General features: G+C 50.9%; 97 protein-coding genes, 2 tRNA genes, 1 rRNA gene and 1 riboswitch (1 of these 101 running past the window's edge). Of the genes, 29 read left to right on the top strand and 71 right to left on the bottom strand.

Annotated features, from left to right (window positions below; translation table 11 throughout):
• A 16S ribosomal RNA gene (locus DSZ37_RS05710) occupies positions 1-214 on the bottom strand; the annotation flags it as partial.
• Positions 215-803: 589 nt separating this feature from the next.
• On the opposite strand from DSZ37_RS05710, the gene pnuC reads away from it, so the two are divergent.
• Both pnuC and DSZ37_RS05700 read left to right on the top strand, forming a co-directional pair.
• Positions 804-1523 carry a nicotinamide riboside transporter PnuC gene (pnuC, locus tag DSZ37_RS05705; protein WP_181380251.1) on the top strand — a complete coding sequence of 240 codons (720 nt, stop codon included), beginning with the start codon at positions 804-806 and terminating at the stop codon, positions 1521-1523.
• A gap of 94 nt (positions 1524-1617) precedes the next feature.
• Complete coding sequence (locus tag DSZ37_RS05700) at positions 1618-2562, top strand: HD-GYP domain-containing protein (RefSeq protein ID WP_242978575.1); 945 nt, start codon at positions 1618-1620, stop codon at positions 2560-2562.
• Positions 2563-2771: 209 nt separating this feature from the next.
• Here DSZ37_RS05700 and glgA read toward each other — a convergent pair whose 3' ends face one another.
• The 30 genes from glgA to DSZ37_RS05550 all read right to left on the bottom strand — a co-directional run bounded on the left by glgA (position 2772) and on the right by DSZ37_RS05550 (position 35001).
• Positions 2772-4193 (bottom strand): glycogen synthase GlgA, encoded by a 1422-nt coding sequence (glgA, locus tag DSZ37_RS05695; protein ID WP_109725978.1) that lies wholly within the window; start codon positions 4191-4193, stop codon positions 2772-2774.
• A 15-nt stretch (positions 4194-4208) separates the two neighbouring features.
• Entirely contained in the window at positions 4209-5330 is a 1122-nt protein-coding gene (gene glgD / locus DSZ37_RS05690; protein WP_109725977.1) for a glucose-1-phosphate adenylyltransferase subunit GlgD, read from the bottom strand.
• Positions 5331-5345: 15 nt separating this feature from the next.
• Positions 5346-6572 carry a glucose-1-phosphate adenylyltransferase gene (locus tag DSZ37_RS05685; protein ID WP_109725976.1) on the bottom strand — a complete coding sequence of 409 codons (1227 nt, stop codon included), beginning with the start codon at positions 6570-6572 and terminating at the stop codon, positions 5346-5348.
• Positions 6573-6607: 35 nt separating this feature from the next.
• The gene (gene glgB / locus DSZ37_RS05680; RefSeq protein WP_109725975.1) at positions 6608-8755 is read right to left on the bottom strand and encodes a 1,4-alpha-glucan branching protein GlgB; all 2148 of its coding nucleotides are present in this window, start codon (positions 8753-8755) and stop codon (positions 6608-6610) included.
• Positions 8756-8994: 239 nt separating this feature from the next.
• Positions 8995-11229, bottom strand: a complete 2235-nt coding sequence (locus tag DSZ37_RS05675) for a SpoIIE family protein phosphatase (protein ID WP_109725974.1) — start codon at positions 11227-11229, stop codon at positions 8995-8997.
• Positions 11230-11371: 142 nt separating this feature from the next.
• The gene (locus DSZ37_RS05670) at positions 11372-12004 is read right to left on the bottom strand and encodes a precorrin-8X methylmutase (RefSeq protein ID WP_347504437.1); all 633 of its coding nucleotides are present in this window, start codon (positions 12002-12004) and stop codon (positions 11372-11374) included.
• Positions 12004-13470 (bottom strand): cobyric acid synthase, encoded by a 1467-nt coding sequence (locus tag DSZ37_RS05665; protein ID WP_109725972.1) that lies wholly within the window; start codon positions 13468-13470, stop codon positions 12004-12006. The genes DSZ37_RS05670 and DSZ37_RS05665 overlap by 1 nt, the downstream gene beginning before the upstream one ends.
• Positions 13463-14497 (bottom strand): pyridoxal phosphate-dependent aminotransferase, encoded by a 1035-nt coding sequence (locus tag DSZ37_RS05660; RefSeq protein ID WP_109725971.1) that lies wholly within the window; start codon positions 14495-14497, stop codon positions 13463-13465. The genes DSZ37_RS05665 and DSZ37_RS05660 overlap by 8 nt, the downstream gene beginning before the upstream one ends.
• Complete coding sequence (gene cbiB, locus DSZ37_RS05655; protein WP_109725970.1) at positions 14494-15462, bottom strand: adenosylcobinamide-phosphate synthase CbiB; 969 nt, start codon at positions 15460-15462, stop codon at positions 14494-14496. Before cbiB ends, DSZ37_RS05660 begins: the two co-directional genes overlap by 4 nt.
• Positions 15459-16019, bottom strand: coding sequence for a histidine phosphatase family protein (locus DSZ37_RS05650; RefSeq protein ID WP_109725969.1), 561 nt, complete (start codon positions 16017-16019; stop codon positions 15459-15461). The genes cbiB and DSZ37_RS05650 overlap by 4 nt, the downstream gene beginning before the upstream one ends.
• On the bottom strand, positions 16009-16407 hold the full coding sequence (locus tag DSZ37_RS05645) for a bifunctional adenosylcobinamide kinase/adenosylcobinamide-phosphate guanylyltransferase (protein ID WP_109725968.1): 399 nt from the start codon (positions 16405-16407) through the stop codon (positions 16009-16011). Before DSZ37_RS05645 ends, DSZ37_RS05650 begins: the two co-directional genes overlap by 11 nt.
• Before the next feature lies 1 nt (position 16408).
• Positions 16409-17176 (bottom strand): adenosylcobinamide-GDP ribazoletransferase, encoded by a 768-nt coding sequence (gene cobS, locus DSZ37_RS05640; RefSeq protein ID WP_109725967.1) that lies wholly within the window; start codon positions 17174-17176, stop codon positions 16409-16411.
• Positions 17170-17691: a bifunctional adenosylcobinamide kinase/adenosylcobinamide-phosphate guanylyltransferase gene (locus DSZ37_RS05635; protein WP_109725966.1), complete on the bottom strand. Its 522-nt coding sequence runs from the start codon at positions 17689-17691 to the stop codon at positions 17170-17172. The genes cobS and DSZ37_RS05635 overlap by 7 nt, the downstream gene beginning before the upstream one ends.
• On the bottom strand, positions 17688-18737 hold the full coding sequence (gene cobT / locus DSZ37_RS05630) for a nicotinate-nucleotide--dimethylbenzimidazole phosphoribosyltransferase (protein ID WP_109725965.1): 1050 nt from the start codon (positions 18735-18737) through the stop codon (positions 17688-17690). Before cobT ends, DSZ37_RS05635 begins: the two co-directional genes overlap by 4 nt.
• On the bottom strand, positions 18737-20077 hold the full coding sequence (locus tag DSZ37_RS05625; RefSeq protein WP_109725964.1) for a cobyrinate a,c-diamide synthase: 1341 nt from the start codon (positions 20075-20077) through the stop codon (positions 18737-18739). The genes cobT and DSZ37_RS05625 overlap by 1 nt, the downstream gene beginning before the upstream one ends.
• Positions 20074-21264: a precorrin-6y C5,15-methyltransferase (decarboxylating) subunit CbiE gene (gene cbiE, locus DSZ37_RS05620; RefSeq protein WP_109725963.1), complete on the bottom strand. Its 1191-nt coding sequence runs from the start codon at positions 21262-21264 to the stop codon at positions 20074-20076. Before cbiE ends, DSZ37_RS05625 begins: the two co-directional genes overlap by 4 nt.
• Before the next feature lie 4 nt (positions 21265-21268).
• Complete coding sequence (gene cobK / locus DSZ37_RS05615) at positions 21269-22018, bottom strand: precorrin-6A reductase (RefSeq protein WP_109725962.1); 750 nt, start codon at positions 22016-22018, stop codon at positions 21269-21271.
• The gene (gene cobJ / locus DSZ37_RS05610) at positions 22011-22739 is read right to left on the bottom strand and encodes a precorrin-3B C(17)-methyltransferase (protein ID WP_109725961.1); all 729 of its coding nucleotides are present in this window, start codon (positions 22737-22739) and stop codon (positions 22011-22013) included. The genes cobK and cobJ overlap by 8 nt, the downstream gene beginning before the upstream one ends.
• On the bottom strand, positions 22736-23773 hold the full coding sequence (locus tag DSZ37_RS05605) for a cobalt-precorrin 5A hydrolase (protein ID WP_109725960.1): 1038 nt from the start codon (positions 23771-23773) through the stop codon (positions 22736-22738). The genes cobJ and DSZ37_RS05605 overlap by 4 nt, the downstream gene beginning before the upstream one ends.
• Complete coding sequence (gene cobM / locus DSZ37_RS05600; RefSeq protein ID WP_109725959.1) at positions 23770-24528, bottom strand: precorrin-4 C(11)-methyltransferase; 759 nt, start codon at positions 24526-24528, stop codon at positions 23770-23772. The genes DSZ37_RS05605 and cobM overlap by 4 nt, the downstream gene beginning before the upstream one ends.
• Positions 24521-25663, bottom strand: coding sequence for a cobalt-precorrin-5B (C(1))-methyltransferase CbiD (cbiD, locus tag DSZ37_RS05595; protein WP_109725958.1), 1143 nt, complete (start codon positions 25661-25663; stop codon positions 24521-24523). Before cbiD ends, cobM begins: the two co-directional genes overlap by 8 nt.
• Positions 25653-26348: a precorrin-2 C(20)-methyltransferase gene (cobI, locus tag DSZ37_RS05590; protein WP_109725957.1), complete on the bottom strand. Its 696-nt coding sequence runs from the start codon at positions 26346-26348 to the stop codon at positions 25653-25655. Before cobI ends, cbiD begins: the two co-directional genes overlap by 11 nt.
• Positions 26348-27202 carry a 16S rRNA (adenine(1518)-N(6)/adenine(1519)-N(6))-dimethyltransferase RsmA gene (rsmA, locus tag DSZ37_RS05585; RefSeq protein ID WP_109725956.1) on the bottom strand — a complete coding sequence of 285 codons (855 nt, stop codon included), beginning with the start codon at positions 27200-27202 and terminating at the stop codon, positions 26348-26350. Before rsmA ends, cobI begins: the two co-directional genes overlap by 1 nt.
• Before the next feature lie 10 nt (positions 27203-27212).
• A complete protein-coding gene (locus DSZ37_RS05580) occupies positions 27213-27476 on the bottom strand; it encodes a hypothetical protein (RefSeq protein WP_109725955.1) in 264 nt (87 codons plus the stop codon).
• A gap of 29 nt (positions 27477-27505) precedes the next feature.
• Positions 27506-28663 (bottom strand): hypothetical protein, encoded by a 1158-nt coding sequence (locus DSZ37_RS05575; protein ID WP_109725954.1) that lies wholly within the window; start codon positions 28661-28663, stop codon positions 27506-27508.
• Positions 28660-30261, bottom strand: coding sequence for an NAD(P)/FAD-dependent oxidoreductase (locus DSZ37_RS05570; protein ID WP_109725953.1), 1602 nt, complete (start codon positions 30259-30261; stop codon positions 28660-28662). Before DSZ37_RS05570 ends, DSZ37_RS05575 begins: the two co-directional genes overlap by 4 nt.
• Positions 30258-31505: an aminoacetone oxidase family FAD-binding enzyme gene (locus DSZ37_RS05565; protein WP_109725952.1), complete on the bottom strand. Its 1248-nt coding sequence runs from the start codon at positions 31503-31505 to the stop codon at positions 30258-30260. Before DSZ37_RS05565 ends, DSZ37_RS05570 begins: the two co-directional genes overlap by 4 nt.
• A 4-nt stretch (positions 31506-31509) precedes the next feature.
• On the bottom strand, positions 31510-32406 hold the full coding sequence (locus tag DSZ37_RS05560) for a metallophosphoesterase (RefSeq protein ID WP_109725951.1): 897 nt from the start codon (positions 32404-32406) through the stop codon (positions 31510-31512).
• Positions 32406-33299, bottom strand: a complete 894-nt coding sequence (locus DSZ37_RS05555; RefSeq protein ID WP_109725950.1) for a mechanosensitive ion channel family protein — start codon at positions 33297-33299, stop codon at positions 32406-32408. Before DSZ37_RS05555 ends, DSZ37_RS05560 begins: the two co-directional genes overlap by 1 nt.
• Before the next feature lie 166 nt (positions 33300-33465).
• A complete protein-coding gene (locus DSZ37_RS05550; RefSeq protein ID WP_109725949.1) occupies positions 33466-35001 on the bottom strand; it encodes a polysaccharide biosynthesis protein in 1536 nt (511 codons plus the stop codon).
• A gap of 418 nt (positions 35002-35419) precedes the next feature.
• Here DSZ37_RS05550 and DSZ37_RS05545 point away from each other — a divergent pair, with 418 nt between their 5' ends.
• Both DSZ37_RS05545 and DSZ37_RS05540 read left to right on the top strand, forming a co-directional pair.
• The gene (locus DSZ37_RS05545; RefSeq protein ID WP_109725948.1) at positions 35420-38137 is read left to right on the top strand and encodes a glycoside hydrolase family 9 protein; all 2718 of its coding nucleotides are present in this window, start codon (positions 35420-35422) and stop codon (positions 38135-38137) included.
• 165 nt (positions 38138-38302) lie between these two features.
• Positions 38303-38974, top strand: a complete 672-nt coding sequence (locus DSZ37_RS05540; protein WP_109725947.1) for a hypothetical protein — start codon at positions 38303-38305, stop codon at positions 38972-38974.
• A gap of 192 nt (positions 38975-39166) precedes the next feature.
• Here DSZ37_RS05540 and DSZ37_RS05535 read toward each other — a convergent pair whose 3' ends face one another.
• From DSZ37_RS05535 to DSZ37_RS05520, 4 genes are all read right to left on the bottom strand, one after another.
• Positions 39167-39958, bottom strand: coding sequence for an NUDIX hydrolase (locus DSZ37_RS05535; protein WP_242978574.1), 792 nt, complete (start codon positions 39956-39958; stop codon positions 39167-39169).
• Positions 39959-40288: 330 nt separating this feature from the next.
• Complete coding sequence (locus tag DSZ37_RS05530; RefSeq protein WP_109725945.1) at positions 40289-42250, bottom strand: BspA family leucine-rich repeat surface protein; 1962 nt, start codon at positions 42248-42250, stop codon at positions 40289-40291.
• Positions 42247-42468 (bottom strand): hypothetical protein, encoded by a 222-nt coding sequence (locus DSZ37_RS05525; protein ID WP_109725944.1) that lies wholly within the window; start codon positions 42466-42468, stop codon positions 42247-42249. The genes DSZ37_RS05530 and DSZ37_RS05525 overlap by 4 nt, the downstream gene beginning before the upstream one ends.
• A 290-nt stretch (positions 42469-42758) precedes the next feature.
• Positions 42759-42835: transfer RNA gene (locus DSZ37_RS05520), tRNA-Arg, on the bottom strand.
• Between the two features lie 181 nt (positions 42836-43016).
• Here DSZ37_RS05520 and DSZ37_RS05515 point away from each other — a divergent pair.
• From DSZ37_RS05515 to DSZ37_RS05490, 6 genes are all read left to right on the top strand, one after another.
• A complete protein-coding gene (locus tag DSZ37_RS05515; protein ID WP_109725943.1) occupies positions 43017-43382 on the top strand; it encodes a cupin domain-containing protein in 366 nt (121 codons plus the stop codon).
• 123 nt (positions 43383-43505) lie between these two features.
• Positions 43506-43581, top strand: a riboswitch (adenosylcobalamin-variant (AdoCbl-variant) riboswitch).
• Between the two features lie 144 nt (positions 43582-43725).
• Positions 43726-44664, top strand: a complete 939-nt coding sequence (locus tag DSZ37_RS05510; protein WP_109725942.1) for an NPXTG-anchored protein — start codon at positions 43726-43728, stop codon at positions 44662-44664.
• A complete protein-coding gene (locus tag DSZ37_RS05505) occupies positions 44654-46519 on the top strand; it encodes a DUF4430 domain-containing protein (protein WP_109725941.1) in 1866 nt (621 codons plus the stop codon). The genes DSZ37_RS05510 and DSZ37_RS05505 overlap by 11 nt, the downstream gene beginning before the upstream one ends.
• The gene (locus tag DSZ37_RS05500; RefSeq protein WP_109725940.1) at positions 46516-47394 is read left to right on the top strand and encodes an energy-coupling factor transporter transmembrane component T; all 879 of its coding nucleotides are present in this window, start codon (positions 46516-46518) and stop codon (positions 47392-47394) included. Before DSZ37_RS05505 ends, DSZ37_RS05500 begins: the two co-directional genes overlap by 4 nt.
• The gene (locus DSZ37_RS05495) at positions 47367-48998 is read left to right on the top strand and encodes an ABC transporter ATP-binding protein (RefSeq protein WP_109725939.1); all 1632 of its coding nucleotides are present in this window, start codon (positions 47367-47369) and stop codon (positions 48996-48998) included. Before DSZ37_RS05500 ends, DSZ37_RS05495 begins: the two co-directional genes overlap by 28 nt.
• Position 48999: 1 nt before the next feature.
• On the top strand, positions 49000-49686 hold the full coding sequence (locus DSZ37_RS05490; protein WP_109725938.1) for an ECF transporter S component: 687 nt from the start codon (positions 49000-49002) through the stop codon (positions 49684-49686).
• Between the two features lie 167 nt (positions 49687-49853).
• Here DSZ37_RS05490 and DSZ37_RS05485 read toward each other — a convergent pair whose 3' ends face one another.
• Complete coding sequence (locus DSZ37_RS05485; RefSeq protein WP_109725937.1) at positions 49854-50837, bottom strand: AAA family ATPase; 984 nt, start codon at positions 50835-50837, stop codon at positions 49854-49856.
• A 323-nt stretch (positions 50838-51160) separates the two neighbouring features.
• On the opposite strand from DSZ37_RS05485, the gene pta reads away from it, so the two are divergent.
• The gene (pta, locus tag DSZ37_RS05480; RefSeq protein WP_109725936.1) at positions 51161-52177 is read left to right on the top strand and encodes a phosphate acetyltransferase; all 1017 of its coding nucleotides are present in this window, start codon (positions 51161-51163) and stop codon (positions 52175-52177) included.
• A gap of 252 nt (positions 52178-52429) precedes the next feature.
• Here pta and DSZ37_RS05475 read toward each other — a convergent pair whose 3' ends face one another.
• Together DSZ37_RS05475 and DSZ37_RS05470 are read right to left on the bottom strand one after the other, a co-directional pair.
• Complete coding sequence (locus DSZ37_RS05475; RefSeq protein ID WP_109725935.1) at positions 52430-53872, bottom strand: hypothetical protein; 1443 nt, start codon at positions 53870-53872, stop codon at positions 52430-52432.
• The gene (locus DSZ37_RS05470; RefSeq protein ID WP_109725934.1) at positions 53869-54447 is read right to left on the bottom strand and encodes an RNA polymerase sigma factor; all 579 of its coding nucleotides are present in this window, start codon (positions 54445-54447) and stop codon (positions 53869-53871) included. Before DSZ37_RS05470 ends, DSZ37_RS05475 begins: the two co-directional genes overlap by 4 nt.
• A 293-nt stretch (positions 54448-54740) precedes the next feature.
• On the opposite strand from DSZ37_RS05470, the gene DSZ37_RS05465 reads away from it, so the two are divergent.
• A complete protein-coding gene (locus DSZ37_RS05465) occupies positions 54741-55220 on the top strand; it encodes a peptidoglycan-binding domain-containing protein (protein ID WP_109725933.1) in 480 nt (159 codons plus the stop codon).
• A gap of 81 nt (positions 55221-55301) precedes the next feature.
• Here the strand turns inward: DSZ37_RS05465 and DSZ37_RS05460 are convergent, their stop codons facing one another.
• Both DSZ37_RS05460 and DSZ37_RS05455 read right to left on the bottom strand, forming a co-directional pair.
• On the bottom strand, positions 55302-55769 hold the full coding sequence (locus tag DSZ37_RS05460; protein WP_109725932.1) for an AlbA family DNA-binding domain-containing protein: 468 nt from the start codon (positions 55767-55769) through the stop codon (positions 55302-55304).
• Positions 55770-56127: 358 nt separating this feature from the next.
• Positions 56128-56202: transfer RNA gene (locus DSZ37_RS05455), tRNA-Arg, on the bottom strand.
• A 102-nt stretch (positions 56203-56304) separates the two neighbouring features.
• On the opposite strand from DSZ37_RS05455, the gene DSZ37_RS05450 reads away from it, so the two are divergent.
• Positions 56305-56856: a hypothetical protein gene (locus DSZ37_RS05450; protein WP_109725931.1), complete on the top strand. Its 552-nt coding sequence runs from the start codon at positions 56305-56307 to the stop codon at positions 56854-56856.
• Here the strand turns inward: DSZ37_RS05450 and DSZ37_RS05445 are convergent.
• Both DSZ37_RS05445 and spoIIP read right to left on the bottom strand, forming a co-directional pair.
• Entirely contained in the window at positions 56845-57144 is a 300-nt protein-coding gene (locus DSZ37_RS05445; RefSeq protein ID WP_109725930.1) for a hypothetical protein, read from the bottom strand. The two genes, DSZ37_RS05450 and DSZ37_RS05445, sit on opposite strands and share 12 nt — an antisense overlap.
• A gap of 1 nt (position 57145) precedes the next feature.
• Positions 57146-58303 (bottom strand): stage II sporulation protein P, encoded by a 1158-nt coding sequence (gene spoIIP / locus DSZ37_RS05440; protein WP_109725929.1) that lies wholly within the window; start codon positions 58301-58303, stop codon positions 57146-57148.
• Positions 58304-58424: 121 nt separating this feature from the next.
• Here spoIIP and DSZ37_RS05435 point away from each other — a divergent pair, with 121 nt between their 5' ends.
• Positions 58425-59276, top strand: a complete 852-nt coding sequence (locus DSZ37_RS05435) for a polysaccharide deacetylase family protein (protein WP_109725928.1) — start codon at positions 58425-58427, stop codon at positions 59274-59276.
• A 49-nt stretch (positions 59277-59325) separates the two neighbouring features.
• On the opposite strand, the gene DSZ37_RS05430 is transcribed toward DSZ37_RS05435, so the two are convergent.
• From DSZ37_RS05430 to DSZ37_RS05380, 11 genes are read right to left on the bottom strand one after another with little or no spacing between them, the layout of a single operon-like run.
• Positions 59326-60036 (bottom strand): hypothetical protein, encoded by a 711-nt coding sequence (locus DSZ37_RS05430; protein WP_109725927.1) that lies wholly within the window; start codon positions 60034-60036, stop codon positions 59326-59328.
• Positions 60037-60052: 16 nt separating this feature from the next.
• Entirely contained in the window at positions 60053-61000 is a 948-nt protein-coding gene (metA, locus tag DSZ37_RS05425; RefSeq protein ID WP_109725926.1) for a homoserine O-acetyltransferase MetA, read from the bottom strand.
• Positions 61001-61006: 6 nt separating this feature from the next.
• On the bottom strand, positions 61007-61399 hold the full coding sequence (locus DSZ37_RS05420; protein ID WP_109725925.1) for a hypothetical protein: 393 nt from the start codon (positions 61397-61399) through the stop codon (positions 61007-61009).
• Between the two features lies 1 nt (position 61400).
• Positions 61401-62132: a pseudouridine synthase gene (locus DSZ37_RS05415; protein WP_109725924.1), complete on the bottom strand. Its 732-nt coding sequence runs from the start codon at positions 62130-62132 to the stop codon at positions 61401-61403.
• A gap of 13 nt (positions 62133-62145) precedes the next feature.
• Positions 62146-63294, bottom strand: coding sequence for a D-alanyl-D-alanine carboxypeptidase family protein (locus DSZ37_RS05410; protein WP_109725923.1), 1149 nt, complete (start codon positions 63292-63294; stop codon positions 62146-62148).
• A 58-nt stretch (positions 63295-63352) separates the two neighbouring features.
• Positions 63353-63787, bottom strand: a complete 435-nt coding sequence (locus DSZ37_RS05405) for a GerW family sporulation protein (RefSeq protein ID WP_109725922.1) — start codon at positions 63785-63787, stop codon at positions 63353-63355.
• A 10-nt stretch (positions 63788-63797) separates the two neighbouring features.
• Positions 63798-64757 (bottom strand): hypothetical protein, encoded by a 960-nt coding sequence (locus DSZ37_RS05400; protein WP_109725921.1) that lies wholly within the window; start codon positions 64755-64757, stop codon positions 63798-63800.
• Between the two features lie 21 nt (positions 64758-64778).
• Positions 64779-65360 carry an SMC-Scp complex subunit ScpB gene (gene scpB / locus DSZ37_RS05395; RefSeq protein WP_109725920.1) on the bottom strand — a complete coding sequence of 194 codons (582 nt, stop codon included), beginning with the start codon at positions 65358-65360 and terminating at the stop codon, positions 64779-64781.
• Positions 65330-66085, bottom strand: a complete 756-nt coding sequence (locus tag DSZ37_RS05390; RefSeq protein WP_109725919.1) for a segregation and condensation protein A — start codon at positions 66083-66085, stop codon at positions 65330-65332. Before DSZ37_RS05390 ends, scpB begins: the two co-directional genes overlap by 31 nt.
• 3 nt (positions 66086-66088) lie before the next feature.
• Positions 66089-66820 (bottom strand): site-2 protease family protein, encoded by a 732-nt coding sequence (locus DSZ37_RS05385; protein ID WP_242978573.1) that lies wholly within the window; start codon positions 66818-66820, stop codon positions 66089-66091.
• A 34-nt stretch (positions 66821-66854) separates the two neighbouring features.
• On the bottom strand, positions 66855-67553 hold the full coding sequence (locus tag DSZ37_RS05380) for a site-2 protease family protein (protein ID WP_109725918.1): 699 nt from the start codon (positions 67551-67553) through the stop codon (positions 66855-66857).
• A gap of 214 nt (positions 67554-67767) precedes the next feature.
• Between DSZ37_RS05380 and rpmB the strand changes: the two genes are divergently transcribed.
• From rpmB to DSZ37_RS05360, 4 genes are all read left to right on the top strand, one after another.
• The gene (rpmB, locus tag DSZ37_RS05375) at positions 67768-67953 is read left to right on the top strand and encodes a 50S ribosomal protein L28 (RefSeq protein WP_019678047.1); all 186 of its coding nucleotides are present in this window, start codon (positions 67768-67770) and stop codon (positions 67951-67953) included.
• A gap of 194 nt (positions 67954-68147) precedes the next feature.
• Positions 68148-68852, top strand: a complete 705-nt coding sequence (locus DSZ37_RS05370; protein WP_109725917.1) for an amino acid ABC transporter permease — start codon at positions 68148-68150, stop codon at positions 68850-68852.
• Between the two features lie 15 nt (positions 68853-68867).
• The gene (locus DSZ37_RS05365; RefSeq protein ID WP_109725916.1) at positions 68868-69629 is read left to right on the top strand and encodes an amino acid ABC transporter ATP-binding protein; all 762 of its coding nucleotides are present in this window, start codon (positions 68868-68870) and stop codon (positions 69627-69629) included.
• Positions 69630-69927: 298 nt separating this feature from the next.
• Entirely contained in the window at positions 69928-71271 is a 1344-nt protein-coding gene (locus tag DSZ37_RS05360) for an MATE family efflux transporter (protein WP_109725915.1), read from the top strand.
• A 192-nt stretch (positions 71272-71463) separates the two neighbouring features.
• Here the strand turns inward: DSZ37_RS05360 and DSZ37_RS05355 are convergent, their stop codons facing one another.
• The 5 genes from DSZ37_RS05355 to DSZ37_RS05335 form a co-directional block, all read right to left on the bottom strand.
• Positions 71464-71859, bottom strand: a complete 396-nt coding sequence (locus tag DSZ37_RS05355; RefSeq protein WP_109725914.1) for a pyridoxamine 5'-phosphate oxidase family protein — start codon at positions 71857-71859, stop codon at positions 71464-71466.
• Between the two features lie 33 nt (positions 71860-71892).
• A complete protein-coding gene (gene cysK, locus DSZ37_RS05350; RefSeq protein ID WP_028521418.1) occupies positions 71893-72822 on the bottom strand; it encodes a cysteine synthase A in 930 nt (309 codons plus the stop codon).
• Between the two features lie 137 nt (positions 72823-72959).
• Positions 72960-73679 (bottom strand): hypothetical protein, encoded by a 720-nt coding sequence (locus DSZ37_RS05345; protein WP_109725913.1) that lies wholly within the window; start codon positions 73677-73679, stop codon positions 72960-72962.
• Between the two features lie 104 nt (positions 73680-73783).
• The gene (locus DSZ37_RS05340) at positions 73784-75793 is read right to left on the bottom strand and encodes a class I tRNA ligase family protein (protein ID WP_109725912.1); all 2010 of its coding nucleotides are present in this window, start codon (positions 75791-75793) and stop codon (positions 73784-73786) included.
• Between the two features lie 129 nt (positions 75794-75922).
• Positions 75923-77563, bottom strand: coding sequence for a glutamate--tRNA ligase (locus tag DSZ37_RS05335; RefSeq protein WP_109725911.1), 1641 nt, complete (start codon positions 77561-77563; stop codon positions 75923-75925).
• Positions 77564-77760: 197 nt separating this feature from the next.
• On the opposite strand from DSZ37_RS05335, the gene DSZ37_RS05330 reads away from it, so the two are divergent.
• Positions 77761-78012 carry a hypothetical protein gene (locus DSZ37_RS05330; protein ID WP_109725910.1) on the top strand — a complete coding sequence of 84 codons (252 nt, stop codon included), beginning with the start codon at positions 77761-77763 and terminating at the stop codon, positions 78010-78012.
• Positions 78013-78057: 45 nt separating this feature from the next.
• Here DSZ37_RS05330 and DSZ37_RS05325 read toward each other — a convergent pair whose 3' ends face one another.
• From DSZ37_RS05325 to DSZ37_RS05315, 3 genes are all read right to left on the bottom strand, one after another.
• The gene (locus DSZ37_RS05325; RefSeq protein WP_109725909.1) at positions 78058-78372 is read right to left on the bottom strand and encodes an SH3 domain-containing protein; all 315 of its coding nucleotides are present in this window, start codon (positions 78370-78372) and stop codon (positions 78058-78060) included.
• A 157-nt stretch (positions 78373-78529) separates the two neighbouring features.
• Entirely contained in the window at positions 78530-78760 is a 231-nt protein-coding gene (locus tag DSZ37_RS05320; protein WP_109725908.1) for a hypothetical protein, read from the bottom strand.
• 247 nt (positions 78761-79007) lie between these two features.
• The gene (locus DSZ37_RS05315) at positions 79008-80402 is read right to left on the bottom strand and encodes an O-antigen ligase family protein (RefSeq protein WP_109725907.1); all 1395 of its coding nucleotides are present in this window, start codon (positions 80400-80402) and stop codon (positions 79008-79010) included.
• 188 nt (positions 80403-80590) lie between these two features.
• Here DSZ37_RS05315 and DSZ37_RS05310 point away from each other — a divergent pair, with 188 nt between their 5' ends.
• The 3 genes from DSZ37_RS05310 to DSZ37_RS05300 are packed head-to-tail and all read left to right on the top strand — an operon-like array spanning position 80591 to position 85083.
• Positions 80591-81685: a glycosyltransferase family 4 protein gene (locus tag DSZ37_RS05310; protein WP_109725987.1), complete on the top strand. Its 1095-nt coding sequence runs from the start codon at positions 80591-80593 to the stop codon at positions 81683-81685.
• A 22-nt stretch (positions 81686-81707) separates the two neighbouring features.
• Complete coding sequence (locus DSZ37_RS18210) at positions 81708-83990, top strand: glycosyltransferase (RefSeq protein ID WP_109725906.1); 2283 nt, start codon at positions 81708-81710, stop codon at positions 83988-83990.
• Entirely contained in the window at positions 83983-85083 is a 1101-nt protein-coding gene (locus tag DSZ37_RS05300; protein WP_109725905.1) for a glycosyltransferase WbsX family protein, read from the top strand. The genes DSZ37_RS18210 and DSZ37_RS05300 overlap by 8 nt, the downstream gene beginning before the upstream one ends.
• Before the next feature lie 48 nt (positions 85084-85131).
• Here the strand turns inward: DSZ37_RS05300 and DSZ37_RS05295 are convergent, their stop codons facing one another.
• The 9 genes from DSZ37_RS05295 to DSZ37_RS05255 form a co-directional block, all read right to left on the bottom strand.
• Positions 85132-86097 (bottom strand): glycosyltransferase, encoded by a 966-nt coding sequence (locus tag DSZ37_RS05295; protein WP_109725904.1) that lies wholly within the window; start codon positions 86095-86097, stop codon positions 85132-85134.
• A gap of 50 nt (positions 86098-86147) precedes the next feature.
• On the bottom strand, positions 86148-86651 hold the full coding sequence (locus DSZ37_RS05290; protein WP_181380250.1) for a GNAT family N-acetyltransferase: 504 nt from the start codon (positions 86649-86651) through the stop codon (positions 86148-86150).
• A gap of 22 nt (positions 86652-86673) precedes the next feature.
• Entirely contained in the window at positions 86674-87771 is a 1098-nt protein-coding gene (locus DSZ37_RS05285; protein ID WP_109725902.1) for a DegT/DnrJ/EryC1/StrS family aminotransferase, read from the bottom strand.
• Positions 87768-88202, bottom strand: coding sequence for a sugar 3,4-ketoisomerase (locus tag DSZ37_RS05280; protein ID WP_109725901.1), 435 nt, complete (start codon positions 88200-88202; stop codon positions 87768-87770). Before DSZ37_RS05280 ends, DSZ37_RS05285 begins: the two co-directional genes overlap by 4 nt.
• Before the next feature lie 233 nt (positions 88203-88435).
• Positions 88436-88681: a hypothetical protein gene (locus tag DSZ37_RS05275; RefSeq protein ID WP_109725900.1), complete on the bottom strand. Its 246-nt coding sequence runs from the start codon at positions 88679-88681 to the stop codon at positions 88436-88438.
• Between the two features lie 164 nt (positions 88682-88845).
• Positions 88846-91164: a hypothetical protein gene (locus DSZ37_RS05270; protein WP_109725899.1), complete on the bottom strand. Its 2319-nt coding sequence runs from the start codon at positions 91162-91164 to the stop codon at positions 88846-88848.
• A 189-nt stretch (positions 91165-91353) separates the two neighbouring features.
• Entirely contained in the window at positions 91354-91860 is a 507-nt protein-coding gene (locus DSZ37_RS05265) for a peptidoglycan-binding domain-containing protein (RefSeq protein WP_109725898.1), read from the bottom strand.
• A gap of 86 nt (positions 91861-91946) precedes the next feature.
• On the bottom strand, positions 91947-93338 hold the full coding sequence (locus DSZ37_RS05260) for a peptidoglycan-binding protein (protein ID WP_109725897.1): 1392 nt from the start codon (positions 93336-93338) through the stop codon (positions 91947-91949).
• A 3-nt stretch (positions 93339-93341) separates the two neighbouring features.
• Positions 93342-94049 carry a carboxypeptidase-like regulatory domain-containing protein gene (locus DSZ37_RS05255; protein ID WP_109725896.1) on the bottom strand — a complete coding sequence of 236 codons (708 nt, stop codon included), beginning with the start codon at positions 94047-94049 and terminating at the stop codon, positions 93342-93344.
• 163 nt (positions 94050-94212) lie between these two features.
• Between DSZ37_RS05255 and DSZ37_RS05250 the strand changes: the two genes are divergently transcribed.
• From DSZ37_RS05250 to DSZ37_RS05230, 5 genes are all read left to right on the top strand, one after another.
• Positions 94213-95262 carry a hypothetical protein gene (locus DSZ37_RS05250; protein WP_109725895.1) on the top strand — a complete coding sequence of 350 codons (1050 nt, stop codon included), beginning with the start codon at positions 94213-94215 and terminating at the stop codon, positions 95260-95262.
• A 62-nt stretch (positions 95263-95324) separates the two neighbouring features.
• Positions 95325-96947: a spermidine synthase gene (locus DSZ37_RS05245; protein WP_242978572.1), complete on the top strand. Its 1623-nt coding sequence runs from the start codon at positions 95325-95327 to the stop codon at positions 96945-96947.
• A 203-nt stretch (positions 96948-97150) separates the two neighbouring features.
• Positions 97151-98875 (top strand): GDSL-type esterase/lipase family protein, encoded by a 1725-nt coding sequence (locus DSZ37_RS05240; protein WP_109725894.1) that lies wholly within the window; start codon positions 97151-97153, stop codon positions 98873-98875.
• 78 nt (positions 98876-98953) lie between these two features.
• A complete protein-coding gene (locus DSZ37_RS05235; protein ID WP_109725893.1) occupies positions 98954-99421 on the top strand; it encodes a hypothetical protein in 468 nt (155 codons plus the stop codon).
• Between the two features lie 15 nt (positions 99422-99436).
• Positions 99437-99907, top strand: coding sequence for a peptidylprolyl isomerase (locus DSZ37_RS05230; RefSeq protein WP_109725892.1), 471 nt, complete (start codon positions 99437-99439; stop codon positions 99905-99907).
• 91 nt (positions 99908-99998) lie between these two features.
• On the opposite strand, the gene DSZ37_RS05225 is transcribed toward DSZ37_RS05230, so the two are convergent.
• Positions 99999-103115 carry a GDSL-type esterase/lipase family protein gene (locus DSZ37_RS05225; RefSeq protein WP_109725891.1) on the bottom strand — a complete coding sequence of 1039 codons (3117 nt, stop codon included), beginning with the start codon at positions 103113-103115 and terminating at the stop codon, positions 99999-100001.
• Between the two features lie 321 nt (positions 103116-103436).
• Between DSZ37_RS05225 and DSZ37_RS05220 the strand changes: the two genes are divergently transcribed.
• Together DSZ37_RS05220 and DSZ37_RS05215 are read left to right on the top strand one after the other, a co-directional pair.
• Complete coding sequence (locus tag DSZ37_RS05220) at positions 103437-103664, top strand: helix-turn-helix domain-containing protein (protein WP_109725890.1); 228 nt, start codon at positions 103437-103439, stop codon at positions 103662-103664.
• A gap of 41 nt (positions 103665-103705) precedes the next feature.
• Positions 103706-104360 carry the 5' portion of a JAB domain-containing protein gene (locus tag DSZ37_RS05215; protein WP_109725889.1) on the top strand. Its footprint extends 29 nt past the window's final position, so only the first 655 of its 684 coding nucleotides appear in the window; the start codon lies at positions 103706-103708; the stop codon falls past the right edge of the window.

Here is a 104360-nt window from a genome sequence, read left to right as displayed (position 1 = left end):
TCTTTGGTAGTCCTATCATGCGGTAAAACTACGTTATGAGGTATTACCATCCGTTTCCAGAAGCTATCCCTCTCTCAAAGGTAGGTTGCTCACGTGTTACTCACCCGTCCGCCACTAAGATAATCTAAGTAAACTCAAATTATCTCCGTTCGACTTGCATGTGTTAAGCGTGCCGCCAGCGTTCGTCCTGAGCCAGGATCAAACTCTTTATTAAAGTTGTATATATCAGATGCTTTCACATCTAAAATATCGATCCTAATTCATAACGCTTGCGTTATTACTCTTCGTGTTTTTTTAAAGTCTTTTCTTGACTTCCCTTTATTCTCATAAAGGAATCTCAAGGGTCGTTACTTTTTTATTCGCATTGTTCAATTTTCAAGATGCTGTTCTTCTGTCTCTCTGAGACAGCTTTAATATTATATCACTTTCCTTCGGGTTTGTCAAGCTCTTTTTTCAAATTTCTTTGATTTTTTTCCTCGACCGCTTTCGCTTCCCTGTCGGACAGTGATTATATTATACCACCAGTTTCTCGATTTGTCAAACCAAAGATTGGAAGCTTTTTTGCGGTTTTTTTGTACGAAATAACCGATATCCTGCATAAATAGCTTGTTTTCGCCTATAATTTGTACATTTCTTCCTCCTTCTCATTTATCTGCGCCATAAATCTTTGTCTTGAAATCTTAATTGTCATATGTTATAATATCAGTACTGCCACCGGGTAGAAATGCAAAGCATTTGTTAAGTACATCGTTAGGTCTTTGAAGATGTGCTCAGCAAATGCTTTTTTTGTGGAGGTCGATATAATGAAACTTAAACAGCTTTTCAGTTCACTTACTGTTGTCGACTATTCTATATGGGGCGCAGCAATGCTTTTCATCACAGTTTCCTTTCTTATCTTTGACAGGACGAACTTTTTGACTCTCGCTGCATCCATAATAGGCGTGACTTCTATAATCATTAATGCCAAGGGGCATCCTCTCGGACAGCTTATCATGCTGTTCTTTGCCGCTGTCTATGGCTATATTTCTTTTTCATTCCACTATTACGGCGAAATGATCACTTACCTCGGTATGACTGCTCCCATGGCTCTCTTCTCGCTTATTGCATGGCTCCGAAATCCATTTAAGGATGGTAACGCCGAGGTTCGCGTCAATCATCTCACCAAGCTTGAAATCGCATTCATGTCTCTGCTAACTTTAGCTGTCACACTTGTTTTCTATTTTATACTTCGATATTTCAATACCGCAAATCTTATCCCCAGCACCATTTCCGTAACGACCAGCTTTGCCGCGGTCTACCTTACATTCAGAAGAAGCGCTTATTTTTCGCTGCTTTACGCTGCAAACGATATCGTTCTCATAGTCCTCTGGACTCTTGCTTCTCTGACCGACAGCTCCTACATCTCCGTTCTCATCTGCTTTGTTATGTTCCTTGTCAGCGATATCTACGGATTTATCAGCTGGCTGAAAATGAAAAAAAGACAAGAGTCCGCCGACCCATTTCACAGCACATTTTCTACCTGATTTTTAACGTAATACCTTGAATTTTATAATATATTGTGCTATAATCAAATTATAGTAATCGTCATTTAAGGCGCGTCAGAGGGGAGGCTGCGTTTTGAATATCCTGATATATGCTATGCTCACTGTCGGTATCATACAGATGATCGTCAATATCTGGAAATATACCCAGTTCCTGCGTTCTCTGAGAGATGTACTTTCGGCAGGCAGAGGCAGAGTAAGAATATGGAAGTACGTTGCACTTGTGCTGCTCATCTTCTTCCTGCTGGGCTATCTGCTGGTTACCTTCAAGGGCAAGCCCGATATTATCATCGCAGGCATACTCTTCGGCGGCAGTATCTTCGTTGCAATAATGCTGACTATCACCTTTATGCTCATGAGCAGAACAAAGGAGCGAAGCATCGACATCGCTGAGGTTCTCATCGGCGTCATTGACGCAAGAGACCCTAATCTCAACGGTCACAGCCGCCATGTCCAGAACCTTACCATGCTGCTTTACGAGTATATCCCGTCACCAAAGAAAAAGCTGATCAATCCTGTCAGTCTTGAATATGCCGCTCTTATGCATGATGTCGGCAAGCTGGGGATACCTGAGATCATTCTCAACAAGCCTGACAAGCTCACTGACGAGGAGTGGCAGGTAATGAAAAAGCACCCAGAGATAGGAGTTAAGATTCTCGAACCCCTGAAGTCTTTCCGCCACGTTTTCCCGTGGATACTCTACCACCACGAACACATTGACGGAACAGGCTATCACGGCTTGAAAGGCTGGCGAATCCCCTACGCATCGCGGATCATCGCTATTGCCGATACCTACTCTGCCATCACAATGAAGCGTTCATACAAAGAGCCGCGTTCACACGATGAAGCTCTTGCGATAATGCAAAGCGTTGCAGGTACTCAGCTTGACAGCGACCTTGTGGAGATATTCTGCAATATCCCTAAAAACAAGGTACTCGCCTGCAAGCCCGAAAAGGTTGACTTTGACATCGGCGATAGCACAAATCAGATCTTATCGGAGCAAAGCTCCGATAAACAGTGAATAGTGATTAGTTAATAGTGAATAGTTGTGGTGTCGCCTTCGGCGACAATATTTAAATAATGTGAGCGCAGCAAACACATCAATTCACAGTTTATCGTATGTGCTGAATTACGATTTATCCTTGCAGTCGGTCTTTCAGAAATAATCTAACGAAAAAAGAGTCACAGTTATGCAGCTGTGACTCTTTTGCTTTATTGTATGTTTGCAGCTCAATCAGCCGCCAGCACCTTTTTGTAGGTCTCGATGTAGAGATCGGCAGACGCCGCCCAGCTGTGGTCGCACTCCATCATACGGACCATTAGTTCGTTCCATCTTTCCTTGTCGTTATAATCGTTCCACGCACGCTTGACCGCATCAAGCATATCGTTGGCATTATAGGTCTTGAAGGTGAAGCCGTTGCCGTTTTCGCCGCCGTTGTCGCGGACAGAGTCCCTGAGCCCCCCTGTCTCGCGGACAATGGGAGCTGTTCCGTATCTCATTGCTATCATTTGCGCAAGTCCGCATGGCTCGCTCTGAGACGGCATGAGGAACATATCCGAGCCTGCATAAACTCTTCTTGAAAGCTCGGGGATAAAACCGATGGTGACAGATACCCTCTCGGGATATCTTGCAGCCATTTCGAGGAAAAAGTCCTCATATATCTTCTCGCCGCTTCCCAGTATGGCAAACTTTATGCCGTCATGGACCATTTCCTCAAAGACGCAACGTATAAGGTCTATGCCCTTATGACGTACAAAACGGGTGACGATGCCGATTATGGGCTCATCGCCCTCTGCAAGTCCAAGCTCCGATATCAGAGCTTCTTTGCACTTCACCTTGCCCTCGGGCTTCTTTGAAGAATAGTTCGCCGCTATAGCCTTATCCTTTGCAGGATCGTAAAGCTTTGTATCTATGCCGTTCATGATTCCGCGGAGCTTATACTGCTTGGTAACAAGTATCCTGTCAAGACCGTGTGCATACCATGGGTCAAGTATCTCCCACGCATAGCTGGGACTGACCGTGGTTATCATGTCGCAGGTCTCGATAGCTCCCTTCATCATATTGACATAGCCGTCATAATCAAGGAGTCCCGCATTGTACATGGGGATGCCCATGAGTTCACTGAGGACTTCCTTGCCGTATTTGCCCTGATATTCGATATTGTGGATGGTATAGACCGTCTTGATACCGTCATAGCCCTGCTGGTACTTATAATAGACATTATAGTAAACAGGTATCAGAGCAGTCTGCCAGTCGTTGCAGTTGATGATATCGGGAGTAAACTTGATATACCTGAGCATTTCAAGCACAGCCCTGTCGAAGAATACAAATCTCTCACAGTCGTCATAGAAACCGTAGAGACCGTCCCTTGCAAAATAATACTCATTGTCGATGAAGTAATAGGTTATGCCGTCCATTACGGCCATAAATATCCCACAGTACTGCTTCCGCCATGAGACATCAACGGTTATATTGGTCAGAAAGACCATTTTCTCGCGAAGCTCGGGGCTGACAGACTTGTAGAGCGGTATAACTACTCTGCAATCATGTCTCTTGTTCTTTATAGCCTTCGGAAGCGAACCTATCACATCTGCAAGACCGCCTGAAGCTGCAAATGGTACAGCTTCACTGGCAGCAAAAAGTATTTTCATATTTGATCACCGCCGTCAGATCTTACCGCCTTTTCCAATATACAGCGGATATGTCTCGGAGCCCGTAAGCACCTTTTCATTGCTTATCTCAACGTTCTTATCGGCAATTACCGATGAGATACTGCAGTTCTCGCCCACCTTGGTGCCCTGAAGGAGAACGCAGTCCTTGACCACCGAATCCTTTCCTACCTTTACACCTCTGAAAAGTATTGAATTTATGACAGTTCCTTCAATGATACAGCCGTCAGCAATAAGGGAATCCTTTATACTCGATTCCAGTCCGTACTTAACAGGACCATTGTCGCCGATCTTTGTCAGAACAGGCATATCCTTGCGGAAAAGTGCATTTTTCTTCTCGGGATCGAGCAGCATCCTGTTAGCCAGATAGTAGTCCTGTATGCTGTCGATCTTTGTGAAGAAGCCGTCGTGCTTGTAGCCCATTATCTTGAAATCATCTCTCCTGCCCTGAAGTATCTCACGGGTGAAGCTGAACTGATTTCTGCTTGCAGCGTCCGAGACGATCTTCTTCAGGAAGTCCTTGGTGATGATACACATCTCAAGCCAGATATTGCACTCGCCCGAGAACTGAGGGTCCACCAGAACGTCCTTCAGTCTGTTGTCGCCGTCGAACTCCAGAACAGTTGTACACTTGTTCTTTTCATAGTCGTAAACGCCTCTGCTGTAAACGAGAGTGATGTCAGCTTCATTCTCCATATGCTGCTTCAGCACGGGATTGAAGTTTATAGTAGTTACCACGTCGCAGTTGGACATGATGACATACTTTGCATTTGAATGCTCAACAAATCCCCAGATATTGTTGAGAGCGTCCAGTCTTCCCTTATAGATACCGCCTGTCTGGCTGTAAGGGGGGAGAAGATGGAGTCCGCCCTTTTTACGGGCAAGGTCCCAGTCACGTCCCGAACCGAGGTGATCCAGAAGCGAACCGTAGTTGGACTTTGTGATGACTCCCACCTCGGAAACTCCCGAATGAACGAAGTTTGAGAGAGGGAAATCTATAAGGCGGTAACGTCCGCCGAAGGGTATGGAACCCATGGTTCTCTGCTTGGTCAGCTCGCTGACATAAGCGTCGTGCATACTTGCGAAGACAAGTCCCAAAACATTATAATTAACACTCATAGCAACATTCCTCCGTCAGATATTTTCACCGATGATCTGCTTGGGCGCTACGACCTTTTCGGCAGATACAGTAACGTTATGTCCGACAACGGCAATGCCCCAGTCGTCTCTGTTTTCGATCATTTCGGGACTCGAACCCACACGGGCGCGCGACTCGATAACGCTGTCGCTTCCCACTATGGCATACTCTACAACAGCACCCGACTTGATAACAGTACCGGGCATGATGATGCTGTAATTTACGGTAGCTCCTGCCTCGATGGTAACTCCCGAGAAAAGGATAGAGAAGTCAACGGTGCCGTCGATAGTGCTTCCCTCGGAGATCATGGAGTTCTCGATATTGGCGTTATCGCCTACATACTGAGGAGGCATATTGCTGTTGCGCGAATATATCTTCCAGCTGGGATCATAGAGGTCCAGCGGCACACTGGGGCTCAGGAGGTCCATATTAGCCTCCCAGAGAGAATCCAGAGTTCCCACGTCCTTCCAGTAGCCCTCGAACTCGTATGCGAACAGTCTCTGCTGGTCGCGGAGCATAGAGGTGATGATATCCTTACCGAAGTCCTTTGACCACGGCTCGCCCTTTTCGCGCTTTGCGTTGGCGTCGTTCTCATTCTCAATGAGATACTTGCGGAGCTTCTCCCATGTGAAAACATAGATACCCATGGAAGCCAGTGTGGACTTGGGCTCCTTGGGCTTCTCAACGAAGTCTGTGACCTGATTTTTGTCATCGCAGATCATGATTCCGAAGCGTGAAGCCTCTGCCTTGGGAACATCTATTACGGAGATGGTGCAGTCCGCGTCATTGGCAACGTGGAAGTCCACCATCTTAGAGTAATCCATCTTGTAGATGTGGTCACCGCCGAGAACTACAACATACTCGGGGTCATAGCGCTCGATGAAGCGCATATTCTGATAGATAGCGTTTGCAGTGCCCTCGTACCACGAAGCTCCTGCCTGTGTCTCATAGGGAGGTAGCACATGGACTCCTCCGTTCATTTTATCAAGGTCCCACGGCTGACCGTTTCCGATGTACTCATTGAGCACAAGGGGCTGGTACTGAGTGAGGACGCCTACTGTATCAATACCTGAATTGGTGCAGTTTGAGAGAGGGAAATCGATGAGACGATACTTTCCGCCGTAAGGTACTGCGGGCTTTGCCACATTTTTGGTCAGTGCATATAGTCTGCTGCCCTGACCGCCTGCAAGGAGCATTGCAACGACTCTTTTCTTAGTATACATATTTTTCCTCCTGGATCGCTTATGCGTTATGGAATTTATTTATCCTTGGCAGAGGGTGTTTTCTTTGCCGAGGTCTTTGTCTTTTTAGCAGCGGCTGAGGTCTTTGCCGCTGGCTTTTTCGCAGCTGTCTTCTTGGCAGCGGGCTTTGCCTTGGAAGCCTCGTCAGCCTTTGCAGCCGTCTTCTTTGCTGTGGACTTGGTCTTTGAAGTTTCGGCAGCCTTTGCTGTCGTCTTCTTAGCCGCAGGCTTCTTTGCAGCCTTGGTCTCGTCCTTGGCAGATGTTGTTCTTCTCTTTACGGGAGCGAACTTCAGATAGATAACAGACAGCGGAGCCAGTGTCATTGAGATACTGTTGTCGTGACCGTGCATAGGTACGCTGTCGGACTTGAATGAGCTCTCCGTAATGCCCGAACCGCCGAACTCGGCAGCATCGGTGTTGAAAATGAGCTTGTATCTGCCCTTCTGAGGAACGCCTATCCTGTAATCACGGCGCTCAACGGGAACAAAGTTGCAAACTGCGATTATCTCATCGCCGTTATCGTCGATACGTCTGAATGAGATGATGCTCTGCTTATAGTCATCGTTGGATATCCAGCTGAAGCCGTTCCACGAGTCGTCATTCTGCCAGAGAGGAGGATTTTCAACGTAGAACTTGTTAAGCTTTTCCGAGAACTTCAGCAGGTCTCTGTGAGAGTCGAAGTCCATGAGATTCCAGTCCAGCTGGGACTTGTAGTCCCACTCCTTCATCTGTCCGAACTCCTGTCCCATAAAGAGCAGCTTCTTACCGGGGTGAGCCATCATGTATGCGAGGAAAGCACGGTATGAAGCGAACTTCTGCTCATACTCACCGGGCATTTTATTTATCATGGAGCACTTTCCGTGGACTACCTCATCATGTGAGATAGGCAGGATATAGTTCTCCGAGAATGCATAGAAGAATGAGAATGTGAGCTTGTCATGGTTGAAAGCTCTGTAAATTGGATCAAGGGACATATAGCTGAGCATATCGTTCATCCAGCCCATGTTCCACTTGAAGTTGAAGCCAAGTCCGCCGATATCGGTGGGCTTTGTGACCAGCGGCCATGCAGTGGACTCCTCGGCGATCATAAGAGCGTCGGGGTGCTTGAGGAAAACAGCCTCGTTGAGGTGCTTGAGGAACTCAACAGCCTCAAGGTTCTCGTTGCCGCCGTAGATATTGGCAGCCCATTCGCCCTCCTGCCTGTCATAGTCAAGGTAGAGCATGGACGCCACAGCGTCAACTCTGAGACCGTCCACATGAAACTGGTCGAACCAGTAATTAGCGCTGGAAATAAGGAAAGAGCATACCTCAGCCTTACCGTAATCGAAAACTCTGGTGCCCCATGCCTTATGCTCCTTTTTGCGGTCGTCTGTGTATTCATAGCAGCAGGTGCCGTCGAACTCATAGAGACCTGCCTCGTCCTTGGGAAAGTGTGCAGGTACCCAGTCAAGGATAACGCCGATGCCTGCGGCGTGGAACATATCTATCATCTTTCTCATGTCGTCGGGAGTTCCGTAGCGCGAGGTCGGGGCAAAATAGCCCGTTACCTGATAGCCCCACGATCCGTCGTAGGGGTACTCCGTCAGGGGCATGAACTCCACATGAGTATAGGACATCTTCTGAAGATACGGTATTATCTCCTTAGCGAACGTGACGTAATCAAGAAACTTCTCCTCGCCGTAGTTCTTCCACGAGCTGAGGTGTACCTCATACACGTTCACAGGGCTTTTGTATATGCTCTTGTTTTCCTTTTCATCGAACCACTTGCTGTCGCTCCACTGGAAATCGCTCTCGAAGATCTTGGAAGCGGTCCCGGGTCTTGTCTCATAGTGCGCCGCATAGGGGTCAGCCTTCATCAGTATCCTTCCGTCCTGCGCCTCGATACTGAATTTATAAGCGTCGAACTGTTTAAGCTTTGATATCTCAGCTTCCCAGATACCGTCTGCAATGAGGTACATTGGGTTGGCAGCTCTGTCCCAGCCGTTGAAATCTCCCACAACTGATACGCTTACAGCATTAGGAGCCCAAACTCTGAAGACGAAAACCTTGCCTCTTCCTTTTTTCTTGGAATGAACGCCAAAAAACTTATATGCTTCGTAGTTTTTTCCCTGGTAAAAAAGGTACAGTGGAAAATCGTTAGGATTGTTATTTTTATTAACAGACATAATTCAGCCTCCTTTGCTATAATACATTTTATCAGAATCAGCATAATTATTCAAGCATTTTTGCAAATCGTGAGAAAATTTCAGATGTTATGCTAATATTACCACTTCTAATTAGTGCATTTTGACATATTTATTCTGGCAATTTCTCGTTAGCCTTTGTTAAAATGCACAGCAATTGAATGTATTTAGCGTGAACTGTATGTCATTTAAGTTAATATTTTGTGAACAAAATGTGTCTTTCAGGCAGTTACCTTCACTCCTATGACAGTGACGTCATCAGCGTGTATGTTCGGATTGAATACGGGAGCTTTCCTGCATATTTCGTTTACCATAAGCCTCAGGTCGTCTCCGCCGAGGAGAAGCTCCTTGATGAACGGATACGCCCCCTCAGAGACACCGTCGGAGAACATGATGACTATATCCCCCTCCTCGAAGCTGCACTCCCTTGTGAACACCTCCGACTGCTCGTATATGCCTATGGGGAATGTGGGAGCAGTTATCTTCAGTACGCTTCCTCTGTGACGGATAAGGGTCGCCGCTGCTCCCGACTTTATCACCGTGAGACCGCAGTCGTCAAGGTCTATCCGCAGAGCATCGAGGGTGGCAAAATTCTCCTCTCCCGACTTTGTTACCATGACGGAGTTGATAAGCTTTATTGCCGAGCGGAAGTCCACGCCGCTGCTGACAAGTCTGCGGAAAAGACTCACCACCATTGAGGACTCCGCAGAAGCGCTGCTGCCTGTGCCCATGCCGTCGGAGAGAACCACATATCCTGCCTCTGCTCCGTCAGTGAATACCGTGTGATTATCGCCGCTCTGCCCGGAGCCGTCGGCGCAGGTCGAAGACGCGCATACCTCCATGGTACACCGCGGCTTCTCAAACACTCTTATGCGGACCTCCCTGCCCGTGCGCACAGGCTCGGTGCAGCCCATTTTCAGCCGCAGTTCATCGGCTATGAGATCGCAGACTCTCCTGCCGTCCTCGGGAGCGCAGTCCGCAGGAAAGTATATCTCCGTAAGGAGCCTGTTCCTGCTGTTGTAATAGGCGATGACCTGTGATGGAGCAAGTCCGAACTTTTCCAGCTTTGTGCGTATGCTCCTGCTGACGCTTTCGGAGTAGCGCACATCCAGTCTTTCCCCTGCCGAACGGACAAGCTCCTCGGTTATCTTCATCTGCTCATGAAGCAGGTCGCGGCTCTCGGAAAAGCGCATATCCATAAGCTTTGCCGCAGCCTTTTCCCGTGAACTCTCCGCAAATGCGTCCAGAAGCTCCTTTTTCTTCAGGCAGTCAGCCAGCTCCTCGGGAAAGCTCTCCGCAGCGAACTCCGTCATCTCCGCAAGTCTGCGAAATCCGCGATAGGTATTCCCCTTGTCCGATCTCCAGCAGAATGGACGGCGGTAACAGCCCGAGCATACCGCCTGAGAGTTCTCCTCGATCTCAAAGCTCTCGTTCCTGCGCTGTGATATCATATCCGAGATGTGCTCCGATTCCCTGCGAAGCTCCAGAACCGTATCCGAAAGAAAGCCCATTCTTGCATTTATTACCTCGGGAAGCATTTTCTCGCCTTCGCCGCCCGTCCGTATCCACTTGTCGGAAAACCTTCCCGATACGGGAATAAAAAGCAGTGCGCCGCATATAATATCTATCATGCTTTCCGCCCTTGCAAAGGTAACTCCCGTAAGTACAGTCAGAACGAAATTGACTCCTGTGAAGAAAAGCGCCGCTGTCTGGGGCTTGCGGTCGTGCATATAGCCCGTCAGCAGTCCTGCCGCAGGAAGGAGCACCAGACTCATGCCTGCCGTGGGAGATGACAGAAAGGCTCCGCAGACGGAAAGAGCACCGCAGAGCACTCCCCCCGTCTGCTTGTAGAAATATGCTCCCGTAAGAGTCACGGCAGCACAGAATATGACACCGATATTTACCGCAGGCAGCTCCACCGAGCAGAGGGAAGCCGCCGTCATGATATAGACCACCGAGCAGGAAAGCCCGCCTGCTCCCGAAAGATCGGCGGAGCGCTCCCTGCGAAGTCCCGTTATGAGCTTTGCCGCAGAGTATGCCGTATATCCTGCAATGCCGCCATAGAACCCGTAAAACAGCAGTTTTTTCACAAGCTCGCCTATTACCGCCGACACAGCAGCTCCCGAGACGAAAACACTTACGGCAGTATTTATGCCGCTGAGCTTAGGGTCGCTTTTCGGTTCCAGAAACATCTTGATTATGACTATCAGCGCCAGAGAGGACAGCTTCACTATATTATGCCCCACCGAGCCGCCTATGATACTTCGTACAAGACTTCCGATGAAAACCGCCGCCGACCATGGCAGTCCCACCGCACCTGCGGCGGATATATCCGCAAAGGAAGCCACTCCTCCCACCCTTGCCCCCGTCAGCAGGAAGCCTGCTCCGAAACAGGCTGCAAAGGCTGCAGCCGTCCCTGCATACCGCCATTCCCTTATGTTTTTTACTATCTGCATCGCACATCACCTCGCAAAAATATACGATACATTATACCACGGGAAAAGCGCGGCTGCTGTCGGTATGTGACGTCGAAAGATGGCAGAGTCCGGAACATCATCGGGCAAAAGAAAAAAGCCGTGCCAAGCACAGCCTTTCCTGTCATTTTCTGCCGTCAGCCATATAGAGCAGGGCATTGCATATTGCCGCCGCCACATTGCTGCCGCCCTTGCGTCCCCTTGCCACGATGCAGGGTATACCGCTTTCGATGATGAGCTCCTTTGACTGGACAACATTCACAAAGCCAACGGGTACGCCGATGACCAGCTCGGGTACGAAGCTTCCTGCTTTTATATGCTCGCACAGCCTTATGAGTGCAGTGGGAGCATTTCCCACAGCGTATATCACGGGACGCCCAAGCCCCGCAGCCTTGTCCACGGAAGCAGCCGCCCTTGTAGTCCCCTCCGCCGCAGCCTTCTCCGCCACATCGGGGTCAGCCATGAAGCACTCCACCGTGCAGCCGTGACGGGCAAGTGCCGCCTTGTTTATTCCCGACCTCGCCATGTTGGTATCGGTGACGAAGACCGCCCCCGACTCAATGGCACTTAGCGCTTTTTGCACAGCTCCATCGGAGAAGTACATATTGTCGTAGTAGTCAAAATCCGCGGTGGTGTGAATGGCTCTCATGACAATGGGACGTATGTCATCGGGGAGCTTCCTGTCACCCAGCTCCGCTTCTATCAGCTCAAAGCTGCGCCTTTCTATGTCCTTAGGAAGAACGTATTCAAGCTCCATCATATCCCCTCCTCAATAATTCTGTACAGCAGCTCCGTGTCTATGCTGTTCCTGACGCCCTTCGCCAGCAGGTCGAACTGCGTCTCCTTGTACGCCTGACGGTCGGCAGTTCCGCCGCCGAAGGCAAGTCCCTTGCTGCTGAAAAGCTGTTTCACAATGCGCTCTGACACCTGAGGTGCATCGAATATGCCGTGTATGTAGCAGCCGTAAACGTTTCCCTCACAGGCACCTCCACAGTCAAGGAGCCGCGGGCTGCTGCTTTCCGTAGTGCCCATGTGTATCTCATAGCCGCTGAACTCCGCACCGCTGAGACAGCTGAAGAAGCCGCCAATTCCGAGGATTTTTCCGTGGGTCCTTACCTGTGTTTTCTCCGCGCCGAAAACAGTGCTGCACCTCAGAAGCCCCATGCCCTTAATACTGCCGCCGCCCTCGCTTCCGAGAGGGTCGGAAATGCTTTCGCCAAGCATCTGATAGCCGCCGCAAATGCCGAATACGGGAACTCCCCTTGCAGCAAGCCTTCCGACAGCTATTTCAAAGCCGCACTCACGGAGCCACTTCATGTCGGCGATAGTGCTTTTAGTTCCCGGGATAATGACCATGTCGGGAGTTTCAAGCTCCTCATAACGGCTGACATATCTCACCTTTACACCGTCGTACTGAGCAAAGACGTCAAAGTCCGTGAAGTTTGATATCCTCGGCAGCCTTATGACCGCGATGTCGATAAGTCCCTTTTCGCTTGATGACAGCTTGTCCGAAAGACTGTCCTCGTCCTCGATGTCGCAGCGGAGGTATGGCACTACCCCAAGAACAGGCTTGCCGCCCCGTTCTTCAAGTATACGCCTGCCGCTGTCAAAGAGCCCTATATCACCGCGGAACCTGTTGACGATAAGCCCCTTCACCATTGAGAGCTCATCAGGCTCAAAAAGCCCGAGAGTGCCGAGGAGCTGAGCAAAAACGCCGCCCCTGTCAATATCTCCCACAAGGAGGACAGGAGCCTTTGCCAGCTTTGCCATGCCCATATTTACGATATCGTCGCTTTTCAGGTTAAGCTCAACGGGACTTCCCGCCCCCTCGATGACGATGATATCATGCTGAGCGGAAAGCTTCTCGTAGCACTCCATTATCCGAGGTATCAGCTCGCGCTTCCTGCGGAAATACTCTGCGGCAGTCATATTTCCCACGGCTTTGCCGCCCACTATGACCTGCGAACCCACATCGGTGGTAGGTTTCAGCAGCACTGGATTCATCAGCACCGACGGCTCAACGCCTGCCGCCTCTGCCTGCATAGCCTGAGCCCTGCCTATCTCGCAGCCGTCAGCGGTTATATAGGAATTGAGCGCCATGTTCTGAGACTTGAAGGGCGCACAGGAATAGCCGTCCTGGCGGAATATCCTGCACAGTGCCGCCGCGATGAAGCTCTTTCCCGCGTTTGACATAGTACCCTGTATCATTATCGCCTTAGCCATCAAGGCACCTCCTTACCGCGCAGACAAGCGCTTCGTTATCATCATGCAGACCAACAGCAGTGCGGAAGAAGCTGCCGTCAAGACCGCTGTAATCCTTGCAGCTCCGTATAAGTATACCCTCGGCAAGCAGCTTCTCACCAAGCTCGTGGGAACTGCGGAACAGAATATAGTCAGCCTCCGAGGGATATACCTTGCAGCCGAGGGCGCTGAGCTCCGAGGAAAGAAACTGCCGCTCCTCAGATATAAGAGACACTGTCTTACTTACATAGTCCTCCTCGTCAAGGGCGGCTATACCTGCCGCCTGAGCAGGTGCGGAAACGCTCCAGTACTGACCTGCGGACGCAATACTATCGGCAGCTGCCCTGCTTCCGCAGACCGCATATCCAAGCCTCAGACCTGCCATTGCGTAAAGCTTCGTGAAAGAGCGCAGGACAATAGTATTTCTGCCAAGATAATTCAGTGCTGTCAGCTCCTTTTCTCTCCCCGTAAAGCCAATGAAGCTCTCGTCTGCAATGAGGTAGGTGCCGTTTTTTTCGCACTCCGCGGCTATTCTCTCCATGAGCTCACGGGGCACAGTCATTCCCGTGGGATTGTTTGGAGTGCAGATTATCACCATGTCCACCACAGACAGCTTCCCGAGGATACGCTCCGTAAGGACAAAGTCCTCACTCTCGCGGAGAATATGCTCCCGAATCTCGCAGCCGTTTTCGCGAAGCGCCTTGCCGTACTCTGCGAATGTGGGAGCGCAGATCAGCGCCCTCTGCGGCTTCAGCGCAGAGGCTATGCGGTAGATAAGATCGTCGGCACCGTTTCCGCAGACGATGTTTTCCCTATCTTCATCGAGCTTCTCCGCCAGCTTTTCGCGAAGCTCCCTGCACATTGGATCGGGATAGCTCTCCCAGCATCCTGCCGAAGCAACTGCGGCTGCCCTGACACTTTCTGGCATACCCATGGGATTGAGATTGGCGGAAAGATCCAGTCTTATATCAAGACCGAGATCATTTCCGCCGTGTGCTGCGTTTATCATAGCATTCCTCCGACTAAAATCGCCCTGACTGCCGCCGCTAAAACAAATATAAGAGCCGATGAGGCGTACATGAGCCTGTTTGCCCGCGGTATATCCTCATTTTCAATATCCCTGACAGGGTCGCCGATGAACTCCTTTTTGTGGAGCTCCCCGAAGTAGTACGCATCTCCAGCAAGCTGAACTCCGAGAGCACCTGCACAGGCTGATTCGGTCTGTGCAGAATTGGGACTTGCGTGCTTTCTGCGGTCACGCTTCCAGATACGGTACGCCCTTCTGCCGTCCAGTCCCGCCATGGGAGCGCAGACTATCATAGCAAGAGCGGTGAGCCGCGAGGGGATAAAGTTCAGCACATCGTCCAGCTTCGCTGCAAACCGCCCGATATCGGCATATTTCTCGTTTTTGTAGCCTATCATGGAGTCCATGGTGTTTGCCGCCTTGTAGAACGCTCCGAGGACAGCTCCCCCCAGTGACATATACATTATGGGAGCCGTTACACCGTCGGAGGTATTCTCCGCCACAGTCTCCACAGCCGCCTTGATTATGCCCTTGCTGTCGAGGACTGCCGTATCACGTCCCACTATCATGGACACCGCCTTTCGCGCTCCCTCCGTATCGCCCTTTGCTGCTGCGCGGTATACCTTCATGCTCTCGTCGCGGAGACATCTTGCCGCCATGAGATAATAGCACATAACGCCCTCGGCCGCGGCTCCCAACCATATATTCACACAATAGCACAGAATGAGTATCCCAAGGGGCACCGCCGCCGAGACAATGAGAACTATCAACGCCAGCAGGACGCCACCTGCACGGAGATGACCTCCCATATGTCTGCGGACAAAGCTCTCCAGCTTTGATATGAGTCTTCCCACAAGTCTGACGGGGTGCGGAAGGCTGTAGGGGTCCCCGAAAATGCTGTCCAGCACCGCTCCGATGATGAGGGGCAGGACTGCTGCAAAATAATTCATATTTTCTCCGTAACTGTTATCTTTTCGCCGTCAAACTCGGTGATGAAGCCGTGTCCGTTGGTGACCTGCCAGTGGTAATAGCCCTGATGGGGCTGTGCAAAGCGCTCCAGTATCGCCATTATCGTGCCGCCGTGGACTACAAACGTGGCACCGCTGCCCTCCGGCACCTTTGCTATGGATGCAAGAAAGCCTGCGGCACAGCGCTCCTTGAAATCGGCAGGGTCCTCACCCTCGGGGAAGGCGCTCTCGCCGCCGCTGTCTATCCATTTCTGATACCTGCTGTCTGTGGACAGTTCAATGTAGTTCCTGCCCTCAAATGCCCCGAAATCGCACTCTCTCAGCTCATCGCATATAATGGGAGCCTTGTCGGGATATATGAGCTCTGCCGTCTGTATGCACCGCTTCATGGGACTGGTTATGAGCACTCCGCAGGGTGGATAGTCGGTCTTCATGAGCTCGGCTATGCCCGAAAAGGAAAGGGGCTCGTCGGTCCTGCCGACGTAGCGCATCTCAAGGTTTCCCTCGGTCTTTCCGTGACGTATGAAGTCAACCCTCATGGGGAGCTCCCTTGAGGTAGGTGGGGATACCGCAGATAACGCGGATGACCACATCGCTCTCCTTAGCTATCATGCAGCCGCATCTGCCCGTAGCCTCACGGCGCACACGCTCGGACTTCACCAGCGGAACGATACCGCAGCCGATCTCGTCCATGATGACAACAACGTCCTTGTTGGTCTCACAAAGTCGGCTTGTGAACTGCACAGGGTCAACTCCCTCCGCCAGCAGCCTTGCTATCATCTTGTGATAGCTCTTTATGCAGACCGCACTGAATACCTCCTCAAAATCACAGGCAGAGCCGTTTACCATATCTTCCTCATTGATGCCGAACAGCTCCGTGGCGCAGCCTACCTTGCCCTGATACGCTCCTCCGATTATCATTTTCATATCACATGACCTCCATTAATCTGTATGTAAGTGCAGCAGAAGCTGCAAGGACCAATTCGCACACCTGCAGGAACCAGCCTGCAAGGTCTCCCGTAATGCCGCCGAACTCCTTGTACGCCATATGGCGGTAATACAAAAGCGTGAGCAGTGCCCCGACGGAAGCAGCTGCCCCCACCGCAGGAGCTATGACTGCCATTGCCGCAGCAGCAAGAACAGAAACTGTCACGAGAACTGCCGCAGTTGCCTTTTTATCAGCAGGAGCGGTAAAGCTGTGAAGGCTCCCCTCCTTTTTTGCAGCACGGAAGGTAACGGCTGCCAGTCCGCTGAGTGAACGTGAAAGCACATATCCAACGCAGACCACAGCGGCTGCGGAGACATCTCTAAGCTCCGTGAATACCGCAGTGTAAAGAATGAGATAGAGTCCCAGCTTGATAGCCGCAAAGGCTCCTATATGGGAGTCGGTGAGTATCTTCAGCTTTTTCTCCCTGTCTCCCCACGAAGCTCTCGCGTCGCAGGTGTCGCAGAAGCCGTCAAGATGTATGCCTCCCGTTATCAGAACAGTGATACCCACAGCTCCCGCTGCGTAAAGGATATCGCCTGTCTCCAGAACATCGCATATGTACCGCCAGCCCATGACCAGCGCCCCGATGACAGCTCCCACAAGGGGGAAGAAACACAGGGAGAACCGCCTGTTCTTCTCGTTCCACTCGGGTCTCGGAACGGGTATGCGCGAGTACATAAGGATAGCCGAAAGCATTGAATTCAGCATATTATACTTCCCTTGCGGGCAATTGGTATACCGTAGACGCACTCCACCACATTGTCCGCAAACTCCGCTATACGGCAGTTTATTATGCCCATCTGCTTTATATAAGACATGGTGTCGGGAGAGTAATCGTTTCCGTCGGTGCCCACCTCGTTGGTGACTATTACAAGCTCGGAGGTCTTCTCCGAAAGCCGCTTTATGCCCTCGACGATCTTTTTCGCAGGGTCAAGCACCTCAGTTCCCACAAACATCTCATTTGCACAGAGATTGCCCACACATTCCAGCAGCACGCCGCTGCCCTCGGGTATCTCCGTATCGCCTATATCACGGAGTCTCTCAACGGTAACGTAGTTCTTGCCGCAGCGCATCTCAACATGACGGGCGATTATCTCCTCTGCATCGTCTCCCACGGGATTCATGGTGGCGATGTAGTATTTCTGCCCCTCAAAGCGTTCCAGTATCTTTTCGGCATAACCCGATTTACCGCACTTTGTTCCGCCTGTTACAAGTGTGATCATTTCAGTTCCACATACCTTTCTATCCCTGCGCTCTCAAAGCTGTGGGAATTATAGTAAAGCGCCGAAGCTCCGTCAAGAAGCGGCAGCAGCAATATTCCTCCTGTTCCTTCTCCCAGTCTGAGACCGCCGTCGATAACGGCTCTGAGTCCCAGCTTTTCGAGGAGCTTCCTGCCCGCAGGCTCCGCCGAAACATGGCCTGCAAGCATATAATCGGTGCAGTCGGGGGCAATCATTGAAGCAAGCACCGCCGAAACTGCGGATATCACTCCGTCTATTATGACAGTGACGCCGTAAACGGCTCCCCCAAGGAAAAGTCCCGTCATGCCTGCTATTTCAAAGCTTCCGAGCTTTGCCATTAGCTCGACAGCACCGCAGTCATAGGGAGAATTCACATCAATGGCACGTTTAACAGCTCCTATCTTGCGGCGAAGTCCCTCGGAAGTGAGACCTGCGCCCCTGCCTGTGACAGTCTCGGGAGGAAGCCCAAGTATCACCGATGAAAGAGCTGCTGTGGGAGTTGTGTTGCCTATGCCCATTTCTCCCGTAACAACCACCTTAACGCCCTCATCAGCCAGCTTCCAGATCATATCCATACCAACTGCGATGGCACTCTCCGCCTGCTGCACGGTCATTGCAGGACCTGCGGCGATATTGCCCGTACCGTGAGCTATCTTCCTGTTGATGAGCTTTTCGCAGGAGGAGTCCCCTTCCATGCCCACATCAACAGCCAGCACTTTAGCGTTATAGACTGCCGCCAGAGCGTTTATGTTGGAGCTTCCGCAGGCGATAGCCTCAGCGCAGGCAAGGGTCACGGAGCTGTCCGTCTGGGTGACACCCTCGGCGGTAACACCGTTGTCGCCGCACATGACCACTACTGCTCGTCGGGAGATATCGGGAGTAACAGTCCGCTGCACTGCGGCTATCCTGTCCCACATCTCCTCAAGGGCACCGAAGCTGCCAAGAGGCTTTGCCACGCCGTCCCAGTGCTCCTGTGCCTTTTCGGCAAAAGACCTGTCAGCAGGCTTGATAAGCTTTATCCTTTCCATCATTTACCTCCATATGCAGCACAGGCTGCTGCGAAGCGCTCAGCAAGTCTCACATCCGAATAAAAGTACAGATGCGGAAATCCTGCGTACAATGCAGAAGTCGCATGAACACACTTCCAGCTCCTTCCGTCGGACTTTGCGGCGGTGAAGTCCGCTCCGCAGTCGGTACTGTCCCAGTAGTGGAACTCATGAGCTGGAAAGCTTTCCCCCTTGCCGCAGAGCAGGCAGTCCCTCCCGGCGGTCATAGTGACATAGCCGAAGCGCTGAAGCCTGTCCGTTTCAAAGGCAGTGCCGACGATCACGCCGGCCATTGGGTATTCTGTGCCGTCGGAAGTTCTTATGCTGTCATGGAGATACATGAACCCGCCGCACTCGGCAATGGTGGGGAGTCCGCGGTTTATCGCCGTTTTTATGCACTCTCTCATGGAGCTGTTCGCTGCCAGCTTTTTCGCGTGTAGCTCGGGATAACCGCCGCTGAGGATGAGTCCTCGGCAATTATCGGGAAGCTTTTCGTCATCCATGGGAGAGAAATACTCCACCGCGCAGCCAAGCCTTTTCAGCAGGCTTATATTCTCGGAATATGTAAAGCAGAAAGCTCTGTCCGCCGCAGCAGCTATCTTTGGTGAGTTATCCGCGCATATTCTGTGCAGTTTTTGCTCTGTAAACTCCGGGAAGCATCTTTCCGAGACTTCAATCATCCTGTCAAGGCGGATATTCTCCTCTGCAAGTCTGCCAAGTTCCGCAGTTTTTTCTCTGAGGTCAGCTATCTCGACAGCGGTGACAAGTCCCAGCCTGCGGCTTTCTATACTTGGACTTTTCGGCGGCATACAGCCGAAATATTCAGTTCCCATTTCCGTGCAGAGCCGCTCCGCCATGGGAACAAGTCTCGCAGGCAGCCTGTTGAAAATGAAGCCTGCGATATTATTAGGAGCCTTGTACGTCAGAAAGCCTTTCATCACTGCGCCTATGGACTCTCCCGAGCCCTTGCAGTCAAGGACGATCACGGAAACTGTGTCTGTGATGGCTGCGACCGAGTGAGCAGAGCCCCGACCGTCAGCACCGTCATAGTAACCCATAACGCCCTCGATCACTGATATATCCGCATTTTTGCCGTTCTCCCACAGCAGCTGCCTAATGCAGTTATCATCGCAGAAAAAGCTGTCCAGATTATGAGCATCAGCGCCGATGATACTGCTGTGGAACATGGGGTCGATGTAGTCGGGACCGCACTTGAAAGAGGAGACCGTCAGTCCGCGAGCTTTCAGTGCCGCAAGAACTGCACAGGTGACCGTGGTCTTTCCGCAGCCGCTGTGAGTTCCGCCGATGAGAATTCTTTTCATATAAGCTTCCTTTTTATGATAAAAACGGGATTTGAGGCAGACAACATGGTGTGTGTGCCTACTTTATTAGTCCTTGTTACGGCGATCTGTGAGATATCAGCTTCAAAACCAAGCTCATCAAATACTGCTATGCACTCCGAAAGCGTTTCCAGAGAGACCGCAGTAACGGTCAGTCTCATATTGCTGTTTTTCTCATAAGCAGCCTGAACTATCTCACTCAGTTCTCCACCCGAACCGCCGATGAAAACGCAGTCGGGAGCCGGCAGTTCACCGAGCAGCTCAGCCGCTCTGCCCGTGTGGATAACAATGTTATCGCAGCCGAATTTACGGCGGTTGCTGTCGATAAGCTCAGCCGCCTCGGGAGACTTCTCCACGGAATGGACAGTCCCTCGCTCACAGCGCACTGCCATCTCCACGGACACAGAACCCGTTCCGCCGCCGATATCCCAGCATATGTCCTCCCTGCCGATATCAAGCCCTGCAACAGCAACTCCGCGGACCTCCGCCTTAGTCATAGGCACTCTGCCCCTGATAAACAGCTCATCGGGGATACAGCTCGGAACGGAGCGCTCGTAGTCGGGATTATCCGCCAGCAGCACACAAAGCTCCGCAGTCCTGATATCCGAAAGCTCAGCAGCTGTTCCGCTTGTTATCCTCTCGTCGTGATAGCCCAGTCTTTCGCCGATATGCACTGTTACTCCGCTCATTTCGTATTCGCAGAGCTGCCTGCAGACATCCGCTGCTGTCATATCTCCGCCGAGAAGAAAAAACGTCAGCCTGTGAGCGCGGACCGCTCTGGCGATATTGCCGCTTTTGCCGTGAAGGCTGACGAAATTGCAGTCGGACCAGTCCATTTTCAGCTTGGAGAAAAGGTAAACAGGTGAAGATATACCGCTGATGAACTCCACATCATGGTTGGGGAGCGCCTCTGCAAGCCGTGCCGCACCGCTGAAAAATCCGCAGTCTCCCGACATCAGCACCGCTGCTGCCGAAAAGCTGCTCTCCGCAAGGAACCGCGCTATCTCGGCACTTCTATACTCCTCCAGAACTACTTTTCCGCAGGAGCGATATCCCTCAATCATGCGCTTTGCGCCGATAATGACCTCCGCAGCTTCTATGGCAGACCGCCCCTCGGCAGTAAGAGTCCTGCTGCCGTCGGCGCCTGTGCCTACGATATATATCTTCACATTGTCACCTCCTCATGCCGCATATAAGCGACTTTATCTCCTCCATTGTGCTGCCCTTTTCCTCTGGGCGGGCAAGCACAGCAGTCTTTATACCGCATTTCTCCGCAGCTTCAAGCTTCTCGGGAAAACCGCCTGCTGCACCGCTCTCCTTTGTCACCAGAAGTGACGCACCGCTCAGCTCTATGTGAGCCATGTTCTGCCAAACCGTAAACGGTCCCCTTTCGAGTATAAGGTGCTCCTCGGGAAAGCCCAGCTCCGCACACAGAGCTCTTACACTGTCAGTGGGGAGAGCTCTCACCCATACCCTTTCTGCGAAGTTCTGCACCTCCGTAAGCTTTGGCAGCTCCTTGCTGCCGAGTGTGCTGAGAATATTGCCGCCCCTTTGGTTTATAAGCTCCACAAGCTCCTCCATATCCCTGACGGTCAAGCAGTCCCCAAGCTCCGATGAGCCGCGCAGGAGCCTGTGATATGGCAGTTCCGCAGCCTTGCAGGCGGCGATAATATTAGCTGTGACCTCAGTGGCATATGGGTGGGTGGCATCAATTACCGCCCTGCACCCCAGCTCTCTCATGAGAGATGCCATTTCGTCACTGTCAAGCCTTCCCACAAGAACGCAAAGCCCCTTTTCGTGAGGGAGAAGCTCTCCCCCGTACTCCGTAGCCACGGACACAGCCGCCGAAACTCCGCAGGCGCAGCAATACTGAGCAAGCTCCCTGCCCTCGGTAGTTCCGCCGAATATGAGCAGCTCACACATTTCTGTAGCCTCTCGGCGTCACCATTTTTCCGCCTATGACCTTGGTCTCGGAGTTGCCGATGAATACGGTAGTGAACATATCCACGGCAGTATCGCGGAGCTCCCCGAGAGTGAGGACTCTGCTCTCCTGTCCCTCCCTGCCGATATTGCGGACGTATCCGCAGACAGTATCCGCAGGGCGATAACCGAGGATAATGTCGCAGGCTCGCATAAGGTAGTCCGCACGTTTTTTCGACGATGGATTGTAGAGAGCGATGACAAAATCCCCCTCCGCCGCACAGCGAAGCCGCTTCTCTATCTTCTCCATTGGGGTCAGCAGGTCGGAAAGACTTATGAGGGCAAGGTCGTGAGTCATGGGCGAGCCGAGAACCGCTCCGCCGCTGAATGCCGCTGAAACTCCTGCCACGACCTCTATCTCCGCGTCGGGATAATCCGAGGAAAGCTCATAGGCAAGTCCTGCCATGCCGTAGAGCTGACTGTCGCCGCTGCAAACAAGGGACACTGTCTTTCCGTTTTGTGTCAACTCCAGTGCAAGTGCAACGCGGTCACGCTCCTGTCTCATACCCGTGGAAAGACACTCCTTTTCGGGGAAGAAGCTCTTTATCTGCTCCGCATAGACGGTATAGCCCACCACAACATCGCTGTTCATCACAGCCTGCTGCGCTTCGAGGGTCATTCCCTGACGGCTTCCGCAGCCGATGCCCACAACGTAAAGCTTCATAGCACGTTCCTCTCAAAATCCAGATATACGGGAGCCTCAGCCGCTGCCACGGTAACTCCGTCAAAGGCGGTCTTCCGGAGCACCAGCTTGCCGCCGCTGCACAGCACTGCACTGCGCTCGCAGACGTTGTCTGCCCCTGTAGTCTCGCGCACAAATTCCGAGGAGTCAAAATCGCCATTTACCGCCATGAGCTCCTCGGGAGTATATGTCCTAAGCTCTATCTCTCGCCGTCCGCAGAAGCCGAGAAGTCCTTCCTCCTGCGCTTTCAGGTCTATTGTAGCCACCTCGCGTACTCTCTCTGCGTCGATACCAGCTTCGGCAAGAGCCCTGCTTACCGCAGTCTCAACAGCTTCGGCAGATGTACCCTTTTTGCAGCCGATACCCAGAACGATATTCCTCGGTACGAGGCGCAGAGTAACGTCAAAGGGCTTCACATCGGTCTCCGTGCCAACATATATGCCTGTCCTGCAAATGCCGAACTCCGTCAGCTCGTCGGGAAGTCCGCCGTGTCTGTACTCTGTGGAAAAGCCCACCTTTTCATCGTCCAGCACCTCCGCAGCTATCTCCTTTGCAGCAGCAAGGTCGGTGATGATAAGTCCGTTTGCAACAGCGAAGCTGTCGGGCGAGAACTGTCCGCCCACATCGGTGGCGGTAGTGATGACAGCGGTATTTCCAAGAGCATCCGCAAGCACCTCCGCAAGTCGGTTAGCACCGCCGATATGTCCCGAAAGCACGGGGATAACGAAACGTCCGCTGTCGTCCATGACAATGACAGCAGGATCGTCCGCCTTGGTGCCCAGCAGAGGGGCAACTGCCCTCACTGCAATACCGCAGGCACAGACGAAAATAAAAGCGTCGGAGCGCTTGAAAAGCCGCCCAACCATGCTTCCCATATTCCAGAACACCGCCGCATTATCATCGGTGTGCTTGTGAAAACAGTAGCGGCTGACCTTGTGTTCACCGCCAAGAAATTCAGCAGCCCTTTCCGAGAGCTGTCTGCCCTTTTCCGTAACGGAAAAAATCGCTATATTCATTTGGCTTCTGCCTTTCTGAACTCAGTTTCAAAATTTTTGTCATAGAGCTTTGAAAGCTCGTAATCGTCACCGAGGAAATCTCCCACGGTTATGAGAGCAGTCTTGCTTATGCCGTTTTCACAGGCAGCCTTTGCAAGAGTTCCCACGGTGCAGCGCACCACCTTCTGGTCCTGCCATGTGGCTTTGTAGACTATTGCCGCAGGAGTATCGGCACTGTATCCGCCCTCTGTAAGCCGAGCGGAAAGCTCCTCTGTCATGGAAGCGCTGAGGAATATGACCATGGTCGCATGATGAGCGGCAAGGCTCTCTATGCTCTCCTTTTCGGGGACGGGAGTCCGTCCTGCCATACGAGTGAGTATCACTGTCTGTGACACATGGGGCAGAGTGTATTCCGCCTTCAGAGCCGCCGCAGCTCCGCAGAAGGAGCTGACGCCGGGAGTGACATTGTAAGCTATGCCGAGGGCGTCCAGCCTGTCCATCTGCTCCCTTATGGCGCCGTAAACCGAGGGGTCACCCGTATGGAGCCTTACGGTGTGAAGTCCCTCAGCCTCAGCCTTTTCCATGACCTCTATGACCTCATCAAGGTGCATTAGTGCGCTGTTGTATATCCTGCACCCCTGCTTTGCATAGTCAAGGAGCTGAGGATTTACCAGCGAGCCTGCGTAGATGATAACGTCAGCCTGCTCCAGCAGACGCTTGCCCCTGAGAGTGATAAGGTCGGCAGCACCGCAGCCTGCTCCCACAAAATCAACCATTTTCTTCCTCCGTAATTGCTTTTATAAGCTCCTCAGCAAGGGCAGTCCTCACTTGCAGCTGACGCTTATAGGAAAACGCCAGAGCCGCGATCGGTATCGAATCCTTTACTCTTGCGCGGAGATAGCTGTCCATGCGCTGAGAGAGTATATCCGCAGTTTTTTCAAGGTATCCGCCCTCCTCGAGTATATCCATTGCAGCGTCAGCAGTGGCACATTCAGGCAGCCTTTTCAGTGTATCCGTATCAGCTCCCGCAAGCACACCGCAGGTGACAAGGACGTCCATTCTGCCGTCCGCCCATGAGGAGTGGGTGTTCATAATACCTGCCCCCAGCTTTACCAGCTTTCCGATATGACCGACGATGAGAATGGACTCAGAGCCCAGCTCCATGCCGATATCGATGGCATCACCTATGAAGTTGCTGCAGGTGACGCTCCTCTCCAGTGAAAAGGGCAGCTCCCTCTGAACGAAGTCCTCGCTGTAATTGCCGATAGTCAGCAGCATATTCCGCTGACCTGCGGCACGGCGGATATTAGCCTCCGCGCGGATAGTCTCAATGACGGCAGTATTGCTCATGGGCTCCACGATACCGCTGGTACCGATGACGGAGATACCGCCCTCTATGCCCATGCGAGGGTTGAAGGTCTTTTTCGCCAGCTCCACCCCCTGAGGTATGGAGACTGTCACCTCGAAGCCTCCCGAGTAGCCGTATTTCTCGGCAATTTCCGCAACAGCCCCACTTATCATGCGCCGCGGCACCGTATTTATGGCAGCGTCCCCAACGGGACGGTCCAGCCCTGCCTTTGTTACGACACCAACGCCCTCGCCGCCGAGGATAACAGTTCCTTCGGGGATAAGTCTCACGCGGGAATAAACCCTGATACCGTTTGTGATGTCGGGGTCGTCGCCGCTGTCCTTTACTATGGCGCAGGAAGCGCTTCCATCTTTCATCTCAGCGTCCGCCACATCAAGGTCAAGCATAATGCCCTTGGGAGTCATGAGCTTCACGCCCGTGACCTCATGCCCCGTGAATATCATCTCCGCCGCAGCCTTTGCGGCAGCTGCCGCGCAGGAGCCCGTGGTATATCCGCATCTGAGCTTCTCCGCTCCCCTGTAAACATATTCCTCAAGTCTCATCACTGCACTCCCCGATGATGAACACCGTAAAATAGCCAAGGTCGTCGGTGACCTCATCAAGGCTCCCGAATATCCTCTCGTTTTCAAGTCCGCAGTTCTCTATTACAGAAGTACGCAGAGCAAGTCCCTTTTTTCGCAGTAATGCAATGAGCTCGCTGCTTTTGCTGCCTGTTTTCATTACGACCTTTGTACCACTGAGGTCAAGGAGCTTCTCAAAGTCTCCGCAGCCATATGGCAGTATATGCAAGGGCTCGCTTCCCAGACACAGTGGCTTTCCGAGAGCGTCAGCAGCAGCGCTGAAGCTGGTGACTCCTGCGCATATCTCTGCTTTGAATCCTCGTTTCTCAACACGCTGTGCAATGCGGCTGAATGTGGAATAAACGGAAATATCCCCCAGTGTAGGGACTGCCACATCGTCACTTTCCAGCAGTCCGCAGAGCATTTCCGCAGTCTCATCGTAGTTTCTGTCAAGGGCTTCCCTGTCCCTGCACATAGGCAGGTCCAGATACACTTTCCGCTTGCGTGACAGGTCCGCAGCCTGCTCCGCAATTGACAGAGCCAGACTGTTCTCCCCGTGAGTACGCGGAACTGCGATAACGCCGCAGCTCTCCATTATACGCACTGCCCTCAGAGTCATGAGCCCGGGGTCGCCTGCACCCACGCTTACGCCGTAAAGAGTTCCCATCAGCCCTTCATCAGCTCAGCTGAAAGTGCAATGAGCTGCTCCATATCCAGCTGTTCTATCCTTGCAGCCTCGGGGAGCCCCAGTCCTGTCAGTGCAGAGTAAACTCTGTCCTTTGGGATACCCATAACAGAAGCAAGGGAGTTTGCCAGTGTCTTGCGGCGCTGCGAGAAGCCTGCCTTTACCACACGGAAGAAGAATCTCTCGCTTTCCTCGTCAAGACGGTGCTCGCCGTTAAGGTCTATCCTTATAACAGCGGAGTCCACATTGGGCGCAGGCATGAAGCTGCCCCGTGAGACGCCGAAAAGGTTCTTCACGGTGCCGTAGTAGTTTACTCCCACGGTGATAGCTCCCGACTCTCTTGTGCCCACCTTTGCACAGAGGCGCTGTGCGGCTTCCTTCTGCACCATTACGGTGATGGACTCGATGGGGAGCCTGCTCTCCAGAAGCATCATTATGATTGGAGAGGTTATGTAGTAGGGCAGGTTCGCGCAGACAGCCACTCTCAGCCCGCCGAACTCCTCCTCTATGAGCTTGTGGAGGTCACATTTCATAACGTCCTCGTTGATTATCTTCACATTGTCGAAGTCCGCCAGTGTCTCCTCAAGAATGGGCAGCAGACGGGTGTCTATCTCCACCGCCGTTACCTTGTCCGCTCTTTTGGCGAGCTCTGCTGTAAGAACACCTATGCCCGTGCCTATCTCCAGCACTCCGAAGCCCTTGAAGGCATTGCCGTTTTCGGCTATTTTCGGGCAGATGTCGGGATTGATGATGAAGTTCTGTCCCAGTCCCTTCGAGAAGCTGAAACCGTGTCGGGAAAGTATCTCCTTAACGGTGCCGATGTTTGTAAGATTCATTCAGTACTCCTTAGACCTTATGCCTTTCTTTTTCGGAAAACTCCTTCTGCTTTGCGTCATTGAGCTTTTCCATAGTGTTTACCAGATAGTCAGCCGAACGGTAAGCCCTCTGAAAATCCATGTCCTTGAAGTGGACCTTCAGGTCTACGAATTCACCGTCTATAACTATGTCAAGCTCGCCTATCTGGCGTCCCTTGTACTTCTGTCCCGCATATTTTATATACTCGTCTATCTCCGCTCTGTCCATTTCTCCGCCGATAACATTGATTTTCATTTTCAAGCCTCCTGTTCGGTATAAAAATATCACTCCGACTTTTTGACATCGGTGTCAGTGTTTTCGTTTATGACGCTGAGTTTTTCTGCCAGCTCAGCCTTTGCTATTACCTTTTCAGTGCCGTCGCTGCCGATGAGAAGTATCTCCTTGCCATTGGAGCATATAACGCCCTCACTGCACAGAGTATAGTCCATGACTCCCTTTCTCACCACTGTCTCGGTGCCGTCGGGACTTATCCTTACCAACACGCGGCTCCTCGGGAATATGCCGGGATTTGCGTCACCTGCCGCAGCGTTTTCCTTCTCATTTTTCTCCGCCTCCAGAATTCTCTGCTCGAAGAATATCTCCCTCGGGGACTTGTTTCTGGTCTTGACATCGCCCTTTTTCTGAGACTTCCTCAGGGGCTCGCCGCCGAATATGACGCTGAAAGCGTTGATGAAGCCGAATATGGCTTTTACCAGTCTCACAGGGAAAAGCAGCACTGATTTCCATATGGGCTCCCTTTCAGTCTTGGGCTGCTTATAGGGCTGACGGATGAACCAGAAGTTTCCCTCTGCGTCATTTTTAGGCTTCAGCAGGTCGTTTGACTCGTCCTCATAGAGAGTCTCGATGGTACCTGCCTCCTCGTCCACTGCGAGGATAGAGCCAGCGGAAAAGACCCTCGGGTCCTCCACGGAGCGTCCCTTGGTAGTGCAGAATATCCTACCGTCGGTGGCTGACCATGAGGGACTTTCCTCGACCGACTGCCCGTCAGTGAGCTCATTGTAGTCGCCGCGCTCGTCGAATATGGCAAGATGGCCGTCAAGGACAGCGGCTATCCTGCCGTCCTTGCAGGAGATATCTCCGATGCTCCTGTCCATGCCCGTATAGATATGCCCCTCGGGAGCTTTTGGCGAGTCGGCGCTCTTTCTGTACACAGCTCCCATCTCGCCCAGTTTTGCGGAGTAGATGAAGCCCTCGTCAGCGGCGCAGATACCGTTTATACTAATGAGCTTCTCGGGCTCGGTCTCGACGGACCGCATATCCTCGCGGAATGCCGCTCCTGCGCCCTGATGCTTCCACTCCTTGTTCCTGTTTATCTCATTTACGGCGGTGGTGTACTTCTCCGCTCTCTCGCAGGGGAGCTCCGAGACCTTGCCGTTATTGCAGACATACATCTTATTTCTTGAAACATAAACTATCTTCATGATCTCTCCGCTCCCTCCATTTCTCTGCAAACCTCCTCCGCGCACTTCATTCCGTCAACTGCCGCGGAGACAATGCCTCCTGCATAGCCTGCTCCCTCACCGCAGGGGAAAAGTCCCCTGAGTGAGACCGACTGCAGATCCTCTCCCCTGTTTATCCTTACGGGGGAGCTGCTCCTGCTCTCGATGCCTGTCAGCAGGGTGTCCCTGTCGTCAAAGCCCTTTATCTTCTTTCCCATTTCCTTTATGCCCAGCTTCAGGGACTCACAGACGAAATCGGGAAGATACTCCTCCGGAGCCGCAAAGCGTACAGCAGGACGGTACGAGGGCTTTACCCTGCCGTAATCCGTGCTGACCCGTCCTTCCATGAAGTCTCCGAGAACAGCCGCAGGAGCGCGGTAATCGCTGCCTCCTGCCCTGAATGCCTTTTCCTCAAGGTCACGCTGGAACCACATACCTGCCAGAGGGTGGTCGCTTCCGTAGTCCTCCGGACCCACGTTCACAAGGAGAGCGCTGTTGGAATTGTCCGCATCACGGGCAAAACAGCTCATGCCGTTGACCGCAAGCCTGCCCTCCTCTGAGGAAGCCGCTACCACATATCCCCCGGGGCACATACAGAAGGTGTAGAGCGTGCGTCCGTTGGGAAGGTGTACCGCCAGCTTGTAGTCCGCAGCTTTAAGGGCAGGATGTCCTGCGAAACCGCCGTACATCGCCCTGTCTATATCTGTGCGGAGGTGCTCCGCTCTCACTCCCACGGAAAAATTCTTCTGTGAAAGGGTGATTTTTTCATTGTAAAGCAGCTCAAAGACGTCCCTTGCGCTGTGACCTGTTGCCAGAATGAGACTCTTTGTCTCTATGCGCTGAATTTCGCCGCCGCAGCTGTATGAAACTGCCGCAAGCCTGCCGTTTTCCGCCTCAAATCCGCAGAAACGGCTGTTGAACCTCACCTCGCCGCCGAGAGCGATGACTCTCTCCCTCAGTGCTTTTACGGCTCCGCGGAGCTTGTCCGTGCCGATGTGTGGCTTGGCAAGATATAATATCTCCTCGGGAGCTCCGAACTCAACCAGCCGCTCAAACACCCAGCCTATGCGCCTGTCCTTTATGCCCGTGGTCAGCTTTCCGTCGGAAAAGGTACCTGCGCCGCCCTCGCCGAACTGCACATTGCACTCGGTATCCAGTCTGCCGCCGCTCTGAAACTCCTCAACAGCCTTCACTCTGCTGTCAACATCGCCGCCTCTTTCGAGGACGATGGGCTTTGCGCCTGCCATAGCAAGGACAAGTGCCGCAAACATACCCGCAGGACCAAATCCAACGATAACGGGACGGTAGTCCACGTTGCGGACAGTGGGCACATCGTAGTATACGGGCTCATGCTTTGCCGCATTTTTCAGCGTGCGGAGCAGCTTCTCCTCCCCCTTTGCCTCAATGTCAAGGGAGATGAGGAAGTGTACATCGGACTTCTTTCTTGCGTCCACGGACTTCTTTGCCAGCTTCACGCTGATCATCCTGTCGCGGCTCAGCTTCAGCTTTTTCTCACAGAGTGAAACAAGGTCGGAAAGGTCGGTGTCAAGAGGTACTCTTATGCCGCCGACTCTTATCATGAGAGCCCTCCTCTCAGCGAGTCGGCGCAGCTCCTGCCTGCCAGTATTCCCGAGGACCATGCCCACTGGAGATTATAGCCTCCGCAGTCGCCGTCCACGTCCAGTATCTCTCCGCAGAGGAAGATGCCCTTTTCGCTTCTGAGCTGGAGCCTTTCGTCAACGCACTCGCCGCTGATACCTCCCGATGTTACCTGAGCGTCCTTCCACGGAGCAGTTCCCGTAACGTCGAATTCAAGGCACTTTATGAGCTGCACAACCTGTCTCAGGTCATTGTCGCGGAGCTCCGAGATAAGCACTGTAAGAGGCTTGCCGAGAGCCCTCTTTGTTATGTATGATGAGAGATTTCTTGGGAAAATACCCGTGAGAAGCTCCTCAGTGGTCTGTTTGCCGCGCTGATACTGGATAACACGGAGATACCCCTCCAGCTGGTCGGCGTCCATATCCGCTGCAAGGTCGAGCCTCAGCTTCAGCTTGCCCTCGTACTGCGAGAACAGGTGAGCCATATTGAAAACACAGATGCCCGACAGAGCGTTCTCCGTGAACTGTATCTCGCCCACCTCCTCCTTGAGGAGCCTGCCTGCGGAATACGCCATTACCCTGCCCTTTGCGCGGACTCCCTTGAGTCCCTTGAGGAGCTCGGGACGAACTCTCAGAGGCGCAACTGCGGGGCATATCTTCGTAGTGTGGCAGCCCTTGCTGCGGAGAAGTCTTATAACGCTTCCGTCTGTGCCGAACTGGGGAGCCGCATAGCCTCCTGCGGCAACGATGACTCTCCTGCACGGGAACTTTTCGCCCGACGCGGAGTGTATCCTGAAACCGTCATTTGTGCTTTCGATAAATGTGGCTTCAAAGTTGCAGCGCTCGCTGATATACAGCTCCTCTGCCCGAAGCCTGAGCGCAGACAGCACAGTAGCCGCGCTGTTGCTCTTAGGGTAGATACGCCCCTTCGTATCTGCCGTGCATATCACTCCGATGCTTCCGAAAAATTCCTTTGCTGATGGAGTCGCACCGATTATGCGCATGACATTCTTCACGCTTCCGTGGTAGTGGTCGGCGCTGAGATTGATATTGCTGAGATTGCATCTGCCGTTGCCTGTGGCGAGTATCTTTCTGCCCACGCGGTCAAGCTTTTCCAGAATGACTACCCTTGCCTTTGGCAGGGCTGTCTTTGCCTCGATAGCAGCTGCAAAGCCCGAGGCACCTCCGCCGATAACAGCGATGTCAGTGATATTGTCCTTACTCATATTTTCACCCCTTTGGCTTGACTTCGATAACGGCTATCTCCGGACGGTTGCACATTCTCACAGGTGCAGGATAAGCGCCAATGCCCGAGGTTATGAACATCCTTCCGCCGTCGTAGCTGAAGCAGCCTTTGTCATATATATCAAACTCCTTGTGCAGAAGCTTTGGAAACCATACCTTTTTCTCGGAGCAGTAAACGGGTCCGAGGCCGAAGGGCAGTCTTGCCATTTCTCCGTGGGTATCGCCGCAGAGAGTGAGCTCAGCGCCGAAATCAGCGAACTTCTCATAATTCGGGATATGTGCCAGCAGTATATTGAAGCTGCCGTCATCAAGTGAAAAGGCATTGTTAAGGTCGAATGTGGGACTGTAATAGACGTTGTCTATGCCCATGATGTGGAGCCTGCTGCCCCTGACCTCAATGGTGTCCTCCTCATAGGAAAGCACCTTGGCGCCTGTCTTTTCAAGCTCCGAGACGTACCTGTCGTCGTAGTCGTGCTCACCTGTGACGCAGTAGAGCGGATAGCCTGCGGAGGTCAGCATCTCTGCAAGGTCAACGGGCTTCTGTATGAGCTCCCATTCGCTCTGTCTGGTGTACATATCGCCGAGGAAGAACACTGCATCGGGGTGCTCCTTGTCCACAGCGTCAAAAATGGTCTTGTTCTTTATGCCGTGCTTTGTGGCATGAAGGTCGCTGATGACCGCCAGCCTTATGGTGCTTTTCACCTTGCTGCTGGTGATCTCCGAGTCATTTACCCTGAGCGTGAAGTTATTGAACCACCACACAAATAGTATGATGATGACCCAAAGCCAGAACTTTGACTTTTTCTTCTTTTTGCTGACGGGCTTATTGTTGTTGTCGGGCTTTTTCTTTGGAGCCTCTTTCTTCTGCTTTGTCTCTGCCATTATTCTTTGTCCTTTACATGGATATCCAGCTGGTCAAAGGGTATCTCGATACCGTTCTGCTCAAATACAGTCTTGACGTTCTCCGTCATATCGTATTTCACTGTCAGGAAGTCCTCATTCTTCACCCATACCAGCACATCAACGGACACCGAGCTGTTATTGTGGGAGCTCATGCGCACGATAGGTGCAGGGTCGCTGAGTATCTGCTTCTCCTCGTTGATAACAGCCATAACAGCGGACTGAGCCTTTCCAAAGTCCGAGCCGTAGCTTATATCAAAGCTGAGGTCAACTCGTCTCAGAGGAGTTTCCGTATAGTTCACTATCTTGGCATCGGTGACCTTGCCGTTTGGTACGAGCACTGTCTTTCCGTCAAAGGTGGCTATCTTTGTGTAAAAGATGCCGATGTCCTTTACAGTTCCCACAGAGTCGTCTATCTCGATGATATCCCCTGTGGTAAAGGGCTTGGTGAACAGTATTATGAAGCCGCCGCTGAGGTTTGAAAGGCAGCTCTGGAGGGCAAGGCTTATGGCGAGACCCGCGGCGCCCAGAATGGTGATTATTGAGGACATGGGCACGTTCAGCACCGACAGAGCCATAATGATCACAGCAATATAGAGGATTATCTTTATCAGCGACACAAGGAAGCTCTTTGCCGCGCCGTTGACATTTGACTTTGACACTGCCTTGCCCACTATCTTTGCTATGAGCTTTGAAACTATTATGCCCACCACAAGTATGACAATGGCGATGATAAGCAGCGGAATCCCCTTTTTCAGATAGCCGGCAGCCTCAGAGAACAGCCCCGAGGTCTTTTCCACAGAGTCATGGATGTTTCCGAGGACCTCTCCGTCCCCTGCCGCCGTTTCAAGGGCGAGCCTGTATATATGAGTCAAGGATATCATCTCCGACATATAGTAAATTCTTGCAGTACGCAGCAGGTACTGCAATTAAAAATGTATACTTATAATTTATTATATCAGATTTCAGCAGAAAGGTCAATATAAATATCAAATGATATAAAAAATGCACCGCAGCAGTATGCCGCAGTGCATTGTGATATTACTTATTGTCGGAAGCTCCGCCTATGGTCTGGAGCTGCTTCTTGTTGAAGTCATTGGGATTCATGAAGGTAGGCACCATCTCATGGAGGGCGCTTATAGCGACTTCCTCGTCATTTTCGAGGGCGGCGTCGCGGAGAGCCTTCAGTCTCGCAGCAAACTCCTCCTCCTCGATCTCTATCTGCTTACCGATGAAAATGAGCTTGTTTGAGGTCTTTTTGAGTCCCTCCTCATTCATGAGGAGCTCCTCCTTGATCTTCTCACCCGGACGGAGACCTGTGAACACGATGGGAACATCTTTATATGGCACCTTTCCGTACATACGGATGAGGTTCTCTGCAAGTGTGACGATCTTGACGGGCTGTCCCATATCGAGGACAAATATCTCGCCGCCGTGAGCGATGGCAGCAGCCTCCATAACAAGGCTTACAGCCTCGGGTATAGTCATGAAGTATCTGATGATATCCTCATGTGTTACGGTAACGGGCTTGCCCTGCTCGATTTGCTTCTTGAAAAGCGGTATAACAGAGCCGTTTGAGCCCAGAACATTGCCGAATCTTGTGGTAACAAACTCAGTCCTGCCCTCATGCTGCTGAGAGAGGTACTGCACGATCATTTCGCAGCAGCGCTTTGAAGCTCCCATAGCATTGGTGGGATTTACAGCCTTGTCCGTTGATATCATGACGAACTTCTCGGCATCGTGGAACTGTGCAAGAGTAGCCACGTTGAAAGTGCCGACAACATTGTTCTTGATAGCCTCCATGGGAGAGTCCTCCATGAGGGGAACGTGCTTGTGAGCAGCCGCATGGAAAACGATCTGGGGCTTGTACTTCTCAAATATCTGGTTCATACGGTAGTAATCGCGGACAGATGCAATGAGAGTAACGAGGTCAAGAGCCTCACCGTAGTCCATGATAAGCTCCTGTTGTATCTCATAGGCGTTATTCTCATAGATGTCAACAATGATGATCCTCTCGGGATTGTACTTTGCGATCTGGCGTACCAGCTCGGAGCCGATGCTTCCGCCGCCGCCTGTTACCATACATACCTTGCCGCTGATGAAGTCCCTGATGTCCTTATTGTCGAACTTTATGGGGTCTCGTCCCAGAAGCTCCTCCACCTTTATATCACGGACCTGTCCGAGGAGAGAAGCCTTATCATCGAGGATGAGAGTACCTATAAAGGGAACTATCTTCAGGGGGAGCTTTGTCTCGTTGCAGGAATCGATTATCTCCTTGCGTTCATCGGGTGTGATGGACGGGATAGCAAGGATAAGCTGTTCTATCTCATATTCCTTGGCAAACTTAACGATCTCCTCCGATCTGCCTACTACCTTAACGCCCAGCACTTCCTTGCCGAGCTTTGCAGGATCATTGTCGATAATACAAACAGGATCGAACTGTGCAGAATACTTGTCATCCTTATAGGGCGACTTCTGTGCATTGAAAATCTCGGTGAGCAGCATCCTGCAGGCACTGCCTCCTCCGATTATCATGGTCCTCTTAGCGTTGATGCAGTATTTTACCTCCGCTTCCACAATAAACCTCCCAAACTCCGCTTCCTGAGGCGGATTAATCTTTATTACAAGCTTGATTCTGTATCTGAAAAAGCTTTTTCTCCGCAGAAAAACGGCTCAGCCCCATAAAAGAGTTTCACCGTCTGCGGACGCAAACATTATCAATGCAGATTATTCCACTTTAATACCATTATAACATATCGGAGCAAAGAAATCAAGTGTAACATACTATAATTTAAGTCATTTCGTCATTTCCGACGGTAAATAGTCTAATTCACCGAAATATCCGCGGATAATACCATTTTTATAAGCAAATTTGCCGTTTTGGAGCGGCAATTTGTAAATTTTCTTTTGCTCCACTTTACATGGCACAAAAAAAGTATTAGTATTAAAGTATTAGCGGGGATATTAAAATCACTGAAAAACGGAGGTTTTTTGAATGAGGAAAAAGCATAGGCTCATAGGCAGCGCAGTGTCTTTGCTTGCAGCCGCAGCAGTTACCGCAGGCGCTTTAGTGCCCGTTTGTGCAGAGCTTTCACCTGTTACCGCATACGCGGGTCAGCAGCTTGGTCAGACGGATTTCGACGACGGCGTGGGTCTCCCGTGGCATATCGTTGAGTCTGCTCCCGGCGAGATGGACTTCGATATCGATGACGGAGTCTATTCCGTTGAGATAATCAACACAGGCGGTGCTTCCGAGGGCGGCGAGGACCGCTGGGACTGCCAGTTCCGACACAGAGGACTTACCATAGTATCGGGACACAAGTACAAGGTGTCCTATGAGATGACCGCTTCCGAAAGCGGAAAATACTACACCAAGATAGGCAACCTCGACGGAAAGGTGGAGGTATGGCACAACAATATGGATGACAACGGCGCAAACCTTGACTCCTCATGGGAACGTCTCCAGATAAACAAGGGCGAGACCAAGAAGGAGGAGCACACCTTTACTGCGGACAAGACCGTTGAGGTGGCTGAGTGGGCATTCCATCTGGGCGGCGACGGAGAGTTTACTCCAGACAAGTGCTTCCCCGCAGGAACAGTCATAACCTTTGACAATATGTCACTCATCGACCTTACAAGCGACGAAAACGACTATCCCGAGGAAGAGCCCTATGAACGCGCAGGGATACTCACCAATCAGGTGGGATACTTCACCGACAGAGCCAAGAGAGCTACCCTACTCTCCGACTCAAAGAAGCCCGTTGACTTCACTCTGAAGGACGAGTCCGGCAAGGTGGTATACGAGGGCAAGAGCAAGCCCTTCGGCGAGGACAGGGACTCCGACGACAGCGTACATATCCTTGACTTCAGCGACTTCACCAAGGCAGGCACCTACACCCTCGAGGACGAGGACGGCAATGTCAGCCGTGAATTTGATATAGACGGCTCGGAGAAATACTCCTCCCTGCTGTACGACGCCCTCAACTACTTCTACCAGAACCGAAGCGGCATTGAGATAGAGGAGGACTTCATCTCCTCGGGCGACACAAAGTCTCTTGCCCGTGCGGCAGGTCACACAAAGGACTCCGCGGAGATAGAGCAGACATGGGGATACAGCGGAAGCAGCGGCACCATCGACGTTACAGGCGGCTGGTATGACGCAGGCGACCACGGAAAATACGTTGTAAACGGCGGACTCTCACTGTGGCTCATGCAGAACCAGTACGAGACCGCCCTGAAATACGGCTTTGAGGACGCATATGCCGACAGCACCATGCTCATTCCCGAAAACGTGAACGGCGCTCCCGACCTCCTTGACGAGGCTCGCTGGGAGATGGAGTGGATGCTGAAAATGATGGTGGACAGCGGCAAATACGAGGGAATGGTCTACCACAAGGCTCACGACGAGAAGTGGACGGCTCTGGGATTAGCTCCTGCGGACGACGATATGAAGCGTATCGTAAAGCCTCCCACGACAGCAGCAACTCTCAACCTTGCAGCCTGCGGCGCTCAGGCAGCCCGACTCTGGAAGGACTACGACAGCGACTTCGCTGACGAGTGTCTCGAAGCTGCGGAAAAAGCCTTTGCAGCCGCCAAGGAGCACCCTGATATGTATGCTCCCCTTGACGAGTCCATAGGCGGCGGAGCCTACGGCGATACCGATGTTGAGGACGAGTTCTGCTGGGCGGCTCTGGAACTTTTCATCACCACAGGCAACGAGGACTACTACGACGAAGCCGCCGAGAACAAGTTCTTCCTTGACGTGCCCAATACTCTGGGCGGCGGCGAGAGCGTTGACTCCGTGGGAAGCTTCGACTGGGGCAACACAGGTGCTCTCGGCACACTGAGCGCTGCCCTCAATCCCGAGAAGTTCGACAAGGGCGATGTGGAGATAATCAACGAGGCAATAGTCTCAACCTCCGACAGCTATCTCTCGCTTGAAGAAAATCAGGGCTACGGGCTCCCCTACGGTCAGAGCACCCTCAGCTACAACGACAGCGACGAGGGCTATCTCTGGGGCTCCAACTCCTTTGTTACCGACAACTCCATCATTATGGCTTACGCATACCTCCTCACCGGCGATGAGCACTATCTGGACGGAGCTATCGGCGGTATGGACTACATCCTCGGCAGGAACCCCATGGACTACTCATACGTTACAGGCTACGGCACTCACGCCATCGAGTATCCTCACCACCGCTTCTGGGCACACCAGATAGACGAGGATTTCCCCATGGCTCCCAGCGGAGTAATGTCGGGCGGCCCCAATTCGGGTATGCAGGATCCGTGGGTAAGAGGCTCGGGCTGGAAGAAGGGCGAGATACCGCCCCAGAAGTGCTACCTTGACAATATCGAGGCATGGTCGGTAAACGAGTGTACCATCAACTGGAACGGATCGCTGGCATGGCTTGCAGGCTTTATAGCTCAGGAGGCAAGCGATGAGGGAATAATCATAACTCCCCACAGCAACGGAAAGAAGTCCGACAAGGACGACGACGATGAGGAGGAAAAGACCACCACCTCAAAGAAGAAGGACAACAAGGCGGAAAAGACCACCGCCAAGGCTGAAAAGTCCGAAAAGGACAGCGATACCAAGGAAAAGGACAACACGGGACTCATCAAGCTCGCTCTCATTTCGGGAGCCGCAGTAATAGGTCTCATCTCTCTTGAGCTGTTCATCTACAAGATGGCAAAGCTGAAGAAAAAGCAATAAACGGCAGGCAGGATACTCTCCAATTTAACGGGCAGTATCCTGCTTTTTTATACAGACCGCAATTTTCATTCTCCTATCACATAGAAGGCTGTTCTTTGACTTGACTTTTTCCGACATTCGTAGTATAATATTTTATATCTATTTTATTAGGAGCGTGTTTATTTAATGAGTAAAGGAAACGGCGTTTTCAGTAATCTGAGAAGATCCACAAAGATAACCCTCGTGTCTTGCGGCTGTTTCATCGCACTTACGGCTTTAATACTTTTATTCTTTGTAATGTTCCCCATCACTCCCTCTGAAAAAGTGATATCCAGCTTCGGACGCGAAAGCATCTATAAGCAGGACGTTACGGGAACAGCTGTCACCACAGCAGTCACAACTACCGTGAACGACGATATAATGGTAGCCAAGGGCTCAAAGACAACTACTGCTTCACGAACCACAGCAAAGAGCTATACGACCCACAAGCTTACATCGGGCTCGGGCTTCTATATGGATCAGCGTATCCCCACAGGTGAATTTCCCAACCAGTACTATGTTCCCACAACCACCACGGCATCCGAGGGCGGCTATGCAGGCGAAGGTCAGGGCACAGGCAGCGGTCAGGGCGGCTATCAGGGCGAAGGCGGTCTGGGCGGTCTTCAGGGCGGCACAGGTACAGAGATACCCGGCGGCGGTACAGAGATACCCGGCGGCGGCACTGAGATACCCGGCGGCGGCACAGGCGAAGAACCTGCTCCCGTTGAAGGCGGCGGCACTCCTGCTCCCGTAGAGGGTGGCGGTACACCTGCTCCCGTTGAAGGCGGCGGCGCGGCGGCAGCTCCGCAGGTCGAATAAAACAAAGGCTCCCGTATAAGGGCAGCACTGCTATTGAAGTTTTAAGCCATAGTATTTCCGATCAACAGTCAGGAGTACTATGGCTTTTCTTTTTAGCTCTTGCGCTAAACAAACACAATGCCCCCGAGCGTTACAATGTGCTCAGGGGCATAACTTTTATGTGAGTATCCGAATTGCTCGGAAGCCTTTTTATCAGAATACCGCTTTCTTTATCATGTCAAGCTCCTCGAGGGAGATGCAGTTGGGGATATCCTCGTACTTCATTATGGAGAGCAGCTCGTCTATCTCTGCCCAGCAGACCTCTGCCACCTCCGACGACTGGAGAGTGAGGTCCTCAATATTTATCTTCTCGCGGCAGATATAAACAGCCGCCAGCTCGTTGTCCTTGATGCTGCCCTTGGAGTAGCAGGCTCTCCTGAGACCGATGAACTCCAGCTGACTGCGATCAATGTTCAGTCCAAGCTCCTCGCGTACCTCTTTGAGGGCGGTTTGGCGGAACTCCTCTCCCTGAGTAACGTGACCTGCTGCGGAAACGTCATAGCAGTCGGGGTTGATGTCCTTTTCGTGAGCGCGCTTCTGGAGAAGCACGAAAACTCCCATATCGCGGCGCTTTATCATCCATATATGGACAGTCGGGTGAAGGTCGCCGTCCCTGTGAACAGCAGTTCTCGGCTTGCTTTCGGCAGTTATCCTTGCCTTGTCGTCGATGAGGTTGAGGAACTCATCACAGATGAACTCCACCTTGATATCGGGCTCCTCCTCGGCAGCCTCGGTAAAGACCGCCTTTATCTCGTCGATGGTGCTGTTTTCAATGTCCTCGTCGGAAACATACAGCTTATATGAAGCAGGAGCGCCGATCTCGGCAACAGCTCCTGCCAGTGTGAATCTGTCGGTTATATCCTTTTTTCCAAGCTTTTTTGCAGTCTCGGCATAGAGCTTATCAGCTGCCGAAAGTCTGCTAAGATAGATCTCAACGTCTTCCATAATACACTCCATAAATCTCATTTTACCCGTAAAAAATGCCGTGTTTTCACACCACAGCGCTATACATTATATACCCACAGCGCGAAAAAGTCAAGTACTTTTTTATGTACAAGGCAATATTTGGGAAGGAATGAGAATTTATTGAATAATAACGATATAAAAGTATACAGACGAAAACAAGCCCCGGGGATAACCACGGAGCTTTGTCTGTTTATTCGGTTTACTGGGGCGGAAGCTCGGGATCGCTGGTTGTGATAACGTCCTCGTTCTCGAACATTACAAGCTCCATCTCGGGAACGATATACTTTTCCTTCATGAGTTACCTCCTTGTTACTGTGCGTTCATGTATGTTTCGGCAGCCTTTGCGTAGACATATACTGCCTTTGCGACGTCTTTGAGCTTATTGGAAGCGGCGCTGTTGTCCAGCACTCTGTATACATATGCCATGGGAGTCACTGTGTAGTCATTGCCGTCAACAGTGAGCTTGTGAGGCTTCAGAAGCTCATGTGCGGGGATATTCTTTATCTCGTAAAATCTGCCGAACTGACTTGTCTTTGCTGTTGCCTTTGCGTCGTCGATCCTGACATTATCGCTGAGGGTATAGAACCTGAGAGAAGTCTCTGAGCCCATCACCAGTGATACAGCGGGATCGGTGCCGAATGTGGGCTTGTAAGCCTCAACATCGCTCTTTTTGACGCCGCTTATGCCGCTGACTGTGAACCCTTTGTCAAAGAAGAAATTCTCGGCAGCATAGCCGTAATTGTTAAGAGCCTCGACCAGTGCGGTGAGTTTTGTGTCGGACAGATACTTGCCCGAATCAGCAACATAGCTCCTTACGCTGTAAGCTCCCTTTGCATATGAAGCAGGGGCGCCGCTGCTCTTGAGGATAATGTGCTGTTTTCCGTCGTCACTGTATACTTTCAGAGTGACCTCATCGCTCATCTGTACAGCGTTAACGGGATAGCTGAACTTGTATGAGCCGTTTTCGCGCTTGCAAGAAGCAAGGTCGTCTATGAGTACAGCGCCGTTGGGACCGATGAGGACTGCCTTTGAAGCAGAGCTTCCGAGGGTCACATAGTAGTTCACGCTGATGTCGCCGTCAAGACTGATGCTTGCGCCGTTGATGGTGGAGATATAGGGAGCAAGAGTGTCGCACTCCTTGAACACATCGGAGGCAGAAGTTACCTTGTCGAAATTGGAGCTGCTGAGATCCAGATGCTCCAGTTTCTTATCGCCTTTGAACATATCGTTCATCTGGATCAGGTTCGAGGTATCAATGCAGCTCAGGTCAAGTTCTTTCAGTAACGGGCAGTTATAAAACATGGATGATGCATCATATAGGCGCGATGTGTCCATACCGCTGAGGTCAAGTGACTTCAGACTTGTGCAGTTTGAGAACAGTCCCCGCATAGTATTAACATCAGATGTGTCAAGAACATTGAAATTGACATTTTCAAGAGAATAACAGCATCCGAACCATCCACTCATCCATGTCATATTGGAAGTATCTAATGCGGAAAGATCAATATCGCGAAGCTTTGCACAATTAAAGAATACATCACTTGCTCCCGGTGATTTAGAAGTGTTCAAGCCTGACAGGTCGACCTTCTCAAGGCTTGTACAGTCCTGGAACAGATAACTGAAATACACCAGATTTTTTGTATCCCATGATGAGAGATCAATGTTTTTCAGAACGCTGCATTTTTCAAACATATTCTGTATGTCGGTGGCGTTTGAAGTGTCCAGGCAGGATACATCAAGAGTTTTTAATGATAAACAGCCGGAAAACATACCGCGGAAGTTTGTTACATTCGGTGTATTAAGCTTACTGAGGTCGATATTCTCAAGAGAATAGCAGTTATAGAACATCCATGAGACATCTGTGATCGATGTATTGGTGAAATCAGGAAGCTTTACTTCCTTCAGAGCTGTACAGTTCTCAAACATATCATAAACATATTTCGCTCTGGAAGCGTCCAGATTTGTCAGGTCTATCTTCTCGACAGTCTTGAAGTCCCTGAACAGAAAAGCTGCATACTCCACCAGAGCAGCGCCTTCCTCGGCAACGATGGTCTTTACGCCTTTATCCTTGTACTTTTCAAGAGTGTAGTTGTCAAATTCGCCTCTGAGGGTGAGCACATGAGTGGTCTCGTCATAGGTGATAACATTATTATCAATGGCAGAAGCCACAACGGGTCTGAAAACATCTGCCCTGCCAAGTACGGGAGCTGTTCCGCCGATGATGAGCAGCGAAAGCAGCGCTGCCGTTATCTTTTTGTGAGTGTAGTTCATTTAAGTACCTCCTTTGTAGTAAGTATCTGAAGGACATTGCTGCCCATATCAAATACATATAGTATTATATCACCGTAATATAATGATGTCAAACCAAATATTGCTATGTGAGAGGCAGTCCCCTTTCCCTCAACCGCAATAAATAAAAATGACGCCCCACAGTGAAGCGTCAGACCGTTGTTATATGTACTTATCACAGTGCCGTAAGCGATGTACAACTACGCCCCCTGATAAAAGAAAGCGAGCTTGCGAGCGCCAACGTGGTTGGGCGCACAGGCTCTGCAAAAACGAACTGTTACCGTAAACGTAATGTGCCGTAAGCGATGTACAATAAAGCCTTTCGTAAAAAGTAAACGAGTAAAACGAGTGCCCCCGTGGAAGGGCGCACAGGCTCTGCAAAAACGAACTGTTACCGTAAACGTAATGTGCCGTAAGCGATGTACGACTACGCCCCCTGATAAAAGAAAGCGAGCCTGCGAGCGACAACGGGGTCGGGACACAGGCTCTGTGGCGTCCCAAAGAGGAGTCGAACCTCCGGCCTACTGCTTAGGAGGCAGTCGCTCTATCCTACTGAGCTATTGGGACACATTACAAGTTATATTTTACCACATATTTCTCCCCATTGCAAGCCCTGAGATATAATTTTATTATTTTACATAATGCCCACATAGTTCTCAACAGCCTTTTATGGGACATTTTACGTCTTGAAAACCTCCCATTTCTGCGATATAATTGTATTATTATATTAAAGACAGGAGGATATTATATGGAATTCATAAGCGCTCACGAAATAAAGGAGCTCTCAAACCCGGGAGTTGTCTCCCGTCAGCTTCTCAATCCCGAGAACTCCGCCAGCACAAGAGTGACCATCACAGAGGTCCATCTTGAGGTGGGAGCAAGCCAGCCCAGACATACCCATGAGGCTTCCGAGCAGATATGGTACGCCACCAAAGGCAGCGGCACTCTCCTTCTTGCGGACGATAAAACTAAGCCCTTCAGGGCAGGCGATGTGGTGCGTTTTGCGGACAGGGACGTCCACGGACTCCTCAATGACGGCGATGAGGAATTCATCTATGTCTCCGTGACAGCTCCTCCCATAAACTTCGGCTACGCATATGAAAAGAAGTCATAAGCACAGAGGGCGGTAACTCCGCCCCTTTTTTATGCCTGCGGAAAACGCTCCGTTCGGACAGATGTAACCCTTTTTTAACTTGACAGCGTATATGCCCTGTGCTATAATGTATCTGTAATAATGTGTCTGAAACTGAGGGAAGCACGGTGAAAACCCGTCGCAGCAGTCACTGCCGTAAAGTCGGATCGCTCGTCAGACACAGCAGGTAATGAACGTTTTCGGGCAAGGGAGAACGTATGCCGAAAACTTCGCAGTACCCCTGCGGAGCTGTTTTGCTGCGCTTTTCTGCACCGCGGAAAGGCCTTTTTTGTTGCCTGTAAGTAAATTTTAAGGAGTAGGTATTATGAAAAAATCATTCGCTATGGCAGCTGCACTGGCAATGGCATTCTCAGCTGTTGCTGTAAACACTTACGCTGAGGGCGAGACAAAGGTCTATGTCACCATCTCTGACTGCAACAGTGCGCTGGTACTGACTCAGGAGCCCGTAAATGTTACCGATATCGACGGCGACGGCAAGCTCACTGTCAACGATGCTCTCTACATCGCTCACGAGAACAACTACGAGGGCGGCGCAGCAGCAGGCTACAAGACTTCTGTCGGACAGTTCGGTCTGGGTCTTGACGTACTCTGGGGCAAGGAAAATAAGCAGTCCTTCGGCTACTATGTAAACTCAAAGATGGCTAATGGTCTCACAGATGAGATAAAGGACGGCGACTACATTGACGCTCTCACCTTCCCCGACCCTTCCAACCTTGACTATCATTACAGCTGGTTCGACGCAAGAGAGGGCGAGGGTGACCCCGACAAGGAAGTTACTCTCCAGCTCAAGGCTCTCTCCTTTGACGCTTCATGGGCTCCCGTTGAGAACCCCGTAGAGGGCGCAAAAATCACTATCAACGGCAAGGAGACAGACTTCGTTACCGACGCTGACGGAAAGGCTACAGTAAAGTTCACTGAGGCAGGAAAGAACGTTGTAAGCGCTAAGGGCGGCAATATCAATATCGCTCCTCCCTCATATGTTATGCAGGTAAACGGCGAGGCTGATACAACTACATCTACTACTACAACTACCACAACTACCACAACTACCACCACAACATCTACCGTAACATCTTCATCTTCCGCAAAGACAACAGTCAAGGCTTCCACAACTGCCAAGGCTACAACAACATCAAAGAACAACTCTCCCAAGACAGGAGACCCGGGCGCAGCTGTCGCACTGGTTTCCCTCGGAGCAGCAGCCGCTGCAGCATTCGCTCTCAGACGCAGAGATGAGAAGTAAGATACTCACGGTCTGCCTGAGTTCTGCACTTATATTTGCAGCCGCTCCCTGCATACCCGTTATGCAGGAGGCGCACTGTGAGCATACCGTCGGTGAGGTCGATGACCTTATCGGCGGTATCGTTGATTTTAAGCTCGGTCAGGTCGGTGCAGGCAGCATAGAAGAATGGCTGGCGGGTGATATCGCCGCAGGTGCAGGCACCTCCACGGACTGGTACGCCCTGACTCTCAGCCAGTGCGGATATACAGACCTTTCGGCATACGAAAGCTCCCTTGAGAGCTATCTCGGCAGCAACAATGTCACCTCTGCCACCTCCCGTGAGAAATACGCTCTGGGACTCTGTGCGGCAGGCAGCAGAAGCAGCTATATCTCCGATATCCTTGACTCCTCAATAGGTCAGCAGGGCGTTATGAGCTGGATCTACGGGCTCCATATCCTCAACAACGGCTACACCTGCCCCTCATACACCGCCGAGTCCGTGACGGACAGCATACTCTCCATGCAGCTTGGTGACGGCGGCTGGGCACTGTGGGGAGAATACGGAGATATCGACGTTACCGCAATGACCGTTCAGGCTCTTGCTCCCAGATATGATGACAGCAGTCAGGTGTCGGAGGCTGTGGACAGGGCTGTGGACTTCCTCTCCGAGCGGCAGAAGGAGGACGGCGGCTATGAGAGCTTCGGCAATCCCAACGCGGAGAGCACTGCACAGGTGCTCACGGCTGTATCGGCTCTGGGGATAGACTGCCGTTACGACGACCGCTTCATCAAGAACGGCAATGACCTTATCGACGGCATAGCGCAGTACAGACTGCCCGACGGAAGCTTCTCCCACATAAGGGACGGGGGCTTCAACGAGACAGCCACGGTGCAGGCATACTACTCCTTTGTGGCATTCAGGCGCATGACCGAGGGGAAGTCTCCCCTGCTGGTGCTTGACAACAGGGCGTCGGCACAGTCCCCACAAGGCGGAAATGAGGGCAGCGGCAGCAATAAAGGCAGCTCTCAGGGTGACAGCTCCACGGCAAATGAGGGGGGCAGCAGTACAAAGGCTGCGGCTCCCGTATCGGGAAATACCACCACCGCCACAGCAAATGCAGGCAAGTCCACGGGGACTACCTCCACGGGCACAGGTACACAGACCTCCACGGGCAGGCTGACTTCATCGGGGACTTCCCTTTCATCGGCGGCAGCTTCACAGACCAAAACCGCCGTAACATCAGCACAGGAGCTCACAGAGAAACACTCACGGAGAAGCTACAAGCCCTTTGCCATACTCATTGTAGTTGGAGCGGCTGCTGTGATCGCTCTCATCATCTTCATCATGGGCAAGCGCAGCTACAAGAACTTCATCTTCCTCGGAATTGCAGCAGCCGCGGCGATAGCGGTCATTCTGCTGACGGACATACGCTCCCCCGAGGAGTATTACAGCGGCGAGAAAAAGCACAAGGACACCGTCATCGGCACGGTGACTATGGAGATACGCTGCGACACCATTGCAGGGAAGTCCGACTCGGAGCATATCCCCGAGGACGGCGTGATACTGGCTCCCACAGCCTTTGACATCGAGAGCGGCGACACGGTGTTCGACATACTCACCGAGGCTGCACAGACCTACGGCATTCAGGTGGAGAACAAGGGCAGCGCAGGCAGCTCCCACGGCATGGTCTACATCTCAGGCATAAACTACATCTACGAATTTGATTTCGGCGACCTTTCGGGCTGGGTCTATCATGTCAACGGCATCACTCCCTCGCGGAACTGCGGAGAGTATGTCCTCAGCGACGGAGACCGCATAGAATGGCTCTACACCTGCGAGGTGGGTCACGACCTTAACGAGGTATACGAGGAATGAGAAGCTTTTCCGAATACAATCCCATAGCTGTGGCGGTGTGGTTTTTCAGCGTCACGGGAGTAGCCATGTTTTGCAGCTATCCCATACTCATGGCAATATCGCTTTCGGGAGCGGTGCTGTTCTTCCTCATACGAAACGGCTTCACCCACGGGAAAACTCACCTGTTTTTCTGGCTGCTTTTCGCAGTCCTGGCACTGGCAAACCCGCTTATCTCACACAACGGCAAGACGGTGCTCTTCGTCATGAACCACAATCCCGTCACTCTGGAAGCGGCGCTTTACGGCGTAAATTCGGCAGTTATGATAATCGGCGTCCTGTACTGGTTCCGATCCTTCACACAGATAATGACCTCGGAGAAGCTCCTCTACATCACGGGAGCTCTCTCCCCGAAGCTGTCGCTGGTGCTGTCAATGGCGCTCAGGTCCGTACCCCTTTTCAGCAGGCAGTCCGCAAAGATAAGCGCTGCACAGACCGCAATGGGACTGTACAAAGACGACAATATCGTGGACGACATACGGGGAAAGTCCCGTGTCTTTTCCATCATGGTAACATGGGCGCTGGAGAACGGTATCATCACCGCAGACAGCATGGAGGCAAGGGGCTTCGGCACAGGCAGGCGGACACAGCTGCGCAAATTCGGCTTCCGAACGGGAGATATACTTCTCCTGACGGCGACGCTGCTGCTTCTGGGCGTGACAGCTGCCGCCATCGGTACGGGAGCTCTCAGCTTTGAGTTCTACCCGTCCATGAAGATGAAAGAGCTCACATTCCTCGGTATTTCGGGGATAATTTCCTACGCAGCACTGGTGTTGCTGCCAATAATCATAGAAACGGAGGCGGAACTGAGATGGAAATACTTGCGGTCAGGGATATGACCTTCACCTACCCCACCTGCAATGAACCTGCCATTCGGGATATATCCCTCAACCTCGGACGAGGCGAGATGGCTGTGTTATGCGGTGCTACGGGAAGCGGCAAGTCCACTCTCCTGCGTCTGCTCAAGCGTGAGCTGTCTCCCATGGGGGAGGTCTCGGGCAGTGTCGCTTTCTGCGGAAAAACTCTCGCGGAGCTTTCCGACAGGGAGTCCGCTTCGGATATAGGCTTCGTCATGCAGAACCCCGAACAGCAGATAGTCACCGACAAGGTCTGGCACGAGCTGGCTTTCGGGCTGGAAAATCTGGGGACTCCTCCTGCTCAGATATCGCGGAGGATAGCAGAAATGGCAAGCTACTTCGGCATCGGTGACTGGATAGACAGGGACACCGCGGAGCTTTCGGGCGGTCAGAAGCAGCTCCTCAACCTTGCTTCCGTACTTGTCATGCAGCCAAAGCTGCTCATTCTGGACGAGCCAACGGCTCAGCTCGACCCCATTGCCGCCTCGGACTTCATTGCAACTCTGCGGCGTATCGCCAACGATCTCTCAATAACCATACTTATGGCGGAGCACCGTCTGGAGGACGTGGTGCCGCTGTGCGACAGGCTGCTTGTAATGGACAGGGGTACTCTTATCGCAGACGGCTCTCCCTCACAGGTCATTGCCGCTCTCGGCAAAAGGGGCGACATAATGTGCGGGATGCCTGCGGCTTCGCGTCTGTACGCGAAGCTCAGCGGCAGCGGACCCTGTCCGCTGACAGTCCGCGAGGGCAGGAACTTCATAGAGAGCAGCTACGGTAACACTACTCGCGGACTACCGCAGGCATCCCATGCGGCTGAGGGTGAAACGGCGCTGGAATACAGCGAGGTCTGCTTCCGTTACGACAGAAACGGCAAAGACGTCCTTGACGGGCTGAGCCTGAAAGTCTGTCAGGGTGAGATATACTGCATACTGGGGGGGAACGGCTCGGGAAAGACCACCTCTCTCTCGGCGGCGGCAGGTCTCATAAAGCCCTACAGCGGCAAAATAAAGGTGTTCGGGAAGAAGCTGAAAGACTACAAGAACCGCTCACTTTACCGTGAGTGCCTTGCGATGCTGCCGCAGGACGTTCAGACCGTCTTTCTCAGGAACACCGTCAGGGAGGAGCTTGCGGAGTGCAATGCGGAGCTGAAAGAGCTTCCCTACGACCTTTCTCCCCTGCTGGACAAGCATCCCTACGACTTGTCGGGGGGACAGCAGCAGCTTGTGGCACTGGCAAAGGTACTGGCTGCACATCCCCGTCTGCTGCTTCTGGACGAGCCCACAAAGGGACTTGATGCGGCGGCTAAGGAGAGCTTCATCGAGCTGCTGAAAAGGCTGAAATCCGACGGTCTCACCGTTGTTATCGTCACCCATGATGTGGAGTTCGCAGCCCTCTGCGCCGACAGGTGCGCCATGTTCTTCGGGGGCAGGATAGTCTCGGAGGGAGCTCCCCGTGAGTTCTTCTCGGAAAACAGCTTCTACACCACCGCGGTGAGCCGCATGACAAGGGGCTATTACGAGGGAGCCGTCACCGTTGAGGACGCTGCTGCGCTGTGCCGTATGAACGGCAGAAAGGAGAGCTGATATGCTGCTGATAAAAAGCAAAAGGCTCCGCGACACTATCCGCGTGGTGGTGCCATTCATAGCGGTTCCCCTCATTACAGTCCTTGGAGCCCTCGCCTTTGACGAAAAAAAGCACATAATCATAGCCCTTGCAGTTGCGGTGTCGGCACTGCTGCTCTTTGCGGCAGGCTTCGAGAAGAAGTCCACAGGAACGCGCCGAATGGTCATAGCAGCCGTTATGACTGCCCTTTGCTTCGCAGGAAGGTTCATACCCATACTCAAACCCATAGCCGCCCTCACCATAATCACTGCCCTGTATCTCGGCGGAGAAGCAGGCTTCCTCGTGGGAGCCATGTCCGCCATACTCTCCAACTTCTACTTCGGACAGGGTCCGTGGACAGCCTTTCAGATGCTGGCATGGGGACTCATCGGGCTGTTCGCAGGCATATTCTCGGAAAAGCTGCTGAAAAGCCGTGCCCTGCTCCTCATCTACGGAGCGCTGACGGGTATCGCCTACTCATTTATAATGGACATCTGGACAGTCCTCTGGTACAACCGCGGCTTTGACATAAAGCTCTATCTGGCGGCACTGGTGTCCGCTGTGCCCTATACTGTCAGCTATGCGGTGTCAAACGTGCTGTTTCTTTATCTGCTGGCAAAACCCTTCGGCGAGAAGCTCTCCCGTATCAAGACCAAGTACGGGGTGTGAGTACAAGTGTCGGCAACCCTTTCGGTTAAGGGACTGGCTGATGTGGGCATCAGCCCCTACCACCTCTTCTCTCTCCTATAACATTCTCCCTTCCCCCCTTCACACCCACAGTTTAAATCGATAAAGCACATTGCATATCGGGCAAGAGGGAAAGGGAGAAGGAGGAATTATTGTTCCCACTTCCAGAACCATGTATTACCATGTCTTTCTGAGATTATATGCAGTTCATCTTTTATCTTTTTCATTATGTCATAAGTCACACCTATCTCCGCTGCCTTTGCAATAAGTGACTTTACGGACTTTGCCTCGCCGCTTCCCAGTTCCGCCATAAGCAGCTGTCTTGAAAGTTCGGTCTGCTTTGGCTGAGGACTTCCCATTCCCAGAAGAATGCTGTCGGGGTCAGCCTCGCACTCTCCCTCATAGGTGAAGCTGTTGTTGTCCCCAAGTCTGAACGCCACGGGCTTTCCCTCTCTTGCAAGGGAACTCTTTATGTGCATGACTATGCGCCTGTCGGTGTCGCGCTTGTCACGGGCTACCAGAAGAACGCTTCTTGCGGCAGCTGTCAGGTCTATGGAGCCCAGTCCGCGGTAAGCCGCCTTTGCACCCGTGTTCTTGTTCATGTGTCCGATGAGGATAATGGCACAGCCGAACTGCTCCGCCATATTGGAGAGATAGCTCATAACGGGACGTATCTCGTTGGCGCGGTGCATATCAACGTCCGCACCCAGATAAGCCTGCAAAGGGTCGAGGATAATGAGCCTTGCGTTGGTGAGCCTGAGGGCTTCGTCAAGTCGTCCGTCGGTAATGGTGAGAGGATAGACGCTCTCGTCAACGCCGCTTATATAGCCGCAGTCAGCCCCCGCCGCAACAAGACGGGGCTTTATCGTATCCGCCAGACCGTCCTCGGCAGTCTGGAACAGCACAGGCACGGGATAGAGCTCCTGCCCTGTAATCGGGTCTGTCTTGCCCCCCGTCACGTTCTCGCCCTTTGTGAGAGCCGCAGCGATATTCAGCGCAAGAGTGGTCTTGCCCTCGCCGGGGTCGCCCTGAATGATAGTGACCTTGCCGTAAGGGATATAGGGGTACCAGAGCCATTCTGTCTCGGTCTCCTGAATTTTTGCCATGTTGTAGATACAGCTTTTTGCTTCCATAGTGAAAGTCCTCCTTGAAATGTTTTTTCACTATAGGTCCGTAAAGCCCTCTCAACCAACGGAAAACCATTGTATATCACAGAAAGTTTACAATTAGAGCCCTTAGCTTGCAGCTCGCCCGGCTTTGCATATAGCATTGCCATCCAAATCATAGATTTGGGGCACTGCTTATTGGTGATGGAACGGATTATGAAGCCCCCACATAACTGATCACTCAAGCGGAACGCCGAGGCGGCTTCCCCTACAATTAAAGAGATTGACTTTGCGCGACAGGTGTGATATAATGGTAAGGTAAAATTTAAATCCAATGGAGGTATCTCAAAATGGGAATGTTTGACAAGCTTATTGCAAACCTTAAATCCAGCAAGAAAACCATCGTCTTCACTGAGGGAAGCGATCCCCGTATCCTCTCCGCTGCTGACAGACTTATCAAGGAAGACCTTATGGGCGTTATCCTCTGCGGAAACGTTGACGAGGTAAAGGCAGCTGCCAAGAACGGCGGCTTCAATATCGACGGCGCAGAGATTCTTGACCCTGCTACATATCCCGAGATGGACGCTCTCGTTGCTCAGATGTTCGAGCTCAGAAAGGGAAAGATGACTGAGGATGAGTGCCGCGCTGCTCTGGCAAAGTCCAACTACTTCGGAACAATGCTCGTAAAGGCAGGAAAGGCAGACGCTCTCCTCGGCGGTGCTACATACTCCACAGCCGATACAGTAAGACCTGCTCTCCAGATAATCAAGACCAAGAAGGGCTCAAATCTGGTAAGCTCCTCATTCATTCTCTTCAGAGAGAAGGACGGCAAGGAAGAGAAGATAGCTATGGGCGACTGCGCTATCAACCTCAGCTATGAGGATACAGTTGACAAGGAGGGCAATGTTGTTCTCACAGGTGCAAGAAAGCTGGCAGAGGTAGCTGTTGAGACTGCAAAGACAGCTGATTTCTTCGGCATCGACCCCAAGGTAGCTGTTCTCAGCTTCTCTACATACGGCTCAGGCAAGGGCGGCACAGTTCAGCTCAGCCACGACGCTGTTATCGAGGCAAGAAACATCGACCCCGATCTCGTTATCGACGGTGAGTTCCAGTTCGACGCTGCTGTTTCGGCAGAGGTTGCAAAGACAAAGTGCCCCGACTCAAAGGTAGCAGGACAGGCTAACACATTCATCTTCCCCCTCATCGAGGCAGGAAACATCGGCTACAAGATAGCTCAGAGACTTGGCGGCTACGAGGCATACGGTCCTATCCTTCAGGGACTTAACGCTCCTATCAACGACCTTTCAAGAGGCTGCAACGCTGACGAAGTTTACAAAATGGCTATCATCACAGCAGGCATGGCTTGATAAATGCGAAGCATTTATCAATGCATAATTCATAATGCATAATGCATAATTATGGTTGAGTTAAATCTTAATAAAACGGGATTATATGTAGGGGACGGCGTCCTCGACGTCCCGTAAGTAACAGTAAGATCATATTAAATCAGAAAAAAGGGACTGCGTTTTTTGCAGTCCCGTTTTTTTGCTAATGGCTAATGGCTAACGGCTGATTTGGCTTTATTCGGCGTCGGTGCTGTCCTGAGAAGGGAGTTTACATTACTCTTCCTCAGCCTTGCTGATACGCCAGCCGCTCTCGGTCTTTACGATAGTAAACTTTGTCTTATAAGTACGATTGGGGTCAATGTCTAAATCAATATGGCTTCGTGTCGTAATTATATTTCCGTTCTCGTCGAACTCGCCCTTTACTTCGTCATCTAACCACTTGTACAGCCTGTCGCTTGTGTCGCAGGTCTCTGTATTAACATAATACCCGTCATCTGTTGTAAATATCAGAGTCGTGTAGTCTATATCCTCTTCCCTTGCGCAGCCACAAGCGTCAAGGACTATCTTTCCGAGTTCTGCATCGCAGACCTCATAGCATCTTTTTTCCAGATCTTCCCATGTTGGGTATCTCGGGTCAATAACACGATAAAAGTCTCTCGTGAACTCACTTCCATCATCAGATTTAATTGTCTTGGTAACAACCGATGACCTGTCAACCTCAAGAGTTCTTCCGTGAATATCAAATAAGCACTCAATCCAATCATCTGTAAGCTCCTTGGCTATAGCGTCTGCGTCGGTGCTGTCCTCGATTGAATCATCAAGGGGCTTTTCCGTAACATCGCTTATTCGCCAGCCGTTTTCGCTGTTCACAATGGTGAATGTGGTCTCGGGGATTGGATAATCATGGACTTCGCGGAGCTCTGTCTCTACAATTGTTGCGATTATATTGCCGTTTTCATCGGTATGGACATTCATGTCATATTCGCTGGTCGATAACGGGTCTATGCCATTATCATGCAGACCTGTTTCGACGTAGTATCCGTCCTCAGTGACACAGAAAAACGGATTGCCCATAATATCTTCTGTATTCTCGGTACTAATTTCGAGTATTCTCTGTGCAAGCTCGGTATCGAGTATCTCATAACAGCGCTTTTCTATATCTGCCCATGTGGGAAATCTGGAATCGGTAACGCGATAGAACTCTCTGTCAAAGGTAACGTCGTTGTCGGGAAGTGTTATTGCCCTTGTGATAATATCAGACTTGTCAACTTCAAGGTCTCCTCCATAAAGGACGCACATAAACTCTCTGTAATCGTCAATGAGAGCCTTTGCAACAGCCTCTGTGTCGGCTTCCTCGGCTTCGGTCTGCTCCTCGGTAAGGTCTTCTGTTGTGACCTCGGTGGTCTCTGCTAAGGTTCCCACAATCTGGGTAGATGCACTCCAGCCGCTGCGGCTGATATAGTACATACTGCCGCCTATGCCTGATACAAGGAGCAAAGCCGCTGCTGCAACACTTACGCCCTTATACCACTTTGGTCTGCGGTATTTCTCAACTCCCGATACGTCAATACTGCTGTTGTCGATCTTTATATCAAACTTTCTTTTACTCATGGCGTACAGCCTCTCTTTCTGCTCGTCTCTGAGGACGGGATACTCTTTTGCGAGCCTGTCTGCTGTTCTGCTGTCGATGTCATTGAATACATCGTCTGTTCTCATTGTGATCCCTCCTCTGTGATACCTGCCGCGCTGAGTAGTTCCCTGAGCTTTTTTCTTGACCTGCTGAGCCTTTTCTGCACAGCAATATCGCTCAGTCCCACAAGTGCGGCTATCTGTCTGGTTTTCATTCCGTAGTAATAGAAGTAAACGATGATGGAAGAATCGGGCTCCCCGAGGCTTTTTATGCAGTCGAGAACTGTCTCGCGCAGAGCCGAGAGCTCCGCGGACTCATCGACTCTGATGTCGGAAGAAAGCTCTCCCACGGTCTCCGACTCCATAGATACGGTAGTATCCTTTTTTGCGGAAAGCCGCCTGAAATAGCTTACCGCAGTACGCTTTGCAATGGTGCCTATCAAGCCTTTCAGGTCTCCGTCGGCAGCTTTGTGGCTTTCGAGATAGCGGAATACCGCCGCAAAGGTATCGCTTAGACACTCGTCCGTGTCCTCGGGACTTCCGCAGCCTTTGAGCTTGTTGGCGCAAATTGCATAGACGTAGCCGCAGTATTCATCGAACAGAGCCCGTCTGCCTTCCTCGGCTGACTGCTCCATCATGCGGCTCAGCTCTTTATCTGTCATCGTTTCACTCCTTTGAATGCATTCATATATTACACTCGCTTTGCCATGAGATTTTCTGACCTGTTTACAAAAAATGATCGACCACCGATCATGATATTTATATACCAATGAGCAGAAACCGCATTCACGCGGTCTTTTTTTGAGTCCAAAGCTCCTGATATTGCTTTTTTCGGCGACTTTAAAAAATCATATTAGCGATTGTGTACTTAATCAGTTGACTTTTAACACATTTTGCTGTATAATATGTAGTATGAAGTGGCCGCTTTAAATACAATATAAAGGATTCAATTATAATGAACAACGTAATTAAAAGAGTTTCAGCATTCGTTATGGCATTCACACTTCTCGGAACCGGAACAGTCATAACAAAAAACATTTTACCTAAGTCGGATACAACTATCGTTGCAGATGCAGCAGTTCACCCTGAGTACAGTAATGGTTATACTCCCGATGATCAAGAATTCTGGTACGGTGCTCCCGTTGGCTATGAGAATTTTTATATCGGTTCATACGGTACTAAGGTCGCATGGATACAGAAGGCTATCAAATACCTTGTAGGCTACCCTATGCCGATTGACGGAAGCTATGGTAATCAGACATATCAGGCAGTTAGTTATTTCCAGAAATTGGTAAATACGCTTATGAAAAAAAGAGGATATTATCCTTTTCAGCCATTGACTGTTGATGGAGTTTATGGTCCTAATACCCACTTTGCTATGAAGGAAATGTTAAAGAACGGCGATAAATTTGGCATTCAGCACTGCGGCTGGTAATTAACAAATTAACAAAACAACAACTCCCCTCACATGAGGGGAGTTTTCTTATTTCAGACATATGCAGCAAACTAAAGCTGCTCAATGGCGGCGCTGCTTTTCAGCCTCTCTGAGCATTTCCGCGACCTCCTCGACGCTGCATCGGTAGTCACCGTCACCGCTGCGCCTGTAGGTGCCTGTGTATGGACTGCCGCCTATGTAAATGGGTTCCTCGCCCTTTTTCACACGGGGAACATTGATAACGATGATGTGCTTGCCCTCTGTTTCGACGATACGGACGTCATTTTCGGTGAGGATATTGCGGCTCACCTTTCTGCGGTCGTTCATAATGTCCCAGAAGTCGCTGATGAGCCACTGAGGGTCTGGCAGGTCAACAGGGTGAAGTGACCTGTCGGGGAACTCCTCCACGCCGAGGAGTATGATACCGCCGAGGGTATTTGCAAATGCGGAGTATGTCTCCCACAGACTAATGGGAAGTCCGCCTGTTGCCTTTTTGGCTTCTATGCGGTTATTCTCCTTATACTTTTCGATATTGTCAATATCTATCATGCGACTCTCCCCCCTCGCGTGAGTGCTTAGTTATTAGTGCTTAGTAAATAACGAAAAGTGAACAGCAAACAGCACTGCAAAGCACTATTCACTATTCACTGATGACTTCGCCGAAAAACGGCTCAGCTCTGATTTGCTGTACCTGCTATCCCGAAAGTGCCGTAAGCGATGCACAACTATCATTCCCGATAACGGTAAGCGAGCCTGCGAGCGACAACGTGGTTTGCCCGCGGGGGCTCCCCGCTGTATGACTGTGACAGAAACAATAAAAGTGCTGTAAGCGATGTACAACTATCATTTCCGATAACGGTAAGCGAGCCTGCGAGCGCCCCCGTGGTCGGGAGCACAGGCTCTGTGCTGGTACGCCTGACTGGAATCGAACCAGCGCACACGGCGTCGGAGGCCGATGCTCTATCCCCTGAGCTACAGGCGCATATCAATAAAATTACATACAACAATATAATTATAGCAAAAACTCTTGAAATTTGCAAGCATTTATGATATAATTATAAAAAATAAATTAGGAGGGAACGTTTTGGGGGACTACATTTATCTGATAGTTGCACAGACAGGTACAAGACCCGCACGATTCTTCAAATTTCTAACAAAAAAACCGTATAATCATGTTTCTCTTTCGGGAGATATACAGCTTTCGGAGATGTACAGCTTCTGCCGTACATACCGACCGTTTCCACTTCCTGCTACCTTCAACAAGGAAATAGTGGGTCAGGGTACCCTCGGGCAGTACCACAATATACCCTGCGAGATATACCGCATAAGCGTAACTCCCGAGCAGAAGGAAGCCTATAACAAAATAATCAATCACTTCTCCGAGCACAGGAAGATATATTCCTACAACCTACTCGGACTCCTCGCCGTTTACTTCAATATCGAGTGGAAGCGCGAGAGGAGCTTCGTCTGTTCGCAGTTCGTAGCCTACACCATGGACAAAATAGGCATTCATCTCGACAAGGCTTTCTCACTGTATAAGCCCGACGATTTCCGCAGCTTCCCCGGGGCTGACCTTATCTATACGGGCGAGCTGAACACCTTCTACTACGCAAGACAGTCCAAGCTATATACATAACGACACCACATATGCCGCAAGCCTCAAATCATCCGGCGAGAGCAGATAGGCTCCGCAGTAGAGCTTGCTGTGGGGGGCTATGTCCGATATGCTGAACTCGGCACTGTGACCGAGTATATCCACAGTTGCCCTCTCGTCCTCCACCACCATCTGAGCAGGGACCATGTACTCTCCCCTCATGTGATTGCAGGAATTGGCATAAGAATATATGAACATCCACGAGCCGCCGCTCAGCAGCAGATACATGAAAACTGCTCTGAGGACGGTTATTTTCTTTTTTCTGTGCATATTATCTTCCTTTCATGGAATTGAGCAGCTCCCCCAGCGACCTGCCGAAAAGCTGTCCTGCGTACTGAGACTGCTCCAGAGTATTTCCGTGGGAGCCCACCTCGATGAGCAGGCTGCCGTTGGTGAGGTCCTGATTATAGTGTCTGTAATCGAACAGGATAGGTCGGGTAAAGCCCTCATAGTCGGACTCCAGCTTCTGCTGGAGGGTGCAGGCAAAGTGAAAATTCTGCATATAATCGGGCATACCGAGGGTACCGTCGTCGCAGCCCGATATTATCATTATCTGCGAAGCCTCTCTGCCGCTGACCTCAACAAATGGCTGATAGGCGTAGCCCTCTCCTGCAATGGCGTCCCTGTGTATGTCCAGCACCACCTTTATGCTGGGGTACTTCTCCAGAATGGGCGTGATAGTCTCGCGGCTCCGCGCGTATGAGCCGTTATAGGAGGGATAGTCGTGTATCTCCCTTGCGTGGATAACGCCTATGCCCTGAGCTTCAAGCTCCGCCTGAATTGCGTCCCCCACCATTACCACGTTCTTGGTATCGTCGGTGGTGCGGTAGTTGAAGCTGCTGTCATAGTGCTCCCTGACGTATGGCTCGAAGCTCTCGGTGGTATGGGTATGGTAGAGGAGCACAAGGGGCTCATCTGTATCCTCCACGGTGAAATTTGGCAGGCAGGCGCTTTCGCGGATAAGCTCCTCGTTGGGGATATCGGTCTTGTTATTGACCTGTCCTCCGCCCTCAAGGTCGAAGAATGCGCTGCTGCTGTACCGCCCGTAGGTTGTGCGGACTATCTCCCCCTCACCCGTTTCCCAGTGTGTGGGGTATGGCTTTGCACCTGCATCAGCCGAGGTCATATCCTGCGGAGAGGGCAGCCTGAGAAGCTCCCTGCTGCCGCTCTCATCCTCGATACCGTAGCCCTCCGACAGCATTACGCTCTCGTCGGGAAGCTCCGTGAAGGTCAGCTTGCTCTCCTTTTTAGCCGCCTTTACGGGAGCCGCCGCCCCCTCGGTACTCTGCGTCACCGCTCTGCCCTCACCCGTAACAGCCCTGCTCACATAAGCCGCTCCCCTTGCACCTGCCGCCACAAAAAGGGGCAGTATCACCGCCGCCGTGCATTTCATAAGTCCTCTCAGCTTTCTGCGTCTATGGCGCGTCATAAATACTCACCTCACAAGTAATTCCTCTGAAATAAGTATATTAGCCTTATACGGGAAGTATGTCCCCGTTTTATCGTCATTCTTCCGCATTTTTCAGCATATTATTCAGTGAGGTGATACCATGTTCAGATGTTTCCGCCTGAAAAGGCTTATTGCAGCAGTCTCAGCCCTCCTTGTGCTTCTGGGGGCAGGCTTTGCCCTTATCCCCACCTTTGCGGACAACTCCGCGGAAGCTCCCGTGTCTCTGCCCGTCATCATGTACCACAGCGTATGCGAGAAGGAGCCCTCCCCCTACACCGTCACTCCCCGACAGCTTGAAAGCGACCTTTCATGGCTCAGTGACAATGGCTTTGAGAGCGTCACCGCCGAGCAGCTCATCAGCTACACAAGGGGCGTGGGGAAGCTCCCCGAAAAGCCTGTGCTCATAACCTTTGACGACGGCTTTTACAACAATCTCTCCCTTGCCCTGCCCCTGCTGGAGAAGTACGATATGACCGCCGTTGTATCTATTGTTGGCAGGTACACCGATGATTATGCAGCCGCCGACCCTCACGCCGACAGCTACTCATATCTCACATGGGAGGACGTTTCGGAGCTTCTCTCCTCGGGACGCATAGAGATAGGCAGCCACACCTACGACCTGCACTCGGGCAATGTCAGAAAGGGCTGTGCAAGGCTCCCCGACGAGACCGTGGAGGACTACTCCGCCATGCTCTCCGCAGATGTGGGGCTCCTCCGCACGGAGCTTCAGCTGAACTGCGGAGTCTCCCCTGTTGTATTCGCCTATCCTTTCGGCTCGCTCTGCCCCGAAAGCCTTCCCGTGCTCCGTGACAGCGGCATACTCATGACCCTGACCTGCCGCGAGGGCATGAACCTCATCACCCGTGACCCCGACTGCCTTTACGGCATATTCCGCTATAACCGCAGCGGACTTCTCTCCACCGAGGACTTCATGGAGCGCCTGACAGAATAAAAAAGCCCCCGTGCGCCGTTCTGAGCGCTCGGGGACTTGTCATGTCATATTATACTAAAAGTGCAGGCTGAAAGCCAAGTGCAAGGTCTGTGGAGCTTTTTCCCGTTGAATAGCTTCCCGAGCCGTTACCCTCTGCCTTGCGCTGCTTGATGAACTGGTCGAAGAAATCGTCGAAGTCCTCGAAACCGCTGTCCTTCCATATCTTGTCGTACTTGGAGGAACGATACTTGTCGTACCTGTCGGGGATAGTGCCGTCTCTTTCGTAGTCCTCGATGATCTGCTCCTCATTCTCGGCGAAGTAAACGAAATCGGACCATACTCCGTCGGAGAAGAAACGGTAGACCATAACGCCGCGGTAAGCAAACAGTGCGCCGCTGATAAGGGCTATAATGAGACCGATGATGGCGAATGCAGTTCCCTTTCTCTTTTTCACAAGTGAGATTATGGAGAAGATAAGACACAGGGGAACTGTAATGATACTGAGCATGGTGCAGCAAAGCAGCAGGTTCACCAGTGAAAGCACGAATGATGCTATGGCGAGACCAGCTCCGCCCCTCTGCTCGGGCTCATAATCGCTGTTATAGCCGAAGTTCTGACCGTTGTTGTAGCCGTTGCTGCCGTATCCATTGTTGTTGTAACCATTGCTGTTGTAACCATTGCTGCCATAGCCATTGTTGTTGTAACCGCTGCCGTAACCGTTATTGTTATAGCCGCCGTTGTTGTAGCCGTTGCCGTTGTTGTTTCCGTAGAAATCATCCATAGTTTTTCAGCTCCTTTTAAAGACTTGTCTGCCAGTTCCAGTTGCGTACCTCAAGCTCGTCCAGATTATAGGGAGTTTTCTGGTATACGCAATAGTTCAGCCAGTTTGAGAACATAAGATTTGCCGTGCATCTCCATGAGAAAACGGGAACATTGTCGGGGTTGTCCCCGGGGAAATAATTATAGGGCAGCTGTATGTCGATACCCTTTTCAAGGTCGCGTCTGTACTCGTTGGCGATGGTGTCCCTGTCGTACTCGGAGTGTCCCGTGATGAAGTACTGTCTGCCGTTTTTGTTAGCGACGATGTGTACTCCCGCGATATCCGATGAGGTAAGTATCTCCAGCTGAGGGATACGCTCGATATCCTCTCTGCGGACCTCCGTGTTCCTTGAATGGGGCACATAGAAGATATCGTCAAAGCCCCTGAGGAGCTGACAGTTGCTGACCTCCGCCCTGTGAGGGAAGATGCCGAACATCTTATGGTCAAGTGTGTATTTGGGTATTCCGTAGTGATAATAAAGACCTGCCTGTGCAGCCCAGCAGATATACAGTGTGGAAAAGACGTGGGTCTTTGACCACTCCATAATGCTGCATATCTCCTTCCAGTAGTCCACCTGCTCGAATTCCAGAAGCTCAACGGGAGCGCCTGTGATTATCATGCCGTCATAGCGGTAATCGGCTATCTCGTCGAAGGTCTTGTAGAAGGAATCAAGGTGGGTCGAGGAGGTGTTCTTTGACACATGGGAAGCCATCTGGAGCAGCTCCACATCCACCTGTAAGGGCGTGTTACTGAGGAGCCTCATGAGCTGGCTCTCGGTCTCTATTTTTTTAGGCATTATATTGAGAATAATCACCTTCAGCGGACGGATGTCCTGATGCTCCGCTCTCTCCTTTGACATAACGAAGATGTTCTCCTCGCCGAGAGTCTTGAATGCAGGGAGCTCTGAAGAAATCCTGATGGGCACTCAAATCTATCCTTTCTTTTCATCTTTCTTGCTCTTGCAGCTCTGACAGCCGTTCATGAAGCTTTCAAGGTCGCCGCACTGTCTGCTGTCGCCGCTTAAAAATCTTAGCTTTCTGAGGGTCTCGAATTTGCTTTCGTCCTCTATCTGAAACAGCATATGGTTTATGCCTTTCAGCACGCTCTTGAGCATGACGGAGCGTACAAGCCCGTCACAGAGCATCATATCTCCGCAGTCGTCGTAGTCATAGACCACAGTTCTTTCGCTGCCGTAGGAATAAGCGATATAGCCGATGACCTCGCCCCTGTCAAGGGCTTCCGTGATATGGAGCTGACTGCTTCCCGCAGCCTTTACAAGGCTCTCATAGCCGACGGTATCGAATCTTTCCTGAATTTCCAGCATATCACTTCTCCTTGCCAATGGCATTTCTGATGGCGCGGAGCTCCTCGGCGGTCAGGTCGCGGTAAGTGCCGGGCTTGAGCATACCCAGCTTCAGGGGACCTATGCTTATGCGGCGGAGCCTTGCGACCTCCAGTCCCACAGCCTCGCACATCTTTCTTATCTGGCGGTTCCTGCCCTCCTTGATGGTCATGAGGAGCACCACTCTGCCCTCAGCCTTGTCCTTTACGACTACGGTGGCAGGGAGAGTTTTCCTGCCGTCTATCTCAACGCCCTCTGAGAGCCTTACCAGCTGCTCGTCGGTGATGTCGGGACGCACCGTAACGCGGTAGGTCTTGGAGATATGGCGGCTGGGGTGCATGATGCTGTTGGCGAACTCGCCGTCGTTGGTAAAGAGAAGAAGTCCCTCCGAGTTCCTGTCAAGGCGTCCTACGGGGTATACTCTCTCCTCCACATCGGTAAGGAGGTCCATGACGCAGCGCCTGTCCAGCTCATCGGAAACGGTGGTAACATAGCCTCTGGGCTTGTTCATCATCAGGTAGACGAAGCTGCGCTTCTTGGGCATATATATCCTCTCGCCGTCAACGGTGATCAGGTCCTTGAAGCCGCACTTATCGCCCAGCTTGACAGGGCGGCCGTTGAGCTTTACCCTGCCCTGTGTTATGAGCTCCTCAGCCTTTCGGCGGGAGCATACGCCGCAGTCGGCGATCATTTTCTGAATTCTTATTTTTTCCAAAGTTATCCTATCCTTAATGGGAGAAAAAGCTCCCGATCTTATCCATTATTTTCTGAAAAAGGCTTTTGTTTCGCGGCTTCACAGCCTTTGCGGACACATTCTCCGCCGCGAAAAGGTCCACCCTTTCCACCTCTCTGCCGAGGAAGCTCACCGACAGGCTCCCCACCTTATCCCCCTCATTTACGGGAGCATACAGGAAAGGACTGCTCATCACCGTAAAGGTGAAGTCCTCCTCACTTCCTGCGAGGGTGGTGACCGAGACAGTGTCCTTTTCGGGAACTATCCTGAGCCTTTCGGCGTTTCCGCCCACAATATCCGCGGAGATATCCTGCGGAAGGCATATTTCCGCAAGCCTTACATTTTCAAAGCTGCTGTCATACAGCGCCATATGGTCGTTCCAGTCATTGCTGTCGCTGAGGGTCACGCAGATGAGGTCCTTGCCCTCTCTTTCGCAGGCAGACACCAGACAGCGTCCCGCCTCGTCGGTAAAGCCCGTCTTAACGCCGTAAACTCCGTCGTACATACCGAGGAGCTTATTGGTGTTCCTCAGCCACCTGTCATAGGGCGGCGAGCCGAACTTCACCTTCATGCTGCTCTGTGAGCATATACTGCGGAAAATATCGTTCCTCAGCGCCTCACGGGCAAGGAGCGCCATATCAGCCGCCGAGGAGCCGTGCCCCTCTCCCTCAAGCCCCGAGGGCGTGACGAAATATGTCCTTGAAAGTCCCATTTGTCGGGCGCGGTCGTTCATCATTTCCGCGAAAGCCTCAATGCTGCCTGCTATCCTTACGGCAGCAGCATTGGCAGCGTCATTCCCCGAGGGAAGCAGCATACCGCAGCACAGTGCGTACTTTGTGACAGTGTCACCCTCCTGCAAGCCCATAGACGAGCCCTCCACCTTAATGGCATCGCTGTCCACGGTGAACTCCTCATAGAGTCCGCCGCTTTCGAGACAAAGCAGGGTCGTCATTATCTTGGTGGTGCTTGCCATGGGAAGCTTCTCGGAAGCATTGACCCCGTGGACTATCTCACCTGTGTCGGCAGATATGACCACAGCAGCCCTTGCGGATACCTGTGGATATTCGGCTCCGAGAGCACCTGACGGACAGACCGCAGCAGCAGCGATCACCGCTGCCGCAGATATAGAAACGAGCCATTTCATGGGCGCACCTCCGTATATTGATATACTAAAGGTTATGCCCGCGGCTTATTATTTATTCTCAGTTAAGGGGAACAGACTCGTCTGTGATACCGCCTGCGGCAGTGTCGTCGGAGTTTCCCTTTCTCTTGCTGATAAATCCGCTGACCTTGTCGATGATGCCTGGCATCTTCTCGATAGCAGCGCTGATGGGATCGCTGGAGCCCTCCATTGTCACCATCTTTGCGGAACCGTCGGGAGAGATAACGAGGAAGCCCTCGGGCTTGATGGAAACTCCTGCTCCTGCTCCGCCTCCGAAGAGGTCCTTGTCATACTTTGAGGGCAGGTCCGAACCGCCCGAAGCGAAGCCGTAGCTCACCTTTGATACGGGAATGATGGTAGTTCCGTCGGGAAGCTTGATAGGCTCACCGATAATTGCGTTTACGTCAGCCATCTCCTTGATCTTTTCAATGGAAATCCCCAAGAGATCGCTTACTGGTGTGTTGTTTGCACTCATGATTTATACCTCACTTCTGCCTTGCGGCGGATTTTTTCAATTTGCGTTTTCTCAGCTTTCCGGGAATGAAAGTCCTGAAAATATATGTCATCAGGAACCATGCTCCTGCAATGACCACTGTACCGAGACGGAAGGAAAGCTTTCCTGCGGCGTCCCAGCGTCCTTTTGACACGCCGAACTGCGGCTGAACGTCGATAGTTTTCAGCCTTACGGTAAAGAGCTGGCTGAAAAATGCTATGCCGTTGTACACCAGAGCGGAGTACTTGCCGTACTTCATGGCGCAGTCATAGGCGTCCTCGTCGGCGATAACGAAATCGATATACAGGTCCTTCAGCTTGAAGCCCTTGAATATCTTCAGCAGGGGGCGCTGAGCGCTCTCCCAGATGCCGACTATGAACTCTATCTTGTCGCTGACGGACTTTTTGTCCTCGTACTGAGACTTGTCAGCGCTGTCATCATCTTCATCGAAGGGATCGTCGTCAAAGTCCTCGTCCTTCTTCTTTTTCTTCTTTTTGTCCTTTTTCTTCTCGGGAGCCTCCTCCTCGCCGGCTTCCTCCGAAAAGCTGTCGGTATGGTCTGTTTCCTCAGCCGCGGAAGCTGTACTTTCCTGTGAAGCAGTCTCCGCAGGGAGCATATCCGCCTCGGGATCGTTTACGGGAATGTCGTCAAGCTCCTTTTCCCACTCATACTCGTCCCGTTCCTTCTTCTTTTTGCGGGACTTCTTCTCCTTGACGGGCTTTTCCTTTTTCGGCTTCTTTGGCTTGTCCTTTTTGCTTGCCTTCCGCTTTTTCCACCAGTTGTAAAGACCGCCGCCGTCGGAGTCCATGATATTGATTATCCACAGCTTGACTTTATAGCTGAATTTGCCGTCGATGTAGCTTAGCTCGCCTCCCGCAGGAGTGATGAGCACAAGTAGTATGATGCCTAAAACGGCAAGAAGTATATATAGCAGTATTTTCAGTACGATCAATCCTGCGGCTCCTTTCGGTGATTATTGTGTCTGCTGAGCCTCTGCCAGCTCTCTGTCCACGAACTCCTCCTCGGTCTCAAGGACAAGGTCGCTCTGACCGGGAAGGGGCGGCAGGTCTGCCACGGAGCTGAGTCCGAAGCTTCTCAGGAACACCGCCGTAGTTCTGTACACTATAGGCTTTCCGGGAACGTCAAGGCGTCCTGCCTCCTCCACCAGTCCCTTTTCCACAAGGTTATTGATGACCGATGAGCTGTCGATGCCGCGGACATTCTCCACGAAGCCCTTTGAAACAGGCTGATTATAGGCGATTATGGTAAGAGCCTCCATAGCTGCGTTTGAGAGAGGAGCCGTTCTCTTTGTTTCGAGAGCCGCTCTGACCTGAGGGGCGAACTCCTCACGGGTACACATCTGGAAGCTGCTGTCCAGCTTTTTTATGCAGATACCGCTGCCGCAGTCCTCATAGCGCTCATTGAGCAGCCTTATCATGGAAGGCAGTGTGCCTGCGTCAACTCCGCTTGCCTCCGAGAGGCGGTATATCTCAATAGGCTCGCCGCTTGCAAAGAGTATAGCCTCTATTGCTCCGAGCTTGTCTTTGATCTCCAAGATCTATCCACTCCGTTCTTTCTTCCCTTGAAGAATATCATGGTATTATCGTCGCTTATGGTGATACGTCCGTGTCTGGTGAGCTCCAGCACCGCGAGGAACGTGGCAACTCTTGCGGAGCGGTCGGTGACTCCCTCATAGAGCTTGTCCATATAGACCTCTCCCGAGTCATAGAGCTGACGGAGAATGTGTACCACCTTTGTCATAACGGAAACGATACGCCGCTTCACCACTGAGTTTATCTTGTTCTCAACGTGGAGCTTTGCGTGTTCCGACTTTATATTTTTAAGTGAGATGGCGCTGTAAGCGACAGCCAGTCTCTCGGGCTCATGGACCAGTGTATAGGTCATATCCGCCTTTATCTTCATGGGGCTTCTCACGAAGATATTGCCGCCCACAAAGGCGTCCGCCAGAGTTTTTGCCGCTATCTTGCAGAGAGAGTACTCAATGAGAGCGCCCTCCAGCTCGCGCTTCATCTGTTCAGCCTCCTCGGGCTGGGGCAGAAGTGAAGCCGTCTTTATATATATGAGTCTTGCAGCCATTTCGAGGAATTCCCCTGCAAGCTCCAGATTCTGCTCATGAGCCTGATCTATATAGAGCAGGTACTGCTCCAGCAGCTTTGATATCTCAATATCGCAGATATTCAGCTTGTGCTTTGCAATAAGGCTGAGGAGGAGGTCCAGAGGTCCCTCAAACACCTCAAGCTTGAAAGAAATGGTCTCCATATATCACTCCAGATAGAAAAAGTTATTACCGAAGACGATCTTAATGATCTTGTATGGTATCTCCATGAAATTGACATGGAAGAATACAAGTCGGTCGAGTACAGCCCAGCGCCACAGACCAGCCAGCCAGCCTATGACAGATATCTCGCCGTCGGTGATGATGGCGAGGAGAAAAATGCCGTAGAGAATGTACTGCGACCACTTCATTATCTGCTTGTAGCGGCTGAAGTACCATCTTCTGAACTTTGGCCATGAGAACTGGTAGAATATCTGGAAGCCGTCCAGAGGAGGCAGGGGCAGAAGTGCGATGACTCCGAAGCAGAGTCCTGTATAAGCCGCTCCCCTGAGTATTCTGAAAAGGCTTGCCAGAAGTATGGAATCGGGAGCCAGTCCGTAGAGGGCGCCCGAGAGATTGTATATAAGAATGTATGAGACAAAGTATGTCAGCGGAGCCGCCAGTGAGATGAGGGTGATATCACGCTTCATGTGTTTCAGGTTTGAGACATCGTAGTTCATCTCCTTGCTCCAGCCGAAGCCCAGAATGAGAGTCGTAAGCATTCCCTGACGGTCCATGTGCTTTCTGAAGTCCAGACTGAGCCTGCCGTTCAGCTTCGGAGTATCGTCCCCAAGGAGATGTGCGACGCCTGCCTTGGCAAAGGCAGCCAGCGGCATGAGTCCCACCATGACAAGAGCTCTGCTTATGAGTATGAGTAAAAATCTGTAAAATGCGCTCATATTATAATAAAACCTTTCGGGAGATGTTATGATATCACTTGAAAAGCATAGGCACCCATGAAACAGACATCCAGATAAGCCACTGCACGATGTTGTAAATGAACGTGAACACCATTCTCACCTGCGAGATATGGCTGCCGATGATGATAAGTACGAAAAAAGCAGTGCTGAGGGTACGCTGATTGCGGAATACCCAGTTATCGAAGCTGGCAGGCATGAAAGCCCTGAGGAAGTTGAATCCGTCCATAGGCGGCAGGGGTATGAGGTTGAACAATGCAAGCATTACATTTATGCTGACAAAATCCACCAGCAGAGTGAATATCGCCTGCTGGACCTGAGTTCCCTGAATGTAGTCCCAATGCTCCGCGCCGAAAAGCAGACAGGATGAGACAACAAATATCAGACAGCCCACAAAAGCCGCCAGAAGATTTGAGACAGGTCCTGCAAGAGACACCAGCGCGTAGCCGAGACGGCGGTGCTTGAATTTCGACGGGTCAACAGGAACGGGCTTTGCCCAGCCCACTCCGAGCGCCATCATGGAGATAAAACCAAAAAGGTCGATATGAGCAAAAGGATTGAGTGTGATGCGTCCCTGTTTCTTTGCGGTGTCGTCACCCAGCCAGCCTGCAACGATACCGTGTGCGGACTCATGAATGGGTATAACAAGCATGAAAGTGATAGCTCTTGCAACTATCATCATTATCAATTCTATGTTTAATCCTGTTGACTGCATAAATATCCTTTCCCCGTCGGAGCAGACTCTCCGACAATAGTTATACAATATATATTATACTACAAAGCGGCATATATTTCAAGTAAAAAAGCGCATTTTAAGCTGCCGAAAAAAATTTTTTTGATTTTTTTTAAAAAACACTTGCTTTTTTTCTGATTATGTGTTAAAATAATCATGTTGTATTTTTACAGGTTAGTTAAGGAGGTGCAACCTAATGGCAAAATGTGATATCTGCGGAAAGGGCGTGACCTTTGGAATCAAGGTTTCCCACTCACACAGACGTTCCAACAGAACATGGAAGCCTAACGTAAAGCGTGTAAAGGCTATCGTCAAGGGTACTCCTTGTCATATCTACGCTTGCTCAAGATGCCTGCGTTCAGGCAAGGTTGAGAGAGCTTGATCATCTTTGCATGATAAAAACGGAGCGTTCCGAAGGGAGCGCTCTTTTTTTGTCCCCTGACGCCTGTTTCGCGGCAAAGCCGTCTGCAAGGGAACTTTTTCTCCGCGTTCCTTGCTATTCTCGGAAATATATGTTATAATTGATATCGGCATTGTATCGTGATAAATTATTAATATGATAAAGGCGGTATTATTATGACAAAAGAACAGATCGGGACACTGTTTAAGCTAATGCTTGAATATATCCCGCCGACGCTGAAGATATTCGGTTTTACCCTGCTGTGGTCAATACCACTGGGCATGATTGTGGCACTTCTGAAAATGTGCAAATTCAAGCCCATAAGCTGGCTCACAAACATATACATACTCATAATGCGAGGAACTCCCCTGCTGCTCCAGCTCATAGTTGCCCAGTATTCGGTGCCCTATCTGCTGAAATGGGAGGGCTGCCCCTCATTTATCCACAGTCTTCTCGACGGCGTTGATATACGCAGCGCAAGCTATACATTCAATATGCTGCTCATCGCTTTCGTACTGAACTATGCCGCATACTTCGCTGAGATATTCCGCGGCGGCATCGAGGCTATCCCCAAGGGACAGTATGAAGCTGCCGGAGCTCTCGGCTTCAGCCGCATACAGACCTTCTTCCGCATAATCCTTCCACAGGTCATAAAGAGAGTAGTCCCTGCCAGCTCAAACGAAATAATCACCCTCGTCAAGGACACCTCCCTCGCCTCGGCTATCCCCTACATGGAGATTATGTACATTGCCAAGAAGCAGGTGCCCACCTATGCTTCTCTCCTGCCCCTTTTTATGGCAGGCGTGTTCTATTTCGCATTCGCAACCGTGCTGACGCTTTTGTTCGGATTTATCGAGAAAAAGCTCAACTACTACAAATAAGGAGGTGCAGCTGTTATGTCAATGCTTGAAGTAAAGAACCTTTCAAAGAGCTTCGGTGATCTTGAGGTGCTCAAGGACATCTCCTTCAATGTTGAAAAGGGAGAGGTCGTCGCAGTCATCGGTCCCTCGGGAAGCGGCAAGTCAACGCTGCTCCGCTGCATCAACCAGCTTGAACGCGCAGACGGCGGTGTTATCAACGTCTGCGGCACGGATATGCTCATAAAGAATTCCCGCGGCAAAACTGTCTACGCCGACACAAAGACTCTCCGCGCCATAAGACTGAAAACGGGACTGGTGTTCCAGAACTTCAATCTCTTTCCTCACATGACCGTTCTCCGCAACATCACGGAGGCTCCCGTGTGCGTACTCAAGGAGGACAAAGCCAAGGCAAAGGAAAAGGCTATGGCTCTGCTGAAGAAAATGGGACTTGAAAGCAAGGACAAGTCCTATCCCTGCGAGCTTTCGGGCGGTCAGCAGCAGCGTGTCTCCATCGCGAGAGCTCTTGCCCTCAATCCCGATATACTGTTCTTTGACGAGCCCACCTCTGCCCTTGACCCCGAGCTTACGGGAGAGATACTCAAGGTCATCAAGGAGCTTGCCGCAGAGGGCATGACCATGGTCATAGTAACTCACGAGATGGCTTTTGCAAGGGACGTTGCCGACAAAGTCATATTCATGGAAAACGGCTACATCGTGGAAATGGGAGCTCCCCGGCAACTTTTCGGTGAGAACGCCTCCGACCGAGTACAGCAGTTCCTGAAGCGCTTCAACAGCTGATATCAGCTTAAACCAAAAGAAAGCTGCTTAAAAACCGAGCATATTCAATAATTAGTCATACCAATATTGTTGCGATTTGTACAAAACTTTAATAAACCTCGGCAAAAATCACGCCGTTTTCGGCATTTGTCCGATTTTTCCGAAAAAACATTGCCTTTCAAGCTTTTTCTGTGATATAATATATCCATGGATATGAGAAAGATGACAGTACGGGACGTTTTCTGAGTCCGCTATGCACTGACATCTGAGTTGACGCTTCTTCAAAAAGCGCCGATATTATTGGGGGGCATAAAATTTAATGGATAAAAAACCAATACGGCTTGTGTTTTTCAAGTACATATTGGCGAATGTTATCAGCTCTTTAGGTGTATCGGTATATATTCTTATCGATACACTTTTTATTTCTAAGGGGATGGGGTCTGAAGGACTTGCCGCACTTAACCTGTCACTGCCTGTTTTCAACTTTCTGAACGGTTTCGGACTGATGCTGGGAATGGGCGGCGGAAGCAAGTTCTCCATGCTGTACTGTCGGACGGAACGAAAAGAGACCGATGCTGTCTACACAAACGCCTTCTTTGCCATGCTTGCCATTGCGGCAGTTTTTGAGATACTGGGCATATTCTTCTCAAAGCAGGTCACCCGCCTGCTGGGAGCGGACGCAAGTATCTTCGCAATGTCTCACAGCTACATAAAGAAGGTCCTTCTCTTTTCACCCGCTTTTCTTATGAATAACCTCATGGCCTGCTTCATGCGCAACGACAGCGCACCGAGGCTGGCTATGCTGGGACTGCTGAGCGGTAGCCTTGTCAATGTCATACTTGATTACGTCTTTATTTTCCGCCTTGATATGGGAATGAGCGGCGCAGCTCTTGCAACCTGCATCGCACCCTTTGTCAGCATGGCGGTGATGAGCATACACGTTATAACGGGCTGGAATGCATTCAGTCTCAGAGCGATGCTTCCGTCATTTGGCACTATAAAAGAGATAGTCTCACTGGGACTTCACTCCTTCCTGTCCGAGGTATCGGGCGGAGTTGTCATAATGATATTCAACTTCGTCATCTACCGTATCTCAGGCAATACGGGTATAGCTGCATACGGAGTCATCGCCAACACGGCAATAGTTTTCACAGCCATATTCGCAGGCATCGCCAGCGGTATCCAGCCGCTGATGTGCCGATATCACGGACGCAATGACAGTCAGGCGATAAGCTATGTACTGCGTCTCGCCATGACTACAGCGCTTATATTCTCGGTTCTGGCATATGCCGCTGTATTTCTGGGTACCTCCCGCATCGTGGGAGCATTCAACAGTGAGAGCCATGAGGGCTTCAGGAGCATAGCTGAAAAGGGTCTGCGCGAATACTTCCTGTTCATGCCGTTCATGGGAGTCAATTCCGTATTCTCCATATACTTCACCTCTATGGAAAAGCCCGGACGGGCGCAGATGATCTCCCTGCTCCGCGGAACAGTGCTGGTGATACCCATAGCAATTACCGCATACATACTCCGCAGCATGACATGGGTGTGGGCAACGGTACCCGCAGCGGAAGCTATAACAGCTGTAGTCGGAATAACCATGTTTGTGCTGAGCATGAGAAAAAAATGGACGGAGACTCTGAGTCCCCTTCCCACAAGATAAAAACAGCCCCGAAGCATTTCGCCTCGGGGCATTTTACACAGCAGCTAAGACTAATCGTAATTCAGCGCAAGTGTTAACAGTGAAAAGTGAATATTGAATAGTGAATAGTTACTGTGTTCGCTTCGCTCACAGTATTTAAATATTGTTGCCGCAGGCGGCACCATAACTCTCAACTCTCAGCTAAATCAGCTGTTACAGTATGCTCTCGCCCTCGCCCATAACGGGGATGATAACAGCCTTTGCGTCCTCAAGACGGAATATCATCATCTTGTTTCCTGTCTTGTCGTTGTAAATGTCTCTGAGGTGAGGAGCACCGTCCAGAGCAGCCTCTGCGTACTTGGGGTCAGTCTCGAATACAGCCTTTCCTGTGTAGCGGAGCCACTTTCCGTCAGGCTTGCAGGCAGCTATCTCGCAGAGGGGCGAAGCAACGAGCTGCTTGTAAACGTCCTTGAAGTCTCCCACGCCGAAAAGAACCTTTCCGTCCATTTCCATATGGAGACCGAGTGGTCTCAGCTTAGGCTGGTCGCCGTCCTTTGTAGCCAGGAAGAAAACTCCTGCTTCGGTGAGAAAATCATTGAGTTTGCTCATAAAATATACCTCCTTATGCACATTCCGTGCTTATTAGTCCTCAAATAAAGGTGTTGAGAAGTATCTCTCGGCAGTATCGGGAAGGATAGTAACGACTGTCTTGCCCTCACCCAGCTTCTCGGCAAGCTTCAGAGCTGCCGCAACATTTGTGCCGCTGGAGATACCGCACATTATTCCCTCCTTGGAAGCCAAGTCCTTAGCGGTCTGTATAGCCTCCTCGTCGGTAACTATATAGATATCATCATATATGTTCTGATTAAGTATATCGGGGATTATTCCGTCGCCTATGCCCATCTGGAGATGAGTGCCGATGTTGCCGCCTGCAAGGATAGCAGCATTCTCGGGTTCAACAGCCCATATGACCATATCCGGATACTGAGCCTTGAGAGCCTCGCCGATACCTGTTATAGTACCGCCTGTGCCTATTCCCGAGCAGAAGCCGTCTATCTTCACCGCAGACTGCTCCAGAATCTCAAGGGCTGTGTGATACTTGTGTGCGCCTATATTGTTAACATTGGCAAACTGCTGGGGCACGAACACATTCTCGTCCTCCTCAGCCATTCTCAGAGCAGTATCGAGACACTCCTGAATGCACTTGCCGATATCGCCGTCATCGTGGATGAGCTTTACCTCTGCACCGTAGTGGTTGACCAGCTTGCGGCGCTCCTCGCTGACGGAATCGGGCATGATGATAATTGTCCTGTATCCCTTAACAGCTCCCACAAGAGCGAGACCTATGCCCTGATTGCCGCTGGTAGGCTCAACGATTATGGTATTCTCGTTGATCTTTCCCTCCATTTCGGCATGGCGTATCATATTGTAAGCGGTACGGGTCTTAATGGAACCGCCCACGTTGAGTCCCTCGAACTTTACGAGTACGTCGGCATTGCCCTTTTTGTTCATACGGTTGAGCTTTATCATGGGAGTATGACCCATTGCTTCAAGAATATTATTGTATATCATTGACAGTTCTCCTTAGATGGCTTTACAGCCTGATAGTCACATAACATTACTATTATACAATAAATCCGACTAAAACGCAAGGATTTTTTTGCACTCCACAAAACAGAGCTGATCCCATGTTGACATTCGCTTTCAAATCACTGTTTTTCCTCAATGGAAGCCAAAAGTCCCGAATGCTTATAGAGCCTGACTGTATAGGTCTTTTCGGGGTCAATAGCAAGCTCCGATCCCAAAGCCTCTCCCAGTGATATCTGAGCGATGTCTTCTCCGTTTCCGTTCTTAATAACGTGATAATCGCAGTAGTCCGCCATTGTATCACGTTTTGTTCCGTGTCTGCTCCATCTCATTATTTTCGTATATTCCTTATTTGAAATATAGCAGCCCACCGCCTCGGTCTCAACAGTCTCGCCATATCTGATATCTCTGAGAACATCAGCTTCAAAGGCTATATATCGTATATTCCTTGTTAACGGATATCCGTTTTTGTCAAGCTGGGGTCTGAAAGGGTCACTTCTTACAGTCAGCAGTTCAATAAATAGGAATATAACGATAAACGTCAAACTAAAAATAGCTTTTTGCTTTTTAGTATGGCGATTTCTCTCCCCTACGAGAAGAATCATCAGCACCAGAATGATCACTGCAATGACAAATTCTTTGGCGACAGAAAGGATAATTCGTTTCAGAAAAAAATGTGAAACTTCCCGTAAGCCCTGCTCCCCTGTCATAATTGGCGGCATATCCGCTCTCTGTAACAGTGATATGACCAGCACGGCTATCATAAGTCCGATACAGATACTGACCTTTATCCGGAATATTCTCCATTTTTTTGTACTTTCGTTTATTTGGCTGTGTTTCATATCCTATTTCTCATTTCAGTGTTATTATCAGGAGCAATGCAATACTTCGTTTACCCTCAGTTAACGATAAGGAACGCCGAAAAAGGCGTTCCTCATGATACTTATTATTCCTCAGCCGCAGCGAACTGGCTCTCGTGACGGGTGAAGAAATCCGTTCTGGGAGGCAGGAACTTCAGCTTGTGGTTCTCGCCTGTGAAGTAGTTCACAGGCTCAAGGATAGTATCCCATGACCAGATACGCTCGTCGACCTCCAGATACTCGCGAAGCTTCTCTGTGCCGAAGGGAGCCATGGGGTGCAGGAGCACACCTGCTATCCTTATCATGTAGAACAGGTTGGCAAGGGACTGCTTCAGCACTTCCTTGTCGGGATAGTCGCCTGTGAGAGCCTTAGCCATGTACTTGCTTCCGTTGCGGATATAGCTGTCCAGAACGTAGGTACACTGGTGGAATGCGAACTTGGACATATGCCTCTCGTAGTCAAGCACAGCCTTCTTTGCCTCCTCGCGGAACTTCTCCTCGGGAGCGTTGTCGGGCATGATGCCGTCCAGCTCCTTCTGAGCGGTATAGAAAGCAGTTCTTATCATACGGTTGTATACATTCGAGAGGAGCAGACCGTCCTTAACAACAGGATCCGCGTCCTCGGGCTTGGCGTCGGGGTTGTAGGGCTTGGGCATGAAGCTTACGGAGCGCTGACCCAGACCAAGTCCCAGCCAGTGCATACGGAGCTGCTCGGGAGTATAGTGCTTGAGCAGGTCGTCAGCCATAGGAGGCTTTACAGCGCCCGAGCTGGAAGCCTTCTTGTCGAGGAAAAGAATATGGTGATTTGCCACGATAACAGGCATCTGGAGCTCTCCCTCGGCAGGGTCGGCAGTCTTGATATCGCTCTCCTGCTGAGCCATCCACATAGCAGGCTCGGCAATTCCGTAGAAGTAGATGTTGTCCTGACCGATGAACTGATATACAGTTGATTCCTTGCTGCACCAGTAGTCCTTCCACTCGTTAGTGTCATGGCCGATGGACTCCAGATATGTCTCTGTGAACGAGATAGGAGCCCAAAGGGACTCAGGCCATACCCAGACGGTAAGACCGTCAACGCCGTCCATTACGGGAGCGGGAACGCCCCACTCGATATTGCCTGTAAGGCGGAAAGGAACGAGAGTCTTTCCGGTACGGTAGCGTATGCCGTTCTCGGTGAGTATGCGGCAGGCTTCATCGCAGTCGGAAAGCTTTGTGAATTCTATTGTAAATGAGGGCTTCTTGGGCTCCTCAAGGTATTCATGAGCAGGCATGGAGTCTTTCAGCTCCATGTACTTTTCCTCAAACTCGCGCTTTATGTAGATAACGGGGTTTTTGAGGAACTCGTCAATGGTCTTCCACACAACGGGACGGATGTCCTTGCGCTTTTTGAGCTCCTCCACCCAGTCCTTCATGAGCTGCTCGTAGTCGCGGAGCTTGAAATACCAGTTGGTAACGGGCTTCATTGTGGGAGTCTCGCCTGTCAGGGTGCTGACGGGGTTGATGAGGTTCTCGGGCATATACTGATGGCCCATATCGCACTCATCTGCGTAGCCCTTTTCGGAAGTACAGCCGTCAACGGGGCACTTTCCGATTACCTGTCTGCCGTTGAGGAACACACCAGCCTTCTCATCGAAGAACTGCATGGTGGTTATGCGGTCCAGCTGTCCCTTCTTGTGGAGAGAGCTGATGAAACGGTCGGTGACCGATGCGTGTATCTCCTTGGAGCGTCCCAGACCGGAAGCTGCGAACAGATTGGGAGAGATGCCGTAAGCATCGAGAGTCTCCTTCTGCTTGTCGTGGTTTCTCTGAACGAAGTCCTCAAGTGAGCCCTCGAACTCGCCGTTCTTCACCTTTACGCGCCAGCCCTCTGCAATGGGAGAGCCGTAGCAGTCTGTACCGCCCACGAATATAACGTTGTCCTTGCCTATACGGTCGCGCATGAAACGGGCGAAGGTGTCCGCAAAAACGAACATACCGCCCACATGACCGAAGTGGAGCTCCTTATTGCCGTATGGCATACCGCCTGTGACGATACATCTTTTCGGGAACACAGGACGGGGTATCTCAAAATTCTTCTTTTCCTTTTTATCTGACATTTTTATTACCTCTTTATATAATTCATAATTAAGAATTCATAATTCATAATTGTGGTGTCCGCTATCGCGGACGGATTTGAATAATTTCAGGCGACCATTAATTATGCATTATGCATTATGAATTATGCATTATGAAAAAGCCTGAAGGCGCTTGCGTGTTATCTCCTCGCCGAGAACATGGCTGACTTCCCAGATATCGGGAGCATTGGCGTGTCCTGTGAGAGCGATACGGAGCATATTTGTGATGTGGACTATGCTTCCCCTGAACTGGTCGGGGTTCTTCTTGTAGTCCTTGGGCTTTACAGCGAAGCCCATCTCCTCGGTGATTGTCTTTACCTTATCAAACCATGCAGCGGAATCGTCGCTGTGGTCATAAGTTGCGAGGTACTTTCCGAAGAACTCCTTAACGGTTGCCTCGTCGCACTCCTCGGGCATAGAGTCTGTCACCTTGAATGTCTCGTCGTAGTAGAAGCTCATGAAGTCGCAAGCCTGCTTCCATGTTTCGATATCACGTCTGGGCTTTGCACCGCCTCTGCCAACATTGAGAGCAGCAAGAGTTCTCTCGGGGTACTTCTTTATAAGACCTGCGTACTCGTCATTGTACTCCTCACACCACTCCAGCCAGCCGTCACAGACCTGCTGTGCAGGCATACGGCAGATAACATTCTTGGAGATATCGCGGAGCTTGTCAAGATCCACCAGAGCGCCCGAAACTGACATCTTGTCCAGCGCATAGGGGAAGTCATGGTAGTCAGCCTCGGGATTGGCTATACGCCATTCCTCGTAATTGGAATTGAGGAGAGTGAGCAGGAACTCCCAAATAGCGTCTCTGCTGATGCCCTCCTGCTGATAGTAAGCCAGTGCCAGCTCAGGGTCCTTGCGCTTTGAGAGCTTGCGCTTGCCGCCTGTCTCGCCGTCTATCTTCATAAGAGTAGCGGTATGGCAGTATATGGGCTGCTTCCAGCCGAGAGTGTTGAACAGCTCAACGTGCATTGGCAGAGAGGATATCCACTCCTCGCCGCGGATAACATGAGTCGAGCGCATGAAATGGTCATCTATAACATGGGCGAAGTGGTATGTGGGGATACCGTCGCTCTTGAGGAGAACGAAGTCCATGTTGTTTCTGGGCATCTCCAGCCTGCCGCGGATAGCGTCCTCAACAGCTATGGTCTCGCCTGTCTCCTGACCTCTGAAACGGAGCACCCACTCCTTGCCCTCGGCGATATTTGCCTTTACCTCGTCTATCGTAAGGTCACGGCACTTTGCATACTTACCGTAAACTCCGGGATTTTCCTTGTTTGCAGTCTGCTGCTCGCGGACAGCCTCTATCTCCTCGGCAGTCATAAAGCAGGGATAAGCAAGTCCCCTCTCGGTGAGGAGCTTTGCGAAAACATGGTATATCTCCTTGCGCTGACGCTGTCTGTAGGGACCGTAGCTGCCGTTGTCGCCATCAGCAGTAGCGCCCTCATCAAAGTGAACGCCGAAGTAGTCCATAGCGTTGATGACTGTCTCAACAGCACCCTCCACCTCACGCTTGTTGTCGGTATCCTCTATTCTGAGGTAGAAAACACCATTAGACTGGTGAGCGATACGCTCGCCGATAATAGCGTTATAGAGGTTGCCGAGGTGAACGAAGCCCGTGGGACTGGGTCCTATACGGGTAACGCAGGCGCCCTCGGGGAGCTGTCTCTCGGGGAAACGAGCGTCGATATCCTCGGGAGTTTCCTTGACATCGGGGAAAAGAAGTTCTGCAAGTGCCTTAAAATCCATATTATCAATCCTTTTGTAAATTCTGAGCCCATAATAGATACAGGCAATATTTATTTAATTATACCACATAGCGCCGCCAAAGTCAATGACTAAAAACCGCTGCCGAAAACCACTTGACAGCGGACTGAAATAACGGTATAATAAGGATCAATAACAGTTCCACTATCAAATATACTACTAAAGGGAAAGGGATAAAAATGTTTGATCCTTATAGACATAATAAACGCAGATTTACCCGGCAGCAGGGGCATATACTGGACTTAAAGCTCAACCTTATCTGGATCGTCGGTCTTATAGCATCGCTGTTCATTTCAAGATTTCTGGTCATTGCCATCGGAATAGTTCTTGTAATACTGAGCGTAAGGCGCTATATGAACAGCGAGTCCCACAGCTTCGACAATTACGACACAGAACACAGATACTACGATGACGATGATGATGAATATTAAAGCATAAAAAGCTCCCCTGTTATCAGAGGAGCTTTTCCATCGTTATCAGAAGATGTATGCCGCATTTACCCATGCGTCACCGCTTGTGCTTACCGAAGCCCAGCCATTATAGAAGCCGTAAACATAAATAGTCGTATTGTTATTGATCCTTCCGATCACACCGCAATTGATAGAAGGTCCGCTCCTGACATTGAGATAGGGGCTTGCTTTTACAACATATCTCTGACCGTATACATTAGCTGCATCTGCTGAGATAGCTGTGTCGAACTCGGGAACTGCTGTTTTGGTGATGATAGTTCCTGTGCCGAGTAGTGCGATGGAGAGTGCGAGTGATGTGATGCGTTTGATTGTGTGTTTCATTGATTCCAAGTCCTTTACTTTAAATTTAAGACCTCGCGGTCTTATGAGCAGAGTATAACATATTATTTTGCTCTTGTCAAGAGATTTGATGAATTTTAAACATAAAAAAGCTCCCCATTTCTCAGGGGAGCTTTTGATATCCTATACTATCTTACGATCAAGTAATATAAGTGTAGAGGAGGTGTCCGCAGCAGTTGCTGTAAACCCAAACATAGTAGTGAGAACCTGTCAGGCACTTGTATTCTTTTCTGACACCTGAGCAAGCGCAGTGCTGATGTGCTGCGTGTACTTTTGCTGCATCGTTGTTCTTTGGTGCGAGTGATGTACCAGCACCGAGAAGAGCGATTGCCATTGCTGTTGCTGAGATCTTTTTGAAAATGTTCTTCATGGTTTTAGCGTCCTTTACATATTATTTTTAAGGGTTCCGGAATCCTTATGCATATATTGTACATCTTTTATTCACAGTTGTCAAGAGTGATTATACAAACGCAACAATATATGATCGCCATATAACACGAAAAATCCGAGTTTTCACATCACTTATGAACATTTTGTAAATTTTTCTATACAGTTTCCCGTCATAATACAAATAAAAAACGCCCCGAAGTTTATTCTCGGGGCGTTTGATACTATTTTCAGTGCTTGGCAGCTGCACTTTCCCTATTCTTTTTTGAGCTGCCGAGAGGTCGCTGGTTCTTCTTAGTGAGCAGCATACCTACGGTTATCCAGAAGTACGGCACTACATTGACAACGCTGCTGTTGAAGAATGCCTGCGCGGTATATCCGAAAAACATACCCATGAGTATCCAGTTGAGGTATCTCTCCTCATTGTCATCATTTCTGATGACATTTTTCACTCCCGTAACAGCTGTATGTATAAGCAGCGTCAGGTATGTAATGAGCTGGAAGACGCCCTGTGTAACAAGATAGTGTATATACTCGTTATGACCCTTGCCCTGAGTGAACATACCATCGAACTCAGAGTCTGACAGGAAAACATCTCTGTAATTGTCGAGACCGATACCGAAAGCCCAGTGGTCGGGCACCGATTTAAGTCCCTGCTTCCAGATATAGACTCTTCCCGAGCCCATGCCTTCGCGTCCCATGTGAATGAAGCCGTCCCCTGACATCTCCGTCTTTGTCTGCTGAACTCTTTCGATTATCCTGCCGAAGAATACGATGGCGATAACTGTCACCACCGCCATCCCCAGCAGCAGTACCAGCAGGCGCTTGGTTATGCTCATGAGCTTTTCTTTTTCAAGTCCCTTACGCTTCATGACTATGATGGACACAGCAAGGAAGAGCAGATAGCCGAAAACGCCCACCCATGCAAGACGGGCTTCCGCGGATATGAGCGTATAGAAGCATATCACAGATATGATATAGCAGGCATTTCTCATAACCTTGTTCTGCGTGTACAGAAAGGCTCCCGAGGTGCAGGCAAACAGCAGAACGGTAAGACCGCCGAACCAGTTTGAATGCTGGATAAGACCATAGCTGCGCTTTGCGCTCATGATTATCTCCGTATCGAAATAGCACTCTCTCAGGCTGATGCCGAAGGTCTGGAGCACTCCGAATGAGACCTGTATCACAGTGACGAGTATAAATATATTGATGAGCTTCTTTCTGAGCTGCTTGTCCTGTATCATGGTGCCTGCCAGCATAAGGCTGAAATATCCCACAAAATTGAACAGCCATTCGTCATAATAGAAGCCGTGGAAGGTGTCATACTTATTATGCGAGAACACCGCCGACAGCACCGCAAAAACGAACAGCAGGAAGTACAGCAGGTCCGAGAGATAATACTTTATCCCCTGATGCTTCAGAAAGTGTACCGCAAAGATAAATATACCGAAGTATCCTGCCATCTCCACGATTATGGGCTGGCTGGCGAATATCATGGAATGCAGCTCGTCAAATATCTCCGTAACGGGCAGAGCTATCATTACAAAGGCAATGTAATAGAAAAAGAACCGCTCCGACGTTATCAGCTCAAAGAAATCCGATATCCTCTTTTTTATCTGTTCCATGGCAAGACCCCCATATATTAGATCATCCGCCGAAAAAGCGGCTTATTGTATTATACTCCATATATCGGAAAGTGTCAAGCGGAACATGGTCATTATTGACAAAACAAGGGGCAATGTATTATAATTAATGTGTAAATATCAAGTACCGTAAGGGGGCGGAGCTTTTGGCAGAAAAACTGAGGATAGCCATGTTCGGACACAAGAGGATACCGAGCCGTGAGGGCGGTGTCGAAGTGGTAGTGGAGGAGCTTTCCACAAGGATGTCAGCTCTCGGACACAGCGTCACCTGCTACAACAGGTCGGGACATCACGTCTCGGGAAAAGCCTATGACGGCAGCAATGCACGAAGTCTTAAAGGCGTAAGGATAAAAAAAGTTCCCACGCTGGACAAAAAGGGTCTTGCCGCCCTGACCTCATCATTTTTTGCTTCCCTTGCCTGTGCATTCGGCAGATACGACGCCATACACATTCACGCCGAGGGACCTGCTGCAATGTGCCTTATCCCCAAGCTCACGGGAAAAAAGGTGGTAGTGACCGTCCACGGTCTTGACTGGGCAAGGGCAAAATGGGGCGGAGCCGCCTCTGCATACATAAAGTTCGGCGAGAAACAAGCTGTCAGATACGCCGACCATATCATCGTCCTCAGCCGCGACGTAAAGGATTATTTTATGGAGACCTACGGCAGAAAGACCATATTCATCCCCAACGGAGCCACCCGTCCCGAAAAGCGCGAGCCCGACCTCATCAGGAAGTGGGGACTGGAAAAAGGCTCATATGTGCTGTTTCTCGGAAGGATAGTCCCCGAAAAGGGCATATCCTACCTCATCGAAGCGTGGAAGGGCATCTCCACCGACAAGAAACTGGTCATAACGGGAGGAAGCTCCGACACCGAGGACTACATGAACGAATTGAAGCGTCTTGCAGGCGATAACGTCATCTTCACAGGCTTTCAGCAGGGAAAAGTGCTGGACGAGCTCTACTCCAACTGCTATGTCTACTGCCTGCCCTCAGACCTTGAGGGAATGCCTCTGAGCCTTCTTGAAGCCATGAGCTACGGCTGCTGCTGTCTGGTGTCTGATATCCCCGAGTGTACCGAAGTAGTCGGTGATAAAGCCGCAGTATTCAAAAAGGGCAGCATCGATGACCTCCGTGAAAAGCTCCGCGCCCTCATAGAGAATGAGGAGCTTGCGGAAAGCTATCGTAAAGGCGCTGCGGACTATATACTGAAAAAATACGACTGGGACAGAATAACCCGAAAGACCCTGTCGCTGTATACCAAATAACAAGTAAGGGAGCTGCTGAAATATGTCAGGAAACAGAAAACTCAACGGCACGGTCATTGTTACCTACCGCTGCAACGCAAGGTGCTCCATGTGCAACCGCTATAAAGCCCCCTCAAAGCCCGAGGAGGAGCTGAGCATAGAGACTATAAAGAAGCTTCCGCCGATGTACTTCACCAACATCACAGGCGGCGAGCCCTTTATACGCACAGACCTGCCCGACATCGTAAGGGAGTTGTACAAGAAGTCCGACCGTATCGTCATCAGCACCAATGGCTTTTTCACAGACAGGATAATCGCTCTTGCAAAGGAATTTCCCAAGATAGGCATACGAATTTCCATAGAGGGACTGGAAAAGACCAACAATGAGATAAGAGGTCTCGAAAACGGCTTTCAGCGCGGCTATCGCACACTGCTGAAGCTGAAAAAAATGGGGCTTGAGGATATAGGCTTCGGCATGACAGTACAGGACAGAAATGCCCCCGACCTTGTGCCCCTTTACAATATCTCCGATAAGCTGGGCATGGAATTTGCCACAGCAAGCCTCCATAACAGCTTCTACTTCGTGGAGAGCAGGAACATTATCCACGACCGCCCCATGGTCGCGGCTAACTTCGAGAAGCTCATCAACAGGCTGCTGAAGTCCAAAAGCCCGAAAAAGTGGTTCAGAGCCTACTTCAACCACGGTCTCATCAACTACATCTACGGACAGCCGCGTCTTCTCCCCTGCGATATGTCCTTTGACACCTTCTTCATCGACCCCTACGGCAATGTTATGCCCTGCAACGGCACCAAGGACAGGGAGATAATGGGCAACCTCAACGAGCAGTCGTGGAAGGAGCTCTGGAACAGTCCTCAGGCTGAGATAGTCAGAAAAAAGGTAAGGCACTGCGACAGGCAGTGCTGGATGATAGGCTCCGTATCGCCTGCAATGCACAAGTACATATGGAAGCCTGCATGGTGGGTATTCACCCATAAGCTTCGCAGCTTTTTCACTGACAAGCCCTATTCCATGTATGAGAACCCCATCTGCCGAAAGCTCAGGGACGGCAAAGTCACAAAGGCTGAGCTTGACGCCTGCAGCACCTGCGATATGAACGCAGACGCCTGCAACGGTCTGGGCAGAGCCGCAGGAAAGCCTGCTACGGGAAAGCTCCGCGGACGCAGAAAAAAAGCGGTAGTCAGCGGCTACGTCGGCAAGAAGATAACAGGCATCGGCAGGAACCTTATAAACCTGCTCAACAATGCCGACAGCGGCATGGAATACATCGTCTACACCAACGAGGACATGACGGAGGATATGCAGTTCACAAATCCCAATGTCACCGTAAAGACCTATCCTGTCAGCAAGAACAGCTCCATGGGCAATCTGCTGTGGAATACCTTTGTATTTCCTCTCGTGGTAAAGAAAGAGCGCGCAGACATCGCACTTATCCCCAACTTCACCCTGCTGCTTTTCAAGGCAGCTCCCACGGCGATAATCATGCATGACCTCATAGAATTCAACATCCCCGAAAAGTTCTCGAAGCTGAGGATGTTTTACAGGACAAAGATAGCAGACCCGATCACTGCACGCAGAGCCGACAGCGTCATCACTGTCTCACAGAACTCAAAGAACGATATCATAAAGTTCCTTGGTATAGGTGCGGATAAGATAAGTGTCATATTCAACGGCGCTGACAGAGAAAGGTTCCGCAGGATGGACGCTTGCTGTGCAAGGGAGATACTGACGGCAAGAGGGCTCCCCACCGAGTTCATACTCTACACAGGCACAGTGGACCACCCAGGAAAGAACTCCATGACCCTCATAAAGGCATTCGAGAGCCTGAAACGCTCGGGCAGATACGACGGAAGCCTCATCATCGCAGGTATGCCGGGAAGCGGCTACGAAACCGTTAAGGACTACGCCGACCGCTCCCCCTTTGCAGCTGACATATGCTTTGCAGGCTTCGTCACCGATGAGGAGCTTGTGGCGCTCTATTCATTATGCTCCGCATTCGTGCTTGTATCGCTGTACGAGGGCTTCGGTATCCCGCCACTTGAAGCGATATCATGCGGCGCAAGAGTGGTCGTATCCAACACCTCCTCACTTCCCGAGGTAGTAGGCGAGCTTGGACTTACAGTCCCCCCCACGGACACAGAAGCAGTCGCCGATGCCATATATGAATGTACACAGCACAGCGCCGATGAGGAATATCTCCGCGCAGTGGACGCCCACATGAAGAAATTTGACTGGAAGGACCTGAGCCGACAGCTTGAAACACAGCTTTTCAGGACTATGAGGAAAAAGGGTAAGCGCAATGGATAAAGTAAAGGTTTTCGCCATGTATCTTCCTCAGTATCACGAGACGGAGGAGAACAACAGGTTCTGGGGAAAGGGCTTTTCGGACTGGGTCTCGGTAAAAAAGGCAGTTCCACTGTTCGACGGTCACGACCAGCCAAAAAAACCGCTGGACGGCTATTACTATGACCTTTCCAAGAAGGAGGACATAGTCCGTCAGGCTGAGCTTGCAAAAAAATACGGCGTATCGGGCTTCGGCATATATCATTACTGGTTCAGCAGTGAAAAACAGGCTCTTACCAGACCTGCCGAGATAATACTTGAAAACAAAGATATTGATGTACCATTCTTTTTCGCTTGGGACAATGCCAGCTGGAAGCGCACATGGAGCAGCGTCAAGGGCAACGACTGGTCGCCGCTCATGGACGAAAAAAAGGGAGCCGCAGAGAGCGGTCCCGAGATACTCATAGAGTACAAGGAAGGCACGGAAAAGGACTGGAAGAAGCATTTCGACTTCCTGCTCCCCTACTTCAAAGACGAAAGGTACATAAAGGACAGTGGAAAGCCGCTTTTCCTCATATACAACTACTCTCCCGACACTGAAAAAATGGCGGCGTACTGGAACAAACTGGCTGTCAGTGAGGGCTTTGCAGGAGTTGAGGTAGTTTACAGCTACAATCCATTCCACGGCATACCCTCATCGGCGAAGAAGTTCAGATATGAACCGCTGTACTCGGGCTGGGGACGGTTCATCGACCGTCTTGGCAGGCTTTTCCGCAGACACAAGGTACAGACCGAAGTAAAGACCTACTCCTATGACGATGTGTGGGAGAGGATAATCGCAAATGCCAGACGCTGCCGCGACAAGAACACCTACTACGGCGCCTTTGTCAGCTATGATGATACACCTCGACGGGGCAGCAAGGGAAAAGCCGTCCTCGGAGCCACTCCGGAAAAGTTCTGCGGCTATCTCCGCAGACTCAGAGAAATATGCAGCCGTCAGGGCAAGAATTACATCTTCCTTACTGCGTGGAACGAGTGGGGCGAGGGAGCATATCTCGAACCCGATTCCGTATCTGCATATGCCTATCTCGAAGCATACCAAAAATCAGCAGAATAAAAGAAAAGCCATGAAGAAGCAGTTACTTCTTTATGGCTTTTTCTGATATTAGAGCATAAACTTTTCCGCAGCGCTCCTGCATTCCTCCAGAAATGCAAAGGAAGCCGACTTAACATTTTTCCGCCTGCGAGTCTTCTGCAATATCCACAGCGGCAGGACCTCGGGAAATACAAACATCTTCAGTACGATGTTTATCAGCCGTTTTCTTGCGTCGAAAAATCTCAGAAAAAATCTGTACCTTTTTTCAAAGAAGCTGTTTCCCCTGCATCTTCTGAGCTGTATAAGGTTAACGGCATTATCGTCTTCGCGAAGCTTCAGGGTCCATGTCTCGTTTTTGGCTGTTGAGAGCCCGTCTCCGTAGTGATAATATATTGATGGCTCATAGCGGAAGCCTACTCTTTTTTCGTCCATTATCATCAGGCAGTATATGCTGTCCTCGCAAAATCTGACTTTATTGGCAAAGAGTCTCATATACCTTAGAAACTCCTCTCTCCTGACCAGCCATGCTGCGCCGCACGCCCTGTCGCTGAGTATAAGATAGCATAGCTTTTGCAGATAAAGGTACCTTTTCCGATGTACACCGACTATCTGCGGATCTACCGATACCTCAGGCAGTCCTCTGCTGTTATAGTACACAGCATCAGTAAAACAGGCGTCAAGAGAGTTCCTTTCCATATACCGCATAAGCTCCGACAATGAAGTTTCTGAGTAAAACAGGTCACCTGCCGAGATACATTTGATATATTTTCCTGATGAACTTACAGCTGCCCTCAGGTAATTGATAACGGTGCCGTTATTTTTTTCGCTCCGCAGTATCTTGTAATCCTCAAAGCCCTCTGCCTTGAAAAATGCGCGTATCTGCTCCGACATATCCGATACCGAACCGTCATCGGCAACGATGACCTCAAAGCTGACCTGTTTCTGACGTATCATTGATGCCAGAGTCATAAACAGCTGAAGCGGGTCGGAATTATATATTGCAACACATACGCTTACATCGAATTTTTTCGCCATTATCCGACTTCACCTTTCTGAGTTTCTTACTGTTCAAATCAAAGCTCTCCTTATACATCATCGGGTCTGACTGCCTCGAACCAGTCAAGCTCACCGTAGTCGGGATAGAGCTGTCTGTAATCCTCGGGAACGTCATAAAACTGCCTGTAACCGTTTCTGACGTAAAACCTCTCCGCGCGGAGATTGTCTCTCGACACGCACCAGATGACCCTTTTCAGTCCCAGCTTCTCAAATCCCAATTTTATAACCGCAGCCATGCCGAAGGACGAATACCCCTTGCCCATAGCGCAGCTCCTTACAACGATGGCAAATTCAGCTGTCCCCTCGGTGAGACCGATATGCTTGAGCGATACCGTCCCCATATATTCGCCGCTGTCATCGGCAACAGCCATATGCAGATCCTCGGAGCTGCTGCTGCATGATGCGATGAACCTTTCGCAGTCCTCCACGGTCATTGAGCCAAAGTCCTTTTTCATATACCTGCACACATTCTTATCGTGCATCCACTCAGCCATGAGCTTTGCATCTCCTGCTTCAAGTGCTCTGAGCTGCATTGACATTCATTCCTTTCCTGACTCATACAAACGAGTTTATGGCATCTATCACATAGTCGGTCTGCTCCTCTGTCATGCCATAGAACATGGGCAGACTGAGCTCCGTAGCGCTGATCTCCTCAGCCGCAGGAAGGCTTCCCCTTTTCATGCCCAGCTCCTCATAGCATTTCTGAAGATGAATGGGGCAGGGATAGTGCATACCTGCTGATATGCCCTTATCCTCAAGGTAAGACAAAAGCCTGTCCCTTTTCCGTGACCTCACCGCATAGATATGCCACACGGGCTCACAGCCCTCTGCAACAAAGGGAAGGATGACCTCTCTGTTGACTATTCCCGACGAATATCTGTCCGCAGCGGCTCTGCGGAAGGCGTTCATCCTGTCCAGCTCCCTGAGCTTAACCCTGAGGAAAGCAGCCTGCATCTCATCGAGGCGGGAGTTGTTTCCCTGATATATATGATGATACTTGTAGTCCGAGCCGTAGTTTCCGAGAGCTCTTATCCTGTCGGCAAGCTCCTCATTGTCGGTGACAACAGCACCGCCGTCCCCAAGGGCACCGAGATTTTTTCCGGGATAGAAGCTGAAAGCGGCAGCATCGCCGAAACTTCCCACCTTTCTGCCCTTATACAGAGCGCCGTGAGCCTGAGCGCAGTCCTCCACCACATACAGCCCGTGTTTTTTTGCAATGGGCATTATCCTGTCCATATCCGCAGGCTGACCGTATAGGTGAACGGGAATGACCGCTCTCGTCCTGTCGGTAATGTGCTTTTCTATCTCCTCGGGAGAGATGTTGTATGTTCTCATATCGGGCTCGGCAAACACAGGCACAGCGCCCGTATATGTAACAGCCAGTGCAGTTGCGATAAACGTATCCGAGGGAACTATGACCTCATCGCCTTGTCCTATGCCGAGGGCTTTCAGTGACAGGTAAATGGCATCAAGACCGTTTCCCACGCCTATACAGTGCTTTCTTCCGCAGTACTCTGCGAACTCCGCTTCAAACAGCCTGCACTGCTCACCTCTGACATAGGAACTCGAAGCAAGGACCTCCTCAAAGGCTGCCCTGAGCTTATCCCCCAGCTCCTTCTCCATAGGTCTGAAGCTTGCAAAAGGTACCATCATAGAGGAGCCTCCTCTGCCACAGCAGTGTCGCCGCAATTCTTGACATATTCAAGGAACTCATCGTAATCCCTTATATAGTCCTTCTCGTCATACAGCTCCGATGCAAGGACCATGAGCACAGCATCGGGAGAGAAATCAAACATTTCCCTCCACATGGCATTTGAAACATAGAGTCCCTCATAGGGCTTTTCGAGAGGGATGACTTTTTTCTCCCTGCCGTTATCCAGTCTCACCTTGCAGCTTCCGTGAATGCATACGAGTATCTGCTGCAGCGACTTGTGAGCGTGCTTACCGCGGGTAACGTCCGCAACGGTATCATACATATAATAAACTCTCTTTATCCTGAACGGGATATCCTTGAACTCCTCCAGAGCCACCAGCTGACCTCTGTCGTCACCGTGGGGCTGAAAAACATATTTGATAACCTGCATAAGTGCTCCCCTTTCCACCGCTGACAAAACAATTCCGTCACAGCGGTATACACATATATTAATATTATACCTTTTCGGGAGCAAAAATGGAAGAAAAACACGACAAATAAAACTGATCCTGCTCATTTTTGTGACATTCTACAGTAATGACGCAGCATTGATGTGCAAATTGTCCAGAGACTTATGACAAAGAAAAGCCCCCTTATTAAACAGGGGGCTTTTCAAATAACATCTTAACCGAAATACGCAGTGTAGGTCTCAAGTACACCGTGGCAGCCGCAGCAGCGAACCTGAGCTACGCGGAGATGTGGAGTTACCCAGAGGAAAGTGGTGTAAACTCCCTGACCATGAACGCAGGCAGCATGAGCATCGAGGGTGTTATCCGATTGTGGTGAGACAGTTTTGGTCATTACCGATCCTGCACCGAGGATGGTGAATGCAAGGGCGAATGCTGAGATCTTCTTGAGGATGTGTTTCATAGTGTACCAAGTCCTTTACAATATATTTAAGGTCAGGTGACCTTATGAGCAGAGTATAGCATATCTTTTGCCGATTGTCAATAGTTTTCATGAATATCAGCCAAAAAGAAACATATCCGCGCAAAAAAACAGGTACTCCGCAGAGTACCTGTCCTATGATATCTTTACTGCCAGAAGGCAACTATCCTGCTGAACTTTTCGCTGAGCTCGGGGAAGTAGTCTCTGGGGCACATAACACCGTATACCATTGGTGCATTCAGCACAACTGCCACAACAGCTGCTGCTGCCATGAACCACTTGAACTGTTTCTTATGTGTCTCGTTCTTGCTCCTGTTATAGAGGAAGAAGAGTATGCACAGACCGCCGAAAACCATCTCCCATGCGAAGTCTGCAAAGTATCTTACGGCATAACCGCTCTCCCAGATGGAGCATATGATGACGATAGGCATTACCAGACAGGGCAGTCCGACACCAAGCAGAGCTCTTATGCGAGCCTTTCTGTCGGGGAGCGCTCTGAGCGCCTTGCGAGAGAACAGGAAGCCCAGTGTAGGCATTGCGAGGAAGATAATACCTGCCGCAGTCTCGGGGCAGCGGTAGTAATAGCCGTTTATTCCGAACTGGCTGAAATCGTTGGTGATGTAAGGGTAATTTCCCTTCAGCATAGGCGGAGCTATGAGGTAGTAGAACAGTCCCAGAAGCATGAAGTTTATGTGGAATTCGGAGTGTGTGAAGTCGTTGATGGTAAGTGAGTACTGTATACCGAAATCGAAGGGAGAACCGAAACGAGCGTAGTTGTACGCCATCTGGCAGATACCCAGTATCGCCAGCGGAAGTGCTCCGCAGAGGGCGTAGTATATCCTGCGCTTCTTATTGCTCTTGTCAGCGCTGATGAAGTCAGCCTGCTTGAGGTGCATACCGTAGATGATGTAAGCGCAGATAGCGTATACAGCAAGAGTTGGTCGGCACATGACCGCTATTCCGAAGAACAGCGACGAAAGAGCTGTACGGGGCAGCGAGAGCTTGTCCTTTGTGAAAACTCCCGAGGTGAACAGGAAGTACACCGCCGCAGTCATAGCCGCAAATCCTGCCGAGATAGCCGCCTCATAGAAGATAGGCTGGCAGGTGTTGAACCAGATGCCGCAGGACACCAGCATGACCACATGGCCTGCAACAGCGCAGCCCACAGGTATCTTGCCGAAGAACCGCTTTATAAAGGCGTAATACGCCATGCTCAGCAATATGAGACCGATTATGGTGAATATCATTATAGCCGAGACCTGAGTCATGAACTTGCCCGTCAGCTTGTGGAATGGCAGATATACAAGTATTACGGGAGCTATTCCGTAGTAAGAGTAATACTTTCCGTCATAGAGCAGGTGGTCCCACTCATAGGCGATACCGTCTCTTGCGTCCCACTGATAGGGATTTTCCAAAGCAGTAAGGTCCGGGGAAACATAAGCATCTATGTCAAGTCTTCCGTTCTCGAAGGACTCGACCAGCTGCTGTGAGAGCTGATCTCCGATATCGCCCTTGAAGAAGTGCTTCATATTACTTGCATGAGCAATAGCCACACACATGAGCACAGCAACGGTAACAGCCGCGATGGTGAGCTCGATGACATAGAGTCTGAATGTGCCCTTCTTCTCCTCAACGGATTTCTGCATTGCCTTTGCGCCTGTTACTGCAATGACCAGAGCTGCAAGGGCAACAATGAGTAAGAAACGGATCAGGCTCGCTTCAAAAGGCATGGGAGCATTTATGATGATGCCTGTTATAGCGGTCTCGTTGCTGTTATTCTGGAACTTGCAGTCGATAAGGAGCCTGTCCACATTTCCCGACACGGAGCACTGAATGTACTGGCTCTCGTCAACACCGCGGACAACTCTGCCTGTGGCGATACCGCTTCTGAGAGTGGAAACCGTCTGATCCTTCAGGCTGATGGAAGCGTCCATGTACTTTACTGTCTCGGATAGCTTGGTCTCGATCTTGACCGAGCCCACAGGACAGTTCAGCTTGTTGTATTCCAGAGTGATGATATCGGTGCCGCCTGTCTTGATGCCGTCCTGAGGGGCATTGGCATCATAGAAGCCGTTTCCGACGATAGTATCGGCGATATTTACGTTAACAGGCTTGTACTTACCGATAAAGTTCGTCGGGATGGAAGGTATCTGAAAGACGATGAGTTCCAGCAGCACAGCTGCTATGACAGCCTTGGAGATACGATTGAAGGTGGGCTTGTCGCTGCTTTTGAGCTTAAAGAAGAAAAGCAGGAGCTGCAGAGCGGAAGCCGCTCCCATAATGGTGAATGTTCCGCGGAAGGGCGAATCGTCCATAGCACCGAAAAGGTCGGCACAGCCGAGGATGATGGCAATGACGAAGCCGACACTGCCAAAGTAGAACTTACTGCCTTTTTTATCCGATCTTATCATGAAAACGGATGAAACTACCGTTACAGCAAGCATTAACAGGAAAAAAAACTTCATGATGTCCTCCGTATAAATTTATTGACTCTCCTATTATAATACTATCGGGAAGAATTGTCAAGGAACAGCTGCTGCCAAAGCGGCAAATGATCGGCAGAAGTTCCCCACAAGTATTAGACGCACGAAGTTTCATTATCTCTCACCATAAAAAAGACCGCACGAACTCTGTCATGCAGTCTTTAAGCGCTGTTATGTCTTAGTCTCGAGAAAGCGCACAAGCATATTCCATGTGGTGCAGTCCACACAGCCGCTGTCGGGAAGACCGCAGCAGCTCCTGAATACTCTGACAGCTTCGGCAGTCTCCTCCCCGAACTCTCCGCTGACGGCTATCCTCGGCATATTGTCATACCACGCCGCAGCCCTCCACAGCATAGCCTGAATGATGTAAACCAGCTCGCCGCTGTCCCCCACCGAAAGCGTATAGCTTTTCGACGGAAAGGCGTGGTATGCAGCAGGCTCCCCCTCGGTAAGCTCTCTGTACACCTCCGCTATCATGTTCCATGTGTCGGAGTCCGTATCCCCGGTGACAGGAAGCCCGTACTCCTGCTGAAAGGCTTCCACCGCCTGTCTTGTGTCGCTGTCGTAAACGCCGCTGGGCAGCACCTGCGGTATCTTTTTCCCCAGAACGGCAATACCGCAGAGCATTTTCTGAAGCTCGCGGATATGTTCCTTTCTCTGATCATCTGTGTATGGCATATCTTCCTCCCTTTATCAATGCGAAAAGCGTAATTATTATGGTTTCATTCCTTCCTGCAAGCTCGGGACGCCGAGGGCGGCGTCCCCTACTTAATTGTGTAACCCGGGTTCTGATAGGGACGCTTGTCAAAGCCGAAGCGCAGGTCGGAGTAGACTCCTGCTATCCTGTCCCATGTGACAGCTCCCACGATACCCGAGGGGTCAATGCCGAACTGCCGCTGGAATGCGGTGACGGACTGCCTTGTGAGAGGGCCGAAATAGCCTGTGTCGCTGACCGCAGGGATATCGGGATAGCTCCTGTTTATATAGGTGAGATACTGCTGGATAGTTCTTACTGAGTCCCCTCTTGCCCCCTCGCGGAGAACAGTACCGGGATAGAGTGCGACAGCGGTATACTGTGAGGGAACGGACTCCGCAATGCCCTCATAGGCGCGGTACAGGTCATTCCTTGTGGCTCTGTCCACCACACCCGTCTGCGGAAGCCCGAACACTCTCTGGAAGGACTTTACGGAGCGCTCGGTCTGCTCACCGAAATAGCCTGTTATCTCCACGGGGATGACTGCCTCGTAGTATGCACCGATCACCGCAAGATAGTATTGCAGCATACTCACCTCGATGGACTGCATACCTATGCGGAGCTCCTCTGCAAACTGAGGTGATATCTCCTCGAAGCGCACTCCCTCGGAGTCCAGCTCCGCAAGGCGTTTGACACTGGTGTAGATGTAGGTTATCCTGTACCATGTGGCAGCATTGACGACACCTGTGACCTCCAGTCCGAATACCTGCTGGAACTTCCTTACCGCCGCCTCGGTGGCGCTGTCGAAAACACCGTCGGCGGCAGGTATCTTGGGGATTGCCGGGAAATTTCCCGAGATGCGGTTGAGCCATACCTGAATGTACTTCACATCGTTGCCGAAAGAGCCGTTTTTCAGCTCTGTATCGGGGAATGAGGGCATGGCAGTCTGAACAGGCGCATTTTTCACGATGTCGATGTCATCGCCGTAGTAATACTGCAATATCTCATAGGGAGTATAGCCGCGGTTGGCAAGAGCCACAGTCCCCCACTGGGACAGCCCTGCGCAGGTGGTAGTGGTACCGTTGCAGAAAGCGGTGAACAGGGGCTCCACCCTGCCCTGCCGACGCACATAGTCGTTGAAAAGCTCATCTGCAAGGTAACTGATATTCTCGAAGTATTCCCTGCCGTTTATGAACTTCTGGTCGAACTGAGTCGTTGCAGTGATGTCGAAGCTGTATCCCCGTGAGCGGTACCACTCCGTATAGATACGGTTGAGAGCAAAGGAAACAATGGCGTAGATATTGGCGCGGAGAGCACTCTCGGGCCATGTGGGATATATCTCGCTGGAAGCCACGTTCTTGACGTATGAGGCAAAGCCCACCGTCACATCCGGCGCCTCGGAGTCGGGGAAGCCGAGGTGAACGGTGATAGTCTCGGGGATAAAGGGCGTACCTGTAAGCATGGGTCACTCCTTTCCGCCGCCGAAGCTTGGCTCCGCGTTGTAGTAGGTAACGGTCTCGTCGGAGCTGTTCATCATCAGAGGCAGGGGTATGAGGTTGAAGTTCTGCACCGAGGTTATCCCTGAAAAAACAGGAACATCAACGCTCCGTGCGCGGAAGAATCCCTCTGCGGACACGCTTACGTCAAAGAGATTATATGGACGCTCCTCGGGAGATGGCTCCTGAGAGTATTCACGGTCGGGCACAGGCAGAGAGAATTTCGGTGAAACGCCGCTTTCATCAGTGACTCCCGAGGCAAGCACCAGTCTTTTGCCGTCAACGATGGCAGTTACCGAAATGAAGGCTCCTGCCACAGCCGAAGAATCGTCACCCGTTCTCACGTTCACAAGGATATAGCCTCTTTCCGTACCGAGGAGCTCATCGCTGTCATACACCGGAGGCACATCGTCCTCGGCGGAATGTGTGCCGAAGTCCGTATCCAGCTCCGAAAGGTCGGGCTCAGGGAAGCGGCTGTTGTAGTCCTCCTCTGCACCGTTTGAGTCCTCCTCGGTATGCTCGGCATATACCGTATCATCGGGAGCCTCCGTATCGGTGTCATTTATCTCCTCGGGGACAGGCTGAGTTACCTGTTTTTCCTCAGCCGAGGTGCTTCTGCTGTAGAGCCGCATGAGCTCCTGCTTATATTTTTCTGTATCGAGATTTCCATTTGGCATAATATCTCCTCCCGATAAATTCTATGCGTACCTCCGCAGTGATATACCTCTTTACAAAATGACAGCCTTGTGATATAATTCTCTTTGTGGCAAAGCCGATGGGGTAAACTTCATTGTATGATGAAAACGGCAATGCAAAAATGATAAAAAGGGGTAAAATCAAATGGACGAACACTTTGAAAGAGTAATGGAGCTTGCCTCGCAGGGCAGGTTTGAAGAAGCAAGGAAATACATACAGGAGGCGGACATTCCCCCCCGGCAGAAGGCGCGGTACAATATGTCGCTGTGGAGCTTGGAGAATAACAACATGAAGTATACTCCCCCACAGACCGACGTACCAAAGCTGCCTGTGATATCAATGATACTGGGCTTCGTACTGATAATAACCGCATTCTTTTTAAGCGGAGATGCCCAGACCGCCTTGATAGTCATCGGACTCGTCATGGCAGCCGCCATCCCTGCGGTCTACGCATTCAGGGAGAAAAAGCAGACCGACACGGAACATGACACCCGTAAGGAAATGGCGATAAGGTACACAGACGGTGAAGCAGATATGAACTTCCCGTGGCAGGTGCCCAACGCAAGGGTGGTCGTTACCACTATCATCGGTATCGTACTGCTGGCAGTATCGGTATTTTTATACGACAAAACCGCCAAGGACCAGACTATCATAACTTCACTTGTACTTGCCGTGGCAGGCTGTGCAGTCATTACATTGTCAAGGGCACTCGCCAACAGCTTCAACGGAGTCATCATGTGGGGCACATTTGCAGTCAGCGCAGTGTTCATCTCTGCAACAGCGGCAAACGCTGAGCTATTTGAAGGTCATGTGGCTGTGACCGCCGCATTTGCGATCATCAGCTCCCTTGTCCTGCTGCTGTATCCCCTCTGGTTCACCATCCTGAAGAAGATGGTCTGCAAAGAGAGAGTCGATGCGGAATGTGTGGACATACAGACCATTTTCGGACGAAAGAACTACCGCCCCAGATACCGCGCCATATGGAAGTACGAGTACAACGGCACCACCTATATCCACAGGGATATGACAAGCTACAAGAGTCCTGTCTACAATGAACGGCGCATAATAGGCATCTCGCCGCGTTATCCCCACAACATCTATACGGGAAAGCTCCCCGTGTACACATTCTTTATCTCGGCGGCAGGCATATTCATACTGTTATTCCTGCTGTCCTTCCTTATGCCTATGATTTAAAAGGCGCAGTACATCTTTTCTGCAACGATCAAGTATCACAAATCAAATCATCAGGAGATAATATGAAAAACAAAAACTCAAAGGCGGCTGAAAAAAAGCCCCTTCCCCGAATACTGAAAAACAAATGGTATCTTTATATGACGGAGTTCTTTGCAGGAATGTCCGTCATGGCAGTGGAGCTGGGCGCAAGCAGGCTCCTTGCCCCATATTTCAGCTCCTCACAGATAGTCTGGACCATCATCATCGGCACTATCATGATAGCCATGGCGCTGGGAAACATCTACGGCGGCAGGAGCGCCGACAAGAACCCCGATACCGACAAGCTCTACGGCAGGATACTCATTGCGGCAGTGTGGATAGCAGCAGTCCCCTTTATCGGAAAGCTTGCCATCGCAGGCATAGCAGGACTCCTCGTGGTCACCATAAACACCAACTTCCTCATATGGGCAGCCTTCATCACCTGCATGGTGGTGTTCGTCTATCCTCTTTTCCTACTTGGAACCGTCACCCCCTCACTGGTGAAGTACACCGTAGACTCCCTTGACGACAGCGGCAGGACAGTTGGTACTCTGGGAGCTGCAAACACCATCGGCTCCATTATAGGAACCTTCGTCCCCACATTCATCTCTATCCCTGCTGTGGGAACAGCCGTTACCTTTCTCATCTTCGCAGGAATAATGCTTGTTATAGGACTGGTCTACTTCATAAGTTCAAAACGCGGCGCAGCCAAGACTGCCATAGCCTCGGTACTGTTCATCGTCTGCTGCTTTGCATCGCCGTCCATGGGCTTTGCCTTCTGGGAAAAGGGACTCACCTACGAGGGGGAGTCCGTATACAACTATCTTCAGGTCAAGGACGATGACGAAAACACCTATCTTTCCACCAATGTACTGTTCGGAGTCCAGTCCGTCTACGTCAAGTCGGGAGAGCTTTCGGATATGTATTACGACTACGCCATGGCAGCTCCCCTTATGACAGAGAGCCCCGACACAGCGGATATACTGGTGCTGGGCATGGGAACGGGCACCTACGCCAAGCAGTGTCTCAGGTACTTCAGCGGTGCAAAAGCCGAGGGCGTGGAGATAGACGAGAAAATAACCGACCTTGCCCACAAATACTTTGAGCTTCCCGAGGATATAAAGGTCACCACCTATGACGGACGAGCCTTTCTCGCTGCCTGTGACAAGAAGTACGACGTCATCATGGTGGACGCCTATCAGGATATAACCATTCCATTCCAGATGTCCTCAGTGGAGTTCTTCACCCTTGTAAAGGACCACCTCAATGAAGGCGGCGTCATGGTAGTCAACATGAATATGCGCTCAGAGAGCGCCGACGGCATAAACGGCTGTCTTGCGGACACCATCTCCTCGGTATTCGACAATGTAGTGACCGTCGACGTTGAATACTCCACCAACAGGGAGCTTTTCGCCACAAACAGCGACGAGTTCATGGACAGATTTGAAGCCAACACCGCAGCACTGAAGCAGGAGGACCTGCGCCGCATGATGCAGATAGTCCGCCCCGAACTTGAGCCGTACACAGCAGGTGACCACATACTCACCGATGACAAGGCTCCCGTGGAGCTGCTTGGCATGAAGGTCATCGACGACATCATACAGGACGAGCTTGTGTACTACAAGGAGGCATTCAAAGAAAAAGGCATCAAAGGACTGCTTGAATAAACAAATCTCAGGGGCGCCCATAGGGCGTCCGCTTTTTTATCTCCGCACCGTTATCTCAACCATTGGTTGTGTCCGCTCAACTGTCTCTTGCCACCGCTCAACTCAGTGTACAGCTGCTTTCCGCTATTTTACAAAAAGTTATTGATTTGCCCCGAAACACGGTGTATAATAGTAGTATAATACTTCTTTAAGGAGCTGAGAACATGAAAAAAAGAATAGCATCTCTCATAGCAGCTCTTGCTGTCACAGCCGCAGGCACAACGGCTTACGCAGCAAAGGCATGGGCTCCTGCCGACCTGAGGTCACTGGGCAGCTTTCTCCTCGGAGCCTCTGAAACAGGCAGCGCAGACCTTAACGACGATAATGTCAGTGACATTTTCGACATGATCGCTATGAGAAAAAGCCTCATCTCCTCTGTGGGCGACTACAAAGAGACAACAGTTCCCGCAACGGAGGAATATGTGAAGCTTATCAACCGCAACGTTATCTCCGACGGCGTAACATGGCTGGTACAGAGCGGTGCAGCCACCGAGTTCAGCGTCACAAGAGCAAAGACAGTATCCGTCACGCTCAAAGGTGACAGTTCGGTAAACAACGGCGAGGAGCACCGTCCCAGATACGCCATACTTGTAAACGATGAGCCCGTACTGACCGAGTGCCTTTCCGAGAAGGAAAAGACAGTAAAGGTGCTGGACTCTGACACTCCCACCAATGCAGTCATAAAGGTGATCCACCTCTCCGAAGCCAACAACGGTCCTGTGGGAGTCGGCTCCATAACAGTGGGCTCCGACTCTGCACTTCCCATTATCCCCACAAGTCAGAAGCCCCTGCACATCGAGTTCGTAGGCGACTCCATAACCTGTGCTTACGGAGTTGAGGGCAAGGATCAGTACGAGAACTTCAAGACCACCACCGAGAACTTCCTGAAGTCATATGCATATCTTACCGCAAAGAAGCTGGACGCAGATTACAGCACAGCCTGCTACAGCGGCTACGGAGTCATCTCCTCCTACTCCTCCGACGGAAGCAGGAACACGAGCGGGCTCCTCGGCGACCATTACGACAATGCAGCTGCAAATGCGCCATATAATATCCCATGGGACCACAGCACCACACCCGTTGACGTTACTGTGGTAAATCTCGGCACCAACGACAATACCTACTGCAGCAAGGACTACGAGACCCGCGGTCCCGAGTTCACAAAGGCTTATGTGGAGCTTCTCGGCAAGATACACAAGGCTCACCCCGACGCAGCCATCATCTGCACCATAGGCACCATGGGCTGTGCGGAGATGTATCCCTATATTGAGGAAGCTGTTGAACAGTTCAGAAAGTCCTCGGGCATGGGCGATAAGATAATGTGCTATCAGTCGGCACAGCAGGACATGAACAACGACGGTCTCGGCTCCGACTGGCACCCCTCATATACCACACATCAGAAGTCCGCAGCTGTTCTCTCCGACAAGATATGCACCCTGCTGGGACTGGAGTCCGATCAGGTGGGCATAGACGTGGCAGCCGACGCAAAGTACGAGGTATCCCTCAACAAGGATGCAGGCGCAGATGCAGCCACCTACTTCTCCGACTTTGACAAGTCCTTCTGGGTCAACGTAGTCACAGGCGGCAAGGAACAGAGCGACGTACAGTCCGTGATATCACCCATCGGTCTGAAGAAAGGCGGCACATATAAGCTCACCTTCAAGGCGACTGCTCCCGAGGGAAGCAAGCTCCCCGTACAGATAAGGAGCAAGGACGGCAAGACCGTATACTGTGACGAGACCTTTACCGCAAAGGGCGAAAAGACACCCTTTGAAGCAGAATTCACCGTGACATCCGATGATCCGGCTGCTGAATTTGCCATAATGTTCGGCGGCAAGGACTACTCCTCCGTTACGCTTTATGAGCTCCATCTTGTAAAGACAGCCTGATCTGCCCTTGACTTTTTCTCCGTATTGGATTATAATAATATGTAAACATTTTCAGCAATGCTGAGGAAGGAGTACGATATGGTGGAAAAAGGCAGGATAATAGCACTTGCTATTGCGTGTGTAGTATGTCTGCTCATAATGATGGCTACAAGATCATGTATGGCAAGCGCCATCAAAGCACGGAAGGAATCCCGTGACAAAACAGCCTCTACAACAAGAGAAGCCCATCTGATCATCGAGACTGATGCTGATACAACAGAATATAACGGAGTCCCCCATCTTATCGAAGATGATTCGGAGTACACCACTGAGCGTGAGTATATAACTGTTACAAATATTCTGGGCAGAGTTGTGGAGACTATTCCCGTGACCACTCCGGAAGAGGCAAATATGCCTACCACTACACTTTCCATACTTGAGGAATACAGGAAGAATTCCAAAAAGGACGATATAGAAGGTGCGGTAGATACAGAGGATCCCACAGCAGCAGCAGAGACCACAAGATACATCGAGCCCAAGACCGATATCGTACTTGTAATTGATTAATGGAGGATAAGAATTATGGTAGTAATCGAAATGGAAAACGGAAAGAAGATAAAGATCGAGCTTTATCCCGATATAGCTCCTATCTCATGCGAGAATTTTGAGAAGCTGGTAAAGCAGGGCTTCTATGACGGTCTCACTTTCCACAGAGTTATTCCCGGATTTATGATACAGGGCGGCTGCCCCAACGGCACAGGCACGGGCGGTCCCGGCTGGACCATCAAGGGCGAGTTCTCATCAAACGGCGTAAAGAACGACTTGAAGCACACCAGAGGAGTGCTCTCAATGGCACGTTCAATGATGCCCAACTCAGCAGGCTCACAGTTCTTCATCATGCACGATGATGCTCCCCACCTTGACGGAAACTATGCAGCATTCGGCAAGGTAGTTGAGGGCATGGAAGTAGTTGACGAGATCGCAGAGTGCGAAACAGATTACAGCGACAAGCCCACAACACCTCAGGTAATGAAGAAAGTCACCATTGAGTGATAGCAATAAACGTACATAAAAAGCAAGCCCGAAAGCATTTTTACTATGCTTTCGGGCTTTTATCATATTATCCTTAGCTTTCTCTGAATGCTCACCTGAGGTACGGAGCAAGTCCGCTGATATTCTGCTTTCTCACCTCTCCTGCCACAAGACCCGCAACGATGTTTGCGCCTTTCTCGCAGAAGTGAGTACCGTCGGTAGAGCCTGCAACAGCACCCATGAGGTGGTAGCTCTTGGCGGTATCATAGCCAACGGAATTGTAGTGGTTGACCATGAGGGTATTCAGGTCGATGCAGGGAATGCTGTACTTCTTGGCGAGGTCGTAGCAAGCCTGATTGTAGTTGGTATAGCTGTTTACGAACTTGCCGCTTGAATAAGCCTTCATACCAAGAGTAGTAGTCACCAGTATGGGAGTAGCTCCCTTTGCCTTTGTGGCATTGATGAACTGAGTCATATACCACTCGTATGAACCGCTTGAGGGATTATTGACATTTCCGCAGGTGGGAGCATATCTGTCCGCATTTGCAGCACCTGCGTCATTGATGGCAAACTGTATCATAACGAAGTCGCCCTCTTTGAGGTTATTGGCGATGGCATCAAATCTGCCCTCATCGTAGAACTTCTTTGAGCTTCTTCCTGCGATGGAGTGGTTTACAACAGTGAGGTCACTGTTGAAGTAATCCTGCAAGTAATAGCCCCAGCCCTGCTGAGGAGCTTTATCGGCACGGTAGGACTGCACTGTGGAGTCGCCTGCGATATAGAGAGCATGGCTGCCGCTTACGGTCTGCTGTTCCTGTGAAGGATCATAGTACTCGGCAAAGGGCTCGTCTGTGATAAAGAGCTCGATGTAGTCCAGATTCGGACCGCCCTCCGACATAGCTGACTGCATGAGGATAGTGTTCCTGCCTGCATTGAGGGGAAGCACGATACCGTACTCCAGCCAGTCTGTCCATGTGCCCGAGCTGGGGAATGACTGCATCCAGCAGCGGTCAACATTGCCGTTTACAAAGAGCTTCATCTTTCTGTCACTTGTGGAGCCGTTTGCGAAGCGGATATGAGTCATATAGTTTCCTGCCTCGGGAACGTCAACGGTGAATGTGATGTTGCTGTCGGTAGTATTGTCAAGGTTTACATAGCCGTCAGACCTTGTATATCCCGAGTTTGAAGTCTCGGTGACGCCGTTGTTCCACTGCTGGTCAACAGCGTAGTATCTTACAAGAATGGTAGTTACAGTAGTTGTGACCATTTCAGAGGTTGTGGTAGTCACGGGTATCTCATATACCTTTTCAGGCAGTTCAGCCAGCCCCAGCAGACATCTCTGGATGAACAGAGCGTCATTTGAAGTGATACCCTCTACATTCTTGTCAACATCACCGTTGATCTTGCCCTGCTCGGTGATATGCAGAGGATCGCTGCCCTCTGAGCCGTATTTATCGGGGTTAGCCAGAGACTGCATGATGATTATAGCGTCTGCCAGTTCCACAACGCCATCGCAGTTTGCGTCACCGGGGAACACCTTCAGCACAGGCTCAGCAGGCGGAACCGTAGTTGTTGTGGTAGTTGTGGTCGTCACTGTTGTTGTAGTTGTGGTAGTTGTCTCCGCAGGAGCCGCAGCTTCGATCATTTCCCACTTCTGGCAGTTATGACCGTTTACCTCCCACTGCTGGATATTGGCGCCGTTGTTGGTATACGCACTTGCGACTTCAACAGCCGCCGCATCGCGTGAAGCTCTTGTGAGGAAGGTAACCGTTCCGTCGCCGTTGTCGCGTATTCTGAAGAACTGGTCGCTGTAGCCGTTTTTCTCGGCAACAACGATATTGCCGCCGTTATCCTTGCTGCCGTTCTCCACATAGAGGTACAGGTCGGCATTCTGTGGCTTTATGTAGAAGTAATCCCCTGTCGCCTGAACGAATTTCCATGTATTATGGGGCTGAGAGCTGTCTGCACCCCACTGCTGAACATTGGCACCGCTTGCAGTGCTTCCGTCGGCAACTTCCATATAGAGACCGCTGTTGACGTTTTTGAACATATAAGTCACAGACTCATCGGGGTGGATGAAAGCACTTCCCAGTGCCATCTCCTCCTGCATCATCTCGGCAAGCTTCTGAGCGCCCTTCTTGCTCTGGTGGAGGTCATCTGCCGAACCGTCAGTCTTTGTAGCGTAGTAGGAAAGCATACCGTCATAGCCAACTGAAAAACCGAAATCCTGCCACTTTGTAAACAGGTCGATGACTCTCACGTTCTGCTCCGAGCCTATCTTATCAAGGGCACCGCCGTACCAGCGTCCGGGCAGTTTAGGATTACGGGTAAGGTCGCCGCGTCTGCCCTGCTGCTTGACGAGAACAACGTCCATACCCTTAGCCTTAGCCCTTTTCACCATATCCGTGACAGTGTTGTAGTACTCCGTCTCGTTGGAGTAATTGGTATCGTTGATACCGATAGAGATGATATAAACATCTCCCGACTTGCCGTAGTACTCAATGGGAGCGAACTGTCCCGCGTCCACGAAGCCCTTGGCGTACTGACCGCTTGCAGCCAGATTGCGGACATCGTACTTGCCGCCGTCGAAGAACTGACCCCAGCCATGCTGAGCAGTATCGGCAGTATTGTAGTAATTGGCAACGGTAGAGTCGCCGCATATCCAGACAGTAGGCGGCATTTCACCTGTGTCATTGAGCTTTTTTATCTCCACTGCGGAGATAGACTGCTCTCTTTTTGACATACCCTCCACAGCCTGAATATTGAGCTGACCGTCGGTAACGGGTATCTTGATGGTCTCGGAAGCCCCCCTGCCCGTCAGATTTATCATCTGGAGCATACCTTCCATTTTAATAGTGGTTCTTGGCGCATTGCCGATAGTGACCTTTACCTGATACAGACCCTTGGGCAGATCAACGTTAAAGGTGTTGGCAGAACCGCCGTCGTTGAATTTGACGGCATCAGCCAGAACGCCGCTTCCGCCGGCGCTTACATTTTCAACATTCCATGTCTGAGCGAAGCCATATCCCCTTCCCGAATTATAGCCGTCTGTAGCTGATACAGCGGTGAACCCGTTAGCAGCTCCGCTTCCGCCGAAGTCGAAGTTCCAGTCAGACTGAGCCGCACTCGCCGATATAGGCTTGATCTGCTCTGCCGCACCCAGCCCTGTTACAGCCGAGAGCGAAAGAGCAAGAGAGGTCAGTCCGCCAAGCAGTTTCCTGATCTTCATAAAACTCCTCCAATTCCGTACAAAATATGTACAATTTGTGTATTTTAATTATAACACGTCACTAACATTAAGTCAATATGTCTAATATGCAGTTTTGAAGCATAAATATGAACTTTTCCTGCATTTTCCACACTGTCTGCTTCAAATAATCTTCTTATAAAAGACTTTTTTCAATATAATTCAACTTTTCTGGCACGGAGAAAAAGTTTTTTAGTACCATAAGGCGCTAAAACCAACATTTCACATCTCTGATATGGTAAAGTCAATAGTACCGATAGGTTCTAAAGCTGTCGGATTTCAGACATGATCGGAGCTTATAATATGTACTTTCAGCGACTGAGGGACCTCCGCGAGGACAAGGACATGAACCAGTCCCAGGTGGCGGAGCTTCTCCACACCAGCCAGACCGTATACTCACGGTACGAAAGAGGCAGCAGGACCATTCCCGTGGAGCACCTGATAATACTCGCAGATTTTTACGGCGTTTCCGTGGACTATATCCTCGGACGCACCAATGTCAAAGAGCTTGTCAGACCGCACAAGCCCTGAACCATATACAGTCGTTTCCATTCTAAAAAGGGGGGTTTTTAATGGAAAAAAAGCATTCACACGCGGGACACCGCGGCAGGCTCCGCAGGCGGTTTCTCGCCTCGGGACACGAAGGACTCTACGAGCATGAGCTTCTGGAGCTCCTTCTTTTTTATGCCCGTCCCGTGGTAAACACCAATGATATCGCACACAGCCTGCTCGACAAGTTCGGCAGTCTCGGCAAGGTCGTTTCCGCCGACAGTGAAAGTCTCAGCGCCGTAAGCGGCGTGGGACAGAGCGGAGCGCTTTTCCTCAGGCTTATGCACGATCTCGGCATAAGCAATATGCGTATCTCTCACAGCTACGAAACTCTGTCAAAGAGGGCACAGTTATGCAGCTGTCTTACAGAGCAGTTCAGCGGCATTGGTGCCAAGATATGCAACATACTCTGTCTCAGCTCACGTTCCGAGCTTCTTGCCACAGTGACCCTGCCCGTAGAGAAGCTTCTCGGCGGCGGCATGACGCCCCGTGAGCTTGCGGCAGCCATACTGAAAAGCGGAGCAGCCTCCGTATGCCTCGGTATAAATCACGGCGCCGATCTTCCCCTGCCCCGTCCCGAGGACTTAGCACTCGCCCGAATGGTGGGAGAGCTGCTGTCGGCAGTGGGAACATCCTTCACGGATTGTATCATCTGCGGCGGCGGAAGCAGCTTTTCCA

This window comes from Ruminococcus flavefaciens, from assembly GCF_900116855.1.
GTDB lineage: Bacteria > Bacillota > Clostridia > Oscillospirales > Ruminococcaceae > Ruminococcus > Ruminococcus flavefaciens_R.
This window is presented reverse-complemented; position numbering and strand designations above follow the sequence as displayed.

Coding starts and splice junctions, on each gene's coding strand:
- cobM (WP_109725959.1), bottom strand. CDS start 24,528: ATGGTTGATTTTGTGGGAGCAGGCTGCGGTGCTGCCGACCTTATCACT.
- cobI (WP_109725957.1), bottom strand. CDS start 26,348: ATGGGAACTCTTTACGGCGTAAGCGTGGGTGCAGGCGACCCCGGGCTC.
- DSZ37_RS05255 (WP_109725896.1), bottom strand. CDS start 94,049: ATGCCAAATGGAAATCTCGATACAGAAAAATATAAGCAGGAGCTCATG.
- DSZ37_RS05390 (WP_109725919.1), bottom strand. CDS start 66,085: ATGGAGACCATTTCTTTCAAGCTTGAGGTGTTTGAGGGACCTCTGGAC.
- DSZ37_RS05355 (WP_109725914.1), bottom strand. CDS start 71,859: ATGAGCAAACTCAATGATTTTCTCACCGAAGCAGGAGTTTTCTTCCTG.
- DSZ37_RS05470 (WP_109725934.1), bottom strand. CDS start 54,447: ATGACAGATAAAGAGCTGAGCCGCATGATGGAGCAGTCAGCCGAGGAA.
- DSZ37_RS05365 (WP_109725916.1), top strand. CDS start 68,868: ATGTCAATGCTTGAAGTAAAGAACCTTTCAAAGAGCTTCGGTGATCTT.
- DSZ37_RS05220 (WP_109725890.1), top strand. CDS start 103,437: ATGTACTTTCAGCGACTGAGGGACCTCCGCGAGGACAAGGACATGAAC.
- DSZ37_RS05435 (WP_109725928.1), top strand. CDS start 58,425: ATGTTCAGATGTTTCCGCCTGAAAAGGCTTATTGCAGCAGTCTCAGCC.
- glgA (WP_109725978.1), bottom strand. CDS start 4,193: ATGAAAATACTTTTTGCTGCCAGTGAAGCTGTACCATTTGCAGCTTCA.
- DSZ37_RS05570 (WP_109725953.1), bottom strand. CDS start 30,261: ATGATAAGAGTCGGCGGCATAAGAGTACCTCTTGACACCGACCTTTCC.
- DSZ37_RS05675 (WP_109725974.1), bottom strand. CDS start 11,229: ATGCAGATAGTAAAAAACATAAGGGAATGGCGGTATGCAGGGACGGCT.
- DSZ37_RS05645 (WP_109725968.1), bottom strand. CDS start 16,407: ATGAAAATGATAATCGGAGGAGCGTATCAGGGCAAGGTAGGCTGCGCC.
- DSZ37_RS05500 (WP_109725940.1), top strand. CDS start 46,516: ATGAGAAGCTTTTCCGAATACAATCCCATAGCTGTGGCGGTGTGGTTT.
- DSZ37_RS05385 (WP_242978573.1), bottom strand. CDS start 66,820: ATGAGCGCATTTTACAGATTTTTACTCATACTCATAAGCAGAGCTCTT.
- DSZ37_RS05250 (WP_109725895.1), top strand. CDS start 94,213: ATGGACGAACACTTTGAAAGAGTAATGGAGCTTGCCTCGCAGGGCAGG.
- DSZ37_RS05560 (WP_109725951.1), bottom strand. CDS start 32,406: ATGGCAGAGACAAAGCAGAAGAAAGAGGCTCCAAAGAAAAAGCCCGAC.
- DSZ37_RS05325 (WP_109725909.1), bottom strand. CDS start 78,372: ATGAAACACACAATCAAACGCATCACATCACTCGCACTCTCCATCGCA.
- DSZ37_RS05320 (WP_109725908.1), bottom strand. CDS start 78,760: ATGAAGAACATTTTCAAAAAGATCTCAGCAACAGCAATGGCAATCGCT.
- DSZ37_RS05505 (WP_109725941.1), top strand. CDS start 44,654: ATGAGAAGTAAGATACTCACGGTCTGCCTGAGTTCTGCACTTATATTT.
- DSZ37_RS05235 (WP_109725893.1), top strand. CDS start 98,954: ATGGTGGAAAAAGGCAGGATAATAGCACTTGCTATTGCGTGTGTAGTA.
- DSZ37_RS05290 (WP_181380250.1), bottom strand. CDS start 86,651: ATGCAGCTCAGAGCACTTGAAGCAGGAGATGCAAAGCTCATGGCTGAG.
- DSZ37_RS05445 (WP_109725930.1), bottom strand. CDS start 57,144: ATGCACAGAAAAAAGAAAATAACCGTCCTCAGAGCAGTTTTCATGTAT.
- DSZ37_RS05420 (WP_109725925.1), bottom strand. CDS start 61,399: ATGCTGGAAATTCAGGAAAGATTCGATACCGTCGGCTATGAGAGCCTT.
- cobK (WP_109725962.1), bottom strand. CDS start 22,018: ATGTGTGAGCTGCTCATATTCGGCGGAACTACCGAGGGCAGGGAGCTT.
- DSZ37_RS05460 (WP_109725932.1), bottom strand. CDS start 55,769: ATGATAGATATTGACAATATCGAAAAGTATAAGGAGAATAACCGCATA.
- DSZ37_RS05510 (WP_109725942.1), top strand. CDS start 43,726: ATGAAAAAATCATTCGCTATGGCAGCTGCACTGGCAATGGCATTCTCA.
- DSZ37_RS05360 (WP_109725915.1), top strand. CDS start 69,928: ATGGATAAAAAACCAATACGGCTTGTGTTTTTCAAGTACATATTGGCG.
- DSZ37_RS05535 (WP_242978574.1), bottom strand. CDS start 39,958: ATGGAAGACGTTGAGATCTATCTTAGCAGACTTTCGGCAGCTGATAAG.
- DSZ37_RS05605 (WP_109725960.1), bottom strand. CDS start 23,773: ATGAATATAGCGATTTTTTCCGTTACGGAAAAGGGCAGACAGCTCTCG.
- cobT (WP_109725965.1), bottom strand. CDS start 18,737: ATGGAAAGGATAAAGCTTATCAAGCCTGCTGACAGGTCTTTTGCCGAA.
- DSZ37_RS05580 (WP_109725955.1), bottom strand. CDS start 27,476: ATGAAAATCAATGTTATCGGCGGAGAAATGGACAGAGCGGAGATAGAC.
- DSZ37_RS05685 (WP_109725976.1), bottom strand. CDS start 6,572: ATGTATACTAAGAAAAGAGTCGTTGCAATGCTCCTTGCAGGCGGTCAG.
- DSZ37_RS05340 (WP_109725912.1), bottom strand. CDS start 75,793: ATGTCAGATAAAAAGGAAAAGAAGAATTTTGAGATACCCCGTCCTGTG.
- DSZ37_RS05540 (WP_109725947.1), top strand. CDS start 38,303: ATGAGTAAAGGAAACGGCGTTTTCAGTAATCTGAGAAGATCCACAAAG.
- rpmB (WP_019678047.1), top strand. CDS start 67,768: ATGGCAAAATGTGATATCTGCGGAAAGGGCGTGACCTTTGGAATCAAG.
- DSZ37_RS05475 (WP_109725935.1), bottom strand. CDS start 53,872: ATGAGAACAGACGATGTATTCAATGACATCGACAGCAGAACAGCAGAC.
- DSZ37_RS05370 (WP_109725917.1), top strand. CDS start 68,148: ATGACAAAAGAACAGATCGGGACACTGTTTAAGCTAATGCTTGAATAT.
- DSZ37_RS05670 (WP_347504437.1), bottom strand. CDS start 12,004: ATGGAGCTTGAATACGTTCTTCCTAAGGACATAGAAAGGCGCAGCTTT.
- DSZ37_RS05260 (WP_109725897.1), bottom strand. CDS start 93,338: ATGCTTACAGGTACGCCCTTTATCCCCGAGACTATCACCGTTCACCTC.
- DSZ37_RS05405 (WP_109725922.1), bottom strand. CDS start 63,787: ATGAGTGCAAACAACACACCAGTAAGCGATCTCTTGGGGATTTCCATT.
- DSZ37_RS05565 (WP_109725952.1), bottom strand. CDS start 31,505: ATGAGTAAGGACAATATCACTGACATCGCTGTTATCGGCGGAGGTGCC.
- DSZ37_RS05335 (WP_109725911.1), bottom strand. CDS start 77,563: ATGGATTTTAAGGCACTTGCAGAACTTCTTTTCCCCGATGTCAAGGAA.
- DSZ37_RS05230 (WP_109725892.1), top strand. CDS start 99,437: ATGGTAGTAATCGAAATGGAAAACGGAAAGAAGATAAAGATCGAGCTT.
- glgB (WP_109725975.1), bottom strand. CDS start 8,755: ATGTCTGTTAATAAAAATAACAATCCTAACGATTTTCCACTGTACCTT.
- pnuC (WP_181380251.1), top strand. CDS start 804: ATGAAACTTAAACAGCTTTTCAGTTCACTTACTGTTGTCGACTATTCT.
- DSZ37_RS05485 (WP_109725937.1), bottom strand. CDS start 50,837: ATGGAAGCAAAAAGCTGTATCTACAACATGGCAAAAATTCAGGAGACC.
- glgD (WP_109725977.1), bottom strand. CDS start 5,330: ATGAGTGTTAATTATAATGTTTTGGGACTTGTCTTCGCAAGTATGCAC.
- DSZ37_RS05285 (WP_109725902.1), bottom strand. CDS start 87,771: ATGATGGTACCTTTTGCAAGCTTCAGACCTATGGAGAAGGAGCTGGGG.
- cysK (WP_028521418.1), bottom strand. CDS start 72,822: ATGATATACAATAATATTCTTGAAGCAATGGGTCATACTCCCATGATA.
- DSZ37_RS05265 (WP_109725898.1), bottom strand. CDS start 91,860: ATGCCATACACAGATGATCAGAGAAAGGAACATATCCGCGAGCTTCAG.
- DSZ37_RS05530 (WP_109725945.1), bottom strand. CDS start 42,250: ATGAACTACACTCACAAAAAGATAACGGCAGCGCTGCTTTCGCTGCTC.
- DSZ37_RS05330 (WP_109725910.1), top strand. CDS start 77,761: ATGTTTGATCCTTATAGACATAATAAACGCAGATTTACCCGGCAGCAG.
- spoIIP (WP_109725929.1), bottom strand. CDS start 58,303: ATGACGCGCCATAGACGCAGAAAGCTGAGAGGACTTATGAAATGCACG.
- DSZ37_RS05665 (WP_109725972.1), bottom strand. CDS start 13,470: ATGGCTAAGGCGATAATGATACAGGGTACTATGTCAAACGCGGGAAAG.
- DSZ37_RS05515 (WP_109725943.1), top strand. CDS start 43,017: ATGGAATTCATAAGCGCTCACGAAATAAAGGAGCTCTCAAACCCGGGA.
- cbiD (WP_109725958.1), bottom strand. CDS start 25,663: ATGAGACTTGAGGAATATGTTTACAGGGGAGCGGAGAAGCTCAGATGC.
- cobS (WP_109725967.1), bottom strand. CDS start 17,176: ATGCTGAATTCAATGCTTTCGGCTATCCTTATGTACTCGCGCATACCC.
- cobJ (WP_109725961.1), bottom strand. CDS start 22,739: ATGAAGCTTTACGTTGTGGGCATCGGCTGCGGAAGCCGTCAGGGAATG.
- DSZ37_RS05380 (WP_109725918.1), bottom strand. CDS start 67,553: ATGCAGTCAACAGGATTAAACATAGAATTGATAATGATGATAGTTGCA.
- DSZ37_RS05625 (WP_109725964.1), bottom strand. CDS start 20,077: ATGAAAAGAATTCTCATCGGCGGAACTCACAGCGGCTGCGGAAAGACC.
- DSZ37_RS05650 (WP_109725969.1), bottom strand. CDS start 16,019: ATGAGGGTTGACTTCATACGTCACGGAAAGACCGAGGGAAACCTTGAG.
- DSZ37_RS05280 (WP_109725901.1), bottom strand. CDS start 88,202: ATGCAGGTTATCAAATATGTTTTTCAGCCCCACGGTGACGACAGAGGT.
- DSZ37_RS05245 (WP_242978572.1), top strand. CDS start 95,325: ATGAAAAACAAAAACTCAAAGGCGGCTGAAAAAAAGCCCCTTCCCCGA.
- DSZ37_RS05430 (WP_109725927.1), bottom strand. CDS start 60,036: ATGGATGATTTCTACGGAAACAACAACGGCAACGGCTACAACAACGGC.
- DSZ37_RS05315 (WP_109725907.1), bottom strand. CDS start 80,402: ATGGAACAGATAAAAAAGAGGATATCGGATTTCTTTGAGCTGATAACG.
- DSZ37_RS05310 (WP_109725987.1), top strand. CDS start 80,591: ATGTTCGGACACAAGAGGATACCGAGCCGTGAGGGCGGTGTCGAAGTG.
- DSZ37_RS05345 (WP_109725913.1), bottom strand. CDS start 73,679: ATGAAACACAGCCAAATAAACGAAAGTACAAAAAAATGGAGAATATTC.
- DSZ37_RS18210 (WP_109725906.1), top strand. CDS start 81,708: ATGTCAGGAAACAGAAAACTCAACGGCACGGTCATTGTTACCTACCGC.
- DSZ37_RS05295 (WP_109725904.1), bottom strand. CDS start 86,097: ATGGCGAAAAAATTCGATGTAAGCGTATGTGTTGCAATATATAATTCC.
- cbiB (WP_109725970.1), bottom strand. CDS start 15,462: ATGAATTATTTTGCAGCAGTCCTGCCCCTCATCATCGGAGCGGTGCTG.
- DSZ37_RS05270 (WP_109725899.1), bottom strand. CDS start 91,164: ATGAAGTTTTTTTTCCTGTTAATGCTTGCTGTAACGGTAGTTTCATCC.
- DSZ37_RS05575 (WP_109725954.1), bottom strand. CDS start 28,663: ATGAAGATAGTTTATGTTTCAAGAAATAAGATGTATGTCTGCAATAAC.
- DSZ37_RS05240 (WP_109725894.1), top strand. CDS start 97,151: ATGAAAAAAAGAATAGCATCTCTCATAGCAGCTCTTGCTGTCACAGCC.
- DSZ37_RS05545 (WP_109725948.1), top strand. CDS start 35,420: ATGAGGAAAAAGCATAGGCTCATAGGCAGCGCAGTGTCTTTGCTTGCA.
- DSZ37_RS05635 (WP_109725966.1), bottom strand. CDS start 17,691: ATGATCACACTTGTAACAGGCGGAACAAAGTGCGGTAAATCGGGTTAT.
- pta (WP_109725936.1), top strand. CDS start 51,161: ATGGGAATGTTTGACAAGCTTATTGCAAACCTTAAATCCAGCAAGAAA.
- DSZ37_RS05410 (WP_109725923.1), bottom strand. CDS start 63,294: ATGAAATGGCTCGTTTCTATATCTGCGGCAGCGGTGATCGCTGCTGCT.
- DSZ37_RS05660 (WP_109725971.1), bottom strand. CDS start 14,497: ATGATAAACGCAGCACACGGCGGAAATGATCTCGGTCTTGATATAAGA.
- DSZ37_RS05495 (WP_109725939.1), top strand. CDS start 47,367: ATGGAAATACTTGCGGTCAGGGATATGACCTTCACCTACCCCACCTGC.
- DSZ37_RS05300 (WP_109725905.1), top strand. CDS start 83,983: ATGGATAAAGTAAAGGTTTTCGCCATGTATCTTCCTCAGTATCACGAG.
- DSZ37_RS05225 (WP_109725891.1), bottom strand. CDS start 103,115: ATGAAGATCAGGAAACTGCTTGGCGGACTGACCTCTCTTGCTCTTTCG.
- DSZ37_RS05275 (WP_109725900.1), bottom strand. CDS start 88,681: ATGAAACACATCCTCAAGAAGATCTCAGCATTCGCCCTTGCATTCACC.
- DSZ37_RS05465 (WP_109725933.1), top strand. CDS start 54,741: ATGAACAACGTAATTAAAAGAGTTTCAGCATTCGTTATGGCATTCACA.
- DSZ37_RS05490 (WP_109725938.1), top strand. CDS start 49,000: ATGCTGCTGATAAAAAGCAAAAGGCTCCGCGACACTATCCGCGTGGTG.
- rsmA (WP_109725956.1), bottom strand. CDS start 27,202: ATGAATCTTACAAACATCGGCACCGTTAAGGAGATACTTTCCCGACAC.